General features: G+C 56.6%; 107 protein-coding genes and 1 other RNA gene (2 of these 108 only partly in view). 33 read left to right on the top strand and 75 right to left on the bottom strand.

All coding sequences use genetic code 11. The features are described from left to right. Positions 1-190 carry the 5' portion of a helix-turn-helix transcriptional regulator gene (locus ABVF61_RS13015; RefSeq protein ID WP_353993981.1) on the bottom strand. Its footprint begins 560 nt before the window's first position, so 190 of the gene's 750 nt are visible here — the first part of the coding sequence; its start codon is at positions 188-190; its stop codon lies beyond the left edge, outside the window. Between the two features lie 234 nt (positions 191-424). On the opposite strand from ABVF61_RS13015, the gene ABVF61_RS13010 reads away from it, so the two are divergent. Both ABVF61_RS13010 and ABVF61_RS13005 read left to right on the top strand, forming a co-directional pair. After that, positions 425-919, top strand: a complete 495-nt coding sequence (locus ABVF61_RS13010) for a hypothetical protein (RefSeq protein ID WP_353993980.1) — start codon at positions 425-427, stop codon at positions 917-919. Between the two features lie 153 nt (positions 920-1,072). Beyond that, positions 1,073-1,798, top strand: coding sequence for a PEP_CTERM-anchored TLD domain-containing protein (locus ABVF61_RS13005; RefSeq protein ID WP_353993979.1), 726 nt, complete (start codon positions 1,073-1,075; stop codon positions 1,796-1,798). Between the two features lie 746 nt (positions 1,799-2,544). Here the strand turns inward: ABVF61_RS13005 and ABVF61_RS13000 are convergent. From ABVF61_RS13000 to ABVF61_RS12970, 7 genes are all read right to left on the bottom strand, one after another. Further along, entirely contained in the window at positions 2,545-3,357 is an 813-nt protein-coding gene (locus ABVF61_RS13000; RefSeq protein WP_353993978.1) for an aspartate/glutamate racemase family protein, read from the bottom strand. Between the two features lie 535 nt (positions 3,358-3,892). Then, positions 3,893-5,377: a peptide MFS transporter gene (locus tag ABVF61_RS12995; protein WP_353993977.1), complete on the bottom strand. Its 1,485-nt coding sequence runs from the start codon at positions 5,375-5,377 to the stop codon at positions 3,893-3,895. Between the two features lie 582 nt (positions 5,378-5,959). After that, entirely contained in the window at positions 5,960-6,421 is a 462-nt protein-coding gene (locus ABVF61_RS12990; protein WP_353996420.1) for a nuclear transport factor 2 family protein, read from the bottom strand. Between the two features lie 81 nt (positions 6,422-6,502). Beyond that, positions 6,503-6,967 carry a cyanase gene (gene cynS / locus ABVF61_RS12985; protein ID WP_353993976.1) on the bottom strand — a complete coding sequence of 155 codons (465 nt, stop codon included), beginning with the start codon at positions 6,965-6,967 and terminating at the stop codon, positions 6,503-6,505. A 17-nt stretch (positions 6,968-6,984) separates the two neighbouring features. Continuing rightward, entirely contained in the window at positions 6,985-7,902 is a 918-nt protein-coding gene (locus ABVF61_RS12980; RefSeq protein WP_353993975.1) for an ABC transporter ATP-binding protein, read from the bottom strand. Positions 7,903-7,913: 11 nt separating this feature from the next. Continuing rightward, entirely contained in the window at positions 7,914-8,915 is a 1,002-nt protein-coding gene (gene ntrB / locus ABVF61_RS12975; RefSeq protein WP_353993974.1) for a nitrate ABC transporter permease, read from the bottom strand. 71 nt (positions 8,916-8,986) lie between these two features. Then, positions 8,987-10,417 carry a CmpA/NrtA family ABC transporter substrate-binding protein gene (locus ABVF61_RS12970; protein WP_353993973.1) on the bottom strand — a complete coding sequence of 477 codons (1,431 nt, stop codon included), beginning with the start codon at positions 10,415-10,417 and terminating at the stop codon, positions 8,987-8,989. Between the two features lie 475 nt (positions 10,418-10,892). Here ABVF61_RS12970 and ABVF61_RS12965 point away from each other — a divergent pair, with 475 nt between their 5' ends. Beyond that, positions 10,893-12,596 carry a sigma-54 interaction domain-containing protein gene (locus ABVF61_RS12965; protein ID WP_353993972.1) on the top strand — a complete coding sequence of 568 codons (1,704 nt, stop codon included), beginning with the start codon at positions 10,893-10,895 and terminating at the stop codon, positions 12,594-12,596. Between the two features lie 228 nt (positions 12,597-12,824). Here the strand turns inward: ABVF61_RS12965 and ABVF61_RS12960 are convergent, their stop codons facing one another. Beyond that, positions 12,825-13,682: a hypothetical protein gene (locus ABVF61_RS12960; RefSeq protein WP_353993971.1), complete on the bottom strand. Its 858-nt coding sequence runs from the start codon at positions 13,680-13,682 to the stop codon at positions 12,825-12,827. A gap of 390 nt (positions 13,683-14,072) precedes the next feature. Here ABVF61_RS12960 and ABVF61_RS12955 point away from each other — a divergent pair, with 390 nt between their 5' ends. From ABVF61_RS12955 to ABVF61_RS12940, 4 genes are all read left to right on the top strand, one after another. Beyond that, a complete protein-coding gene (locus ABVF61_RS12955) occupies positions 14,073-14,951 on the top strand; it encodes a GNAT family N-acetyltransferase (RefSeq protein ID WP_353993970.1) in 879 nt (292 codons plus the stop codon). Between the two features lie 60 nt (positions 14,952-15,011). After that, on the top strand, positions 15,012-15,440 hold the full coding sequence (locus ABVF61_RS12950; RefSeq protein ID WP_353996419.1) for a VOC family protein: 429 nt from the start codon (positions 15,012-15,014) through the stop codon (positions 15,438-15,440). A gap of 146 nt (positions 15,441-15,586) precedes the next feature. Continuing rightward, positions 15,587-16,384, top strand: coding sequence for an ABC transporter ATP-binding protein (locus ABVF61_RS12945; RefSeq protein ID WP_353993969.1), 798 nt, complete (start codon positions 15,587-15,589; stop codon positions 16,382-16,384). Continuing rightward, the gene (locus ABVF61_RS12940) at positions 16,381-17,928 is read left to right on the top strand and encodes a permease (RefSeq protein WP_353993968.1); all 1,548 of its coding nucleotides are present in this window, start codon (positions 16,381-16,383) and stop codon (positions 17,926-17,928) included. Before ABVF61_RS12945 ends, ABVF61_RS12940 begins: the two co-directional genes overlap by 4 nt. Before the next feature lie 206 nt (positions 17,929-18,134). Here the strand turns inward: ABVF61_RS12940 and ABVF61_RS12935 are convergent, their stop codons facing one another. Beyond that, positions 18,135-18,806 (bottom strand): cyclic nucleotide-binding domain-containing protein, encoded by a 672-nt coding sequence (locus tag ABVF61_RS12935; protein ID WP_353993967.1) that lies wholly within the window; start codon positions 18,804-18,806, stop codon positions 18,135-18,137. A 77-nt stretch (positions 18,807-18,883) separates the two neighbouring features. On the opposite strand from ABVF61_RS12935, the gene ABVF61_RS12930 reads away from it, so the two are divergent. After that, a complete protein-coding gene (locus ABVF61_RS12930; RefSeq protein ID WP_353993966.1) occupies positions 18,884-20,209 on the top strand; it encodes an amidase in 1,326 nt (441 codons plus the stop codon). 58 nt (positions 20,210-20,267) lie between these two features. Here the strand turns inward: ABVF61_RS12930 and ABVF61_RS12925 are convergent, their stop codons facing one another. Continuing rightward, positions 20,268-21,458: an MFS transporter gene (locus ABVF61_RS12925; protein WP_353993965.1), complete on the bottom strand. Its 1,191-nt coding sequence runs from the start codon at positions 21,456-21,458 to the stop codon at positions 20,268-20,270. A 114-nt stretch (positions 21,459-21,572) separates the two neighbouring features. Here ABVF61_RS12925 and ABVF61_RS12920 point away from each other — a divergent pair, with 114 nt between their 5' ends. Then, entirely contained in the window at positions 21,573-22,481 is a 909-nt protein-coding gene (locus ABVF61_RS12920) for a LysR family transcriptional regulator (protein ID WP_353993964.1), read from the top strand. Positions 22,482-22,677: 196 nt separating this feature from the next. Here the strand turns inward: ABVF61_RS12920 and ABVF61_RS12915 are convergent, their stop codons facing one another. Next, positions 22,678-23,295, bottom strand: a complete 618-nt coding sequence (locus ABVF61_RS12915; protein ID WP_353993963.1) for a LysE family translocator — start codon at positions 23,293-23,295, stop codon at positions 22,678-22,680. A gap of 380 nt (positions 23,296-23,675) precedes the next feature. On the opposite strand from ABVF61_RS12915, the gene ABVF61_RS12910 reads away from it, so the two are divergent. Together ABVF61_RS12910 and ABVF61_RS12905 are read left to right on the top strand one after the other, a co-directional pair. Further along, positions 23,676-24,653 (top strand): LuxR C-terminal-related transcriptional regulator, encoded by a 978-nt coding sequence (locus ABVF61_RS12910; protein WP_353993962.1) that lies wholly within the window; start codon positions 23,676-23,678, stop codon positions 24,651-24,653. A 703-nt stretch (positions 24,654-25,356) separates the two neighbouring features. Next, positions 25,357-27,240, top strand: coding sequence for an SLC13 family permease (locus ABVF61_RS12905; protein WP_353993961.1), 1,884 nt, complete (start codon positions 25,357-25,359; stop codon positions 27,238-27,240). 324 nt (positions 27,241-27,564) lie between these two features. Here ABVF61_RS12905 and ABVF61_RS12900 read toward each other — a convergent pair whose 3' ends face one another. Further along, positions 27,565-28,161, bottom strand: coding sequence for a DUF2975 domain-containing protein (locus ABVF61_RS12900; protein WP_353993960.1), 597 nt, complete (start codon positions 28,159-28,161; stop codon positions 27,565-27,567). A gap of 85 nt (positions 28,162-28,246) precedes the next feature. Between ABVF61_RS12900 and ABVF61_RS12895 the strand changes: the two genes are divergently transcribed. Both ABVF61_RS12895 and recQ read left to right on the top strand, forming a co-directional pair. Then, complete coding sequence (locus tag ABVF61_RS12895) at positions 28,247-28,885, top strand: hypothetical protein (protein ID WP_353993959.1); 639 nt, start codon at positions 28,247-28,249, stop codon at positions 28,883-28,885. Positions 28,886-29,037: 152 nt separating this feature from the next. Further along, positions 29,038-30,927 (top strand): DNA helicase RecQ, encoded by a 1,890-nt coding sequence (gene recQ / locus ABVF61_RS12890; RefSeq protein ID WP_353993958.1) that lies wholly within the window; start codon positions 29,038-29,040, stop codon positions 30,925-30,927. 44 nt (positions 30,928-30,971) lie between these two features. Here the strand turns inward: recQ and msrA are convergent, their stop codons facing one another. The 9 genes from msrA to sdhC all read right to left on the bottom strand — a co-directional run bounded on the left by msrA (position 30,972) and on the right by sdhC (position 39,530). Beyond that, the gene (gene msrA / locus ABVF61_RS12885; RefSeq protein WP_502949962.1) at positions 30,972-31,616 is read right to left on the bottom strand and encodes a peptide-methionine (S)-S-oxide reductase MsrA; all 645 of its coding nucleotides are present in this window, start codon (positions 31,614-31,616) and stop codon (positions 30,972-30,974) included. 286 nt (positions 31,617-31,902) lie between these two features. Further along, positions 31,903-33,345 carry a cell envelope integrity protein CreD gene (gene creD, locus ABVF61_RS12880; protein ID WP_353993957.1) on the bottom strand — a complete coding sequence of 481 codons (1,443 nt, stop codon included), beginning with the start codon at positions 33,343-33,345 and terminating at the stop codon, positions 31,903-31,905. A 155-nt stretch (positions 33,346-33,500) separates the two neighbouring features. Next, on the bottom strand, positions 33,501-34,304 hold the full coding sequence (locus ABVF61_RS12875; RefSeq protein ID WP_353993956.1) for a metallophosphoesterase family protein: 804 nt from the start codon (positions 34,302-34,304) through the stop codon (positions 33,501-33,503). A 25-nt stretch (positions 34,305-34,329) separates the two neighbouring features. After that, on the bottom strand, positions 34,330-35,130 hold the full coding sequence (locus tag ABVF61_RS12870; protein ID WP_353993955.1) for a nucleotidyltransferase domain-containing protein: 801 nt from the start codon (positions 35,128-35,130) through the stop codon (positions 34,330-34,332). A 64-nt stretch (positions 35,131-35,194) separates the two neighbouring features. Next, positions 35,195-35,977, bottom strand: a complete 783-nt coding sequence (locus ABVF61_RS12865; RefSeq protein WP_353993954.1) for a succinate dehydrogenase iron-sulfur subunit — start codon at positions 35,975-35,977, stop codon at positions 35,195-35,197. Positions 35,978-36,047: 70 nt separating this feature from the next. Beyond that, positions 36,048-36,896: an FkbM family methyltransferase gene (locus ABVF61_RS12860; protein WP_502949961.1), complete on the bottom strand. Its 849-nt coding sequence runs from the start codon at positions 36,894-36,896 to the stop codon at positions 36,048-36,050. Positions 36,897-36,905: 9 nt separating this feature from the next. Continuing rightward, complete coding sequence (sdhA, locus tag ABVF61_RS12855; RefSeq protein WP_353993952.1) at positions 36,906-38,732, bottom strand: succinate dehydrogenase flavoprotein subunit; 1,827 nt, start codon at positions 38,730-38,732, stop codon at positions 36,906-36,908. Positions 38,733-38,737: 5 nt separating this feature from the next. Next, entirely contained in the window at positions 38,738-39,121 is a 384-nt protein-coding gene (gene sdhD, locus ABVF61_RS12850; protein WP_353993951.1) for a succinate dehydrogenase, hydrophobic membrane anchor protein, read from the bottom strand. Positions 39,122-39,131: 10 nt separating this feature from the next. Then, complete coding sequence (gene sdhC / locus ABVF61_RS12845) at positions 39,132-39,530, bottom strand: succinate dehydrogenase, cytochrome b556 subunit (RefSeq protein ID WP_299476521.1); 399 nt, start codon at positions 39,528-39,530, stop codon at positions 39,132-39,134. A gap of 293 nt (positions 39,531-39,823) precedes the next feature. Here sdhC and ABVF61_RS12840 point away from each other — a divergent pair, with 293 nt between their 5' ends. Then, on the top strand, positions 39,824-40,531 hold the full coding sequence (locus ABVF61_RS12840) for an MIP family channel protein (protein WP_353993950.1): 708 nt from the start codon (positions 39,824-39,826) through the stop codon (positions 40,529-40,531). A 64-nt stretch (positions 40,532-40,595) separates the two neighbouring features. Here ABVF61_RS12840 and ABVF61_RS12835 read toward each other — a convergent pair whose 3' ends face one another. The 10 genes from ABVF61_RS12835 to ABVF61_RS12790 form a co-directional block, all read right to left on the bottom strand. Then, positions 40,596-41,501, bottom strand: a complete 906-nt coding sequence (locus tag ABVF61_RS12835) for a glutaminase (RefSeq protein WP_353993949.1) — start codon at positions 41,499-41,501, stop codon at positions 40,596-40,598. 55 nt (positions 41,502-41,556) lie between these two features. After that, positions 41,557-42,255 carry a sulfate transporter family protein gene (locus ABVF61_RS12830; protein ID WP_353993948.1) on the bottom strand — a complete coding sequence of 233 codons (699 nt, stop codon included), beginning with the start codon at positions 42,253-42,255 and terminating at the stop codon, positions 41,557-41,559. 130 nt (positions 42,256-42,385) lie between these two features. After that, on the bottom strand, positions 42,386-43,126 hold the full coding sequence (locus ABVF61_RS12825) for a hypothetical protein (RefSeq protein WP_353993947.1): 741 nt from the start codon (positions 43,124-43,126) through the stop codon (positions 42,386-42,388). A gap of 206 nt (positions 43,127-43,332) precedes the next feature. Beyond that, complete coding sequence (recR, locus tag ABVF61_RS12820) at positions 43,333-43,941, bottom strand: recombination mediator RecR (protein ID WP_353993946.1); 609 nt, start codon at positions 43,939-43,941, stop codon at positions 43,333-43,335. A gap of 22 nt (positions 43,942-43,963) precedes the next feature. Further along, on the bottom strand, positions 43,964-44,284 hold the full coding sequence (locus tag ABVF61_RS12815; protein ID WP_299476533.1) for a YbaB/EbfC family nucleoid-associated protein: 321 nt from the start codon (positions 44,282-44,284) through the stop codon (positions 43,964-43,966). Between the two features lie 85 nt (positions 44,285-44,369). Then, positions 44,370-46,292 carry a DNA polymerase III subunit gamma/tau gene (locus ABVF61_RS12810; protein WP_353993945.1) on the bottom strand — a complete coding sequence of 641 codons (1,923 nt, stop codon included), beginning with the start codon at positions 46,290-46,292 and terminating at the stop codon, positions 44,370-44,372. 72 nt (positions 46,293-46,364) lie between these two features. Continuing rightward, positions 46,365-46,784: a hypothetical protein gene (locus tag ABVF61_RS12805; protein WP_353993944.1), complete on the bottom strand. Its 420-nt coding sequence runs from the start codon at positions 46,782-46,784 to the stop codon at positions 46,365-46,367. Next, on the bottom strand, positions 46,774-47,031 hold the full coding sequence (locus tag ABVF61_RS12800; RefSeq protein WP_353993943.1) for a hypothetical protein: 258 nt from the start codon (positions 47,029-47,031) through the stop codon (positions 46,774-46,776). Before ABVF61_RS12800 ends, ABVF61_RS12805 begins: the two co-directional genes overlap by 11 nt. A gap of 134 nt (positions 47,032-47,165) precedes the next feature. Next, positions 47,166-47,263, bottom strand: an RNA gene (gene ffs, locus ABVF61_RS12795) — signal recognition particle sRNA small type. Between the two features lie 81 nt (positions 47,264-47,344). Next, positions 47,345-47,977 carry a LysE family translocator gene (locus ABVF61_RS12790; RefSeq protein WP_353993942.1) on the bottom strand — a complete coding sequence of 211 codons (633 nt, stop codon included), beginning with the start codon at positions 47,975-47,977 and terminating at the stop codon, positions 47,345-47,347. A gap of 152 nt (positions 47,978-48,129) precedes the next feature. Between ABVF61_RS12790 and ABVF61_RS12785 the strand changes: the two genes are divergently transcribed. The 4 genes from ABVF61_RS12785 (at position 48,130) to ABVF61_RS12770 (ending at position 51,432) form a co-directional block, all read left to right on the top strand. Continuing rightward, positions 48,130-48,546, top strand: coding sequence for an HIT domain-containing protein (locus ABVF61_RS12785; RefSeq protein WP_502949998.1), 417 nt, complete (start codon positions 48,130-48,132; stop codon positions 48,544-48,546). An 83-nt stretch (positions 48,547-48,629) separates the two neighbouring features. Then, entirely contained in the window at positions 48,630-49,574 is a 945-nt protein-coding gene (gene nudC / locus ABVF61_RS12780) for an NAD(+) diphosphatase (RefSeq protein ID WP_353993940.1), read from the top strand. Then, the gene (locus ABVF61_RS12775; RefSeq protein ID WP_353993939.1) at positions 49,574-50,152 is read left to right on the top strand and encodes a histidine phosphatase family protein; all 579 of its coding nucleotides are present in this window, start codon (positions 49,574-49,576) and stop codon (positions 50,150-50,152) included. Before nudC ends, ABVF61_RS12775 begins: the two co-directional genes overlap by 1 nt. A gap of 86 nt (positions 50,153-50,238) precedes the next feature. Further along, the gene (locus tag ABVF61_RS12770; protein ID WP_502949997.1) at positions 50,239-51,432 is read left to right on the top strand and encodes a lytic murein transglycosylase; all 1,194 of its coding nucleotides are present in this window, start codon (positions 50,239-50,241) and stop codon (positions 51,430-51,432) included. Between the two features lie 37 nt (positions 51,433-51,469). Here ABVF61_RS12770 and ABVF61_RS12765 read toward each other — a convergent pair whose 3' ends face one another. From ABVF61_RS12765 to ABVF61_RS12735, 7 genes are all read right to left on the bottom strand, one after another. Beyond that, positions 51,470-53,101, bottom strand: coding sequence for an ABC transporter ATP-binding protein (locus ABVF61_RS12765; protein ID WP_353993937.1), 1,632 nt, complete (start codon positions 53,099-53,101; stop codon positions 51,470-51,472). Between the two features lie 10 nt (positions 53,102-53,111). Then, positions 53,112-54,215, bottom strand: a complete 1,104-nt coding sequence (locus tag ABVF61_RS12760) for an ABC transporter permease (protein WP_502949996.1) — start codon at positions 54,213-54,215, stop codon at positions 53,112-53,114. 93 nt (positions 54,216-54,308) lie between these two features. After that, on the bottom strand, positions 54,309-55,430 hold the full coding sequence (locus ABVF61_RS12755; RefSeq protein ID WP_353993935.1) for a microcin C ABC transporter permease YejB: 1,122 nt from the start codon (positions 55,428-55,430) through the stop codon (positions 54,309-54,311). 66 nt (positions 55,431-55,496) lie between these two features. Next, positions 55,497-57,389: an extracellular solute-binding protein gene (locus ABVF61_RS12750; RefSeq protein ID WP_353993933.1), complete on the bottom strand. Its 1,893-nt coding sequence runs from the start codon at positions 57,387-57,389 to the stop codon at positions 55,497-55,499. Further along, positions 57,386-59,263, bottom strand: coding sequence for an extracellular solute-binding protein (locus ABVF61_RS12745; RefSeq protein ID WP_502949960.1), 1,878 nt, complete (start codon positions 59,261-59,263; stop codon positions 57,386-57,388). Before ABVF61_RS12745 ends, ABVF61_RS12750 begins: the two co-directional genes overlap by 4 nt. Positions 59,264-59,379: 116 nt before the next feature. After that, a complete protein-coding gene (locus ABVF61_RS12740) occupies positions 59,380-60,816 on the bottom strand; it encodes a diguanylate cyclase domain-containing protein (RefSeq protein ID WP_353993932.1) in 1,437 nt (478 codons plus the stop codon). Positions 60,817-60,954: 138 nt separating this feature from the next. Then, positions 60,955-61,506 carry a c-type cytochrome gene (locus ABVF61_RS12735; protein WP_353993931.1) on the bottom strand — a complete coding sequence of 184 codons (552 nt, stop codon included), beginning with the start codon at positions 61,504-61,506 and terminating at the stop codon, positions 60,955-60,957. 185 nt (positions 61,507-61,691) lie between these two features. Between ABVF61_RS12735 and ABVF61_RS12730 the strand changes: the two genes are divergently transcribed. The 3 genes from ABVF61_RS12730 to ABVF61_RS12720 are packed head-to-tail and all read left to right on the top strand — an operon-like array spanning position 61,692 to position 64,391. Continuing rightward, positions 61,692-62,438 carry a 3-deoxy-manno-octulosonate cytidylyltransferase gene (locus ABVF61_RS12730; protein ID WP_502949959.1) on the top strand — a complete coding sequence of 249 codons (747 nt, stop codon included), beginning with the start codon at positions 61,692-61,694 and terminating at the stop codon, positions 62,436-62,438. 28 nt (positions 62,439-62,466) lie between these two features. Further along, positions 62,467-63,357 (top strand): prephenate dehydratase, encoded by an 891-nt coding sequence (locus tag ABVF61_RS12725; protein WP_353993929.1) that lies wholly within the window; start codon positions 62,467-62,469, stop codon positions 63,355-63,357. Positions 63,358-63,389: 32 nt separating this feature from the next. Then, complete coding sequence (locus tag ABVF61_RS12720; RefSeq protein WP_353993927.1) at positions 63,390-64,391, top strand: adenosine kinase; 1,002 nt, start codon at positions 63,390-63,392, stop codon at positions 64,389-64,391. 55 nt (positions 64,392-64,446) lie between these two features. On the opposite strand, the gene ABVF61_RS12715 is transcribed toward ABVF61_RS12720, so the two are convergent. The 5 genes from ABVF61_RS12715 to ABVF61_RS12695 form a co-directional block, all read right to left on the bottom strand. Continuing rightward, on the bottom strand, positions 64,447-65,067 hold the full coding sequence (locus ABVF61_RS12715; RefSeq protein ID WP_353993926.1) for a 2,3-bisphosphoglycerate-dependent phosphoglycerate mutase: 621 nt from the start codon (positions 65,065-65,067) through the stop codon (positions 64,447-64,449). A 27-nt stretch (positions 65,068-65,094) separates the two neighbouring features. Beyond that, positions 65,095-65,907, bottom strand: coding sequence for a 4-hydroxy-tetrahydrodipicolinate reductase (dapB, locus tag ABVF61_RS12710; RefSeq protein ID WP_502949958.1), 813 nt, complete (start codon positions 65,905-65,907; stop codon positions 65,095-65,097). 227 nt (positions 65,908-66,134) lie between these two features. Continuing rightward, positions 66,135-68,261: a polyribonucleotide nucleotidyltransferase gene (pnp, locus tag ABVF61_RS12705; protein WP_353993925.1), complete on the bottom strand. Its 2,127-nt coding sequence runs from the start codon at positions 68,259-68,261 to the stop codon at positions 66,135-66,137. A gap of 382 nt (positions 68,262-68,643) precedes the next feature. Continuing rightward, positions 68,644-68,913, bottom strand: a complete 270-nt coding sequence (gene rpsO / locus ABVF61_RS12700) for a 30S ribosomal protein S15 (RefSeq protein ID WP_353993924.1) — start codon at positions 68,911-68,913, stop codon at positions 68,644-68,646. Positions 68,914-69,167: 254 nt separating this feature from the next. Further along, positions 69,168-69,935 carry a sulfite exporter TauE/SafE family protein gene (locus tag ABVF61_RS12695; RefSeq protein WP_353993923.1) on the bottom strand — a complete coding sequence of 256 codons (768 nt, stop codon included), beginning with the start codon at positions 69,933-69,935 and terminating at the stop codon, positions 69,168-69,170. A gap of 98 nt (positions 69,936-70,033) precedes the next feature. On the opposite strand from ABVF61_RS12695, the gene ABVF61_RS12690 reads away from it, so the two are divergent. Next, the gene (locus ABVF61_RS12690) at positions 70,034-70,927 is read left to right on the top strand and encodes a LysR family transcriptional regulator (RefSeq protein ID WP_353993922.1); all 894 of its coding nucleotides are present in this window, start codon (positions 70,034-70,036) and stop codon (positions 70,925-70,927) included. Here the strand turns inward: ABVF61_RS12690 and truB are convergent. The 28 genes from truB to dnaK all read right to left on the bottom strand — a co-directional run bounded on the left by truB (position 70,917) and on the right by dnaK (position 100,096). After that, positions 70,917-71,861 carry a tRNA pseudouridine(55) synthase TruB gene (gene truB / locus ABVF61_RS12685; RefSeq protein ID WP_353996415.1) on the bottom strand — a complete coding sequence of 315 codons (945 nt, stop codon included), beginning with the start codon at positions 71,859-71,861 and terminating at the stop codon, positions 70,917-70,919. The genes ABVF61_RS12690 and truB overlap by 11 nt on opposite strands. A gap of 182 nt (positions 71,862-72,043) precedes the next feature. Further along, positions 72,044-72,457, bottom strand: coding sequence for a 30S ribosome-binding factor RbfA (gene rbfA, locus ABVF61_RS12680; protein ID WP_353993921.1), 414 nt, complete (start codon positions 72,455-72,457; stop codon positions 72,044-72,046). 100 nt (positions 72,458-72,557) lie between these two features. After that, positions 72,558-75,284, bottom strand: a complete 2,727-nt coding sequence (infB, locus tag ABVF61_RS12675; protein WP_353993919.1) for a translation initiation factor IF-2 — start codon at positions 75,282-75,284, stop codon at positions 72,558-72,560. Between the two features lie 41 nt (positions 75,285-75,325). Further along, positions 75,326-75,949 (bottom strand): RNA-binding protein, encoded by a 624-nt coding sequence (locus ABVF61_RS12670; RefSeq protein ID WP_353993918.1) that lies wholly within the window; start codon positions 75,947-75,949, stop codon positions 75,326-75,328. Positions 75,950-76,039: 90 nt separating this feature from the next. Beyond that, positions 76,040-77,695 carry a transcription termination factor NusA gene (gene nusA / locus ABVF61_RS12665; protein WP_353993916.1) on the bottom strand — a complete coding sequence of 552 codons (1,656 nt, stop codon included), beginning with the start codon at positions 77,693-77,695 and terminating at the stop codon, positions 76,040-76,042. 73 nt (positions 77,696-77,768) lie between these two features. Then, a complete protein-coding gene (gene rimP, locus ABVF61_RS12660; RefSeq protein WP_353993915.1) occupies positions 77,769-78,362 on the bottom strand; it encodes a ribosome maturation factor RimP in 594 nt (197 codons plus the stop codon). Positions 78,363-78,648: 286 nt separating this feature from the next. Then, positions 78,649-79,335, bottom strand: coding sequence for a tRNA (guanine(46)-N(7))-methyltransferase TrmB (trmB, locus tag ABVF61_RS12655; RefSeq protein ID WP_353996414.1), 687 nt, complete (start codon positions 79,333-79,335; stop codon positions 78,649-78,651). Positions 79,336-79,426: 91 nt separating this feature from the next. Next, positions 79,427-80,599: a methionine adenosyltransferase gene (metK, locus tag ABVF61_RS12650; protein WP_353993914.1), complete on the bottom strand. Its 1,173-nt coding sequence runs from the start codon at positions 80,597-80,599 to the stop codon at positions 79,427-79,429. Positions 80,600-80,711: 112 nt separating this feature from the next. After that, a complete protein-coding gene (locus ABVF61_RS12645; protein ID WP_155192299.1) occupies positions 80,712-81,116 on the bottom strand; it encodes a helix-turn-helix domain-containing protein in 405 nt (134 codons plus the stop codon). Between the two features lie 190 nt (positions 81,117-81,306). Next, positions 81,307-82,923 (bottom strand): apolipoprotein N-acyltransferase, encoded by a 1,617-nt coding sequence (gene lnt, locus ABVF61_RS12640; RefSeq protein WP_353993913.1) that lies wholly within the window; start codon positions 82,921-82,923, stop codon positions 81,307-81,309. A 63-nt stretch (positions 82,924-82,986) separates the two neighbouring features. After that, on the bottom strand, positions 82,987-84,222 hold the full coding sequence (locus ABVF61_RS12635; RefSeq protein ID WP_502949957.1) for a CBS domain-containing protein: 1,236 nt from the start codon (positions 84,220-84,222) through the stop codon (positions 82,987-82,989). Between the two features lie 36 nt (positions 84,223-84,258). After that, a complete protein-coding gene (ybeY, locus tag ABVF61_RS12630) occupies positions 84,259-84,774 on the bottom strand; it encodes an rRNA maturation RNase YbeY (protein WP_353993911.1) in 516 nt (171 codons plus the stop codon). Positions 84,775-84,789: 15 nt separating this feature from the next. Next, positions 84,790-85,851 carry a PhoH family protein gene (locus tag ABVF61_RS12625; RefSeq protein ID WP_353996413.1) on the bottom strand — a complete coding sequence of 354 codons (1,062 nt, stop codon included), beginning with the start codon at positions 85,849-85,851 and terminating at the stop codon, positions 84,790-84,792. Positions 85,852-85,932: 81 nt separating this feature from the next. Continuing rightward, the gene (gene miaB / locus ABVF61_RS12620; protein ID WP_353993910.1) at positions 85,933-87,405 is read right to left on the bottom strand and encodes a tRNA (N6-isopentenyl adenosine(37)-C2)-methylthiotransferase MiaB; all 1,473 of its coding nucleotides are present in this window, start codon (positions 87,403-87,405) and stop codon (positions 85,933-85,935) included. Positions 87,406-87,544: 139 nt separating this feature from the next. Next, positions 87,545-88,411, bottom strand: a complete 867-nt coding sequence (gene olsA, locus ABVF61_RS12615; RefSeq protein WP_353993909.1) for a lyso-ornithine lipid O-acyltransferase — start codon at positions 88,409-88,411, stop codon at positions 87,545-87,547. Further along, on the bottom strand, positions 88,404-88,853 hold the full coding sequence (locus ABVF61_RS12610; RefSeq protein ID WP_353993908.1) for a Fur family transcriptional regulator: 450 nt from the start codon (positions 88,851-88,853) through the stop codon (positions 88,404-88,406). Before ABVF61_RS12610 ends, olsA begins: the two co-directional genes overlap by 8 nt. Before the next feature lie 45 nt (positions 88,854-88,898). Beyond that, on the bottom strand, positions 88,899-89,387 hold the full coding sequence (rimI, locus tag ABVF61_RS12605) for a ribosomal protein S18-alanine N-acetyltransferase (RefSeq protein WP_353993907.1): 489 nt from the start codon (positions 89,385-89,387) through the stop codon (positions 88,899-88,901). After that, complete coding sequence (gene tsaB / locus ABVF61_RS12600) at positions 89,384-90,061, bottom strand: tRNA (adenosine(37)-N6)-threonylcarbamoyltransferase complex dimerization subunit type 1 TsaB (RefSeq protein WP_353993906.1); 678 nt, start codon at positions 90,059-90,061, stop codon at positions 89,384-89,386. Before tsaB ends, rimI begins: the two co-directional genes overlap by 4 nt. Positions 90,062-90,213: 152 nt before the next feature. Next, the gene (locus ABVF61_RS12595; protein ID WP_353993905.1) at positions 90,214-90,771 is read right to left on the bottom strand and encodes a NifU family protein; all 558 of its coding nucleotides are present in this window, start codon (positions 90,769-90,771) and stop codon (positions 90,214-90,216) included. 184 nt (positions 90,772-90,955) lie between these two features. Next, positions 90,956-91,450 (bottom strand): universal stress protein, encoded by a 495-nt coding sequence (locus tag ABVF61_RS12590; protein ID WP_353993904.1) that lies wholly within the window; start codon positions 91,448-91,450, stop codon positions 90,956-90,958. A 68-nt stretch (positions 91,451-91,518) separates the two neighbouring features. After that, positions 91,519-92,823 carry an ATP-dependent protease ATPase subunit HslU gene (gene hslU / locus ABVF61_RS12585; protein WP_353993903.1) on the bottom strand — a complete coding sequence of 435 codons (1,305 nt, stop codon included), beginning with the start codon at positions 92,821-92,823 and terminating at the stop codon, positions 91,519-91,521. A gap of 3 nt (positions 92,824-92,826) precedes the next feature. Then, the gene (locus tag ABVF61_RS12580) at positions 92,827-93,345 is read right to left on the bottom strand and encodes a GNAT family N-acetyltransferase (protein WP_353993902.1); all 519 of its coding nucleotides are present in this window, start codon (positions 93,343-93,345) and stop codon (positions 92,827-92,829) included. Between the two features lie 6 nt (positions 93,346-93,351). Further along, positions 93,352-93,912, bottom strand: a complete 561-nt coding sequence (hslV, locus tag ABVF61_RS12575) for an ATP-dependent protease subunit HslV (RefSeq protein WP_353993901.1) — start codon at positions 93,910-93,912, stop codon at positions 93,352-93,354. Between the two features lie 117 nt (positions 93,913-94,029). Next, positions 94,030-94,605: an NADPH-dependent FMN reductase gene (locus tag ABVF61_RS12570; protein ID WP_353993900.1), complete on the bottom strand. Its 576-nt coding sequence runs from the start codon at positions 94,603-94,605 to the stop codon at positions 94,030-94,032. 129 nt (positions 94,606-94,734) lie between these two features. After that, positions 94,735-95,811, bottom strand: a complete 1,077-nt coding sequence (locus tag ABVF61_RS12565) for a peptidoglycan-binding domain-containing protein (protein WP_353993899.1) — start codon at positions 95,809-95,811, stop codon at positions 94,735-94,737. Positions 95,812-96,143: 332 nt separating this feature from the next. Continuing rightward, the gene (locus tag ABVF61_RS12560) at positions 96,144-96,806 is read right to left on the bottom strand and encodes a class I SAM-dependent methyltransferase (protein ID WP_353993898.1); all 663 of its coding nucleotides are present in this window, start codon (positions 96,804-96,806) and stop codon (positions 96,144-96,146) included. Positions 96,807-96,887: 81 nt separating this feature from the next. After that, positions 96,888-98,015: a molecular chaperone DnaJ gene (gene dnaJ, locus ABVF61_RS12555; protein WP_353993897.1), complete on the bottom strand. Its 1,128-nt coding sequence runs from the start codon at positions 98,013-98,015 to the stop codon at positions 96,888-96,890. Between the two features lie 164 nt (positions 98,016-98,179). Beyond that, a complete protein-coding gene (gene dnaK / locus ABVF61_RS12550; protein ID WP_353993896.1) occupies positions 98,180-100,096 on the bottom strand; it encodes a molecular chaperone DnaK in 1,917 nt (638 codons plus the stop codon). Between the two features lie 339 nt (positions 100,097-100,435). On the opposite strand from dnaK, the gene ABVF61_RS12545 reads away from it, so the two are divergent. Beyond that, on the top strand, positions 100,436-101,299 hold the full coding sequence (locus tag ABVF61_RS12545; RefSeq protein WP_353993895.1) for a glycine-rich domain-containing protein: 864 nt from the start codon (positions 100,436-100,438) through the stop codon (positions 101,297-101,299). A 22-nt stretch (positions 101,300-101,321) separates the two neighbouring features. Continuing rightward, entirely contained in the window at positions 101,322-101,948 is a 627-nt protein-coding gene (locus ABVF61_RS12540; protein WP_353993894.1) for an alpha-ketoglutarate-dependent dioxygenase AlkB family protein, read from the top strand. A gap of 42 nt (positions 101,949-101,990) precedes the next feature. On the opposite strand, the gene ABVF61_RS12535 is transcribed toward ABVF61_RS12540, so the two are convergent. Next, positions 101,991-102,437, bottom strand: coding sequence for an MAPEG family protein (locus ABVF61_RS12535; RefSeq protein WP_353993893.1), 447 nt, complete (start codon positions 102,435-102,437; stop codon positions 101,991-101,993). A 114-nt stretch (positions 102,438-102,551) separates the two neighbouring features. On the opposite strand from ABVF61_RS12535, the gene ABVF61_RS12530 reads away from it, so the two are divergent. Continuing rightward, complete coding sequence (locus ABVF61_RS12530; protein ID WP_353993892.1) at positions 102,552-103,139, top strand: TetR/AcrR family transcriptional regulator; 588 nt, start codon at positions 102,552-102,554, stop codon at positions 103,137-103,139. 22 nt (positions 103,140-103,161) lie between these two features. On the opposite strand, the gene ubiB is transcribed toward ABVF61_RS12530, so the two are convergent. Beyond that, entirely contained in the window at positions 103,162-104,742 is a 1,581-nt protein-coding gene (gene ubiB / locus ABVF61_RS12525) for a 2-polyprenylphenol 6-hydroxylase (protein ID WP_353993891.1), read from the bottom strand. Positions 104,743-104,745: 3 nt separating this feature from the next. Continuing rightward, positions 104,746-105,549: a bifunctional demethylmenaquinone methyltransferase/2-methoxy-6-polyprenyl-1,4-benzoquinol methylase UbiE gene (gene ubiE, locus ABVF61_RS12520; protein WP_502949956.1), complete on the bottom strand. Its 804-nt coding sequence runs from the start codon at positions 105,547-105,549 to the stop codon at positions 104,746-104,748. 161 nt (positions 105,550-105,710) lie between these two features. Here ubiE and mutM point away from each other — a divergent pair, with 161 nt between their 5' ends. The 8 genes from mutM to gyrB all read left to right on the top strand — a co-directional run. After that, positions 105,711-106,604 (top strand): bifunctional DNA-formamidopyrimidine glycosylase/DNA-(apurinic or apyrimidinic site) lyase, encoded by an 894-nt coding sequence (mutM, locus tag ABVF61_RS12515; protein ID WP_353993890.1) that lies wholly within the window; start codon positions 105,711-105,713, stop codon positions 106,602-106,604. A gap of 110 nt (positions 106,605-106,714) precedes the next feature. Next, complete coding sequence (locus tag ABVF61_RS12510) at positions 106,715-107,488, top strand: enoyl-CoA hydratase (RefSeq protein WP_353993889.1); 774 nt, start codon at positions 106,715-106,717, stop codon at positions 107,486-107,488. A 176-nt stretch (positions 107,489-107,664) separates the two neighbouring features. After that, a complete protein-coding gene (gene rpsT, locus ABVF61_RS12505; protein ID WP_353993888.1) occupies positions 107,665-107,931 on the top strand; it encodes a 30S ribosomal protein S20 in 267 nt (88 codons plus the stop codon). 645 nt (positions 107,932-108,576) lie between these two features. Beyond that, a complete protein-coding gene (locus ABVF61_RS12500; protein WP_502949955.1) occupies positions 108,577-109,017 on the top strand; it encodes a rhodanese-like domain-containing protein in 441 nt (146 codons plus the stop codon). A 152-nt stretch (positions 109,018-109,169) separates the two neighbouring features. Next, positions 109,170-110,645 carry a chromosomal replication initiator protein DnaA gene (dnaA, locus tag ABVF61_RS12495; RefSeq protein ID WP_353993887.1) on the top strand — a complete coding sequence of 492 codons (1,476 nt, stop codon included), beginning with the start codon at positions 109,170-109,172 and terminating at the stop codon, positions 110,643-110,645. Positions 110,646-110,813: 168 nt separating this feature from the next. After that, a complete protein-coding gene (gene dnaN / locus ABVF61_RS12490) occupies positions 110,814-111,932 on the top strand; it encodes a DNA polymerase III subunit beta (protein ID WP_353993886.1) in 1,119 nt (372 codons plus the stop codon). 37 nt (positions 111,933-111,969) lie between these two features. Next, positions 111,970-113,118: a DNA replication/repair protein RecF gene (gene recF / locus ABVF61_RS12485; protein WP_353993885.1), complete on the top strand. Its 1,149-nt coding sequence runs from the start codon at positions 111,970-111,972 to the stop codon at positions 113,116-113,118. Positions 113,119-113,250: 132 nt separating this feature from the next. Continuing rightward, on the top strand, positions 113,251-115,343 hold the 5' portion of the coding sequence (gene gyrB / locus ABVF61_RS12480; RefSeq protein WP_353993884.1) for a DNA topoisomerase (ATP-hydrolyzing) subunit B. Its footprint extends 361 nt past the window's final position; only the first 2,093 of its 2,454 coding nucleotides appear in the window; its start codon is at positions 113,251-113,253; its stop codon lies off the right edge, out of view.

Raw genomic sequence — 115,343 nt, 5'->3', positions numbered from 1 at the left:
GCGCGTTGGACGTTGCAATTACATCCAATCGATCCATCTGCTTCTGCTCGTCTTCTGAATAAACAGCTCGGTAAAGAGCAAGTTCTGATCGATGAATGATTTGGAATTCATTTGCAAATTTTTGCCAATCGACTTTGTTTCCACGCAGGTTGGTCTCGATACAATCGTATAATGCTTCTAATATTTCCATTCACAAAACCCTATTCTACATTCTTACCTTAGTCGTGAGAGTTGTTTGCCGGCTCCAAATTCTATGAATTCAGATGGCCGCTGCTGGCGACAGATCCAGTTGATGGTCTGAGACTTGAAGCATTGTCCCCTAGCAATTGCTAGGCGCAATCATGCCGCGATCGCACGTATAGATTCAACTGCTAAGCATACTACGCTTGCAAGTTTACTCATTTGCAATTTAAGGGATTCCATGATGGTTGATCAAAACAATACTGCTGCTGCTCTTTTGTACAAAGACCTACAATTGTCACTGCGTTCATTTGTTTCGGTGAAAGCTGACGAAGGGACGAAAATTAATGAAAATGAACGCTTTACGGCGGAAGTGACTGTCTTCAATTCGTATTTTCATCAAGACATTTTACACTTGCCAAGGATCGTATTTAAGGACGTGTGGGTAAAATTGAGCAACACAGATTTTGCAGAGGTAGATCTCAATCCTGAAAGAGGTGATGAGTGGTACAAACTACCCGGCGATAAGCTCTTTCCGCAGCAAAAGGTACGTTTGAACGTCAAGTGCACAGCGATACAACAGACGACCAAAAAAGACCTTTGGGGCAACTTGACGCATGAAGACAAAATGTTGGTTGTCGCCAGTCCGTGGGCAAGACTGGATGCTGAAGAGTTCTTTCAAGTCTATGGTCTCAATACATCCTATTCAGGCTCTGGCGACATCTTCCCGAAACACTAGAACGCGCGTCAATCTGAACACACTTGGAACGATCGTCGTCTTTGTTTAGCCGCATTGGCTTTGCGTCGAGTTCCATTTGCGATTCATCATCCCCGAAACCTGTAATTCGGGGGTGATGATAACTCATTGATTTATTTGGAGGGCAAGATAGCCATGAAAATACATGGAAATGAAGTTATTCGCTCATTTGCGGTAATAATAGCGGCGGCACTTTTCATGTTGCCTGGAACTGCTAACGCGGTCTCGATAAACGGCGGTTCAAGTATCTTAACTCAACAATATGCGACCCAACTTGAAACCTGGTTAGAATATGGATCTATTGGCCTGACCAATATTTTTACTAAAAATCAAGGAGATAATTCAGTTGATTTTCACGCAAGTGTCGACGGAAAAGGGCCAACTTTTTCAGTGATTTCTTTGGATAATGGAAATGTTGTCGGAGGGTTCAATCCCTTCAGCTGGGACTCGGCAAGCGGGTACAAGAGAGACAGCAACACGAATGCTTTTTTGTTTAACCTGACTACATCCACAAAATATGATCACAACAGGTACGATCACGTTACTTTCAACAACGGCAACCACGGGCCGACTTTTGGCGGTGGGCACGATCTTTTCATAAACTCCACCTTGTCTGGTGGCTATGCAAATATTGGACTCAACTATGGTGATAGTTCGCAATACGGAAATACGGCGTATCGCAACGCGTTTACAGGTAGCTATCTGAGTTGGAATATTACCGGGCTCGAAGTCTTCACGATCGGTGAGCCGATGGCAACTGTGCCAGTACCTGCAGCACTACCACTCATGGGAGGTGCGCTAGCCGTATTTGGCTTTCTAGCCCGAAAGAGATCTAGAATTGAGCGAGCTAAAAGCGCCTGACATTTTAACATGCGCAAAGGAAGCGGCCCAATTGGGCCGCTTTTTGTCTAATTTCCAAAGAGCAATCTTTTCGTAACTTGTAGAATTCGAGACTTGATCCGACATCTGGTTAACTGCGCTGAGGGTTACCGGCTTTGTCGAACGTGACCAAACAATTATCTCAAGCTCAAACGGTAACTCTGATGTATGAGAGTAACGAATACCGGCTTCCAAGGTATTATTGCGAAACATCAAACGTACGATTTGGCGGCGCAAAGCAGTCATTCATGCAAAGGTCGCTATCTTTCACTCCAGGCTCATATCCGACGCCCCGCAGCTGTACGCTTCGCGTCTTCAATCCAGACGATCACCGAATTGCAGGTTCATCTCGTGAGCGGTCGTTTATTTGTTTCGGTACCAGTCTTCGAGATGCGGACGGAACGGACAAATGTATGCCCGGCGAATGGCAGCTTTGGGGCTGGGAGGAGACTTGCGGGTTCAGTCTGATAAGTCATTGAAGCAGGCATTCACCCAGAGCTACCTCACTGTTGCTTACAGCTCGAGACTGCGGCTGAACCTTTCATCGGCGTACGCTCAGTTTGCGCCCCGAACACGGCATTCACCACGTTAAGATCTAAGGCTAATAATGAAAATTCAATCCGTTAATAGTAATTTTACGGGATATATTGAGAAGAGATCATTATTTATAGAAAAATTGAAATTCTTTTCCAGATAAATACAAACATTCGAATGCACTATCTTTTTACTTATTTTCGATCGAGTTTAGCTTTCTCGAAATCAGAAAGGTTGTCACCAAACTCATACGGCTCGTGATTGCCATTCCATGACTCTTGCCAGTCGTGCAAGCCGAAGTTCTTGTTGTCCCGGAAGCCATTCATGAAGAAATCGCAATTGGTTATCGCGTCGTAGACGGGCAAGCCGGTCACTGACCGCAGCAGGTTCGCATATGGCGGCAGTTCCGTGCATTCCAGTAGCAGGCACTCTATCTTCGGCTTTTTTCTCAGTACTGCACTGGTAAGGCCAATCAGACCCTTGCCGACCTTTTCGGTGTCAACCTTCTGTCCCGTCGCGACGGCTTCGAAACCCGGAACATCCTGACAGCCAACGATCTGGAGGCGATGGCTGTGTTCCTGCAGGCCCGACATTCTGTCCAGCTCGTTTTCGATTTCCGTCAGGCTTTTGCTGTTGGCGGTAAAGATCGCAATTTCAGCTTCTGAATTGATGGTATTGATGATCGTCGGCAGCTGCACGAGGCAGGACATGAAAACCGGTACGTTGGAATGGTCCTTCACGAGGTCCTGGATGTTGAGCATGAAACCGCAATCGCCCGTGATCGCATTCACATGATAGCTGTTCAGAAAGCGAACGGAATCGACAACGGCGTTGGTGACGTCCTCCGTCAGTTCGCCGCTTTGGCACATTGAAAACGTCAGGCCCGGAACAACCTTGTACAGAACGTCGTAGTTGAACGAATCCGGATCATCGACATCCCCGAGTGCCGGCGGGTAGTCGTAATCGAGCCGCAGAACACCGAGTGCCGGTGCTTGTCTCTTCCGCATTCCCGTTTGACCTCCGTCGCTTTCAAGGCAACAGCGCATCAGAACATGTTGTGCACCCAGACCACAAGACCCTTCCAGCCAACGACTTGATTGCCAGCTTGCGGGTCACCGTGGCTCGCACCCGTCATTCTAACCTTGTGAGATAGCTTTGGACCAAACCCGTAAAAAGCCAGGTCGCGATGCTTGAACGGTACGGATGAACGGCGCTCGCCCAACCAAGACCGACGCTGAGCTTTCGAGGCTGCCCACAAAACGGGGCCTTTCCGATGCCAAACCCGTTCGATGCCGGTTCATTAGCATACTGGACGGAATGCCTTTTGACGCGGAAGAAGGCATGAAACATGGCGGCGCATTCGGCTGTTTCGATCGGGCAAAAAGCATGAGAGACTTTCAGCCGTACATGAAGTCCTTTGCCAGACAGAGCAAGTGGCATGGTGTTTGGGCAGTCAGCCGCCGGACAGGTAAGTAGACATGATTTTTCCGAATACATTTCGCGGCAGACACAACCGACCGATGTCCTTTGGATAGGAGCAGGTCAGGCGTCCCCTTCGGCGTCGTCCGCTTCATTGCGCCATATGCCTATCACCGGCAGCAGTGCAATCAGCAACAGACCGGCGGCCAGGGCGAGCAGGCCGTAGTCGAGAAACGCCGCCTGGCTTGTCGCCACTTCGCCAGCCGGGCCCGTCCCCTCGGGCACCGCCGCGAGCTTCGCAAGAAGGCCGCTGCCGTAATTTCCAAGCGCGTGAACCATGAACCACATGCCCATGGCAAAGCCCATCAGCTCACGGGTCGCGAGGCGGCTTACCATGGAGAGCCCGATCGGCTCAACGAGAAGCTCCGCGACACTGAACAGCAAAAAGAAAACGATCAGCCACAGGGGTGATACCAGCCCACTGGCACCTGGAGGCGCCAACGCAAGCGCGCAATAGGCCGCACCGAGCAGCAGAAGCCCGATGGCGAACCTGATGCTGTCTGACGGTGATATGTCGCGCGCCGCCAGCCGGAACCACAAGATCGACATCAGCGGTGCGCCGATGATGATGACGAGCGAATTGAGCGACAGAAAAGCACTCGACGGGATTTCGAAGCCCATGACAGTCCGATCAACCACCTGAGCTATGAAGAGCAGGATTGTATCGGCATCCTGGTTGTAGACCGCCCAGAAAATGACGCCGAAGGAAAAGAGCATCAGCATGACAAGCGCACGCTGCCGGCTTTTTGCATCCAGGCGCAGAACCGTGAAAAGGAAATAGCCGAAAGCCGCAGCGCAGACGACAGCGATTATCTCGCCGGTGGCAAAGGTATGAAACAGGAGAAAGTTGCTGAGCATGACCAGAGCGATTGTGCCAACCGCAAGCCACAAAAGGTTTGGGAGCCCGGCAAAGTCTGTCCGCATCAGCGGCCGGTCAGCGGGTGCAGCGCCGACACTGTGAAACACGCGACCGCCCACCAGCAGCGCAGCGAAGGCGAGCAATTTACCAAGCCCGGCGACGAGGAAAGCCGTGTGGTAGCCTAAATCGCGCGACAGCAGCCCCGCGCCAATTGCCGCGGCGCCGGCACCGATATTGATGCCCATGTACAAAAGCGTATAGCCACTGTCGCGTCGAGGATCGTCCTTGTCATAAAGCAGGCCCAAAAGGCTGGAGACACTGGGCTTGTAATAGCCATTGCCGACGAGCAGTGCGGCCAAGCCGACGAAGGCGGCCGCCTTCACGCTGGTGGCGAGAAGCAGGCTGCCGCTGGCCATGATGGCAAGACCGATGAGTGTTGCCGCGCGGAAGCCGAGCAACCGGTCAGCGATGATGCCGCCAGCAAAAGTCGTCGAATAGATCAGCGCCGTATAGGTGCCATAAAGCAGCGATGCCTCGACCTCGGATAAGCCAATCCTGCTGCTGGCATAGGGAACAAGGAGAAATACGGCCGTATAAAAACCGTAGCGCTCACACAGTTCAACGAAGAAGAGAAGGTAAAAGCCTTTGGGCTGCGGCGTCATGGCTGCGGGACTCGGCGGCGTGCGCATTTCGGCTCCGTGAGCCGGGGCGAAAGTATCGACCGTTGAACAGACCCCTTATAGGAGTGCGGTGCGATTCGGCAAAGCGCCTTCTTCCGATCCGCCAACCGGTCTCAGATAGCATCATGCAGCGTGCCCACTTCCCTGCACAACAGAAAAGCCTTGTCGCCGCGTAACAACGACCCTCTAAGAAGAGGCCGACTAAATTGGAACTACCAGACAAGCGGTCAGTCTGACCACTTAACCATATGGCGGCTTAGTTCGCCCGCGTAGCTGCCGCTCGCCTCGAAAGCGGCAAAGGTCTGCTTCCCGCCCATCCTGTGAATTTGCTGCGCCTCAAACGAATGTCCGCTTTCGGGCGCAGGCTTCAACGCGGTGATCCCTTCCCCGTAGCCGTGCGCTTCGCGTCTTCAATGCGGATGGTCACCGAATTGCGGTTCATCTCGCGAGCGGTCGTTTGTTTATTTCGATACCGGTTTTTCGAGAAGCGGACATACAATTTGCGTGGCTGGTTTTCGGAATGCGCGCGCTTGATCGACAATCGGTTCAAAAATTCGAAAACCTTCGGGCCGGGTCAATTCTTGACGAGGCTCACAAACCCAGTTCAGTCAGGCCGGGATGATTGTCCGGGCGGATACCACTCGGCCAACGAAAGAGCCTGTCACTCTCTTGGATTGCAACATCATTGATTGATGCATGACGCTCCGCCATCAAACCTTGAGCATCAAAACGCCAATTTTCATTGCCGTGGGATCGATACCAGTTGCCATCGGCATCGTGGCATTCGTAAACGAAGCGCACAGCAATCCTATCATCAGCATGGGCCCAGATTTCCTTGATCAGGCGATAGTCGTGTTCCCTCGCCCATTTACGCGTCAGGAATGCCTCGATCTCTGCCCGACCATGTACAAACTCTGAGCGATTGCGCCATCTCGAATCTGGTGTGTAGGCCAACGCGACCTTGGCTGGGTCTTTCAGGTTCCAGGCATTTTCCGCCATTCGAACCTTTTTGACGGAGTCCTCGAATGTAAACGGTGGCACAGGGGGTCTGATCAAGATGATGATCCAATCTGCTCATGAACGAGGCGGCGAGCCGAACATCGCTTCCAGCTCGCCAAACAATTCCAGTGGCGTCTACCAGCTGTTGTAGCCAAGAAACTTGCCGGACATTTCAACCTTCACCCTGTCGCCTTTGGGGTTGGCGACGCGCGTGATGCTCATGTCAAAATCAATAGCTGACATGATGCCGTCACCGAACTCTTCATGAATCAGCGCCTTGATGGTCGGGCCGTAGACACCAACGATTTCATAAAGCCGATAGATGCACGGGTCAGTCGGGACCGCCTGCTCCCAAACTTTCGTGGGGCTTTCGACAAGAACGTCGATCACTTCCTGTGGCAAGCCGAGCACCTGAACAAGTGCCTTGGCTTTCTCTTCGGGCATGGCATTCATGCCGACGCAGGCTGAGTGCGTCCAGACCGGTGACATCGAAATCTTGTCCGCGATGTCCTCCCAGGACATTTTGGACGTCTTTTTTGCGGCCAAAATGATTTGGGCCACGTCGTCTTTGGTGAGCATTTGCGGAACTTCGATGGTCATGATTGACTCCTGTTTCTTTATTCATTCACGGCGCGCAAATGCGCTTGATGAGTTGGATCATCATCGGCTTCGAGCGTGTCTTTCTCGGTGCGATCAATACGGATGGTTTCCGGCGAGTGGGCTCCGCTGCCGCTGGACTGTCCTGCCAGTTCTTTGGACCTTGAGCCGAGGAAGTGCACGAGATGATTGCGGATGGCGTAGTAGTTCGGGTGATCGATGATTTCTTCGCGTCGGCGCGGTCGTGGAATGGTGATCTCCACCGCCTCCGCCACGCGTGCGAACGGTCCGTTGGTCATCAGCAAAATGCGGTCCGCAAGCAGAATGGCTTCATCGATATCATGTGTGATCATGAAAACGGTTTGATTTGTCCCGCTCCAGATTTTCAGAAGTTCGTCTTGGATTGTTCCGCGCGTCAGCGCGTCAAGCGCGCCAAAAGGTTCGTCGAGAAGAAGCAGTTTGGGGTGATTGGCGAACGCCCTCGCAATAGAGACGCGCTGGCGCATACCTCCGGACAGTTGGGATGGTTTCCGGTGGATGGCGTCACCATCCAGCCCCACCATGGCGAGGTACTTTTCGGAGTGCGCCTGAACCTCGGACTTGCTCCAATCCGGATGTCGCGCCGCGACACCAAACATGACGTTTTTCAAAGCTGACAGCCACGGCAGCAGCGAGTAGTTCTGGAACACCACGCCCCGATCAAGGCTCGGCCCAGAAATTTCCTCGCCGTCCATAATAACCGTGCCGCTCGTTGGTTCAGCCAAACCGGCAAGTACGTTCATGATCGTCGATTTGCCGCATCCGGAATGGCCAAGAATGCAGACGAATTCGCCCTCCGCGACACCAAAAGTGGCGTTTTCAAAAACAGTTAGAGTATCCCCTGCGCCGCCCGGAAACTGCTGTGTGAGAAGTTCAACGGAAAGAAATGGCTTGGTCATCAATTCACTCCTTATTCAGCGTAAGCGACGGCACGTTGCAGTCGCGCAAAGGCGGCATCGAGCAACATGCCCACCACGCCGATCAGCAGAATTGCGACAATCATCCGGTCGAGACGCAGTCCATTCCATTCGTTCCACACCACGTACCCAATGCCAGTACCGCCAACGAGCATCTCGGCGGCGACGATCACAAGCCATGCAATTCCGATGGAAATGCGCATTCCTGTGATGATGGTTGGTGCCGCTGCCGGCAAAATGACTGTGAGTGCGGTCTTCGTGGTGCTCAACTCGTGCGTACGCGCCACATTGACCCAGTCCGACCGGACATTGGCCACGCCAAAGGCCGTGTTCGTCAGCATTGGCCATAGCGAGCAAATGAAGATCACGAAAATCGAAGACAATTCGCTATCGCCGATGGTGAAGAGAGCGATCGGCATCCAGGCTAACGGCGATATGGGTTTCAAGACCTGAATGAAAGGATCAAGCGCCTTGTAGAACATTGGCGACATGCCAATGAGAAAACCCAGCGGAATCGCCACAGCCGCCGAAAGCGAATACCCAATCAGAACCCGCAGCAACGAGTATCCCATCTGTATGCCAAAACCCATGTCATTGGTGCCTGCAACGTAGAAGGGATCAGCTATGGTTGCCCACAATTCCTTGCCGATCTGGGTAGGTGAAGGAAAAAGCGAACCAGGTGCTGGCGCGCTGTTTTCGTCCGGGGCGCTGATACCGAGCGCCTGGATGCCACCGGCAGCTTCGATCATTGAGCGCGAAAGATTGAGGGAAGCAATTTGCTCCAGTTGCGCAAATTCAACGCCTTGCGCGGCATAATACTCAATGTCCTCGGGAAGCATGTTTTTCCCGAGCAGGGTGTCCATCTCGGCTTGTGACAACTCGACGCCCGTGGGGCCGGTGTCAGGGACATGCGTTGCTGCGTGCCAAATGAGGACACCGACCAACAAGATGGTCAACGACAGCAATGTGCTGCGCATATCTATTTTCTGAACCATAAAATCATTCCAAAATTCGAGCGTTAAGACGGGGCGAGCGTGCTCGCTCCGTCTTTAGTTTTTGGGCTGGTTCAGCCGACGGTGCGGGAGAACGGCTGGCTGTCGATGAACTGCTGCGCTGCAGCCGGGGCGAACTCGCGGCCCTGAATATCGACGGGCGCGTAGACATCCTGTTCTGCATCAGAGAAGGTCAGGTTCGGGTCAGCGGCCATCATCGCGCGCATCCGTTCACGTGTGGTTGTGGTCATGACCAGTTCTTCCGCAAGGGTTGCGTAATCGGTGTCAGCGTCGATGTAGTTCCAGCGCCGCAACTGTGAAAGCACCCAGGTCCCCATCGTCTGGGTTGGCAAGGGCATGAACGAAATCCTGTCCGGCACGTTCTTGATGTTGCCCTGGCCGTCGGGGAACACGCCAGTCAGGATCTGTTTCAGAATTTCGACCGGTTGGTTGAGGTAATTGGCTGGCGCCATCGATTCTGCGAAAGCAACACGACCTTCTGACGTTTCCGCCGAGGCTGTGGCCTCGAGAATGGAAGTCGTCAACGCCATAGTCGTGTTCGGATTTTCTGTAATGAATTTCTCAGACAGTCCGAACACACAGCACGGATGTTGTTTCCAAAGATCCAGTGTCAGCTTGTGAATAAAACCAACCTGGTCGTAGACGGCACGCTGACAGAACGGGTCGGGCGCGAGATAGCCATCGACGTTTTCCGAGCGCAGGTTTGCAACCATTTCAGGCGGCGGAACCACGCGGATCTGGATGTCACGATCCGGGTCCAGGCCTGCATCGGCAACGTAGTTGCGCAGCAGCAGGTTGTGCATCGAATATTCAAACGGAACCGCGAACTTGAAGCCTTTCCAGTTCTTCGGATCCTGGTTATCGCGGTGCTTGTTTGCCAGAACGATTGCCTGGCCGTTCGTGTTGACGTTTGACACCACTTTCCAAGGTTGTGCTATCGATCCGATGCCGAGCGACATTGCCATCGGCATCGGGAAAAGCAGGTGCGAACCGTCGTATTCACCGTTCAGACACTTGTCGCGTGATACGGCCCACCCGGCGGTCTTCACAATATCGACATCAAGACCATAACGTTGATAAAAGCCCAGCGCATGACCGCCGATGATTGGCGTGGCGCATGTGATCGGCACGAAGCCCAAAGTCAACTTTGTCTTCTCCAGGTTTTTCATGGCCTCTTCGGCCATCGCCTGAAGTGACGTCAGCGGGAAAACGGTCGAGACGGCGGCAAGTGCACCAGTCACACCGGCACTGCGTAAGAACGCACGACGCGAGATGTCCGTTTTGAACAATCCCTGCATGACGGAACTTTCAAGCGCGCGCGCCATTCCGACTTCCGCGTTCAACGATTGTTTCGCGCGAAGCTTCAATGCGTCGGCATCTTCCTTCGAAAGTCCAGCATAGGGATCAGCAGGGCTTTCTGAAGCCTCACCACATTCGTTCCAAACATCGATGTTTGGATTAAACGGGTCTTTGAAGTGGGTCATGGGTTACCTCTCATGATACTGCATGGACTGACAAGACACCCTCACGACAGGTCTTTTTCACCAACGGTTTCGATGCGTGCGCCGCGAGCGGGAGATTACGAAAACTAACAATGCGAGGGTTCAGATCCCAAAAATAGCGAATACTGAGGTTTTTGAATTTTATAAAAACACAATTTTTCCAATGGTTTAATGTGTCTTTACACGATTGCGTAAATACGAAATTTCATAATTCACCAAATTTCGTATACATTCGTGAAAATACGCACTAGGCCGGTTGGATGGAATGGATCTCAGACTGACGGATCAGAATTTGTCGCTTCAGCTTGAGGCCATCCCGCTTCCTGCGCTGATGCTTGATGCGAAGGAGGACCGCGTTCTAAGCACGAATGCGGCTGCACGTCGCATACTGGCCATTCGACAGTCAGAGGACCTTCGATTTTCAACGCTCATCGGATCGGACATTGCCGAGTTTGTCGTGTTTCTGGACGAGGTTGCACATCGCGGTACGGCCTGGACACGGAAAACTGTTCTCATCAGTCAAAATGGATTGCGGGTCGAGTGCGAAATTCGAGCACAGATGAATGCGCACGACAACGACACACATCGCCCTCTTGTTACGTTGCTGATATTGGAGCTCAACGAACTGTCGCAACATGAGAAACAAGTTGAGACCGATCAGCTTCAACGCGATGGTATTGTCGGGTGGAAGCATGCGGAAGAGTTCTTTGCAGAGCTCGAACTTCAGAACCAGCTCATCCTTAACGCGGCCGGGGAGGGTATCTATGGCGTCAACACGCAAGGACAGGCCACGTTCGTCAATCGCGCGGCGCAAGAAATGCTTGGGTGGACGCTTGAGGACCTCGTGGGAAATGTCATCCACGATATAATCCACCATCACCACACCGATGGCAGCGTTCATCACGCTCATGATTGCCCCATCTACAAATCGTTCCGCTTTGAAAAGGTGATGCGAGTAGACGATGACGTGTTCTGGAAGAAAGATGGCAAACCTATCCAGGTAGAGTACGTTTCCACTCCGATCTACAACCAAAAGGTATTAGCGGGTGCAGTCATTGTCTTTCGTGACGTCACAGAGCGAAAGATCAATGAGAAAAGGCTGATTGATGCCATGAATGAGGTGGCGGATCTCAGGGATCGCCTGGAACAGGAAAACGCGTATCTTCAACTGGAGATAACCAAAGAACGCGCTCATCAGGACGTCATCGGCCGCTCTCTTTCCATACAGCAACTTCACGCCAAGATTGATCTGGTTGCGCCCACGAGCGCCCCTGTGCTGATCACCGGTGAAACCGGGACAGGCAAATCAATCGTGGCCAACGCGATACACAAGAACAGCCTTCGTAAAGGACGGCCTCTCATTCGCTTCAAGTCTGGCTCGATTAGCCGGACGGCGATTGAAGCGGAACTTTTTGGTCGTTCTGAAAACGCTGCGACCGGCGAAAAACCGCAGATGATCTCAGGGGCGATTGAGTTGGCGCACGGCGGAACACTTTATATCGAAAATGTGTGTGAGTTGCCGCTCGAGATTCAAAACAAGCTCTTAGGCGTTCTTCAAGACGGCAGGTTCAAACGTATTGGCGACACTCAGTTCAAAAATCTCGATGTGCGGATCATTGCCGCGAGCACCAGCAATGTCGAACGCGAGGTTTCAGCGGGCAGGTTCAGCGAAGAACTTTTTTTGGCATTGAATGTCTTTCCCGTCAGTTGCATTCCTTTGCGCAATCGTAAAGACGATATACCTGATCTCGTGACGCATTTGTTGTCGGTCGCTTGTGAACGCCTCAATCGACATGTGCCCAAAGTGACAGAGCGCACCATGCGGATGCTTACAGAGTATGCTTGGCCAGGTAACGTGAAAGAATTGCGTAACGTCATAGAGCGCGCGGCGATTGTCTCTCGTGGCGAGAAATTGATTGTGGAACTCGGTAGCGCGACCGGGCCACGCGCGCATATAGCCAAGACAGTCAGAACCGAACACGAGATGCAGTTGGAAATACGCGCCAACATCGTATCTGCTCTCAAAGAGACGCTCGGCAAGGTGTCCGGCAAAAACGGCGCGGCCGCCCTGCTTGGCGTTGAACCGACCACGCTTTATTCACGCATAAAGAAACTCGAAATTGAGAAACGGGAATGGCAACAGCTTGATGGGGAGCCGTAGCCGTTTCAGGATGTGGGTTGACTGTATCCCAATCACCCTGCCAATTCGCCGCGTCTCAAATGATTGTCTGCTTTCGGGCGCAGGTTTCAACGCGGCGAACGACCGAAATGCGGACGCATTGTTGGCGCTCAGAACGCTTGCAGCAAAGGTTGGTTTTCAGTCAGAGAGGAGACTGCCGGCAACGGCGCGCCTTCTCGCAGCAAAAAGTCGACCTCAGCCAACGTAAGATCAGTTCAATCCGTTCAAATACCCTGACGCAGAACCGCTTCCGGACATGGAGAAAAAGACCCTATTGTCGCGCTCAGCGCTGTTTGCCTTCTGCCGGACCCTGTTCCTCAGAGCCTCTGCTGTAATGGAGACCCCAACCTCTAGATTTGAGTGGTGTTCGCCAAGGCTTGGATCGATCAGGCCATGCTGGTAGCGGTCGACAAGGGCTTCAGGGAGATCAACCAGCCAAAAGTTATCGTCAGACTGGAAGGACAGAAGGATCGTATAAGGGTCAATCCCGTGTTCCTTGATCATTGCCTCAATCAGAACCGTGCCGTCATCCGATGAGAGGCCTAACTCCTGGCGAATGGAGAGTGGAGCTGCCGTATATCTGTAGGCGGGTGGCGCCCGGCGCGGCAATCGAAAGAACAAGGGCGGCTTTTCAAGCAGGCTGGGGCAGAGAGCCCCGATTTTTTCGATGAAGACCTTTCCGACACCAAAATCATCGCCATGAAAGGCAATCATGTGCTCAACCGATTTGTAGGCAATCTGTTCGTGCCCGGCGAATTCGGCGGAAGTCTCATCACCGATCCAGACGTCGTTCTGGTAATCGACATCTAAGAGCGTGAATTCACATCCGGTGATCCCGATGCTGAAATTCCACTGGTGTTCAAAAAGACGATCTGCCTCTCCCGGATTGCGCATCAGGATCTTGATCCCGATGACGCCAAATGGCGCTTCTCGTGAGATCATCTTTTGAACGGCGCCGTCCTGAATATCAAAGACCGTGGAGGTGTTCCACAAGTCGATGAGATGAGACTGGAACTCTGCGCCTATCGCATCAATCAGTCTTTCAACGCGGCCCTTGCTTGGTGACACATCAGTCTCCGGTCTCTGTTTGGTCACTCAGTCTTTCAGGTCAATATATGTCATCCGTGTAGTGTCAGAAACTCCCTGCCGTTGAAAAAAGCGCACCTGAAGAGGTTTGGAAAGTCCGGCACACAAGACCTGCTTCCAAACCATAACGAACGGCTGTTCGGCGCCCGCCCTGTGAATTCAATCCGCCTGCGGTGAACGACGGCTTTCGGGAGCAAAGAGAAAACCGACACACGTTTGATATGGCGGCACAAAGCTGTCGTTTGTTTCTGGTGCAGCCAACGTCGGGCTAGAGCCCATAGCGACCGATGCTGCTTAGGCGACAAATGTCAGCTCTTGATGATCTGTCAGAAAACACTTGAGTGATCATTTTATCTGACTAAAGTCAGGTAAATGAAGATTGACCAGATATCCCGCGTTCGAAACTTCGCTCGTTCCGTAGCCGTTGAGGTTGGCGCGCTCGAGGATTCCTTCCTGAACCGAGGGCGACCGCTAGGTTCGGCGCGTGTTTTGAATGCCATAGGACTCGGGTACCAGAAAGTATCCGACATCCGGAACTTCCTTAAGCTTGATACTGGGCTTTTAAGCCGCTTGCTTCGTGGCCTCGAAGCCGAAGGATTAATTGAGACAGCTCCAAATCCAGAAGATCGACGCAGCCGAGTAACGAAGCTCACAAAAGCAGGCGCTAAAGAGTTCGATATATATGAACAACTCTCCAATGAGCGAGCCGCGGCTATTTTGGAACGACACAAAGATGCACGGCGTCTGCTGGATGCCATGGATACTGTCACTGTTGCGCTATCACGAGAGCATATCGTCTTCGAAGAGGTGGACTATGCGTCAGTTATAGCCACGAAATGTCTGAGCGCTTTTGCAGCGGAACTGAGTGCGAGGTTAGGTCTCGAATTTGATCTCAAGAAATCGGGAGACCCAGAACTATCACAGATGGAGCATCCCCACGGAACATTTGTCGTGGCCAGACTTGACGATATGCCTGTGGGTTGTGTTGGCGTGAAAGGTAACGGAGGCTCGCTTGCAGAAATCAAGCGGATGTGGATTGCCCCTGCTGCGCGGGGCCTGGGTTTGGCGCGCCGCCTTATGACAACTGCTGAAGATGCAGCGCAAGCTATCGGCATAAGGACGCTCCGTTTAGATACCAACAGCACGTTGCATGAGGCTGTACGTCTGTACCGGAGTATGGGCTGGACTGAGATCGACAGGTTCAACGACGATCCTTATCCGGACCTATTTTTTGAGAAACAGCTATCTTGATGGCCTTTTGGGAAACCCGCTTTGGACGATCCTTTTGAAAGGCCTAGCATACGAACTGGCGTGTTTTATCAGGATCCTGATACAGCGCTAACCTGGCTTGAAGCTGCTTTTGGCCTTACGAGGTTGATTGACGTTCGAGATAATACCGGTGGTCTTGTCCATGCCGAAATGCGGTTCGGCAACTGTTCGATCATTGTTGACGGTGAGTGGCCTGGTTTCGTGTCAAGTCCTCAGTCTCTGGAAGGCATGACCACGCAGATAGTCTACGTTCAGATCGAGAGTGGCTTAGATGAACACTGCGCTAGGGCGTTAGAACACGGGGCGGACATCATTAGCAATCCAGAGGATCAATACTACGGTGATCGCATATATCGTGCCAAGGACCTCGAAGGGCACATCTGGACGTTCTCACAAGCAGTAAGGCGCGTGGGCCGTGCTGAATCTGATCGCCTTGGAGGTGTTCGGATCAGTGGATGGCACAGTGAATGACGGTCCAAACTCTTTTTGCAACAGAGTAGCAGCCATCGGCGTGAGTGCAGCGAATTCACACCTTGTGCGTGGCATATAACCGGACTTTACTCTCGTGAAAGGTCCCCCCGGTAAGCTGGCTCAAACCTCCTTTGGACAAGAGACAGATGCCGCCTTCCAGTACCCCTGCCCTCGAGATCCTCAATCTCCACAAGTGCTTTAGTGAACCGGCCGTCGACGATCTCTCGCTGACGGTGCGTGGCGGCGAGTTTTACGCGTTGCTGGGTCCGAATGGCGCAGGCAAGACCACCACTTTGCGGATGGTCGCGGGGTTGCTGGAGGCCGATGCAGGCTCCGTCAAGATCTGCGGTATCGACGCTTTTTCCGACCCGATAGCCGCCAAACAGATCCTGGCCTGGGTTCCGGACGAACCCATGGTCTACGACAAGCTGACGCCGCTGGAATATCTGGAATTCGTGGCGGGTCTCTGGACCATGGAGCCGGACCTTGCGCGCTTCAAGGCAGACACCCTGCTTGAGTCTTTCGGACTTGCGCCTAATTCCAATGAACGCTGTGGCGGGTTCTCGAAAGGAATGCGTCAGAAAGTGGCGCTTGCCGGTGCCCTGATCCATGAACCGCGCCTGATCATCCTCGACGAGCCGCTCACCGGACTTGATGCAGGGTCTGCGCGTCAGGTGAAGAAGGTGCTCTCCGGCCTTGTTGCGCAGGGCGTGTCGATCATCATGACGACACATATCCTTGAAGTCGCGGAGCGCATGGCCGACCGGATCGGGATCATTGCGCGCGGACAGCTCGTTGCCGAAGGAACACTTGCGGAATTGCGCGAACGGGCGAGTGCCGATGGCAATTCCCTGGAAGACATATTCCTCGAGATCGTCGGCGGCGTCTCCGCCGGCGCCCCACAAACGGGTGTGGCAAACCACCTTGACGAGAACGCGGCATGAGCATGATCGCGGTCCCTTCCGCCCTGGTACGTTTTTCACGACACGAGTTGCGGCTCGCCTGGCGCGACTGGGCCTGGATGTTTTCAGGCTGGCGCAACACGAGCTTGCGGCGGGCGCTCACCGGCATGGGCATATTCTATGCGATCATGCATCTGATCGCCTACGCCGTGCTGTCCCCCCATTTTACCGCCGGGTTTGCGCTGGATCAGACGGCACTGGCAATGCTCTCGGTGACGGTGCTGCTCAGCTTTACGATGATGCTGTCGCAGGCGATGGAGTCGGTGACGCGTGCATTCTATGCCCGTGACGATCTCGACCTGATCCTGTCTTCGCCCGCGCCCTCGCGGGACCTGTTTCTCGTGCGCATCGTCATGATGGCTATGACAAGCTGGGTGATGTCGGCCCTGGTTGTTTCGCCATTCCTCAACGTTGCCGTGGTGCTCGGCGGAGAGCGCTGGCTTTCGGCATATGTTGTTCTCCTGGCGGTATCACTGACGGCAACCGGAGCCGGTGTGATGATTACCCTCGCGCTGTTCCGAACGTTGGGCGCGCAGCGCACACGCCTTGCTGCGCAAATTCTGGCGGCGGTCGTTGGTGCGGCCTTCCTGATCGGCATGCAGGTTGTTGCGATCCTTTCCTTCGGATCGATGTCCCGGTTCGCGCTCTTTGACCCGGCCTTTCTGGCAAACCATGCGCCGACTGCAGGCTCTGCGTGGTGGTTCCCCGCTCATGCGGTGGCCGGACAGACCAATGCGGTGTTTCTGTTATTTGCCGCATCCCTTGTGTTTTTTGCCGCGGGAGCCTGGCTTGGCGCGGTTCAGTTTCGCCGCATTGTGGTGTCCGCGCTCGGTGTCACGGAAAAGACCCCGCACGGACATTCATCCGAACGGGCCTTTCGCAGTCACGCGCCGCTCGGCGCCCTCGTCTACAAGGAACTCAAGCTGATCGCCCGCGATCCCTGGCTCGTATCCCAGACGTTGATGCAGGTGCTTTATCTGATCCCGCCGGCTGTCATGCTCTGGGTCAGTTTTGGCGAGAACACGGAGATCTCGGTGATCATCGCCCCCGTCATCGTTATGGCGGTCGGACAGCTGGCCGGCGGTCTTGCGTGGCTGACCATTTCGGGCGAGGACGCGCCCGATCTCATCGCAACGGCACCCATCTCTGCGTTCACACGCCTTTGGGCAAAGGTTTTGTCGGTCCTGACGCTTGTCGCCGCGATCGTGCTGCCCCTTACGCTGTGTCTGGCGTTCCTGTCTTTATGGGGTGCAGCGGTCACCTTCACCGGTGCAATGATCGCGGCAGCAAGTGCCATTCTGGTTCAGCTCTGGTTTCGTGCGCAGGCCAAACGCACCACGTTCCGGCGCCGGCAGGTCGCTTCGAAGGCTTCGACGCTCGCAGAGGCCGGAGCGTCCATTTCCTGCGCAGCCGGCACAGCACTCGTCGCGGCGGGGAGCCCGCTGGCGCTCCTTCCCGTTGTCCTGCTTTTTATTGTGCTGGGGGTCTCCTGGAGTATTCGTCCGAAGCACGGCGCAATGACTTAATGCATTTGCGCTTTCCAGGCGGGTTTCTCGCGATCCAAGGGCCGATGGTGGCCAAGCCAACTATAAATCCGGGTTTCCAGTTATTTTCCCGAAACACTGTTAAAGCATTTAGTGAAAAGGCTGGATCACCTTTCGCTGCCTGAAATCATAGATTTCAACGCGATAGGTGATGTGCTTTGTTTCAAGTTTTTCCGAAACGCTATTGATCACGCGCGCAGGAGCATGTGTCTGGTTGTCTGCAACCATCTTGAGACTTCCATACCCAGGCTCGCCTGTATCGCAACCTGTAGTGCGGAATTGCGAGAGAACTCGGAGGTCAATTCGGCAAAGCTCCATGTCAGCAGTGTTGTTGGCGCCAACGCCCGAACCGTGACGGGAGCCGTGAAGTCGTTCCTCTGACTGAGGAGCGCGATCGCGCCCACGAAATTGCCTTCGCGGAGACCGTCGACGCGCTCGCCATCCTGCTCAACCACAACCTCACCAGCCACAATGAGGGACAGTTCTTCAACTGAAGCCCCCTGCATCACGAGAACAGTCCCGGCGGGAACGGATTTGCGCTGCCCCTTGCGCAGGAACTTGAATGCGTCGCGTTCCGAGAGGTTCTGAAGCGCAATCGCGTAGAGCCGCCGCTCTTCTGCCGTGAGCGGCGCCGGCCGCCTCTCGGCCAGGAGGATGGTAATCCAGTAGAGGTTGATGCAGAGGAAGAAGGTATTCCAGCCAATGGGAGCCCAGAGTGGCGACGGCTGAAAGTAGTAATACGGCATCAACAGGGAAATCCCGAGCACCGTCAGGATCCTCAACCGGAAAATGTCGCGAACCGAATAGGAACAGAGATAAATGACATTCGCGGCATTCACCAAAACATCAAGGCCGTTCATACCTTAGCCCTTTTTTCAATGAGCGATGTGGGTTTAACCTAGTCGACCGTACAGCTCAGCGATAGACGGGAAACACCATGTCGGAGACTGCCACCAGCCAGCTCACGCGCGCGCTCGACGCGGTCGCGCGGACCGAAGACAAGGTCCACGCCTACAGGCACTTGTTGGAACAAGAAGCCCGGTCATCATCGGTCGACGCCGACAAGACCGGGACACAATCGCCGATTTTCGGTTGGCCATTCGCAGTGAAAGAAGTGTTCGACGTCGCAGGGGTTGTGACCGCGGGCGGCTCGCAGGCCTACCAGGATCGCGTCGCGACATCCGATGCAACTGCGGTAGCGCGGCTTCGCGCTGCTGGCAGCACGCTCGTCGGTACGCAGATTGCACACGAGTTGACCTGCGGCCTCGATCAACCACCAACCCGCAATCCGTGGGATCTTTCATGCTACCCCGGTGGATCAAGCGCCGGGGCCGGCGTCTCCGTCGCCGTCGGATCGGCGCGCTTTGCTCTTGGAACAGATGCCGCCGGATCTGTGCGCATTCCCGCAGCAATGACAGGAACAACCGGCCTCAAACCGACCTGGGGGCTGATCAGTTCGCACGGGGTGATGCGGGAGGCGTCCGCGCCTTCGATTGACCATGTCGGGATCATTGCCCGATCGGCGGAAGAGGTCGCTCGGGTTCTTCCCATTCTGGCCGGTCCCGATCCCTGGGACGCGTCAACGCTGCAAGCGCGCGGTCACCATGAACAAAACCCGCCGCATACAGATCGGATCGCAGTTCTCGGTGAAGCCACTCTTGGGGCACTGTCAGATACCTGTCCCCTCGATCCGGATATCAAGCGCGCGTTTTCGGCTTCTTGCGACACTTTCCGACGGAGCGGCGCAGAGATTGTCGAAATCGAGCTGCCGACGCTGCCTATGGCAGTAGGCGCAATTGTGACGTTCTTCTCTGCGGAACTTGCCTGTGCCAATGCGGCAATGCTGGAAAAACACCGTGACCGTTTTACGCCCACAGTCGCAGACATGATTGAAACCGGACTGGAGATCCCTGCGGACCGATTGATGGAGGCCGTGCGTGTGCGCTCGCAACTCAAGGCAGAACTGTCCGCCGCCTTTGCCGCTGCCAACACCCAGTTCCTGCTCACACCCACCACACCGCGTCCGGCGATGCCTCTTGCGAATTTCGATCCGACAGAAGAACTGGGAACGCTGATCCCGTTTACATGCGGGTTCAATCTGACCGGCAATCCAGCCATCAGTTTGCCTTGCGGGCAGACAAAGGACGGCCTGCCGATTGGACTGCAGATCGTCGCCCGTCCCTTCAGGGAAACCGGATTGCTCGACCTTGCCACAGAGTTTCAAAGGCGCACGCACTGGCACGAGATGCGTCCACCGGTATGAAGCCTGGTTTCGCGTTGCATGTGCGGCATCGCCTTACGATCTGCGCCATTCAAGGTGCTTACGTATATACCGGATAGCGGCGCTCTTTTGCGACAAGGAACAGAACGGCGACGCCGAACACCAGAGACGGAACAAGAGAAAACTCCAGCCAATCTGACTGGTTGGCCAACCAGCCGCCCGCCATTGGCAAGACGAATGCAACACCATAGCCAATCAGCGTCATTCCCGCTGTCAGCCGGGTAACCGCTTGTCCGCTTGCAATGGTTGCCGGCAGCGACACCAACAGGATGAGTTCCACCGAAGCTGCGAAACCGGTGAGGAGGGCTCCTGACCACGCGATCCATCCTGAGAAAAAGATAAACCCGGCGAGCCCGATTACAGACAAAACCGCTGATACTGCTATTGGCCCTGGCCTGCCGATCCATCCCGGCGTCGCCAAGACCAAGAAGGAGGCCAGCAATGGCATTGCATTGTAGAGCAGGAGCAACCAGGCGAGCGCCCCGGTTTCTCCTCGCGCTTCCAGAATAGCTCCAGCATAGGAATTGATGACATAGAAAAGGGCAACTGACCCGGCAAGGAGCAAACCATACTGCCAGACTGTCCCGTCATTCCATCTGGGAAGCGATGGCGTCGGCAGCCGCCTCTCCAAGATGACTTCGGGCGACGCGTATTTTACTGCTGGAGCTCGCGCGAACAAGCTTGCCAGCGCGATGAGAACTATCGGAACAGACCAAAGCAACAGTGCCGTGCGCCAATCGTTTCCAGCCAGTGGCAGCATAACGGGCAAGGTCAATCCCGCACCGGACATCTCGCCAACCATCATTCCGTTCAGGTAGACAGCATTCCCAAGCGCAATATGACCGGGCGTCCAAACCCGGGTGGCTGAAGGCAATGCCGTCTGAAATACGGCAACGCCAAATCCCATCAAAACCGAAACTGAAAACAACGACAGGATCGAGGGCGCGTGGCCGCGGGCAGTCGAAGCGACCGCCATCAACAAGATACCGAAAACTATTGATGCCTTCACACCGAAACGCCCGATCATGAACGCAGCCGGTATAGCGCCAAAGGCGATGGCGACCACGGGCAACATGGTCAAAGCGCCGATACCGGCAGCTTCCAACCCGTAAGATTCGGCAATCCGGGTTGCAAGAGGCGGCGCCGCCAGAACCGGCACGCGAAGCGTCCAACCGACGAGCCACAAGATGACAAACGCGAAAATGGGAGACGGATGCGGGCGCTGTCCCATGTGTTGGTCCTTCGGCATCTTTTGAAACGAGGGTGCGCTCTGAAAATATTATTTCTAAAAATTAGTGGTAGATGAGATAAATAGAAAACTGATATCTAATTATTGGAAAAGTAAATGAACCGATTTGCTGAAATTGAGGCCTTTGTGGCGGTTGTTGAGACGGGCTCGTTTTCAGCCGCAGCAGAACGGCAACACGTGGCGATTTCGGCGGTCAGCCGCAGGGTCGACGAATTGGAAGCCAGGCTTGGCGTAAAACTCACACGGCGCTCCACACGCGGCGTCAAAACCACCGAAAGAGGCCGCGCATATTATCGACATTGTTTGCGTCTCCTGTCTGATCTTAGAGAAGCGGACAGCGCCGCCTCCGGTGAGGAGGGCCCGGTCAGGGGTCTGATCCGCATTGCCTGCCCGCCTGCTTTCGGCCTGCGCTATCTGTCGCCTCTCGCCAACGACTTCGCGGCATCAAATCCCGAGGTTCAGTTTGATATCGAAATGAGCGATCGGCCCGTCGATCTGATCGAAGGAGGCTTTGATTTCGCGATCCGCCTTGGACGCTCGGAAGACCGGACCCTCACCTCCGAACCGCTTTTTGCCGTACATTACGTCGTCGCCGCCAGCCCTGCTTTCTGGGATCAGTATGGCCGCCCAAGCAAACCGGAAGACCTGGCCGGCCTTTCGGCTCTGGCCTACCGGGTTGGACCGGATCCGGCGCGCTGGCGCTTTTCGCGTCCAAACGGACAGACGGTCGATGTGCAGCTGTCACCGCGCATTGTCGCCAATAACGGCACTGTGCTGGTCGACGCGGCCATAGCGGGTCTGGGCATCTGCCTTGAACCCGATTTCGTGTGCCACGACGCAATTAAAGCCGGGGCACTCGAGACCGTTCTGAAAGATCATCGCACTTACGGGCGAGACGCGGAAATTGTCCGTCCGGCTGTCCGGCCTTTGTCCAGGAGAGCTGAAGAATTTGCCGATACCGTGCGAGAGCTGTTCGCAGTTTCCGCACCGTGGGAGACAAGCTAGGCAATTCTTGAGTTTTTGTATCGAACCGACACGCAGTGCAGGCTTCTGGCCAGAGCACAGTGTCGGCCAAGTTTGTCCCCGAACAGACCTTTGCGGCAAACGCAACGCGCCGCCGCAATACACACAAAACGGACAAAAGATGGCAGACCAATGGTGTCTGCCTTGCGCAAGTGCCGTTTCAGCGGAATTTCACAAACTAACGAGATAGCGCTGATTTGAGTAATCCGAGACCGGCAAGCGCAAACAATCCGGAAACCACACCTTCAACCAATCTACGCGCCTTCTCGTAGGCCTTCATGATCTTGGTATTCGAGAAGACAACAGCGTGCCCGGTGTAGTTGATCACGCCCAAAACCATGCAGACAAGGGTTATGATCACGAGATGCATCGCCCCTTCACCATTTCCCAAACCCATTGATAGAGCCGCCATCCAGGCGACGACGGCCTTCGGGTTTGAAAGGTTCAAGATGAGGCCGCGCAAGAACCAGTTTCCCGACCCGTTCATTGAATGGGGCTTGGTTGCCGGCCTTGCAGCAGTCCTGGCAGATTGAAAAGCCAACCACAGCAGGTATCCGCCGCCTAACAGTTTTATTGCCATCAGTGCATATTCTGATGCCTGCAAAACCGCTCCCAAGCCCGTCGCCGCCACGAGACCCCAGAAAGCCAATCCGCAAGACAACCCGAACCCGAAGAGCAGGCCCCGTTTTCGGCCTTGGCTCATCGAAACCGTCGCCACAGCAATATTGGCTGGTCCAGGTGAAACCGTCACTATGAAAAACGCGATGACTACGGCAATAAACCCATCGACTGTCATGAACCTCTCCTGGTTACGTTTTGCGGGTCTCAGCAAGAAGCTGGTACAGGTTTCTTCTTATTCCATGTCAAATTGCAAGCCTGTCATCCGAGCGTATGACAAGCGTTCTGTTTCGACCGACATATTCTGCCGCCCAAACACTGGCGGAATTCAGAGGTCGGCATGGACTTACAGGCGATCGGGCTCATCGCACTTAGCGAACGGCACAGTACAAGGTGTAACCCAATAGATGAAGAAGCTTATTATGCTGAGATGGCTGGATTAGACATTGAAAGCAAAGCGCGCGAGAAGGTGCGAGTGCTGTTGAATTGGGCTCTCACACTTCGCCTGTTTTTACGTATTGCCGGACATTCGCGACAGGCGAAGTCACAGTCTGTGTCATGACGCAAGAATCGAACGAAGATCATGTCGCAATACTCGCTGTTTTAGAGGCCGAAACCGAGGCCTATCTCCAACGCGACTATGACGCCTGGCAATCATGCTGGCACGATGGTCCCCAAACGCGCCGTATCCAAACCCATGTGGCAACAGGTGTAACTGTGGCGACGGGGGATGAGATCAAAGCGCAAATGAAGCGCATTCTTTCAGAACCCACAAAATGGCGCCCGCCAAAGTCGTTTGAACGAGATAACCTCAATGTTGTGATTAGCCCTGAAATGGCATGGGTCAGCTATGATCAATATGGAGACATGTCCAGCATCGCTGATGGAACATTGCGCCGGTATCATGAGCTCAAAATTCTGCAAAAAGTGGACGCTTGCTGGAAGATCAGCTGCTTGGTCAGCACGCAGATAAGAGCGAATTATTCAAACGCACCCATCGTTGAAGTCGACAGGTCCGGCCGTATTATCTGGATGAACGAGAGCGCAGAAAAGCAATTGCTGCTGCATCCGATACTGGCCCAAAAAGCGCAGAAGTTATGGGCTCGCGAAGACGAAGTTCGCGCGTCGCTGTTGGAGGCACTGAATTGGCTCAATGAAATCCGTAGCCAACTTACGCCTGGCTTGAACGAAGAGGCCGTGAGCCGTGTTGTTTCTCTTGGGCGAGACGATACTGGCGTAGCGCATGTCTGCTGGGCAATGCTGCGAGACGGCAAATTGCTCATCGCTTTCGACGACGAAGAACGTCTCGATTGCCAAATCGCTTCGGCGGCAAAAGCTTATGGATTGTCGGACGCACAAGAAAAGATCGCTCGAAAACTCATCGCAGGTGCAGACATATCGACAGCTGCAGATGCTTTGGGCATGAGCCCAAACACCGCAAAAACGCACCTTCAAAGGACGTATGACAAATTAGGTGTCCGATCGCAGCCTGCCTTGGTGCGAATGCTGCTCACAGCCGTCCGACGCGAGATCTAGAGCTGTGCGGTGGTTGTTTTGCCCAAAGTTGCCATAAGAAATGAACGATCACTGTATCGCCGGGGCTCAGACCTGGCCTTCGTCACATTGAGATCGAAAAGTCGCTTCGTGCCGGAGGTAATTGCATGCCGGCGAACCAAGTACGTCTGATTGTTGCGAGTGTTGCGTTGAGCATCACATTGGAAGGCATCGAATTAGTGTAGCTGCCAAAGCCTGCTTCACACCGACATGAAAACGTTGAGCTGACGGGTCGCGTTAACCCCTGAAAATGGAAATGCGGAGCGCTCGCATCGTTCAGATGAGCAGAAATGCCAACAGTTGCCCCATTGAAAAGTCGATATTGATCCGGGTGCCAGGCTCGAAGTCTGTGCCCTTCATAAATCTCGCGGCACTTTTGAGGTAACGCTAACTATAAAATATATTATTCAGACATGTCTTTGGGTGCAGATGTATCTAAGTGAATTATATTAGATGAAAATGAACTATAATCTATACAAGTCTCGATATATTGAAATCAAAACAAAAGATATTGAGAATAATTAGCGCGGATATTTGCATTCATTGTCACATGGGGTAAAATCCCAACTGCATCGAGTAAGAATGCAGTGTGCGAGTGAAGATACAAGGTACTTTTGTTAATTCGGTTCCGCTGAAAACAAGTGTTTGTTGAAAAAGAAAGAGCACACTGGTTTGGGGGACCGGGATGGATGTCGTTGCGCTAACCACAGAGATGATTGTGGTACTTGGCCTGTTGGCATTCACTGTTTTCCTGTTCGTCTCCGAAATTTTGCGTGTAGACCTTTCTGCTATTTTAGTAATGGTGATGCTGGGCGTTTTGAGCTTTTTGCCTGGAATGGGTGGACTGGCCGATGTCAATCATCTGTTCGATGGGTTTGCTTCCAATGCCGTGATCTCAATCATAGCAGTGATGATTATCGGTGCAGGTTTGGACAAGACAGGCCTGATGAGCAAAGTTGCTGCGACAATATTGAAATACGGCGGCAACACAGAGCGGCGTATAATCGCGATCATTTCCGGCACTGTGGGGGTCATCTCCTCCTTCATGCAGAATGTGGGCGCGGCGGCTCTATTCTTACCCGTTGTCAGTCGCATATCTGTGCGCACAGAGCTGCCTCTCAGCAGGTTGCTCATGCCGATGGGATTTTGTGCCATCATGGGTGGCACACTGACGATGGTCGGCTCTTCCCCTCTCATTCTGTTAAACGATCTAATTTTAAGCGCAAATAACGGTCTGGCGGCGGCAGATCAGATGGAACCATTTGGCCTGTTTTCAGTGACACCGGTCGGTATATGCCTGGTGGTCACCGGAATTCTATATTTCGTGTTGTTTGGTCGTTGGGTCCTACCCAAAGGAACAAAGTTCGACGATGGGACCAGCGGACAATCGCTTAAAGACTATCTGAAGAGAATCTACGGCCTAAAGGCCGACATTTATGAGATCGTCTTACCCGAAAACCATTCCGTAGAGGGTCAGACGCTCGACGAGCTGATGCAGCGTTACCATGTCTATGTCATAGGAACATTTTTTCAGGGACATCGCTGGTTTGCGCCCGTCATTCAGACCAAAATAGTGACACCGTGTCGCCTTGTTATCCTGGGACGAGAGAAGACCATTCAAGCAATGGCGGAGGCGGAGGGCTTCAAAGTGCTCCCATCCTTGGAAGTCTTCGCGGAAGATTATGCGCCCACCAAGTCCGGGGTTGCCGAGATGGTGGTTCCCCCCGGTTCATCTGTGATCGGAAAGTGCGCTCATGATCTGGTATTCCGAAAGAGATATGGCGCGAGCCTCCTAGCCATTCATCGCAATGGAGAAACCTTGAGTTATGTGGAGACGGCGGATCACGCTCCAACTGCCGTGGGTGAAGTTCCATTTCAAGCGGGTGACACGCTCGTTGTTCACAGCACGTGGGAAGCACTTACTCACCTTACGCGCGACAGAGATTTTGTCGTAATAACCTCGGACTTTCCGCGGGAAGAGCTTCGCCCAACCAAGGTGCGATGGGCCTTACTCTTCTTTGCAATTGCTCTTGGTCTCATCTTGTTTTCCGACATCCGCCTTTCCCTTTGCCTGTTGGTTGGTGCGGTCGGGATGATTGTGACAAAAGTTCTAGATATTGACGAAGCTTATGATGCTGTTAGTTGGAGCACCGTGTTCCTGCTTGCCAGCCTCATCCCGCTTGGCCAGGCAGTACAGGCGACGGGAACTGCCGAATGGATCGCTCAGCAGATTTTGACGATCTTGAACGGTTGGCCAATTTGGTCGTTGCAGGCGGGCGTCGCTGTTCTGGCAACGATATTTACTTTGGTGATGTCCAATGTGGGCGCGACGGTATTGCTTGTTCCTTTGGCAATTTCCATCGCATTGGCAGCAGGCGCAGACCCTGCCATCTTTGCAATGACCGTCGCGATCTCAACATCCAATTCGTTCCTTATTCCGACCCATCAGGTAAATGCACTCATTATGGGTCCAGCAGGGTATACAGTCGTTGACTTCGTGCGAACAGGCGGCGTTATGACCTTGCTGTTTCTCGTTGTTTCACTTGTCATGATGAACGTTGTTTTCTGATGATAGGTTAGCGCAACACACCCGGCTCACCCACTTGATTGAATCGTTTTCTGCCATTCAGACATCGTCTGACCGATGTCCCAAAATCTTGTCGCAAGCACAACAGCCACTCAGATTGATCTCAGCACCATTCACTTTGCGCTCAGACCCGACCTTCGTTGCATTGAGAGCGAAATGCGGCTTCGTGCCGAAGGTAACTACAGCTGGCGGTACAGGCGCATCCGATTATTGTGAGCTTCATCCAACCCCGGAAGCTTCTTCCTGGTCTCATTCCAGTCTTTCAGCTGTTCGAAAAGCCAAGATCGCCCACCCCATCTCTGATCGTTACACGAAGCTCCGGTTCTCCTCGTCCAATTCGACGGCTCGGGTCATGATCTGGCCAATCACCAGAAGCAGTCCGCCGACAATGACCGAAAAGACGAACGAGCTCGACAATTGAAGTGCCAACTGCCGCTCGCCCGGAGCATTGTCCATCGTTGCAATCAGGATGGACAGGGTCGGCGTCAGGAAGGCCAGGACCGCTGAAAGCAGCATCGCAATACCAATGCGGCGCAGGAGCCTGCAGGATGTCAGGCTGAACACGTAGCCGTTGGCGTATTGATTGAACAATCTGGCCAGGAGCCACAGAACATAAAGCCCAACCGCCCAGGGCAAGGCGAAAACCGCAGCGAGCGCGGTGCGTTTCCAGTCGGGCATCGGCTTGTCATAGGGCGTACCGGCAAGCTGCTGATCCAGAAATGCAACCAGGTGCTCCGGCCAGACGGCAAACAATCCACCGGCGACGATCATCCCGACCATTGAGACGATACACATAATCCGCAGTCCTTTGCTCAGGCGGTGTTCCCGGCCTTTGTAACCGTCAGGCACATGACTGCCGTTCGGAAAACTTTGCGCAGGTTGCGCGCTTGCCTGCTTGGTCATACTTCAACCTTATTCTAAATCTATCGAGTTTAAAAATTATTGTTAAACAATAATAATTAGATGTCAAACAGGATCATATCTCTCGATGTTTTTTCTTCCTCATGTCTCACTGACAAAGCACAATGCGGTTCTCGCCACTGCCGCAGTCTTCACACTCTTGGCCTCATGCTCAACGCTCACGCCAACATCTCTCTACAAGCTATCGCGTTTCGACCCACTTGCAGCAGCTCCCGAAGACCTCGGGATCGCGGTGCGCAGCCCTGAACAACTGGCCGTCCGTGAGAACGGTGCCACGTTGACCATAAAGACCGACACATTGGAAGAAGTCTTTGTCCTTCAAAGCACGTTAGCTGCTCCCGAAGGCCTGGCGCCCACAACCGGTACGCATCTGGAAACCTTTACCATCAAGCCGTCTGACTATGAACGGCTCCGGCAGGTGCAGGCTGACGTGCGGAAGCTGAAATCAGAGAACGACGGGAAAGATGTCGGCGGGTCGCTCGGTGTGCATGCGGATGCCTGTCGAAGGGGGGAACTGCCGGACGGTACGCTTTCGCTCAAGGTCTACATGCGAACCGGAGCGGCAGACGCCTTCTTTCCGCTGACGCGAACCATTGACCTCAGGGAAATCAGCGATGAAGTGGAGCAGGATTTCAAGGCACTGCCTTTTTGTCCGAGGGAACGCGCAAGTGTGAAGACCGGCTTGAGCCTCAGGTCAGTGCCTTAACGTGAGTTCACAACCAGACTGGAAAGCCTCTTTACCTGCGGCCTTCCCAAGTCATCCACAGGACTAAAGCGCCAGCGGCTTTGATCTGTGCGGCGAATAAGACATTGTGCAACCGATAAGCGTCGATTGGCCGAACAGGAACCGTCTGCAGCATGCCCGTTTCACCCGCACTGATCGCGGAGGATGCCGAACCCTATCATCATGATGGCGTTCCGGGCATTCGCGTGGAACCAAGACCGCTTGCCGTTCTTCAGACCGTCTTCGGATATGACAGCTTCCGGGGAAAGCAGCGGCAAGTCATAGAAACGCTCGTTGACGGCGGCGATGCCGTGGTGCTCTTCCCGACCGGTGCCGGAAAATCCCTCTGCTATCAGATCCCCGCGCTTTGCAGGCGTGGTGTCGGTGTTGTCGTGTCACCGCTGATCGCCTTGATGAAAGACCAGGTCGGTGCGCTTCGCGCGGCCGGTGTCCGCGCGGCGGCCTTAAATTCAACGCTCATGCCAGATGAGCAGGAAGCCTTGAGAGAGGATCTTCGCCGCGGTGACATCGACCTCCTTTACGTAACGCCCGAACGGCTGGGCAATGAGAGCTTTCGCCGGTTTCTGGATACGCTCGAGATCGCCCTTTTTGCCATCGACGAAGCCCATTGCGTCAGTCAGTGGGGCCATGATTTCCGACCGGAATACATGTCGCTATCCTGTCTGGCAGAACGTTATCCCGGTGTGCCGCGCGTCGCGCTGACCGCAACAGCCGACCCGCATACACAAAAGGACATCCTTGCCAGACTGAAGCTGGAGGAAGCGTCGGTCTTTGCCACCAGTTTCGACCGGCCCAACATCCGATACGAAATCGTCGAACGCTCGAACCAGCGTCAGCAACTTCTGGATTTCCTGTCCAAGCACAAGGGCGAAAGCGGTATTGTCTATTGCCTGTCGCGGGCGAAAGTCGAGGAAATCGCCGAATGGCTGACCACCAAGGGAACGAGGGCACTCCCCTATCATGCGGGACTTCCGGCCGATCGGCGTGCGGCCAACCAGGATGCCTTTTTGCTTGAAGAGGGTCTCTGCCTCGTTGCAACAGTTGCATTCGGCATGGGGATCGACAAACCCGATGTCAGGTATGTCGCACATCTCGACCTGCCGTCTTCCGTCGAAGCCTATTATCAGGAAACCGGCCGGGCCGGGCGCGACGGCGAGCCCGCCGAGGCTTTTCTGGCCTATGGCATGGCCGACCTTGTGCAGCGCCGGCGAATGATTGCGGAGGGCGATGCGCCCGACGAGGTCAAGCGTGCGGAAAATGCCAAACTCAACGCGCTGCTCGGCATCTGCGAGACCGCTGGCTGCCGGCGGCAGGCCCTGCTTGCGCACTTCGGCGAGACCTATCCCCAGCCCTGCGGCAACTGCGATACCTGCCTGTCACCCGTTGAAACCTGGGACGGAACGGAGGCTGCCCGAAAGCTGATGTCCGCGATCTACCGGACAGGCCAGCGTTTCGGTACAGGACATGTAATTGACGTGCTTCTCGGTAAGAGCAACGAGAAGGTCACGCGTTTCAGGCACGACAATCTGTCGGTCTTCGGGATCGGCCAGGATCTTTCACAAAAGACCTGGCAATCGATCGCACGGCAGCTAGTCGCAGCTGGCTTCGTCGACGTCGATCACGCACAGTTCGGCGCACTCGTGCTCACAGAAAAAGCCCGTCCTGTTCTGCGCGGAGATGAAACGATCTCGCTGCGCAAGGACAGAAACGCAGCCGGACTCAAGCAGACCCGCTCCTCGCGGGCAGCATCGGTCGCAGATGAGCTCGATGAAGACGGCAAACTTCTGTTTCAGCGCCTGCGCAGGCTGCGCACACAGATCGCACGGGACCAGAACGTTCCGCCCTATGTTGTCTTTCCTGATGCAACGCTTGCCGGAATTGCAGCTGCCCGTCCGGTCAATCCGGATGCACTGCTCGCTATTTCCGGGGTCGGTCAATCCAAGCTCGAGAAATACGGCGAAGCGTTTATCGACCTTGTTGAAGCATTCGAAGCCGGGATTTGAAGGCGGCAGGCCCGGTCTGGACCGGGCCGCAGGGTTCTTCTTCTTCAGGAACCAGCCTTGGGAATACCCTTGTAGGCTTCACCGCCCCAAACCGACTTTACCCGCGCATCCCGGCCGCAAGCCTTGCGATAGCCTTTGTAAGCTTCTGCGCGTGTGACATACCCGAACCGGGTCAACGTGCGTTTGTTGCTCTTGTAGTAAGCTTGATGGTAGTCCTCTGCGGGCCAGAAGACTGCGGAAGCTTCGATCGGTGTCACAACCTTGCCCCCAAGCGCCTTGTTGGCCTTGTCGATCTCAGCCTTGGCCGCAGCAGCCTGTTTCTGATCGAGCGGATAGATCGCGGTGGAATAGCCAAAGCCACGGTCGCAAAACTGGCCACCCGGATCGGTCACGTCGACGGTGCGCAGGAAAATGCCGACAAGATCGCCGTAGCTAATCTGCGTTTCGTCGAAATCGACTTTCACGACTTCGCGGTGACCGCCACGCTCATAGTTCTTGTAGGTCGGGTTCTGCGTCTTGCCGCCGGCGTAGCCTGACACAACGTCACGAACGCCCGGAAGCTTCTCCAGATCCGACTCCACGCACCAGAAACAGCCCCCCGCCAGAATGGCCGTTTCGGCCTGGACGGATGCATGAGGAGTGGCACTGACAAGAACGGCAAGGAAAGTTAGCGGCAACATGCGCTTCATAAAAAGTCCTCCATCGGTTGGTGATAGAGGTAACGCATTCTCGTGCGGAGACAACTCAACTCCGTTCGCGCGCCTGCACATCGCCGTGAGATGGCCGTGACTGTTGCCTTTCCGCTTGCCGCAATTGTGAGATCGTTCTTCTCGTGGTGGCAGGCGGAAAAAACGCTCAATCAACGAAACGACGCCAAGTTCGTAAACGCCGCCCAACCGGTCCCAGAATGCGACCCGCATTCAAAAAGAAAGACGGGTTACAGACCCGCCTTTGCTCAGGGAGGTTATTTTCGGATCAAACCGGGTCTGCTGAAGGCTTGCCGCCCGTTTTTTGGTCGCCCGACCAATCGATCAGCTGCGTAACGAACATCGTAATCGCCAAGGCGACGAAAGCGATTATGGAACCAATCAGCAACGCGTAGTCCTGTTCCCGCATCAAGGCGAACAGAACGGCAAAGATGCTGCCCAAGACCGTCAGCATGACCAGCCCGGCCACGCGGCTTTTGAGCGAAGTTCCGATGTAGACGGCGTTCAGCAGTGTCGCTGCGCCAGCGGCAATCAGATAGGCGGTCCCATACCCGACATGTTCTGCAAATGCGAGCAGCATGACGTAGAAGATGATCAGCGCGAGACCAACCAACGCGTACTGGATCCAGTGGAAACGCCATCCGGACCGCATCTCAAGGGCAAAGACGGCCAGGAAGGTCAGACTGATGAAACCGATCGCGTATTTAAGAGAACGCGAGATCGTCTGGTAGAAATTGACGGGTTCGACGAATTTTACGCCCAGGAGTTTGCCCTGCAGCGGCACCTGGTTGGTTTCCAAGACCTTCGGAATGCCGCGCGCAAGATAGGGAATGGTCCAGTCCGCCTCGAAACCGCTGTCGGAGATGGTCCGTGTTTCGGGCAGGAAGGCACCGGTGAAACCGGGATGGGGCCAGTCGGACTGCAGAGCCACTTTTGTGGTTTGCCCTGCTGGCGCAAAGTAGATTGCCGTGGACCCGTTGAGCTGCAAGGGAATGTCGAAGGAAAATCCCTTCCGCCATGTGGCCGGTGCAACGGATGCATTGATCCCGGATGGCGTAATCGCCTGATAGGCGCGTCTTTCAGCGTTCATTGACAACGGGCCGAGACCCGGTTCGAAAGGAACCGGTCTATTTCCGTCAAGGCCAAGCGCGATCTCGCTTTTCAATGCCCGGACGTCGCTAATTCCAACGACGAGAACGGCCTTGTCCGCGGCCACGTCGATGGTGCCGCCATGCTTTGGCTCGAACATATCCTGAGGAGGTACGGCGAACTCTCCGCTGAGATCCATACGGCCCTTGTAGACCGGAAGCGCATAAATGGACTTCTTCCGCTCCTCAACCGTGATGTCACCTGCCACGCTCAATCGTTCGGGAAACAGGACGGCTGTCCTTTGCACGGTTTTCGTCTTCAGTTCATCACCAAGACCCGAAGTAAACGTCTCGGTGAAGGGAATTACCAGATAGGGACCGTTGATCTCCTGGGTACCACCCCAGGATCTGGCGATATCCCGCGCCACTTCGCTTGCCCTGTGGGAACGTTCCTCAACCAGAACCCAGACAAATACGCTCGGGATCAACAGCAGGAAACTCAGCACCCCGATCAAAACAAATTTGACCGCCGGGGAATTCAGAAAGGTCATGAATTTCGACGCGGCGGGTGGCTGCGGCATCGCTGGCGTCGATAAAGAATTAAGGTCGTTGTCATCTGTCATAAATGAAATCCTCAGTCGCGAGGGCGCACCAAAAAAGACGGCACCCGGTCAACAGAGGGATTTTTCGTCATATTTGGCAGATTACGTGGCGCGAAACGGCAGAGGTATCGGATATTTTGTGCAGATTTTGCTCAGTCTGCACTGCTGCAAGAATATCAGAACTCGATGACGGCCCGGTTCAACAACGAGATTGTGAGACCTGCCTCGTCAGGATATCCAAGTGAAACATTGGTGACGAGCGTCCGGCCCACCTGTTCTTGAAACCCGGTATGCGTGTGTCCAAAGCACCAAAATTCCGGCTGAAAACGCAAAATGAGATCCCGCAGGTCTGAAGCATAACAAAAACCCAGTTTTTCGTCGCCGCGCGCAGCTTCCAACAGCGGAGAATGATGTGTAACAACGGCTGTCCGTTGTTGCCGGGAAGCTTCCAATTGCGTTTCAAGCCATGCTCGATGCGCGTCATGGACGCGCCTGGTATCCTCGGGTCTGATTTTACGATACTTCGACGCTGCCAGCCGAATGTAACGATAATCGTTCATCTGCTGTGCGGCAGTCGCGACATTTTTCCAATAGTTGCCGTCCTGTTCGAAGTCGGTCCATAAGGTACACAAAAGCAAGCAGAGATCACCGATTTCGATATTGCATTTCTGCGCAAACAGTGTTCCTTCGGCTTCTGCAAGCCGTTTGAGCTTGTCGTCCCTGTCAAGTTGAAAGTCGTAGTAATCGTGATTGCCGGGCACGATTACGATCTTGTTGCGGTCGATCAAATCTGCCAGCACGGCTATGGCCTTCCGCCATCTGACCTTCGGCTTGTTTGTCAGGTCACCTGCAATAATCAACGCATCCAGATCTCCAAAGTCAGATTTTCTGAACGGCAGACGTCCAGAGGCCAACCAGAAGTCGAGATGCAGATCCCCCAAGACAAGAAACCGACCGTATTTCTTCGCAAGTTTCAGCATGCTTTAGACTGACGAACCAATCACTTCACGTGTTGATGTCAGAGGAGAGTTTTGTCGTCCATGTTCGCCAGAAAGCATCAATCTCAAGCTTGGTTCGCTCATCTGGCTGGCCGGCTTCTGCCCAAGATTCAAAAGATTCGTAGGACGACAGCATGAATTCGGACAGTGTCGGTTCGAGCTTCTCCGTTCCCATTTCAGAACTTCTTGCCTTCCGTTCCAACAAGGCATTAATTTTTTCCGATACGCTATCGGGAAATTCGACATCGCGTTGCAACTCCCGGAAATTCATAGGCGCAACGGCCTTGTCAGGATGCTCGGAAAGCCACATCAGTGCCGCCAAAGGCCGCAGCGCGTAAAGTGTCTTTTTCAAAGATACCTCACCCCGCAGATAATCCAACCTGGTCATTTGCGCTTTGGCGAGATGGTAGTAGTGCTTGCCGATCAGGCGGCGATCACACACTTCGTCCGCAAGTTCCAATGCGGCAACTCTGAAGGGCTCATGCTCTTTGTAAGCAAAGACCGACTTCAGCCATTCGACAATCACGGCATTCCCCGAATGCATGAGCCGAAGCGCCTTGCCAAGATCCCATCCATTGATATCGAAAACAGGGGTCAACGGTTCTTCGATCACATCGCGAACCGGAAACAACGTGAAGGTCTTTTCAAGCCGCCGGACATAAACAAACCGGCAATCATAGTCGCTGTCCGGCGACGGAAATCCCCAGGCACGGCTACCACTCTCGATGGCAAGAGGAATTGCGATTTTCTCCCTTGTTTCGAGGTCGCTCAACCGGGTGCGAATTTCAGTTACGATCTGCGGGTCCAAACTACCCTCCAAAAAAGGCTGCCTCCAAGGACAGCCTTTTCAAGTGCCAAGTTTCAGACGGCGCTCAAACCCGCCGTTCCACCATCATCTTCTTGATCTCGGCGATTGCCTTGGCCGGATTGAGCCCTTTCGGGCAGGCCTGGGAACAGTTCATGATGGTGTGGCAACGATAGAGCCGGAAGGGGTCTTCCAGATTGTCGAGACGTTCACCGGTTGCTTCGTCGCGGCTGTCGATCAGCCAGCGATAGGCCTGCAGAAGGATGGCCGGGCCGAGGTAACGATCGCCGTTCCACCAGTAGCTCGGGCAGGAGGTTGAGCAGCAGGCACACAGAATGCATTCATAAAGACCGTCGAGCTTGACGCGATCGTCATGCGACTGCAGCCATTCCTTTTCCGGTGCCGGCGACACGGTTTTCAGCCAGGGCTCAATGGAGCGGTGCTGGGCGTAAAAGCGCGTTAGATCCGGCACGAGATCCTTGACCACGGCCATGTGCGGGAGCGGATAGATCTTGACGACGTCGCCGGCAATTTCGTCCATGCCCTTGGTGCAGGCCAGGGTGTTGGTGCCGTCGATATTCATGGCGCAGGACCCGCAGATGCCTTCCCGGCAGGACCGCCGGAACGTCAGCGTCGGATCGATCTTGTTCTTGATGTAGATGAGGCCATCGAGAACCATCGGTCCGCAATCGTCGGCATCGATAAAATACGTATCGACGCGCGGGTTGCGGCCATCGTCCGGGTTCCAGCGATAGATCCGGTATTCGCGCAGGTTGGTCGCGCCGTCCGGCTTGTCCCACACCTTGCCTTCCGTCACCGTGGAGTTCCGGGGAAGCGTCAGCTGAACCATCTCGTTACTGCTCCGCGTTGGGCCCTTTCAGTTTGCCGGTCAGGGCATTTGGGCCGTACCGTCTCTTCGCTCAGCCTGTGAGCTCAAAGACCATGTTGTCATTCGTCCGGCCGGTCACCTCGTAGCCGCGGTTCGCCAGCTCAGGCAGGCAATCCTCGGACCAATAGGGCCGGCAATTGGTTTCAAGAAGGATCACGCGGGGCCACATCGGCTTGTCCGCGTGTCTCAGGAAAGGCAGGACCACGCGGTCCTCAAATCCTTCCACATCCACTTTCAGAACGTCGATCCGCTTCAGCCCCTGCTGATCAGCAATCGCAGTCAGGGGACGCACGTTCACATAGGTCGGCGACCAGTCACTCGCCCATTCGCCCGTTGTCAGGTCCTTCACAAAAGTGGCGAAGCCGCAATTGCTCGGTTCATGCCAAAGCGGAAGCGAATCATCCTTGGGACCGACCGCCGAGTTCACGACGGTGACATTGTCCAATTCGTTCGCGCGCACATTGTAGCTGAGCTTATGCGCGGTCTGCGGATTGGCCTCGATCGCAACAACCTCGGCCCCGCGGCGTGCGGCAAAGACCGCGTAGGAGCCAATGTTCGCGCCGACATCAACAAACACGGTGCCGTCCTGCAGGTGTGGTTCCAGCAACGTGTGCTCGGCGCGTTCCGGAAGGCGGCCCTTGGCGAGGATCTTCCGGTCGTCGTAGTTCTCACCGGGGTAAATCCGGAATTTCAGACCATCGGCTTCAAGGTCATAAGGCCCCTTGAAGAACCTTGCGACCAGAGACCGGATACGTTTGCGCAGACCTCTGGAGAGATCGTGGCGATCCGCGAGGCGCCACGCAGCGCGAACCATCCGTTCAGCCGGATAGGTGCCGAACGGGCTTCTCGTATCCAGATGTGCCGCGGCCTCGCTCACCATCCGAGCTCCTTAGTAGACGCGCGCTTTCGGCGCGATCTTTTTCGGGTCGATCCCGCCCTCGTCGAAGGTGGTCAGCGGATCGAGCACGACGGGACGGTAGTCCAGCTTGACGTCGCCTTCATCGTTGACCCAGGCAAGCGTATGCTTGCGCCAGTTCTCGTCGTCGCGGCCGGAGAACGGACCGTCCTTGAAGTCTTCACGGGCGTGCGCGCCGCGGCTCTCCTTGCGCGCTTCAGCGCCGTAGACGGTGGTGATCGCGTTGGCCATCAGGTTTTCAAGCTCGAGCGTTTCCACGAGATCGGAATTCCAGATCATCGAGCGGTCAGACACCTTGATGTCTTTCATCTCACCCCAGATTTCAGACAGGCGCTTGCAGCCCGCTTCCAGGCTCTCCTGCGTGCGGAAAACGGCAGCGTCTTCCTGCATGGCGCGTTGCATCTTGTCGCGCAGATCCGCCGTCGGAATGGAGCCATTTGCATTCCGCAATTTGTCGAAGTGGTCCATGATCTTTTCGCAGGACGCTTCGTTGGGGGCAGGCGTTGCCTCCTTCGGGTCGACAACCTCACCGGCCTTGATCGCGGCCGCGCGGCCGAAGACAACCAGGTCGATCAGCGAATTGGAGCCAAGACGGTTCGCACCGTGGACGGAAGCGCAGCCTGCCTCGCCAACGGCCATCAAGCCTTGCTGAATACGGTTCGGGTTCTTTGCGTCGGCGTTCAGGACCTCACCCCAGTAGTTGGTTGGCACACCACCCATATTGTAGTGAACCGTCGGCAGAACCGGGATCGGGTCCTTGGTGACGTCAACACCGGCAAAGATCCTGGCGCTCTCCGAAATGCCCGGGAGACGCTCGGCCAGCAGCGCCGGATCGAGGTGATCGAGATGCAGGAAGATATGGTCGCCGGATTTTCCGACGCCGCGGCCTTCGCGGATCTCCATCGTCATGCAGCGCGAAACCACATCACGCGAGGCCAGGTCCTTGGCCGATGGTGCATAGCGTTCCATGAAACGCTCGCCTTCGGAATTGACCAGATAGCCACCCTCGCCGCGTGCGCCTTCGGTGATCAGACAGCCGGAGCCGTAAATCCCTGTCGGGTGGAACTGGACAAATTCCATGTCCTGAAGCGGCAGGCCGGCGCGGGCAACCATGCCGCCACCATCGCCGGTACACGTGTGTGCTGAAGTCGCCGAGAAATAGGCGCGGCCATAACCGCCAGTGGCCAGAACGACCATCTTGGCAGCGAAGCGGTGGATCGTTCCGTCATCGAGGTTCCATGCGATCACACCCTGGCAGGCACCATCTTCCGACATGATCAGGTCGAGTGCGAAATATTCGATATAGAATTCCGCATTGTGGCGTAGCGACTGGCCGTAAAGCGTGTGCAGGATGGCGTGACCGGTCCGGTCGGCCGCGGCGCAGGTGCGCTGAACGGGGGGACCTTCGCCGTAGTTCTGCATATGGCCGCCGAAGGGGCGCTGGTAAATCTTGCCTTCTTCGGTGCGCGAAAACGGGACACCATAGTGTTCGAGTTCGTAGACCGCCTTGGGCGCCTCGCGTGCCAGGTATTCCATGGCATCGGTGTCACCGAGCCAATCGGACCCCTTGACGGTGTCGTACATGTGCCATTCCCAGCAGTCCGGCGTCATGTTTTTCAGCGACGCAGCGATACCGCCCTGCGCCGCCACCGTATGCGAACGGGTCGGGAAGACTTTGGTGATACAGGCTGTTCTCAGCCCCTGTTCGGCCATGCCGAGTGTCGCGCGCAGTCCCGCGCCGCCCGCACCGACAACAACCACGTCGTAGGTGTGGTCGACGAATTCATAGGTTTTGGCCATCCGGGTTAGCCTCCAAAGCCAATCTTGAGCACTGCAAAGATGCAGCCGAAGCCGATAAAGGCGCAGAAAAAGGTGTTCGCCATCAGGGTCAGGAACTTGAGGCCTTCACCGTGGATGTAATCCTCGATGATCACCTGCATGCCGAGCTTCATGTGGTAGACGCCGGACAGGATCACCAACAGGAAGATGATCGAGACCAGCGGGTTTTTAAGCGTGTCGATCACGTCGCTGTGGCTGGATCCCTGCATCGAAATCACCAGGATCACGAAGAAGCTGATCAGGACAACATTGGCTACAGCCGTGACCCGCTGTTTCCAGAAATGATCCGTGCCTTCCTTGGCCGAGCCCAGTCCGCGAACCTTGTTGAGGGGTGTGCGCATATCTGTCATGACACTCTCCTTAGCGAACCATGTAGCCGATGATCCAGAGGATCAGCGTGATGGAAACGGATCCAATGATCGTGGCTTTCGCGAGCCACTCGCGGGCGTCCTTGCCGAACCCCGCGCCCATGTCCCAGATGAAATGACGCAGACCGCCCAGCATGTGGTGCACCAGTGCCCAGGTGAACCCGAAGAGAATCAGGCGGCCGAAGAAGGACCCATATATGCCGTTGACAAAGTCAAAGTAGGACGGGCCTGCGGCCGCGGCGATCAACCACCATGCCAGGAGAATCGTCCCGAAATAAAGCGCCGCACCCGTGATGCGGTGCAGGATCGACATGACCATCGTCAGAATCGGCTTGTAAATCTGAAGATGGGGTGACAGCGGGCGATTGCCCCGCATATCGGCATTCGACATGGAATTCCTCTCCCGTACGACGCGACCTTACGCTTACGCAAACGTAAGGAAATCAGTGCGTTGTCTAGAAAGGTTCTAGCGCCAAGAAGGCGCCGCGTCAAAACATCAAAAAGGAGAATCTGGAAAGTTACTTTACCGCCCACAGACCAAAACTGCCACACACGCGGCGTTTCACTACCGCAACGCACAATGCCCCGAGCTTTTCAACCGAGCAAATTTACGCAACTCTCGTATACGTCACCGTTCTTGCGGGAGACCCGGGCCGAGTTCCCGCGCAACAGGAGGCTGGGCATATGAAGAAGGCAATCGCGGAATTCATTGGTACTTTCACACTTGTTCTTTTCGGTTGCGGCGCTGCCGTTATTGCCGGCATGGGCACCGGGGCGACCTCGATCGATGTCCTTGGGATAGCCTTTGCATTCGGTTTGTCGATCGTCGCCATGGCCTACGGGATAGGCATGATCTCCGGGTGCCACATCAATCCTGCCGTCAGCCTTGGCGTATTCCTCGCCGGACGGATGCCCGCTGGAGAGATGATCACTTATTGGATCGCGCAGGTTCTTGGAGCCTTGGCAGGCGCGATGGTTCTGGCGCTCATCTTGAGCGGCAAGGCAAGCGGTTGGGATGGCAGCCTCGGCCAGAACGGCTGGGGTGCAGGCTATCTTGGCCAATACAATCTCTTGTCCGCACTCGTTTTCGAAATCGTGGCGACGTTCCTCTTTCTTGTATGCATTCTCGGTGTCACGCAAAAAGGCGCGCCTTCTCATCTCGCTGGATTGGCTATCGGTCTGACACTTGTTGTCATTCATATCGTCGGCATCAATGTCACCGGCGTCTCGGTCAATCCGGCTCGGTCTCTCGGCCCGGCAATTGTGGGTGCGGGCAATAATCCGGCAGCGTTGGCGCAAGTCTGGCTATTCATCATCGCACCACTCATTGGAGGGGCGGCCGCGGGAATGCTGTTCAAATCTGGCCTGCTGGCTGCCGACGAGGAGGACTAATAGCCGCGGTGAAGCGTTGGACTGACATGCGCAAGCAAACATAGCTGTCTGGCCAGCGGCACGATCAGCCGAACACGGACCATCCAAGACGCTTTGCGAAGGTTTCCATCGCTTCCGTGCCCAGTTTGGAGTTTCCGTAGCGGTTGAGCCCCGGTGACCAGACCGCGATTGACGCCCGTCCCGGCGAGATCACCAGTATGCCACCGCCAACGCCGCTTTTCCCCGGAAGCCCGACGCGAAACGCGAAATCGCCGGAGCCGTCGTAGTGGCCGCAGGTCATCATGAGCGCGTTGATTCGACGCCGGCGCTGTACCGCGACCAGAGGCGGCATGTCGTCCGCATCGATCAAAAACCGTCCGGCAAGCGCCAGTTGACGGCAAGTCATCTCGATTGCGCATTGATGGCAATAGGTGCCAAGCACCTTGTCCACTGCAGAGCGCATGTTGCCGTGCGACGCCAGATAATGCGCGAGTGAAAAATTGCGGTGACCCGTTGCGATCTCCGATTGCGCCACCCGTTCATTGATATGAATGCTGTCGTCGTCGGCCGCGGCACGGATAAACCGCAGAAGCTCTCCAAGGGCCTCGCGCGGATTGGATTCTGCAAGATAGGTATCCGTCGTCACCAATGCGCCGGCATTGATGAAGGGATTGCGTGGAATACCGTCTTCGCGCTCAAGCAGAAGAATGGAATCGAAGGACAGTCCGGACGGTTCCCGCCCCACGCGGTACCAAAGCTGATCCCCGACCCGGCCCAGTGCAAGAGCCAGCGCGAAAACCTTGGAGACCGACTGGATGGAAAACGGGACATCCGAGTCTCCGGCGGTAAAGAGGCGTCCATCTTCGAGCGCGACGGCAATCCCAAACTGGTCCGGATCGACCCCGGCAAGTTCTGGAATATAGGTGGCAACATTGCCTTTGTCCGGACTGCCCGCAGCCGCCTCGGCGATTTCCAGCAACAATTCCTGCATTGTCTTCCTCCGGCGGGCTTGCGCACAAATCAGCACGCCCGGCGGTGGCAGTTCGTCAGATCGCCGCCCCGGATGCAAGTCTCTTGTAGAGGTGCAGCATGAAGATGGTCGCGAAGATGGGCGTTACAAGATTGAGGATCGGCACCGCCAGCAGACAGGCGATGATCAAGCCACCCATGAAAACCGTGCCGGCCCTGGCCCTCCTGAAGGCCCTTGCCTCAGCAGGCGGCATGAACCGCATCGCAGCGAATTCGAAAAACTCGCGTCCAAGCAAATAGCCGTTCACAACAAAGAAGGCGACCAGGTTGACGCCCGGCACCAGGAGCAGAAGCAACGCAAATATGTTGCCGACAATCACGACACCGGTGAACTTGATCGTCTGAACCAGTGATTTGGACAACGGCAGGGCGGTTCCCGGCCGGTCACCCGGATAGCTCCGGGTGTCCACGATATCCGCAATATCGTCCTGGAAAAGGCCAGCCAACAGCGCCGAAATCGGAGCGATCAGAAAGCCGAGAACGAAGACCGCGCCGATACCCGTGAGGAGAGAGATCGACCATTCCGTCCAGCTGATCCAAGCACTGCCGTCGCCCCACTCATTTGCCGCAACACCCAGGAAATGGCTGACGATGCCCTGCAGTGCGAGCCAGATCACGATGAGGATCGCGAGGGTAAAACCCAGCATTTTCAGGAAAATTTTTCGGAACGGCGGCTCGAACACCTGCGACATGGCGCGGGAAGCGGCTTGGAACATGAAACCTTCAAGTCTTTGTGATCAACCGGCTCGAGATAGGTGCGACGGGATGGCGGTGCAAGGGTGGGGATCAGACAAGCGGTAATACGCTCAGAACCGGAGGGCTCCGAATTCAGTGTCACCACACCTTCTATTCGACAGGCTGTTGGCTGACTTTCTCCGACTCGGCCTCTTCTTGATCAAGTCTGATCGAATTCAAACGGGCGCAAAACCACATAGAGGATAAGGCTAATAGCAATGAAGGCCATATCATAACGCTGCCATAAGCACCGAGCGATCCGACCGCATGACGTCCCGTTGTCCGTCCCAATCCCAAGAACCCCAAAAGCAGGAAAAGCAAAATGAGAAAGCCCGATATGAGATAGACGTTGGCAATGGCCTGACGTGTAAACGTCTTGGACACCAAAAATATCTTCGAGCACGCTGCATGATAGTTGCCGATGTTCCAAAACAATGCTGGAAGCGAAACTGCAAATGCAAGCAAAATCAGCGTATGCATCAGTGTCGTGCGGACAAAAGGTAACGGGATCCGGTCCATTTCCTCAATTGCCCGCTGGAACGCTGTTTTTGTAATCGCATAATCTGAAAGCGATGCAAGCGCTTCGACCATGGTCGACCGGTTCACCATATAGAGAGCCGCATAGATAATCAGGACAAAAGCGATATTCAAAAAAACAAACCAACCCAAATTTAAATACAGCCTCTCTTCGGCTCTTCCATCAATTCCAGAGAAGACTTTGTAGTTCATGATCATCACCGGAATGATGGCTAAATAATTAAAAAATATAAGTAAAATTGCACCAAAAAGAGCACATGCAATAGCGGCAATTATCTTTCTTGCTATCATTTTTCCAGCTAGTATCACAGGCACCAGTCAACCGTGTTGTTATGCTCAGGTCTTTGTTGTTTGGAACCACACCATTTCTAGAAAAGAGGGCAGCGTCTCTTTGCGCAAATCTGGGAAAGTTCAATTGTTTCAAAAATCGATTTCGCGAGAATAACGTACGAGCTTTAAATTTTTGGTATCTTGGCAAAGCGAGCTCTCTGCCTGAAGCGCGCGCCTGATATAGAAGAGACTTAAAACCGTGTGCGCGCCTTCAACGCCTGGGCGAGCGTGCCCTCGTCGAGATAGTCGAGTTCGCCGCCGACGGGAACGCCGTGGGCGAGCTTTGTGACATTGACGCCGATTGGCGACAGCTGGTCCATGATGTAATGGGCCGTCGTCTGGCCCTCAACGGTCGCACTGATGGCAAGGATGACCTCCTCGAAATCACTAGTGCTGCAGCGATCGACAAGCGAGGCAAGGTTGAGGTCTTCCGGGCCGACACCGTCAAGCGGTGACAGCGTACCACCGAGGACGTGATAGCGCGCTTTTACTGCCCCGGCGCGTTCCAGCGCCCAAAGGTCGGCAACGTCCTCGACAACAACAAGCACTGTCTCGTCGCGCTTGGGGTCCGCGCAGATCGTGCAAGGATCGCATGTGTCAACCGTGCCGCATGTCGAGCAGATGCCGATTTCACTCACGGCAACGCCCATCGCTTCGGACAGTGGAACGAGAAGCTGATCTTTTTTCTTGATCAGGTGCAGTGCCGCACGGCGCGCAGAGCGCGGGCCCAATCCGGGCAGCTTGGCAAGCAACTGGATAAGCCGCTCAATTTCCGGTCCCGCTACACCGCGTTGCGCCATGGATGCCTGCCTGTATCCGCTATCAGAACGGGAGCTTCATGCCAGCCGGAAGGCCAAGGCCGCCCATGAGTTCCTGGGTCTTTTCCTGGATCGCCATTTCGACCTTCGCGCGCGCATCAGTGTGCGCCGCCATGATCAGGTCTTCCAGGATCTCGCCTTCGTCTTCCTTCAACAGCGAGGGATCGATCTTCAAGCCTTTCAGATCGCTTTTACCGTTGAGCGTCACCTTCACAAGACCGGCGCCGGCGACACCCTCGACCTCGATATCGATAATCTGCTCCTGCAGCGAGCCCATTTGCTCCTGCATCTCTTTGGCCTGCTTCATCATCTTGAGGAAGTCCATGGGATCTCTCCTTAAAGTCAATTCGGCGACATGCGCCGCGTGTCTATTATCTGGGACTTGCGTTTAGAAGAACAACGCGTTTCGATCAATCGTCTTCGTCGTCACCCAAGGCTTCATTCAGCAACGGGTCGGTGAGCATCGGATCGGCCAGAGCAGCTTCGTCTTCTTCCGTCACCTGAACCTTGACGTCCACCACCTTTGCCCCCGGGAACTGAGCCAGCAATGCTGCAACGGTCGGATGTGATCTTGCGTCCGACAAAAGCTGCTGCTGGTTGGCTTCCTGTTCCTCGTGAATGGTCGGCCGGCCGTGCTCACGCGACACGACAACGAACCAGCGCTGGCCAGTCCATTCGGTAAGTTTGCGGCCGAACTCGCCGGCGATGTCCGCAGGGGCGTCTTCGGTCGGCTGTATCTCGATTTTGCCCGGCTCGAATTTGACCAGCCGCATCTGCCGCTGGATAGCAACCTTCATCGGTATGTCGCGCTTTTCGGAGGCAAGGGCCACGCAGTCGTGAAGGTTCTTGAGCGCATATACCGGCTCTTCCGGTATCTGCGGCCGGGGCGCCACTTCCGGTTCCGCGCGCTGCGCCGGCACTCCGCCCTGGATTGCCGCCAGCTGAGGCCTGGCTCCGCCTTGCATCACAGGACCGCCGCTGCTCTCTCCAGGATTGCCACCGCTCGCGTTTTGCGGCATGCCCACGGCCATCGCCTGGTGGCCTCCACCCGGCGGATTTGCTCCGGCGCTTCCCGAAGCGGACCCAGCTGCGATCGGGTTTTCTCCCTTTCGGACCTGGGCAAGCAGCTTGCCCGGGTCCGGCAGGTCAGCCGCATAGGCGAGACGTACCAGCACCATGTCGGCCGCTGCCAGCGGCTTGGAGGCGGACTGCACCTCCTGAACACCTTTCAGAAGGATCTGCCAGGCACGCGAGAGCAGGCGAACGGAGATGGCTTCCGCAAATTCGCGGCCGCGCACGCGTTCAGCCTCCGTGACAGATGCTTCGTCGGCCGATTTCGGCGCGACCTTCATGCGGGTTACCAGATGGGTGAAGTCCGCAAGATCGGTCAAAACGATTGCCGGATCCGCACCGACCTCGTACTGAGCCTGCAGCTCTCCGAGCGCTTCTTCGATCCGCCCGGACATGAGGTGCGCAAAGAGTTCGATCACGCGGGCCCTATCCGCCAGGCCGAGCATCTGACGCAGGTCGTCCGCTTCAACCGCGCCCGTCGCACGCGCCATGGCCTGATCGAGCAGGGACAGGGAATCACGTGCAGATCCTTCGCCTGCGCGGGCAATAAGCAGCAGGGCTTCGTCGGATATCCGGATGTTTTCCGCATCCGAGATCCTGCGTAGCAGACCAATCAGCTTCGATTGCTCGATCCGCCTCAGGTCGAACCTTTGACAGCGCGACAGTACCGTGATGGGGACTTTGCGGATTTCGGTGGTCGCGAAGATGAATTTCACATGTTCCGGCGGCTCTTCCAGCGTCTTCAAAAGCCCGTTGAAGGCCGCATTGGACAGCATGTGGACTTCGTCGATGATATAGACCTTGTAGCGGGCAGTCGCCGGCCGGTACCGCGCCGCATCGATGATTTCGCGTATGTCATTGATACCCGTGTGGGAGGCGGCGTCCATCTCGATCACGTCGACATGGCGGCCTTCCATAATGGCCCGGCAATGTGAGCCTTCCCGCTCAAGTTTCACGGTCGGCTTGTCGACTTCACCCGGTAATTCGTAGTTCAGGCCGCGCGCGAGGATGCGGGCGGTGGTGGTCTTGCCGACACCGCGTACACCCGTCAGCATCCACGCCTGCGCAATCCGGCCGGTCTCAAACGCGTTTTCCAGCGTCTGCACCATTGGTTCCTGCCCGACCAGATCCTCGAAGGTCTCCGGTCGGTACTTGCGCGCAAGCACACGATAAGCGTCGCCCCGGTTCTGCTCACCGGAGGCAGCGCTCCCGGCGGTGTCGGGCAACAGTGCGTCGTCGCTGGGAAAACCTGACTCATCCATGAGCCGCACCATAACGACTTTTTCAAAAATGGGGACGGCTTATGAACGTTTTTCTGTGAAATCGAAGCGAGATTATCCTGCTGCGGGCGCGTTGGCTTTGAACCTGTCGGGCATCAGGAATACGTGCCTGGCCGCCGCGCTCGAAACACGTTCTCCAGAGTACCAGGTGTCCATGAGCGATCGTGAGAACAGATCCGGATTCCGAACCAGAAACTCATCGAAATTTTCATGGGCGGTGACTTCCATGCGTTCAGCCAAAATTCCAAGAAAAGCGAGTGTCACCGTTGTGTTGAACTTGCCGGTAGCGCCAGCCTTTGCGGCAATGTCCTTCAACGCACTGCCATAGCGTGCAGCAGCATCCAGGAAGTCATATCTTTGAAGCATTTGGCAAGCGACACCGATGTGATCCCGGTGTGTGAAGGACTGCGCATCCAGCACACGAGCCTCGAATTGATCGGTCAAGTCGATATAGTTCCGCGGCTCAGTTTTCATCAGCCTGATCCTTCAATTTATGACTGTCGGACGCGCCCAGATCGAGCTCGTAGACGCTTTTCAACTGCTCGATCTTGAGAAGCGTCTCTTCGGAAAACGGCGGTTTGTTTTCGAAGCAATGCAACGCCATGCCTTCCAGAAGGTCCCCCAGCGAAAGGTCCAAATGTTCGGCGAGACCCTTCAATACCTTCAAGAGCCGCTTTTCGAGACGAACGCCCGTTTGGATTCGTTCAACAGATTTACTCATAAACACTACCTTGGTACCAATGTACCAAATTGTCAATCTTTGTTTTTTGAAGTTTCATTCGCATCGTGAAAAGCGCAAACAAAAAAACACCGCGCGAGACCGGGCGGTGTTCGAAACATAACGCTGATTTTAGGGTGGGAGGCTGGCACGGCGACCCGTGCCGAGGCTCGTTAGGGCTGCTTCCTTCCGGACCTGACCCGGTTGGCGAGTGGCTCGTCCACCACCAACCTCCCGAGCGCCTTATATCAGATGCCCCCTGGGGTTTGGCAAGAGCCAACACGGGCTTTTTTTCTTTCTCGGAAAATGCCTGCAGTTAGGGCCGCAGGGTCGCTAACTTCAGGCCAAAGCCCATGAATACCAATCCCGTCACGCCTTTCAACCAGCGCTGAAAAGAGGGACTGCCCGCCGCTTTCGAGAGCCGGGCGAGCAGAAAAACCATCGCGCCGAACCACAGAACATTTATCAGTGAATGGAGGCCAACCAGCAAAAACGCGGCCGCCACCGCACCTTCGCCTGCCGGGATAAACTGCGGGAAAGCAGCAAGATAAAACATTGAAACCTTCGGGTTCAGCGCATTTGTCAGAAAACCCTCGCCGAATGCCCGGACCATCGTGCGCCGCCGCCTGGCAGGTGCCACAGGCGCAGCAATTATCTTTCCCGAAAAAGCATCCTTCAAAGCTTTCAGCCCGATCCAGATCAGGTACGCGGCACCGATCATTTTCACGACAAAAAAGGCTTCCGAAGAGTGCACCAGGATTACCGAGATGCCCAGCACCGACAATGTTCCGTGCAGGAAGAAGGCGGCTACAAAACCACCGATGTTCGAACCTGCCGCCAAACGTCCGGAGGTCGGTACGGTTTTTGCGATCAGAACGCCGTTGGGACCGGGCGACATCACGAGAAGACCTGCGACAAGTGCGAAACTCAAGAGCATTTCCAAGGACATGATAAATCCGCTGCAAGAAAGAGAGTAAGCGCGAGGACGCGCGAAAAACAGGATCGCTTCTCCAGCAATCTACCCATATGCTCACCGAATGCAATCTGGGCGCTGCCTTGCAGGGGCCAGAAGAAACTTATCAGCAAAGCGGTTCGCCCAACATGTCTTCCTTTGCCCTCAATCCCCGCCTCGAAGGCGACAGCCTTTTTGTTGCCGACCTTACGCTATCGACGGTCCGGCTCATGAAGGACGCAAACTATCCATGGCTACTGCTTGTGCCACAGAAGCCCGACCTGGTTGAAATCATTGATCTCAGCGATGCCGACCAACAGCAGCTCATGAGAGAAATTGCGCTGATGAGCCGGCTCTTGCGATCCGTGACCGACTGCGAAAAGCTGAATGTCGGAGCGCTCGGCAATCAGGTGTCTCAGCTTCATGTCCACGTCATTGCCCGCTTTCGCAGCGACAAGGCCTGGCCCGGCCCGATCTGGGGTACGGTTCCGCGGGAAGACTATCAGACTGAGCAGGCCGACACCCTGATCGGCCGGTTGCGGGACGCAATTGCATCCGAACTCTGACTGGGCCTTGCTGGACACACCCTGCGCACCGCCCTAAAGTCCGGCGCAAATACGACCTGCCATATTCTTTCAAGGATCTCAGCATGCGCGCAGCGGCCGCCAGTCTCCAGGCAATGGAGATGAGCTTTATTGCCAACACTCTCGACAGGCAGTCGGAACGGCGCGGCAATACCGCCTATCTCAAAACGCTGCTGGAACGATCAGACACACGGATTGTTCTCTCGACCGACAAGACGCTTGTCTTTGAAAAGAGCGAAAATCCGCATATCGGTCACACGCTCACTTCGGCGCTGAAGCTGGGTGCTTCGCCCGACGAGATGGTGTTTCTTGGTCTCCGGCCAGACACCGGTCAGCCTCTCTTTGCAACGACCCTGCCGCGCAGCGACGAAGAATTGTCAGAACATCCGGACCTGTTGGTTCAGGAACTCAGAAATCTCGCCCTGCAAAACGCTTTTTCTGCCGAAGACCTGAGCGCGCTCGCCCAGGCCCGGGCCCTGATCCATTGGCACCGGACGCACCCGATGTGCTCACGTTGCGGCGCGAAAACCGTCATGGCCGAGGCGGGATACCGACGGGACTGCCCGTCATGCGGCGCAGCGCATTTTCCACGCACCGATCCTTGCGTCATCATGCTGATCACCCACGAGGACAAAGCCTTGCTCGGACGTCCGGCCCGTTTGCCGGAAGGTGTCTACACGACCCTTGCCGGCTTCATGGAACCAGGCGAGACCATAGAGGACGCGGTGCGCCGCGAAGTCTTCGAAGAAAGCAGGATCAGGGTTGGTGACGTATCTCTCGTTTCCAACCAGCCCTGGCCGTTTCCCGCGAACCTGATGCTCGGCTGCATTGGCACGGCAACGTCACTTGATATTGAAATCGCAGATGACGAGCTGGAGGCCTGCAAATGGTGCGACCGCGCGGAAGTAAGGCAAATGCTCGACGGCACGCACCCGGAAGAACACAGGATCCCGCCTTCGATTTCGATTGCCTATGAACTGATTACCGGCTGGCTGGAGAACCGCGTCTGATGACCTGGTGCGTTTACCTGACCCATCCTGAAGTCAATGTGGACCCCGGCGTGCCTGTGCCACAGTGGGGACTATCACCGGTCGGACATGCTCGGGCCGAGCAGGCAACGGCTCTGCCTTTCGCAAACGAGATTGGTGCCATCGTCTCAAGCGGCGAAACCAAAGCGATCGAAACAGCCCGGTACTTTGCCGCCAAGCTCTCGCTGGAGCCCCGGATCAGGGAGGACCTGCATGAAAATGACCGGTCCGCGACAGGCTTTCTGCCACCGGACGAATTCGAGCAGACAGCTGATCGTTTCTTCGCAGACCCGGCAACTTCTGTCCGAGGCTGGGAGCGCGCCATTGACGCTCAACAGCGCATCGTCGGCGGTGTGCAGGATGTCCTCACCGGCATTGACCAAGATGTGCCTGTGCTCTTTACCGGCCACGGCGCTGCCGGGACGCTGCTGATGTGCCATCTCATGGGTGTTTCGATCTCCCGGTCGCACGATCAGGCGCGTGGCGGCAGCTTGTACAGGTTCGATAAAGACTGGCTGACGACCGGTGCCGGGCAGGATTTGCACTGGATAGAAGTCTGAGTTCAGTCGGCCTCCTCGCGCGAACATGGTAGTGTTGCGCGAATGGAATTGCTCGGGAGCCTGCCGTGATCAAGGGTCTGACGTCTATCATTGCCGGAGCGCTGCTTGCGGTCGTCGCACAACCGATCGCCTCACATGCCGGTAAATACGATGCCCAGTTCCGGCAATTCCTTGCCAATGATGTCGTACCAGCCGCAAAGCGCGCCGGCATTTCGCAGGGAACGCTCGACCGGGAACTCGCCGGCCTGACGCCCGATACGTCCCTGCCCGGTCTGGTTGGCCCCGGCGGCAAGGGTGCGCCGCCGAAGGTCAATTTTCAGGCCGAGTTCCGCTCGCCGCAGCGCTATTTCCGGGACAGCCAATTCAATTCCCTGGTTCCCGGTGGCCGGCGTCTGATGCAGAAGCATGCAGCCACACTCCAGAGAATTGAGGCAAAGTACGGCGTTCCCAAACGCATCATTCTAGCGATCTGGGCAAGGGAGTCCGGTTACGGCGGCGCCAAGATCCCGCACGACGCCCTTCGTGTTCTGGCAACACAGGCCTTCATGGGTCAACGCGCCGACTTCTTCAAAGGCGAGCTCATATCCGCTCTGAAGATTTTGCAGAATGGTGACGTATCCCGCCGTGCCATGAGAAGCTCCTGGGGCGGTGCAATGGGGCAGCCACAGTTTCTGCCGTCCTCCTACCTGAAATACGCGGTCGATTTCGATGGTGACGGCAAGCGCAATATCTGGACGTCGCAAGTCGATACGATGGCGTCGATCGCCAACTACCTTGCCGCCCACGGCTGGAAAAAGGGGCGCGACTGGGGTTACGAGGTCTTCCTGCCGGAGAACATCTCCTGCACGCGCGAGGGACCGGACAACCGGCAAAAGATCTCAAAATTTGTGAGAGAGGGCGTGAAGCGGGTCAGCGGCAAACCGTTTCCCGGCAACGAACTCAACCAGCCCGGCAACATTCTCCTGCCCGCCGGGCGATATGGTCCTGCCTTCATTGCGACGAACAACTTCTATGTGCTGAAGGAATACAATGAGAGCGACACATACGCGCTGTTTGTCGGCCATCTCGCCGACCGTTACGGCAGCAACAAGGCTTTCGTTGCGGACTGGAAGCCGATGAAAGACACCACAAGGGGTGCCGTGCGGAACCTTCAGGTTCGGCTGGAGGGCCTTGGCCACGATGTCGGCGGCGCGGATGGATTGATCGGCTTCAAGACCCGGCGATCCATCGGCAAGGACCAGGAAAAGAACGGGTTCTTCGCAACCTGCTGGGTTGGCTGACCTTTAAGCGGCGTTTGACGGGACCGGGACGCCCTGCTCAGGCATTCACCACGCCTTCAGGTGCTGTTTCCAGACGGAACGCGGCGGCCATGAGTGCACGGGTGTAATCCGTTTGCGGCGCATCGAAAATACGTTCCGCCGACCCCGATTCCACGACCTTCCCTTGCCGCATGACGATCACCTCGTTGGCAAGGGCGCGAACCACTTTCAGATCATGTGAGATGAACAGATACGCCAGGCCGTGTGCCTTCTGAAGATCCCGCAAAAGGTCGACCACCTGGGCCTGCACGCTCATGTCGAGCGCAGACGTCGGCTCGTCCAGCATCACGAATTTCGGTTCCAGAACCATCGCACGCGCAATCGAGATCCGCTGGCGCTGTCCGCCTGAAAATTCGTGCGGGTAGCGGTGCCGGGTCGAGGCATCCAATCCAACCTCGATCAGAGCGTTTGCAACCTTGCGATCCCTTTCCTCAGCTGTGATCCCGGGAAAATGGACCTTGAGCCCCTCGCCGACGATATCCGAGACGGACATGCGCGGCGATAGCGCACCAAAGGGATCCTGAAACACAATCTGCATGTCACGCCGCAGCGGACGCATCTGTTTCCAGGAGTTTTTCTGAATTTCCTCACCATAGAACGCAATGCGGCCCGTTGACGAAATCATGCGCAATATGGCGAGGCCAAGAGTTGTTTTGCCCGAGCCGCTTTCACCGACGATGCCGAGCGTCTGGCCCTGTCTGACCTTGATATCTATGCCATCGACGGCCTTGATATGGTCAACAGTCCTGCGCAGAAAGCCCCGTTTGACCGGAAACCAGACCTTCAGATCATCCGCCTGCACGACGATGGGTTTGGTGTCGTCGCCCTCCGGAGGTTCTCCCTTGGGTTCTGCCGCGAGCAGGTGCTTCGTGTAGTCATGCGTCGGATGTTCGAATATGTCTGCAACAGCGCCCTGTTCGACGATCTTACCTTCCGTCATGACGCAGACGCGGTCGGAAAACTTCCTGACGATACCGAGATCGTGCGTGATAAAGAGCATCGCCATGCCCTGCTGGCGCTGCAATTCTTTCAAAAGCTCGAGTATCTGTGCCTGAACCGTCACGTCGAGCGCCGTTGTCGGTTCATCGGCGATCAGAAGGTCCGGTTCGTTGGCGAGTGCCATGGCGATCATGACGCGCTGACGCTGCCCGCCCGAAAGCTGGTGGGGATAGGAATTCAGGCGTTTTTCGGCTTCCCGGATGCCAACCTGGTTGAGCAGTTCCAGAACGCGCTGACGCGCCTGCGTGTCGCCCATCCCACGGTGTATTTTCAGGATCTCTGAAATCTGTCTTTCGACAGTGTGGAGCGGATTGAGCGATGTCATCGGCTCCTGAAAGATCATGGAGACGGTGTTGCCGCGGATTTTTCGCATCTCGCTGTCCGAAGCCGCCAGCATGTCCGTGCCGTCCAGAAGGATCTCACCGGACGGATGGGATGCCGCCGGATATGGCAAAAGCTTGAGGATCGACAGGGCAGACACTGACTTCCCCGACCCGCTTTCGCCCACGAGCGAAACGGTTTCACCCTTCTTGATGTCGAAGGAAATCTTGTCGACAGCCACCGTCTGATTGCCGCCTTGCGTGAAGACAACGGACAGGTCTTTTACGGAAACGAGCGTGTTGTTGGTCATGCGGCCGTCCTCACGCCAGGCTCTTGCGCGGATCGAAGGCATCACGCACGGCTTCGCCGATAAAGATCAAAAGGCTGAGCATCAGGGAAATCACCACAAATCCGGTGATCCCGAGCCAGGGCGCTCCGAGGTTGTTCTTACCCTGGGCCAGCAATTCGCCGAGTGAGGCCGATCCCGGTGGCAAACCGAAGCCAAGGAAATCGAGCGCTGTGAGGGTTGAGATCGAGCCGTTCAAAATGAACGGCATGAAGGTGAGCGTGGCAACCATCGCGTTCGGCAGCAGGTGCCGCCACATGATCACCGGATTTGACACGCCAAGCGCTCTGGCTGCCGATATGTATTCAAAATTCCGGCCGCGGAGAAACTCCGCGCGCACGACTCCCACAAGCGCCACCCAAGAAAAGGCAAGCAGGATCGTGAACAGCGTCCAGAAGCCGGGAACCAGGAACGACGACACGATCAGTATGAGATAGAGCGAAGGAACGGCCGTCCATATTTCGATAAACCGCTGGGACAGAAGGTCTACCATCCCGCCATAGTAGCCCTGGACCGCACCGGCCGCGATGCCAATGACGGAGGACGCGAGTGTCAGGCTCAGACCAAAAAGTACCGACACACGGAACCCGTAGATAACGCGCGCCAGAACGTCACGCGCCTGGTCGTCCGTTCCAAGCCAGTTCCAGTTGCCTATGATGCAGTTTGGATCGTCGGCCCCCAGCGGATAGCGGGCACACCGCGTTTCCTTGTCCATCGTCCATGAGGGTGGCGCTGGTGCCGTGACCGGTATTTCCCTGTTCACCGTTTTGAAGTTGTAGCGAACCGGTGGCCAGATCATCCAACCGTTTTCTTCGATGATCTCCTGAATGAACGGGTCGCGATAGTCGGTCACCGGAAAGGCGAACGGATCGTCACTGAACCTGTCTTCAGGATAATCAATCAGCGCAGGTACCAGCAGGTCACCCTTGAAATACACCAGGATCGGTCGGTCATTCGCCAGAAAGTTGGCAAGCAGCGCCAGTACAAACAGAACCAGGAAAATCCAGAGCGACCAGTAACCGCGCTTGTTTGCCTTGAAGTTTGCCAGACGCCGCTGATTGATCGGCGCCATCTGCATGAATGTCGGCGGCGGCGCGGTTTCCTCAGGCAATGGATTATAGGCGTCGTAACCGCCGCTTTCGAGATTGTCCTGCGTTTGCGAATCCATCGCTCAGACCTCCCTGCTCTCAAAATCGATCCGCGGATCAATCCAGGTGTAGGTGAGGTCCGAAATCAGGCCGATGACCAGTGCCATCAGTCCGAAGATATAGGCTGTCGCAAAAACGACGGCGTAGTCGCGGTTGAGGATGGATTCAAATCCGAGCAGACCCAGTCCGTCGAGCGTGAACACCGTTTCAATCAACAATGAGCCGGCGAAAAAGGCCGAGATGAACGCCCCCGGAAAGCCGGCAACCACGATCAACATGGCGTTGCGGAAGACGTGGCCGTAGAGAACCTGCTTTTCCGTAAGCCCTTTCGCGCGGGCGGTGACCACGTACTGCTTTCGGATTTCATCAAGAAAGGAGTTCTTTGTCAGCAACGTCGTCGTTGCGAACGCGGACAGAACCATGGCCGTCAGCGGCAGTGCCAGGTGCCAGAAATAGTCGACAATGCGCTCCGGCCAGGACAACTCCGCCCAATTGTCCGATGTCAGACCGCGCAGCGGAAAAATGTCCCAGAAGGAGCCGCCTGCAAACAGGACAATCAGGAGAACGGCGAAGAGAAACCCGGGTATCGCATACCCGACAACGATCACGCCCGACGTCCATACATCGAATCGCGAGCCGTCGGACACCGCCTTGCGAATACCGAGCGGGATCGACACAAGGTACGATATCAGCGTCATCCAAAGTCCGAGTGAGATGGAGACCGGTAGTTTTTCGGCAATCAGATCTATGATCTTGATGTCGCGAAAATAACTTTCCCCAAAATCGAAGCGCGCATAGTTCCAGAGAAGTATCAGGAATCGTTCGAGCGGCGGCTTGTCAAACCCGAATTGCTCTTCCAGTTGCTTGATGAATTCCGGATCGAGCCCCTGGGCGCCGCGATACTTCGACGTGACGCTGTCGGCCGCCGAGCCCGTGCCGCCGGACGTGTCGTTGCTAGCCCCGACAAAATCATTGCCACCGCCACTGATCCGCGAGGTCGCGGAAACATCCGTACCCTGCAGCTGCGCGATGACCCTTTCGACCGGCCCGCCGGGAGCAAACTGAACGATCATGAAGTTGACCGCCATGATCCCGACAAGTGTCGGTATCATCAACAGCAAACGGCGAAGGATATAGGCACCCATGGGGTTCGTGCGTTCCCTTTTCTTTGTCTAGGCCTTCTGGAACGGGCTCAGGTATCTTTTGGAAGATTACCCGGCTTTGCCGAGTTTTTCTGCCTTTTCCTGGTCTATCCACCAGAGATCTTCAACAGGAAAGAAATAAGGCGGCGTTATGTCTGGATGACCGAAGATGTCCCAGACCGCGACGTTGTGAACAGGTTTGAACCATTGCGGCACCCAGTAGTGGCCGGACCGCAAGACCCTGTCGAGCGAACGGGCGGCAACGTTCATTTCTGCCCGGGTATCTGCTTCAAGAGCCTTGTCGATCAAGGCATCAACAACCGGATCCGCGATACCGGCGATGTTATAGGTGCCCGGCGTCTTTGCCGCGGCAGAGCCCCAGGATGTCCGGATGGCTTCGGAAAGCGTTGCGTTCAAAGAGTAGCGGCGCGAGCAAATGTCGAAATCGTAGTCGTTCAGCCGTGACTGGTATTGCGCCGCGTCGACCAACCTGAAGGTCGCCTTGATGCCGAGCCGCTCAAGGTTCTTGATATAGGGATTGAGGATCCGTTCGAAGGCCGGCGAATTGTTGAGAAACTCGATGGTGAGCTGCTTTCCGTCCGGTCCGACAAGCTCTGTACCCTGACGTTTGTATCCTGCGTCTGAAAAGAGTTGACTCGCCTCGCGCAACAGGTTGCGGTCAAAACCCGAGCCGTTGCTGACCGGCTGGATATAGGCTTCCTCAAAGACGCTTTCAGGCAGCTGATCGCGGAAGGGCTCGAGGAGCGCCAGTTCCTCCGGCGTTGGCAGCCCCGTCGCCTTCATTTCGGAATTCTCAAAAAAGGACTGCGTTCGCTCATAAAGATCGAAAAACAGGTTCTTGTTGGACCATTCGAAATCAAATGCGTAGCTGAGCGCTCTGCGGACGCGCGGATCCTTGAACTTCTCCCGCCGCGTGTTGATGAACCAGCCCTGAGCGCCTGACGGACGCCCGTCGGGAAAATTCTTTTTGACGACGCGCTTGTCCTCGGCTGCAGGGAAATTGTATTCGGTCGCCCAGATTTTCGACCGGAATTCTTCCCTGTAGGTCATCTCCCCCTTCTTGAAAGCCTCAAACGAGATCTGGAGATCGCGATAGAAATCGACCCTGACAACGTCAAAGTTTTTCTGTCCCTTCAGGACCGGCAGATCGTTCCCCCAATAGTCCTGGACCTTGTGGTACTCCACAAACCTGCCCACGGCATGCTTGCCGACCTTGTAGGCTCCCGATGAAAGTGGGGCCGTCAGTGTGCTCTGACTGAAATCGTAAGCGGTGTAGTACCTTTTGGAGAAAATCGGCAGCGCGGCGATCAGCAGCGGCAGTTGACGGGACTGTTTTCCCGAAAACTGGAGAGCGACGCGGTATTCATCCAGAATTTCCGCATCCAGAAGCTCCTGGATGTTCTGGCTGATTTGCGGATGTCCGTCCGCCTTAAGAAGCATCAGCGAAAACGCAACGTCTTCGGCCGTCAGTTTGGATCCGTCGTGAAAGCGGGCTTCGGGTCTGAGATTGAACGTATAGGTATTGCCATCTTCGGAGATCTCGACCGTTTCCGCGAGCAGGCCGTACATCGCATCGGGCTCGTCATAGGCGCGAACCATCAACGTGTCGAAACACAGTTCCATGCGCGGCGGCGCGTCGCCCTTCAAAATGAATGCATTGAAGGTGTTATAGGTCAGGCTGTTCTGGTTGTAGTACCAGTAAGGCGCTTGAAAGATGAACCTGCCACCCTTCGGCGCGTCCGGATTGACATAGTCGAAATGCGTGAAATCCGGTCCGTATTTCAGGTCACCGAACACGGAGAGACCATGACGCGGCTTGCCGGGAACCGGCCCCCCTCCGGCGAAGGCTGCGCTGGGAACGAGCGGCGTGGATGCAGCGAGCGCGGCGGCACCGGTCAATTTCAGGAGTTTCCGGCGCGACGGCCTTGAAAAGGTATTCATCTCGCAGCTCCCGTCTTTTCAGCCAGATCCTGATCGTACCACCAGATCGACGGGAAGCCTGTTGAAAACTCCGGCATGTTTTCCGGATGCGCAAACCGGTTCCAGCGGGCTGTCCGCGTTTCACCGGTGTAAAACTGCGGTACCAGATAGTGGTTCCACAAAAGAACGCGGTCGAGTGCCCGCGTTGCCGCGACCAGCGTATCCCTGTCCTTTGCAAAAATGACCTTGTCGATCAGGTGATCGATCGCCGGGTTCTTAATGCCCATGTAATTGGCGGAACTCGGGTTGTCGGCAGCTTCAGATCCCCAGTATTCCCTCTGCTCGTTGCCGGGCGACAGGGACTGCCCGATTGCGAGCGTCGTTGCGTCGAAATCCCGGCTGCGGATGCGGTTGATGAACTGAGACGTATCGATGAGACGCAAGATCGGTTTGATGCCGATGCTTTCAAGGTTCTTGGCGTAGGGCAGAAGCGTGCGTTCGCTGGCCTTGTCCCGGTAAAGAAATTCGATGCTGAGCTGCTCGCCGGTCGCCGGATCGATCATCTTGCGGTCCTTGAATTCAAATCCCGCTTTGTTGAACAATTTCACCGCTTCGCGCAGGTTGGCGCGCACGTTACGCGGATTTCCGCCAACCGGGTTTTTGAATTCTTCGGTAAAGACTTCAGGCGGAACCTGGTCCCTGACCTCTTCCAGGATTTCCAGTTCCTTGCCTTCCGGCAGTCCGGACGAGGCAAGATCCGTCCCGGCAAAATAGGAATTGATCCGCTTCAGGAGATTTGCCGAAACGATCTCGTTGGTGGTCTCAAAATCGTAGGCGTAGTTCAAAGCCCTGCGCACATCGGGATTTTTGAACTTGTCCCGGCGCAGGTTCAAAAAGAATCCCTGCATCACGCCGGACGACTTGTCGATGAAAATTTCCTTGACCACACGTCCGTCTTCTATCGCCGGAAAGTCGTAACGTTTTGCCCACTGACTGGAGCTCCGCTCCAGGTGATAGTCATACTGGTCACCCTTGAAGGCTTCGAACTGAACGGCATCATCGAGAAAGAGGATATAACGAAGCTCGTCGAAGTTCCCGGTCCCGGCCCTGATCGGCAGGTCCTTGCCCCAATAGTCGTCAACGCGCTCGTAAATCACATTGCGGTTCGGAGAAAAATCCTTGATCCGGTACTGGCCGGATCCAAGCGGCGGCTCAAGCGTTCCCTTCGAAATGTCGCGCTTCTCGCCCTTGTCGTTCGTGCCTTCCCACCAGTGCTTCGGCAGGATATCCAGCTGTCCCATGATCTTGGGAAGCTCCCGGTTGCCGGCGGTATCGAAGGTGAAGCGGACGACGCCGTCGCCGACGATTTCCGTTTCGGCAACATTCTGAAAGTAGAATTTTCGTTGCGGATTTAGCTCAATCGCCTTTTCAAACGACCAGATCACGTCCTCTGCCGTAACGGGCTCGCCGTCGTGCCATCTGGCGTTGGGATTGAGGCGGTATTCAACCCAGGAATAGTCGTCCGGGAATCGCACCGCCTCCGCGAGCACGCCATAAGCCGCACTGATGTCTTCTTCATCGAGCGATGGCTCCATGAGGCTTTCATAGATGTTCTGAATGCCCGGTGCCGGGTTGCCCTTGGTCAATATGAAATTGAACGTATCGAAACCGCCCCTGCTGGCCAGGCGCACCGTGCCGCCTTTGGGCGCATCCGGATTGACGTAATCGAAGTGGGTAACGTCGGGTCCGTATTTCGGAGTGCCGTTCAACGCCGATGCATGGTGCCACTCAGCTTCTTCCGCATTCACCGGCACTGCAGCCAGACTTGTGAAAGAAATAAAACCCGCAAACGCTGCAATTGCAGTCGCCGCATTCCAAGCGCGCGATCCTAACACTATCGGTTTCTCCGTCCCGTTCCGTTCCTCAGACCCAGATTCATAGGGTTGCTTGAACAATAGTGTAGGGATCACCTGACCAAAGGTCACGCGCTGGATGCCATTATGACATAAATTTAACCAGCTTGAGGGACGCCGTTTTCCGGAACATTCATTGCCGACTGTTTGGATCTGGCTTTTTGCGCATACATGCGACGGTCGGCAACACGCAAGAGGTCGGCGACCGTCGAGGCGTCTTTGGGGAAACTCGCGCTGCCAACGCTCGCCTTAACGTCAATGGAGGCACCTGAAAACTCAAACACCTGTGTGACGCGTTCCAGCATGCGGTGGACGAACGTATCTTTTTCCGGGCTGCGCATGTTTCCAGGCGTCAAAACGATGAACTCGTCTCCGCCGACCCGCGCGACCGTATCGGATTGACGGGTCTGGCTTTGCAGTCGGTCTCCGATCTCGATCAGCAACTGGTCACCCACCGAGTGACCATAGCTGTCGTTGACGGGTTTGAATGCATCCAGATCCACGTAAAAGATCTCAAAACCCACGCCGGATCGCTCGCACATGGCAGCCAGCTGATGCATGCGTTCTTCAAGCAGGCGCCGGTTTGCCAGACCTGTCAGCGGGTCGTGCAGCGCCATAGACCTGACCTTGTAAATCTCGCTGATCAGCAGGAACGCCATGACGCCGAAGACAAGGGAAATAAGGCTTCCGATGAATTGCGTGATCCAGACCTCTTTACCAGTGCTGGACCAACCACCGGACGGATAACCCAGCAATTCCCAGTTCAATCCGCCTGGCAAAAGAAGCGGCAAGGCGACATGGTCCTGTTCGGCAAGTTTTTTGTCACCGAACAGAATTCTGGCGGCGGACCCGTCCTCGCCCTTGTCAACGACGGACAGATTGATGTCGTTGATCACCGGTTTGATGCCGGCCGAGGCCATCAGGCTTTCTTCATCAAGAACGAGCGATGCAACGCCCCAGTAGCTTCGGTCCGCCAGCGACTGGCCTGAAAATTCCGCCGGATACACAGGAATTCTGATCAAAAGCGCGCGGCCACCCTGTACCAGTTCAATCGGTCCGGCAATCACGGTCTCACGCGACACCATTGCCTTTTCAACGGCCGGCCATTGTGAAGCATTCGAACGATAGTCCAGCCCAAGTGCCGCTTTGTTCGGCTCCAGCGGGAAAACAGCCCGCAAAATATTGCCGGGCGCCAGACCTATCGAACGGATAGATGGATTTTCATTGATCAGTTCAGTCGAAATGTTCCGATAGTCGGCAGCGACAAATCGCTTGTCCTTGAGTTCGGCAACAAAGGCTCTTAACGCGAGCCCGTGTGCGACAGTGCGGCTGATTTCCGTTTCAAGGCGCGCGCGCGCCTCCGACAATTCGGTCGCTATGTCGCGCTTGTGTTGGGCGACGAGTTCGTTGCGGATCAGAAGGCCAACATGCGCCGTCACCGCGATCCCTGTCAGGAAACAGATAATCGCAATAGCGGAGGCTGCCCAGGTTCCATTGGACCTGGACACAAATTTTCGCGTCAGCTGCCTGCCCATTCGGCCCCTGCCCGACGTTAACCCAAACGTCACCCTACAACGGAAGCCAAACTTTGTTAATTTTTCCTGTAAATCAAGAAAAAGCCGGGCGAGTGGCCCGGCTTTGCACAACTGATCCCGCGTTGAAACGGGATTATATCATTCTGCCGGAAGCGGCTTGGGTGCTCCAGACTGTTCTCTGAGGTACGCAATCATGTCTGCCCGCTCTTCCGGCCTGCGCAGTCCGGCAAAGCCCATGGAGGTGCCGTTGATGTATTTCTTCGGAGCCTCGAGGAAGTTGTTCAGGGACTCATAAGTCCACTCAGGGTTCTCTTCGCCGTATGTCGCCATCGCCGACGAATACCGGAACCCTTCATGACCACCCGGCTTGCGGCCGACGATATCCCAGAGCGCCGGTCCGACCTTGTTGGCGCCGCCTTCGTCAAACGTGTGACACGCAGTGCATTTCTTTGCGACATTAGCGCCTTCAGACGCAGACGCTGCGAGCAGAAGTTCGGAAATCGGAACCGCATCCGGTTCAGCTTCGACCGTGGACGTTGCATCCGGAGCCGCTTCCACGACGATTTCGTAACCTGGTTGTCCGGGAATTGTCGGGTGGAAGATGATGTCGGAGACAATCCCAACACCCATAGTCAGAATAAGAACCATCAGAACCGCACCAGCGGCCTTGTTCAGCGTGAAGGAATCCATTCTCTCCGGCTCCAAGCTCATGCGCGCCCGGGCCCGCGATGCCGATCGCGAACCCTATCAGCTTTTGTAAATTTTCCGGAACCTACAAATTTTTTGACCTCGCTGTCCATAGCTTTAAAAGGGCAACTGATATGACAAACGGACGCGGCGCGCTTTTTTAGCTTAGAATCGTCGTCGCCCGCCCCATGGAGACCCTTTTGACGTCAACACTGGTGATCATTCCTGCCCGCCTCGAGGCAACCCGCCTGCCACGCAAAATTCTTGCAGACATCTGCGGAAAACCGATGATCGTGCGCGTTGTGGAGCAAGCGTTGCAGGCTGACATAGGACCTGTGGCGGTTGCCTGCGATCATGCAGAGATTGCCGAAGCTGTGACAGACCACGGCGGCAAGGCCATTCTGACCCGCAGCGACCATGCTTCCGGCTCCGACCGTATCCAGGAGGCCGCCGAACTGCTGGATCCCGAAGGGCGATTCGATGTTATCCTGAATGTGCAAGGCGATGTGCCGCTCATCGAACCCGGGGCAATTCGCGCCGCCTTCGCGCCTCTGGAAATCCCGGACGTTTCGATCGGCACCATCATGACGGAAATTACGGAACACAGGTTCCGCGACGATCCCAGTTTCGTAAAGGCCGTGACGACACCCAACGGTCAGGGTCATCACAGGGCACTGTATTTCACCCGGACAACAGCACCTGGTGGGGAGGGTGTGCTTTATCAGCACATCGGCGTTTATGCCTATCGCAGGTCCGCGCTCGACCGGTTTGTTCGCCTTCCCCCATCTCCGCTGGAGCAGCGCGAAAAGCTCGAACAGTTGCGCGCGCTCGAAGCAGGCATGCGTATTGACGTTTCAATCATTGACAGCGCCCCCATGGATGTGAACACACCTGACGACCTGGAACGCGCCCGAGCCGCTTACCAGACCCTATGAACCAGACTGCCAGAACGCGAAAAGATCCATGACAGACAGAAAGAAAATTGTATTTCAGGGAGAAACCGGCGCGAATTCCCACATGGCCTGCCGGAGTGTTTATCCGGACTATGAGGCGATTCCCTGCGCGACGTTCGAGGATTGCTTTTCCGCGATGGCCGACGGTACAGCCGACCTTGCCATGATACCGATTGAAAATTCCGTTGCCGGCCGCGTCGCGGATATCCATCACCTGCTGCCGAAATCCGACCTTCACATCATCGGCGAATATTTCATGCCGATCCGGTTTCAGCTGATGGCCCCCAAAGGTGCAACCGTACAGTCGCTGAAAAAGGTCCAAAGCCATATTCACGCTCTGGGTCAGTGCCGCAACATCATCCGCGAGCTGGGCCTGACGGCCGTTGTCGGCGGCGACACGGCCGGATCTGCACGTCAGGTCGCCGATCTTAACGATCCAACCGTGGGTGCGTTTGCGCCGGAAATGGCCGCGGAGATTTACGGGCTCGACATTCTGCGACGGGACGTGGAAGACGCGGCGCACAACACGACGCGTTTCGTGATCCTGTCGCGCGAAAAGATGGAAGCGGCCCATAACGGGCAGCCGGTGATCACGACATTCATCTTCAGGGTCCGCAACGTGCCGGCTGCGCTTTACAAGGCGCTCGGCGGGTTTGCGACCAACGGCGTCAACATGACCAAGCTGGAATCCTATCAGTTGGAAGGCCAGTTCTTCGCCTCGATGTTTTATGCCGACGTCGAAGGTCATCCGGAGGATCCAGCAGTCGGCCTTGCTCTCGAAGAGCTCGCCTTTTTCTGCGCTGAACTGAACATCCTCGGCGTTTACCGCGCAAGCCCGTTCCGGGACAAGATCAAGGAACCGGAAGCCAATCGCGCCCTGCGCCCAAACCCACATTCCTGAACCTGCCCAAGCAGTGAGCAACAGAGGTATTTATGACCGAAACGAGATTTGATGCGCTTTGCATCGGTAATGCGATTTGCGATGTCTTCGCCCATGTCGAAGAAGATTTCCTAGTTCGGGAAAGTCTGGTCAAGGGATCCATGCGGCTGATCGACACCGAAGAAGCAGTGCGTTTGTTCGACAAGATGGGTCAGACCGTGCGCATCTCCGGCGGCAGCGCGGGCAACACAGCGGCGGGCATCGCTTCGCTTGGTGGCAAGCCCGCCTATTTCGGAAAGGTTGCCGAAGACGAACTTGGTGACAGCTACTATCACGACATGAACGGGACCGGTGTTTATTTCAATACGCCCCGCCTGGTGGATGGCAACCCGACCGCACGTTCGATGATCCTGATTACGCCCGACGGCGAGCGGACCATGAACACGTATCTCGGCGCTTGCGTCGAATTCGGCACGACCGACGTTGACGAAGAGGTCGTTGCCGCATCGGCGGTGACCTATATGGAAGGGTATCTGTGGGATCCTGAAGAGGCCAAGAAAGCCTTTTTGAAGGCTGCGGACGTCGCCCATGCGAACGGGCGGAAAGTCGCGATCACCTTGTCGGATTCCTTTTGTGTCGACAGGTACCGCAGCGAATTTCAGGCTCTGCTGACAGATGGTGTCGTCGACCTCATGTTCGCGAACGAGCATGAACTCAAGGCGCTCTACCAAACGTCGGATCTCGATAGCGCGATCGCAGGAGCCCGCGAGACCGGAGCGCTGACCGCCCTGACACTCGGCTCAGAAGGGGCCATGGCGTTCAAGGGAGACGAAACCGTCAAGGTCGCCGCGCAGACTGTCGACAACGTCGTCGACCTGACAGGAGCAGGTGACCTGTTTGCATCCGGTTTCCTCTTCGGTCTGGCGCGGGACTACAAGCTCGGAGACGCAGCGGAACTCGGCTGCCTGTGCGCTGCCAATGTCATCAGCCATGTCGGCGCACGGCCGGAAAAGCCGCTGAAAAACGTTGCCGCACAGGGCGGATTTGAAATCTGATCACAAAAAAGGCGGTCTCAATGACCGCCTTTTCGTTGTTTCGTGCAACCGGGTGTCAGTCAGCCAGATCCTGAACGCTTACAACGCCGCCATTTTCATCCAGCCTGTAGACGATGGGGGTTCCGGTGCCGAGTTCCCTCTTCAGGATTTCTTCCGGGCTCAGGCCTTCCAGCTCCATGATAAGCGATCTCAGCGAGTTGCCGTGCGCCGATACGAGCGTACGTTTGCCTTCAAGTACGCGCGGAAGAATTTCCGCCTTGTAATAGGGCAGAACGCGCTCCGCGGTCATTTTCAGGCTCTCGCCACCGGGAGGCGGCACGTCATATGACCGGCGCCAGATGTGCACCTGTTCTTCGCCGAATTCCTGGCGCGCCTGATCCTTGTTCATGCCGGTCAGATCACCGTAGTCCCGTTCGTTCAGCGCTTGATCCTTCAGTGTTTCCAGACCGGACTGGCCGAGTTCACCCAGGATGATATCGAGCGTCCTCTGCGCACGGGAAAGCACCGATGTGAACGCAATATCGAATTCCAGCTTCAGGTCGCGCAACTGCTGGCCTGCCTTATGCGCTTCGGAGACGCCCTGCTCGGTCAGGCCGGGGTCCTTCCAGCCCGTGAACAGGTTCTTCAAATTCCACTCGCTCTGTCCGTGACGGACAAGTACAAGAAGGCGTTCCATGCCGTTCTCCTTAAACTAGATAAATCGTCATGCGTTCAGGCCGAGGACATCGGCCATCGAATAAAATCCGGGTTTTTGATCAAATCCCCATAGCGCCGCCTTGACTGCACCGCGTGCAAACAGCTGCCGGTCCTCGGCCCGGTGGGTGAGCTCAATGCGTTCACCCTGGCCGGCAAAGACGACCGAATGCTCGCCGATGACCGATCCCCCCCGCAAGGTGGCAAAGCCGATGTCGCCGGTTTTTCTGGGATCCATGATGCCGTCGCGGGACCGCACCGAGTGAGAGGGCAGGTCTATGCCGCGCCCTTGCGCAGCCGCCTCGCCCAACAGGAGCGCGGTGCCGGAAGGTGCATCCACCTTGTGCTTGTGATGCATCTCGATGACCTCGATATCGAAATCGGGATCGAGCGCAGCCGCAGCCTTTCGAACGAGGCTTGCCAGCAGGTTCACGCCAAGGCTCATATTGCCCGACTTGACGATGCGTGCATGCCGTGCGGCCGCTTTCAGAGGCTCGTCTTCGCCATCTGCCCAGCCTGTTGTGCCGATGACATGAACAATGCGCGCCTGAGCGGCGAGCTCGGCGAACCACAGCGTCGCAGCCGGGGCGGTGAAATCCAGAACACCGTCGGAATTTGCAAAAGCCGTCAGGGGATCGTCGGTAACAGCAACTCCGAGAGGCCCGACGCCAGCAAGTTCACCGGCGTCCTTGCCAAGGAATTCGGAGCCTTCCCGCTCAATGGCTGCAACGACTTCCGTTCCGTCCTGTTCGGTCACCGCCTGCGTCAATGCACGCCCCATTCTGCCGCCGGCGCCGACGATTACCAAGCGCATATGACCCATGCCTGTCCTCTTTCTCTCTATTCGCTCGCGGGTATAGCAGCTTCGCCGGAAGAGGCAAATCCATGTTCAGGTATCAGCGGCTATTCTCGATTGCCGCCCGAATGAGGCCCGGTTCAAAAACCGGATTCGCGCGGCATTGGCATGAGGGCTGTGCAGGCGGCGCGCAAATAAAAACGCGCGAAAGACGATGCCCTTCGCGCGCTCTTTTTCAGAAAATGCAGAGTAGCTTATTCTGCGGATTCTTTTTCGATTTCCTTGCCGGTCTCCTGGTCGACGACCTTCATGGACAGGCGCACCTTGCCACGCTCATCGAAGCCCATCAGCTTGACCCAGACCTTGTCGCCTTCCTTGACAACGTCGGTGACCTTGCCGACCTTGCGCGGCGCCAGCTGCGAGATATGCACCAGGCCGTCCTTCGCACCGAAGAAGTTCACGAACGCGCCGAAGTCGACGCATTTGACGACCGTGCCTTCGTAGATCACACCGACTTCCGGCTCTGCCGCGATGGAGTTGATCCAGTTGACAGCTGCCTTGATCGCCTTGCCGTCCGAGGACGCGATCTTGACGGTGCCATCGTCTTCGATGTTGACCTTCGCGCCGGTCTTTTCGACGATCTCGCGGATGACCTTGCCGCCCGAACCGATGACTTCACGGATCTTGTCGACCGGAATTTTCATCATTTCGATGCGCGGTGCGTGTTCACCCAGCTCCGAACGGGCTTCGGTGATCGCCTTGGCCATTTCGCCCAGAATGTGGATACGGCCGCCTTTTGCCTGTTCCAGAGCGACCTTCATGATCTCTTCGGTGATGCCGTCGATCTTGATGTCCATCTGCAGCGAGGTGATACCACCTTCAGTACCGGCTACCTTGAAGTCCATGTCGCCGAGGTGATCTTCGTCGCCGAGAATATCGGACAGAACTGCAAAGCGCTCGCCGTCCTTGATCAGGCCCATCGCGATACCCGCAACCGGTGCCTTCAGCGGAACACCTGCATCCATCAGCGCCAGCGATGTGCCGCAGACGGTTGCCATGGAGGACGAGCCGTTGGATTCGGTGATTTCGGATACGACACGCAGGGTGTACGGGAAATCATGGTGCTGCGGCAGCATCGGGTTGATCGCACGCCAGGCCAGCTTTCCGTGACCGATTTCGCGGCGTCCCGGTGACCCCATGCGACCCGTCTCACCGACGGAATAGGGCGGGAAGTTGTAGTGCAGCATGAAGTGCGACTTCACGGTGCCTTCCAGCAGGTCGATGAACTGCTCGTCTTCACCCGTGCCGAGCGTAGCGACCACGAGACCCTGGGTTTCACCGCGTGTGAAGAGCGATGAACCGTGTGCACGCGGCAGAATGCCGACTTCCGAGGAAATGGCACGAACGGTGGAAAGATCGCGGCCGTCGATACGCGTGCCGGTGTCGAGGATGGCGCCGCGAACGATCTCTGCTTCCAGTTTCTTGAACTGCTCGCCAAGAACGGTGCCTTCCGGTGCCTCGCCGTCGGCAGCGTTCGTGATCAGGGCCTCTACAACCTTCGCCTTGGCGGCATCGACAGCGTTCTTGCGGTCAGTCTTCGAGGTGATCTTGTAGGCAGCCGTCAGTTCATCTGCAGCCATGGCCTTGACCTTGCCGAACAGGTCGGAATGGTCCGGTATGGAAAGTTCACGCGGCTCTTTCGCAGCGGTTTCGGCCAGCTTGATGATCGCGTCGATCACGGTCTGGAAACCTTTGTGACCGAACATCACCGCGCCGAGCATGGTGGCTTCGTCCAGTTCCTTGGCTTCCGATTCCACCATCAGAACCGCGTCATTCGTACCGGCGACGACCAGATCGAGCGCGCTCTCCGGCATGTCGTCAACAGCCGGGTTCAGCACATATTCGCCGTTGATGTAACCGACGCGTGCGCCGCCGATCGGGCCCATGAACGGAACGCCGGACAGCGTCAGGGCAGCAGAGGCCGCGACCATCGCCAGGATGTCCGGGGCGTTTTCCATGTCATGAGACAGAACGGTGATCACGACCTGGGTGTCGTTCTTGTAGCCATCTGCAAACAGCGGGCGGATCGGACGGTCGATCAGACGCGAGGTGAGCGTCTCATGTTCGGAAGGACGTCCCTCCCGCTTGAAGTAGCCGCCCGGAATCTTACCGGCGGCAAAGGCTTTTTCCTGGTAGTTTACGGTCAGCGGGAAGAAATCCTGTCCCGGTCTCGGCTCCTTTGCGGAGACGACAGTCGCCAGAACCTTTGTTTCGCCATAGGTCGCCATAACTGCGCCATCGGCTTGACGCGCAACCTTGCCCGTCTCGAGAACGAGCGGCCGTCCGCCCCACTCGACTTCCACACGATGAATATCAAACATCATCTGTCCTTACGTATTTGCCCATTCCGTGCTGCTTTCGGTACAGCTTTCGCGAACAGGCACATTCCCGGTCGGCCCCGGATGGGCCGGTTACCGGCGGACAGGTCACGGGCAAGACAACGAGCTGCTTTCTTGAACTCAATTCGAAAGAAGCCGGCAATCCTGCCCCATGACATGTCACGAGGTTTCTATAGAGCGTTTGCCGTCACTTGGAAACGCACTAACTGCCTGAAGTGTTTCCGAACCACAAATGGATAAGCGATTTGACGAAAACGCATTCAGGCCTTGAAGCGTTTCCGGACTCTCAAAGCCAATTTGCCTTTGGTGGAAACGCTGAAAAAAACGCGGTGGACACTTATCCACCGCGCTTCAAATTTCAACCTTAGCGACGGATGCCAAGACGCTCGATGAGGGTCTTGTAACGCACTTCGCTCTTGCCGCGCGTGTAGTCCAGAAGGGACCGGCGCTGCGCAACCATCTTCAGAAGACCGCGGCGGGAATGATTGTCCTTGCCATGGCCCTTGAAGTGTTCGGTCAGGTTGTTGATGCGCTCGGTGAGGATCGCCACCTGGACTTCCGGAGAGCCGGTGTCGCCTTCCTTGGTCGCAAATTCCTTGATGAGCTCAGCTTTACGCTCTGCAGTAATCGACATCGCTCTTTCCTTTCAAAGAGGGAGGTCCGTTGACCGGACACGTTGAACTGCCGGAAAACCGGCCAAATCCGGATGTCTCCAGAGCCGAGATGTCGTTCAGCAAAGGATCTTTCAGGATGCATTGGGCGTCAGTGCCCAATGGCGGCGGTATATGGCAGAAAACGCAGGGAAAAGCTAGCGTTTTCTTCGCCAATCCGGTTGACCGTTCTGCGTGGCACCAAACCTCTTCGACCTCCAAGGAAAATCCGCTCGCATCAATGCGGGTGTGACAGCAACACGATCAAACTGTCAAAAAGCAACTTGCCGCCGGCCAGCGCCAAAAAGCCGTAGACAAGCGCGGTGAACCGTCGTTGGTCAATGTGTCTGTGCAGCAAGGTGCCAACCGCTATGCCAAGGAGCAGCACCGGCGAGATTGCAGCGCTTACCACAAGACTTTCCAGGGACAGTTGCCCCATGACCGTATAAGACACGGTCTTTAGCGCGTTCATTGAGAAAAAGAACATGGTGTTTGTGCCGACAAAGAGGGACTTGTCCATTCGACGGCTCAGCAGGTAACCCTTGACGGGCGGCCCGCCGGCATGCGCGACATAGCTTGCAAAGCCGGACGTCGCGGCCATGAGGAACGCCGCACCTTGGCTTTGCTGCGGTTTTTCGGCCGAGCCATTTCGTGACAGCAGATACTGGGCGACGAAGCAAACAGCCAGAACGCCAACGGCGAAACGGATCATCTGAGCGTCCATCCAGCGAAACGTTGCGAGGCCGATAGCCAGACCGACCAGCGCGCCTGGCAGCAGAGTGCGTACCACCGCTCCGTCCCAACGGTGCCGATACTGCCACGCCACGATAATGTCCGTCGCAATGAGGAGCGGCATCAGCACTGCAACAGCAAACTGAGGCGTCACGAACAGGCTCATGAGCGGAACTGATAAGACTCCCAGACCCCCGCCAAATCCGCTCTTCGACAATCCAGTCAGGAAAATTGCAGCAGCAGACAACAGGAAAAAAGACAGTGGCAAAGTCATACGAGGCTCCTTTGCTGGAAAGAGCCAACTCATAGATCTGGTACTAAAATCAGGAAAATGATTTATTTTGTCATTTAAAATCCTGATTGGAGATTTTAATGTTGGATCTCAATTGCCTTGAGAGCTTTGTCGTTGCAGCCGAAACGCTGAACTTCACGGACGCAGCACAGCGCCGCAACACCGTACAGTCCGCGATCAGCAATCATGTGCGCAAACTCGAAGATGACACAGGCAGAACGCTGTTAGAACGCGGGCGCGGACAGACCATGCGACTGACACCAGAAGGACATGCGCTTCTGACGTATGCCCGCAGGATCCTCTCCTTGACCGATGAAGCGCTCACGACTGTGAAAAACTCGCGGTTCCCCTGGGCGATCCGCCTGGGCACGACGGTCACGCTGGCGCAATCGGTTCTCCCGCCCGTACTCAACGCCTTTTCGAAGCACGAACCCGACGTGCAGATCCACATTCAATGCGAGCGAAGCAGCACGCTCTCGGAGCGGCTTGATGCCCGCGACATCGACGTTGCCTTCATGCTGGATCAAGGCAAACGCGCCGAACGCATTTTCGCCGAAAGTACGCCTCTTGTCTGGGCCGGAAGCGCAACTTTTGATCCCCAGGCCTCAGCAGAGGTGCCGCTGGTCTTTCTGACGGACGGGCGCGATCTGAGACGACACGCGTTCGACGCTCTGGACCGGGCCGGGCGAACGGGTCACATTGCCCATCAAAGCCCGCACCCGATTGGTCTGCGCGCTTTTGTACTCGCGGGGCTGGCACTGACCGTCATGGTGAAGCCAGCTGTCACGCCGCCGCTGAAGGCTTTCGGTCCCGAAGACGGACTGCCACCGCTTGCAACCAGTGTGCTTTCTCTTTACCGGCATTCCCGCTACAGCGCGAAAGAAACAGACACGCTTGCGCAGCTCTTGAATGCGGCAATTAAAGGTCAGGCTCTCGGAGAGAGGCCCGTACGTCTCGACAAAATCAGAGATTGAAGACGCGCGTTGGTTGAAAACGACCCTTCTCGATCGACCCGATCGCGACGGGAACATTCGCGTGGCTCGTGAAAGCAACATCCGAGTTCAAGGGCGCTTCGCGGCCACGCAGCAGAACCGCCATGCCTTTTCGAATCCTGACCGCATCATCAAGCGAGACAGCTACCTCGACCAGCGCGTCCATAGCGTCGCGCACTGGCAGAACGAATTCTTCGACGAGAACTTCGACGCCCTCACCTTCATCCAGTTCCGTTGACGCTTCGAGAATGTCTTCCAAGTCGATCAGATCTTGTTCCCCGAAAGGGCCCACCAGAAGCCGGCGCAGCGCCGTCACATGACCACACGTACCAAGGCGGCGTCCGAGGTCACGTGCCAGTGCGCGGACATATGTACCCTTGCCGCACTCTGCCTCGAAAACGGCGCGGTCCACATCCGGACAGTCCACAAGATCCAGCCGGTGGACATCGATCGGACGGGCTTCCAATTCCACCGATTCGCCATCACGCGCCAAATCATAGGCTCGCTCACCGGCCACCTTGATCGCTGAGAACTTTGGCGGCACCTGCATGATCGTACCGGTAAATTCGCGCAGCACAGCGCCAATCGCGTCAGCGGACGGCCGGGTTTCAGAGGTCGCGATGACCTCCCCTTCGGTGTCATCCGTATCGGTTTCAGCGCCCCAGGTCACCTCGAAACGATAGACCTTGCGTCCATCCATAACAAAGGGAACGGTCTTGGTTGCCTCCCCGAAAGCGACCGGCAGCAGTCCTGACGCGCGCGGGTCGAGTGTCCCGGCGTGGCCGACCTTCTGCGGCGAAAAAATCCGCTTGATCTTGCCAAGCGCCTCGTTCGACGTGATGCCGTAAGGCTTGTCGAGAACCAGCCAGCCGTTGATGACGTTCTTTTTTCTTTTGACCTGTTTCTGGCGCGCCATGTCGAGTTCAAGATCCGGAATAAGATATCGGAAAGTTTGCAGTATCTCTGAGTTTGTCATCCCTGCGCAGGCAGGGATCCAGTGGTCGCGTGAGACTGCCAGGTGACGAACCCAGTTCCTCTTGTAAGTACTGGATCCCGGTCTCTCACGTTGTTCGAACCGGGATGACAAAGACAGGAAATCTAATCGCCGCGATTTTCGTCTTTGTCGAGATCGCGCGATACGCCTGGCGAATGAAGCAGCGTGCCGATGCGGTCGTCATCATCGAACCGCGTGTCGAGCACGAAGCGCAGATCAGGCATATATTTCATGGTCAGCCGTCGTGAAACCTGTCCACGCAGATACTTGGCGCTGCGATTGAGCGCCTTCTCGACCTTTTCGGCATTTTTTCCGCCAAGCGGCATCACAAGGCATGTTGCCAGACGAAGGTCCGGTGTCATCCGAACTTCGGGTATGGTGACAATGGCTCCATCCAGATCCGGATCGGAGAACTCGCCTCTTGTGAAAATGTCGGACAGTTCCTTGCGGACCGTTTCGCCAACCTTGAGCTGACGCTGAGACGGGCCACGGTTGTCCTGACCGTGATGTCTGGCCATTTTAAATCCTTTATGAGGCAGCACTGCCCCTGAAACAGACGGCGCCGGCGCGATCCGATTGAACCCCGCCGGCGCTTCGCCTTAGTGTCTGATCCGGCGGTTAGAGCGATCTTGCGATCTGCTCAACACGGAAACATTCGATAATGTCGCCCGGACGCATATCCTGATACTTGACGAAGTTCATGCCGCATTCCTGTCCGGATTCGACGGTCTTGACCTCATCCTTGAAGCGCTTGAGCGTGCCGAGTTCACCTTCGTGGATGACAACGTCGTCGCGGATAAGACGGACATTTGCGCCACGCTCCACGATACCCTCGGTGACGAGACAGCCCGCGACCTTGCCGACTTTCGAAATGTGGAAGATCTCCTTGATCTCCGCATTGCCGAGGAAGGTTTCGCGCCGCTCCGGCGACAACAGACCGGACATGGCGGACTTGATGTCGTCAACCAGATCATAGATCACGTTGTAGTAGCGGATTTCGATACCATCGCGCGACGCGGCCTCGCGGGCCTGCTTGTTGGCACGCACGTTGAAGCCGAGGATTGGTGCATTGGAAGCAGCCGCAAGCGTGATATCGCTTTCGGTGATGCCGCCGACGCCGGACAACAGGATCCGCGCTCCGACCTCATCAGTGCCAAGTTCGTTCAGCGCATGTGCGATCGCTTCTGCCGACCCCTGCACGTCCGCCTTCAGAACCAGCGGAAATTCCTTGCGGCCGGTTTCCTGCAGACGGTTCATCATCTGCTCGAGCGATCCACGGGCACCGGATGCAACAACCGATGCTTTTTCGCGGATCTGACGCTGACGATAGTCGGTGATTTCGCGCGCGCGGGCTTCGTTTTCCACGACTGCAACCAGATCACCGGCAGCCGGCGTTCCCTGGAAGCCGAGCACTTCAACAGGCTTTGCGGGCCCCGCTTCCTTCACCTGCTTACCGTTTTCATCGAGCATGGCGCGCACACGGCCCCACTCGGAACCAGCGACGAGAATGTCGCCCGGCTTGAGCGTACCCTTTTGCACCAGAACGGTTGCCACCGGGCCACGGCCACGATCGAGCTGTGCTTCGATGACGATGCCTTCTGCAGTCCGGTCCGGATTGGCCTGCAGTTCGAGCACCTCGGCCTGCAGCAGGATCATTTCCAGCAGCTTGTCGAGGTTGGTGCCGTTCAGAGCCGAGACTTCCACGTCAATGATATCGCCGCCCATGGATTCGGTGACGAGTTCCTCGCTGAGCAGTTCCGTGCGCACACGGTTCGGGTCAGCACCGGGCTTGTCGATCTTGTTGATCGCAACAATGATCGGGGCCTCGGCGGCCTTCGCGTGAGCGATCGCTTCCTTGGTCTGGGGCATGACGCCGTCATCGGCGGCCACAACGAGGATCACGATATCGGTCGACTTGGCACCGCGGGCACGCATTTGCGAGAAGGCCGCGTGGCCGGGTGTATCGATGAAGGTGATCTTCTGACCATCCTGGTCGACCTGGTAGGCACCAATATGCTGTGTGATGCCGCCGGCCTCGCCCGAGACGACCTTGGATTTGCGGATCGCATCCAGCAGGGAGGTCTTGCCGTGGTCGACGTGACCCATGATCGTCACCACCGGAGGACGCGACTGCAGCGTTGCTGCATCGTCTTCCTTGGTGAAAAGACCTTCTTCGACGTCAGCCTCAGAGACACGCTTCACCGTGTGCCCCATCTCCTCGGCGATCAACTCTGCCGTGTCGGCGTCGATAACGTCGTTGATCTTGAGCATCTGGCCCTGCTTCATGAGAAGCTTGATCACTTCGACCGCGCGCTCCGCCATGCGGTTGGCGAGTTCCTGGATTGTGATTGCTTCAGGAAGCGTGACTTCGCGAGAGATCTTCTCACGCACGACCTGCTGCTGCCCGCGCTTGGCTTTTTCCTGACGGCGGCGCATGGAAGCGAGTGAGCGTGCACGTTGGCCGTCATCTCCACCTGTCGCAGCAGAAATCGTGAGCTTTGACCGTCTGCGGTCTTCACCGCCTCTTGGACGGGTCGTCGGCGTCGGCGCCTGTTTCGGACGCTTGACTGCACGGAGGCCTTTGTTGGCACGATCGTCTTCGGCAGCTGGCTGCGCGTCCGGTTTCGGCCGTGCCGGAGCCGGAGCATTGCGCTTGCCCATGTCGTCTAGGCTGCGCGGCTTGTTGCCGTTGGAAGGTGCAGGCCTGCGCACGGGTGCACCCGCAGCATCGGCTTTTTCCACCTTAGGCGCTTCATCCGCCGCAGCCTGTTCGGCTGCCGGCTGTGTCGGCGCTGCTGCTGCCGTTTCAGCGGCCAGCCGTGCTTCTTCCGCTTCACGCTTGGCACGCTCTTCAGCTTCGACCTTGGCGCGCTCTTCTTCTTCCGCCTTGCGCTGTGCGGCTTCCGCTACACGGCGCTTTTCATCTTCCTCGCGGCGCTTGCGCTCCTCGACTTCCCTCTCCTTGGCCATTTGAAGGGCAGCGGCACGCGCTGCGGCTTCTTCCTTGGTCAGGGTGCGAAGCACATTGCCGTTGCCTTTCTGGCGCTGACCAGAAGCGGCACGGCGCGCCTGTTTGGCGGCCTGCGGGTCGGGCTGTTGCGGCTTGCGAGGCGCTTCAGCCGGTTTGTCGAGACGCTGCGTCGTCGGCGCCGGCGATTCCGGTTTCGGTTCCTGGCCCGGAATTACAACACGGCGCTTCTTCTTCTCCACGACGACGGCCTTAGACCGGCCATGCGAGAATGACTGACGAACAGTCCCCTGATCGCCGCCGCCCCGCTTGAGGCCGAGCGTCTTGCCACGCTCAACGCTGATTGTCTTGTCGCCTGGATTTTTCGTATCGCTCATATTGCCTTCAGTCCTGCGCAACCGCCCTGCTATGCGTTGCTCTATTCGTCGCTTGCTGCGGAATAACCGCGAAAACGTTCAATGTCACGTACTCGTGCAAGAAAGTTTTCGCTCGCCTGCCCTGCAAGCAGTGCAGCATGTATCACATTTGACCGGCCCAATGCCAAATCCAATTGGGTCGAATTGAACAAACGGACGATTTGGCACCCGTTTGCCAGTTCCTCTCTTGCGGCGACCACCGCCGCCAGTTTCCGTATCCCGTCCTCAGCCGCATCCGAGGCGTGGATCAGTCCTGCAACAGCGTCCCGCCGCAGGGCTGCGTCTACTTTTGCATAACCGGTGACGAGTTCACCGGCCTTGCGCGTCAGGGAAAGCGCCTGAAGCGCTGCCCGTTCAAGGAGCCCATCGACGCGATCTGCCAGTCCCGGTTCGGTCCGGGCTTCACATTTGAACCCCCGGCCAAACACCTTCTTCCGGTTCTTTTCTGCTGCAACGACACTTTCTCTCGTAGCCGTTACCCAAACGCCGCGCCCCGGAAGCGCGCGTTTCAGGTCCGGAACCACTTCACCCGCAGGATCAAGTACGAACCGGATCAGCGAATTGACCGGGTGAACCTCCCGCGTCACGGCGCACTGCCGTTCGGTTGGTTCATTCTTCCTTGGCACGCCGTCACTCCTTCGGACCAGTCGGACTCAATCCGGTCCGTCGGCGGTCAAACGATCAATTCTCTTTCGAGCCTGAGGCCTTCACCTCATTCATCCATTCAAAATGACGCCAGCCGGCGCCTCTTCCTCAACTGTTTCAAGAACGTCGACAGCGTCTTCTTCGACTTCCTCTGCCTCAGCCGCCTGCGCGGCCAATTCTTCTTCCGTGATCCAGCCAGCCGCCAGACGCGCCGCCATCACCACATTTTCCGCGTCCGCACGGGACATGTCGAAAGCGGACAAGGTGCCTTCAAACCGTTTGGTTTCCCCGTCCTTGCGCTCCGTCCAGCCGACAAGGTCATCCGCTGCGCAACCTGCAAGGTCTTCCATAGTCTTGATGTCGTCCTGGCCGAGGGCGACAAGCATCGCAGTGGTCAGTCCGTCGATCGCGCGAAGGTCGTCCGAAACTCCGAGCGCAATCCGCTCTTCGTCGAGCTTGGCTTCCAGTTCGCCGAGGTAATCGCGCGCGCGCGCCTGGATCTCAACGGCGGTGTCGTCGTCGAAGCCTTCGATCATGGAGATTTCCTCGATCTCCACATAGGCGACTTCCTCAACAGACGTGAAGCCTTCGGTAGCAAGCAACTGGCCAACCATCTCGTCGACATTGAGAGCTTCCATGAAAAGCTGAGAGCGTTCCTGGAATTCCTTCTGGCGACGATCCGATTCTTCCTGCTCGGTCATGATGTCGATCGCCCAGCCGGTCAGCTGAGAGGCGAGGCGAACATTCTGGCCGCGCCGACCGATCGCAAGAGACAGTTGGTCATCGGGAACGACAACTTCAATACGTTCCGCATCTTCGTCGAGCACGACTTTGGCAACTTCAGCAGGCTGCAAAGCGTTGACGATAAATGTTGCCGGCTCGTCGTTCCATGGAATGATGTCAATCTTCTCACCCTGAAGCTCGCCGACAACGGCCTGAACACGGCTGCCGCGCATCCCGACGCACGCACCGACCGGATCGATGGACGAGTCCTTGGAAATCACCGCGATCTTTGCACGTGAACCCGGATCACGGGCAACGGACTTGATCTCGATTACGCCGTCGTAGATTTCCGGCACTTCCTGCGCGAAGAGCTTTGCCATGAACTGCGGATGGGTGCGTGACAGGAAGATCTGCGGCCCGCGTTGCTCACGGCGAACATCATAGATAAACGCGCGAATGCGATCGCCTGTCCTGAAGATTTCGCGGGGGATCAGCTCGTCCCTGCGCACAATGCCTTCGCCCCGTCCGAGATCGACGATGACATTGCCGTATTCGGCACGCTTGACCACGCCGTTGATGACTTCGCCCACACGGTCCTTGAACTCTTCGTACTGCCGGTCACGCTCTGCTTCGCGCACCTTCTGAACGATGACCTGCTTCGCGGACTGGGCCGCGATGCGCCCGAAATCGAGCGGCGGCAGCGGTTCAGCGATAAAGTCGCCGAGACTTGCCTCAGGATTTCGCGCCGTTGCATCGCCAAGCGAGATTTCGGTGGAGACATTTTCGACGGCCTCAACCACCTGCAACAGGCGTTGCAGCCGGATCTCTCCGGTCTTCGGATTGATTTCAGCGCGCACTTCGGTTTCGGTGCCGTACCGGGAACGGGCTGCCTTCTGGATCGCGTCTTCCATTGCGTTGATCACGATCATCCGGTCGATCGACTTTTCCCGGGCGACCGCGTCAGCAATTTGCAGCAGTTCCAGCCGATTCGCGCTGATTGCCATATTCCACTCCTCTTGCGCCAGCTTCATGCCTTGGTCGTTGTGGCGCGTTTGTCTTTGCCCCCGGGCCGAATGCTCAGTTGGGCGTGTTGTCCTGTGTCAGGTCATCTTCCTGGCCTCGGGCTGCAAGTGCAGCCTTTTCCGCCTGAAGAGCCGCGGTAATCAAATCATCTGTCAGTACGAGCTTGGCTTCGCCGATATTTTCAAGCGGCAGCAATACGGTGTCGTCCTCACCGTCGCGTGCATCAGGCAACCGAACCTGTGCCGCACCATCCTGCGCTCCCAGCAGCGTGCCGCGGAACCGCTTGCGACCGTCCAGCATGACCGCCATTTCGACCTTCAATTCGTGCCCGGCCCAGCGATCGAAATCACCAGCGCGCACAAGAGGACGGTCAATACCGGGAGAAGAGACTTCCAGGTGATAGGCCCGGTTGATCGGGTCTTCAACGTCAAGTGCCGGAGACACCGCCCGGCTGATTGTTTCGCAATCTTCCACCGTCATTGTGCCGTCCGGACGCTCAGCCATGATCTGCAATGTACAGCCGTTGGCTGCGCTGATCTTGGTGCGCACAAGACGATAGCCGAGATCTTCGATCACCGGCTCAACAATTGCGGCAACACGGGCATCAAGGCCCTGCTCCGTAACTATTCTGGTTTCGTGTGCGCTCACACTTGGCTCCTGTCAAAACCGTTTCCGGTCATAAGCATCAGATGCGCCCGATTTTCGGTCTACATGAGGCTATCCTGCTTCGTTCGTTGCTTCCGGCCTGTGCTTAAGCAAAAAAGAGCGGGTCCCCGGCGGGCCCACTCTCAAAGTGCTCTGATTAAGCCGTTTGAGGTGAAACACCGGCTGTATAACGCCAAAGCCTGCCGGAACGCAAGTCTCCCGGACCGAATCCCAAAAAGAACTTGATCAAATATCCGCAGGGCATGATGGCAGGCAGCGCCGAGGCGGCTCAAATGCGCCGGAAAGTCAGATAGCGCCCTTTTCGGCCTTCGCGGATTGCCTTGGCTTCATATCGAGTTCCGGGCCAGTCTTGCCAGGGTTCCTTCCAGTCACGCGCCGTCTCGGCAGTCCATTGAAACGCCGCGTGATCGCGCAAATGCCGGAGCGCCCAATCCACATATGTGTCAATATCGCTTGCGAACCTGAATTCGCTGTCCGGCCTGAGCACCCGTGCGTAACGGTCCAAATTCTGCTGATTGATAAAGCGCCGTTTCCAGTGCCGTTTCTTCGGCCAGGGGTCGGGGTAGAGCTGGTAGGCAAGATCGAGAGACGCATCCGGCAGCCAGTCGAGAACATTCACTGCATCATCGTCATAGAGCCTGACATTGCCAAGACCTTCGTCAACGACCACGGCAACGGCCTTGGCCATGCTGCCGACAAAAGGTTCGATACCGATAAAGCCGGTTTCCGGACTTGTGCGAGCCCTGTGCAAAAGGTGTTCGCCGCCGCCAAAGCCAACCTCCAGACAGACGGTTGTTACCTCCGCCTCAAAAAGGTCTCTCAAATCCGACGGGGCGGGTTTGTTCAGATCGAGCGCCAGACGCGGCAGCTCTTTTTCCATCAACGCTTCTCGGCGCGGACTCAATGGCTTGCCCTTGCGGCGGCCAAAAAACGAACCTTCGTAACGGTCTGTCATCTTGAACAAGTAACGTCTTAAACAAGCAGATCGCCGGTGCATTACCGGCGATCCGCAGCATGCTTATGATCTCTATTCGCCGTGAACGGACTTATCCGGCAAGCGGACGCAATTCGTCGACGAGATCGGCTTTTTCCCAGCTGAAGCCACCGTCGGCATCCGGCTGGCGACCGAAGTGACCATATGCAGCGGTGCGCTCATAGATGGGGTTGTTGAGCTTCAGGTGTTCGCGAATGCCGCGCGGGCTAAGACCCATGACCTCGCGAAGCGTTGCTTCCAACTTGGATTCGTCGCAGCGTCCGGTCTGGTGCAGATCGACGTAGACCGACAGGGGATCTGAGACACCGATCGCGTAGGACAGCTGGATCGTGCACCGATCCGCCAGGTCCGCCGCCACAACGTTCTTGGCAAGATACCTGGCTGCGTAGGCAGCCGAGCGGTCGACCTTTGTCGGGTCCTTACCGGAAAAGGCGCCGCCGCCGTGCGGTGCCGCACCACCATATGTGTCGACGATGATCTTGCGACCCGTAAGTCCGGCATCGCCGTCAGGACCGCCGATCACAAATGCACCCGTAGGGTTCACGTGCCAGGCGGTTTCACCGCTGATCCAGCCCTCAGGGAGCGCTGTGCGGATATAGGGTTCGACAATCCTGCGCACATCTTCCGATGTCAGTGCGGGGTCAAGATGCTGCGTTGACAGAACGATGGAGGTCGCGGCGACAGGTTTGCCGTTTTCGTAACGGACCGTTACCTGGCTTTTCGCATCCGGACCCAGAACCGGCTCCTTGCCGGATTTGCGCGCTTCAGCCAAAAGCTGGAGAATCTTGTGCGAGTACAGGATCGGCGCCGGCATCAGTTCTTCGGTTTCGCGGCAAGCGTAACCAAACATGATGCCCTGATCGCCTGCGCCTTCATCCTTGTTGCCGCCGGCATCCACGCCCTGCGCAATGTGCGCGGACTGCGCGTGCAGATGAACCGCAACGTCGCAATTTTCCCAATGGAAGCCATCCTGCTCGTAGCCGATATCCTTGACGGCCATGCGCGCAAGATGGGCGATATATTCGTTGGTGATGCTCGCCGGGCCGCGCGTTTCGCCCGCAATGACGATCCGATTTGTCGTTGCCAGGGTTTCACAGGCAACGCGCGCCTCGGGCATTTCTTTGAGATAAGCGTCGACAACAGCATCGGAAATGCGGTCGCAGACTTTGTCCGGATGTCCTTCAGAAACGGACTCGGACGTGAAGAGATAATTCTGACGTGCCATTGGCGATCGTCCTTCTGGGAATGAATATAACTGAAGCGGCAAATGACATTGCCGCTTCAGGTGCATCAATCTTAGATGTTTTTCGCCGCGTCAAGCGCAATATAAAAAATTATCAGTCGTCACCGGCCAGGGAGCGCACAAGATCGACAATGCGGCGTCGCACCTTCGGATCCTCGATCCGCACAAAGGCCTTGTTCAAGGACAGGCCTTCAGAGGACGACAGGAAATCGACGACATAAGAGGTCGGCTGAGTTTCTCCGAACCCTTCCGCTTCCTCAGGCGTGCCGGGCGCGTCTTCGAAAAAGAATGACACCGGGACTTTCAGAATGGTCGCAATGTGCTGCAGGCGGCTGGCACCGATACGGTTGGTGCCCTTTTCGTATTTTTGAATCTGCTGGAAGGTGATGCCAAGGCTTTCACCCAGTTTTTCCTGGCTCATGCCGAGCATCATCCGCCTCAGGCGGACGCGGCTGCCGACATGTATGTCTATCGGGTTTGGAGACTTCTTACTGGGCATGTACGTCGCTCTTTCTTTTTCTCGCGGCGAATGTCCGCTCGTTTTCGATTGTACAAGCTCCCCTGAGTCCTCCCACAAGACCCTGGAGATTGAAGCAAGCCCGCAACCCCTTACTTGTACATGAATCAACCTTCAATCGGCTATTTCACGGTTGTATCACACTTTAATCACTCAACTCAAACAAAAAATATCAATTTTTACGCGAGTAGCGGTTGTATTTCGATAGACCCGCAAATACAACAAGAGCTATTGAAATAAACAACACGGGAAGATCGCCAAAAATCCCGTAGAGAGTCCTGCTTAACCTCTGCGGAAGCTTGGCATCGAGCACGCCGCGCTCAAAAATTACCAATTCCTCAACGACAGCTCCGCGTCCATCGACGACAGCCGATATACCGGTATTGGCTGCCCGGACGAGCGGAAGACCGGTCTCGATCGCGCGCATGCGCGCCTGCGCAAAGTGCTGATATGGACCGGGCGTGCGACCGAACCAGGCGTCATTGGTCACGTTGAGCAGGAAGGAAGCATCTCCTGCGGCAGAGGCGATAGCTGCCGGGAAAATGGCCTCGTAGCAAATCAGGGGTAGAAAAGGGTAGTGCTCGGAGGTTGTGAGAATGCGCTGCTGATACCCGGCCTCAAAACCTTCCAGTGGCCCGGCAAGATTTGATATGCCCAGCCTGTCGAGCAAGTTCCTTAGCGGTACGTACTCGCCGAAAGGCACCAGCCGCACCTTGTCGTAAAATCCTTTGATCGTGCCATTGCCCGCAACAACGAAGACGCTGTTGAAATACGCTGGACCAGAGGGCGTGTTTTCGGCGCGAACCGCTCCGGTGACAAGCTCCGTGTTCACACCCAGCGCGTTCCCAATCCGGAACAAGGCGCCCGGTTCCTGGGTCAGCAGGAACGGTAGTGCCGATTCGGGCCACACCACCAGTCTTGGCGCGCCGACGCGGGCTTCGCCGCCGAGCGGGGCCTCAGTCATGTCCAGATATGTCTGGAAAATCTGATCCTTGAGTTCCGGACGCCATTTGTCCTTCTGATCGATAGCCGGCTGAATAATGCGGACATCCAGATCAGCGACACCGGTCTCGGCAGTCCATATCCGCACCGATCCGAAAACGGCAATGCCTATCAACGCCGCCACTGCAACTGCCAATGCTCTAAGCCGCGCCCCCAGGGGTTTGACGTCGGCGAGAACAGCCGGCGCTGCACCGATGGCAACGACAAGAAACGTCAGACCATAAACTCCGATCAGACTTGCAGGCTGTGCCAGAGGCAGATAGTCGGAAACACCATATCCGAAGGTGTTCCAGGGAAAGCCGGTCAGGACGTGGCCGCGCAACCAGTCGGCAAGTGTCAGACCGGCCGCGAGCATGAGAACCCTGCGAAACCGGTCAGTCCAGAAAGACGCGGCCAATGCAACACCTGCTCCTGTGAACAAGGCGAGCCCGACCGGCATGGCAAGGACCGCGAACGGCATCAACCAGGCGAACCGCTCAGCCTCAACAAGAAAAGCCGATCCGATCCACCAAAGACCTGAGAGAAAGTACCCGAAACCGAAAAGCCAGCCGAGAAAAAACCCTGCGCGTGCGTTTGCCCAGGTCTTGCCGGCAGCCGGCTCAAGCGCACCGTCCAGAATCCAGACGAGTGCAGGGAATGTGATCAGAAAGATGGGCAGGAACGCGTAGGGCGGCATCGCCAGTGCCGTCAATGCACCGCAAAGCACACAGAGGAACCGTCGCTGCCATCCCCATGCCAGCAGGAAGGTGTTTGGCAGGACCGAAAGTCTTTGTGAAAGCCAATGCATGTAAACTGCCCCCCAAGCTAGGCTTGGAGGTTTGTCGGCTCATTGCTGGCCGGTCAAGGGCAATTATCCGGACCGGTCGCCCAATTCACTGCGTATATCGTTGTCCGGCGGCGCTGTCCCCTCCTCGCCGCTCAATTCCGCGCGTTGCTCAGAGACGCTGTCCTGAATATTCGCACCGGGTTTCTTCTGTCGCCGCCTGAGGTCCTGAGCGCGGGGTTCCGTGCGCCTTCTGCGGATTTTCAAGCGTTTGATACGCCGGGGATCTGCATCCATGACTTCAAATTCAAAGCCCGGGACTTCTTCTGGAACAAACAAAAGTTCACCGCGAACCGGTACACGCCCGATGGAAACGTAGAGAAGACCGCCCAGCGTATCGACATCCTCGGAAATCTCGCCCTCCGTCAGCCGTGTTCCAAGAACTCCATCGAGATCCTCCAGCGGCAGCCGTGGATCGGCGATCCAGACACCATCGCCGGCAGACGCAAGCATTGCCTCTTCATCTTCATCATGCTCGTCTTCAATGTCGCCGACGACTTCTTCGACCAGATCTTCCAGAGAGACAAGCCCGTCGGTTCCGCCATATTCGTCGATCACAAGCGCCATCTGTATGCGGCCGGCCTGCATTTTAGCCATGAGATCGGTTGCCGGCATGGAAGGGGGAACAAACAACAGGTTGCGCAAAAGGTCCGTGTCCTTCAACGTGACGGACAGGTCGACACAGGACAGATCCAGATCCGGCAGATTGTGACCCTTACGAACCGATCCATTGTCCGGATGGTCGTTTCCTTCCCCTTCGTCAACTCCATTTTCCACAGCAGTTGCAACACGGCTGCAAGCGCCCTGCTCTGCGATAAATGCCATCAGATCCTTGATGTGGACCATGCCGCGCGGATCATCCAATGTGTCTTCATAGACCGGCATGCGCGAATGACCGCTCTTCTGGAAAAGCTCCATAAGCCGGCTAAGGCTTGTGTCCAGATCGACCGCATCGATGTCCGCGCGCGGGATCATGACGTCATCGACACGCAATTCACGCAGTCGAAGAATGTTTCCGAGCAGCAAACGCTCTTCCGGTGAAAACGCGGCATCATCGCTCACCTCACGGGCAAGCTCGTCCTCCAGGTTTTCACGCAGGCTCGAAGACTGGCGCCCCAAGCGCAGGATGCGTTTGAGATTGTCGAGAAAGGCCGCAGTCCGCTGCGGCTTTATCTGTTGCGGGTCTTCTCTTTCAGGAGACTGTCCGGAACTTGCGGGCTTCCGCTCTCCCGCCGGACTTTGCGTTTCAACTGCGCTCATCATCTATCAATACAAGAACATTGTGCCTCATGATGCCACTTAACCACCATCGGCCACAAGGGCGCTGTCGGCGTAAGGGTCATCGATGTCAATTGACGCCAGGATCGCCTTTTCAAGACTTTCCATCAGCTCGGCTTCCTCTCGCTCCTGATGATCATAGTCGAAAAGATGAAGCAAACCATGAACCGTCAGATGGGAAAGATGGTCCGAGAAATCAACTCCTAATTCCGTTGCCTCCCGGGAAATCGTCTCACACGCAAAAACGATGTCACCAAGCAACGGGCCATAGCTGTCATCATCAGGGTCACTGCCGGGAAACGACAGAACATTTGTCGGTTTGTCCTTGTCACGCCACTTGCCGTTCAACTTGCGGATTGCCTCATCATCGGTAAACAGGAGCGACACTTCCGTGTTCTGCTGAACCTTGAGGTCAGTGTTGGTAAAGCAGGCCTCAAGCGCGCGCAGAACAACGCCCTTCAATTCATCCTCAGACGGCCAGCGTCCCGCTTCAATCGTCAGGTCGACGGTAAATCCGTCTGGCAACGCGTCGGTCATATCGGAAAAGCAACCTTACGACGCCGCGGCCTTGCGCGACCGTGGAGGTGTTTCATCGTTTTCAGCTTCGCGGCGGCGTTCGCTGTAACGGCGTTCACGGGCCTCGGATTCCTCGCGCGCTGCATTGTCGTAGGCAGTCACGATCCTGCCAACGAGTTCATGACGCACAACATCTGTTTCATTGAAGCGGATGTGCGACACAGCCGGGATATCCGTCAGCAGGCCCAGCGCTTCGCGCAGACCGGATTTCTGGCCTGCCGGAAGGTCGATCTGACTGGGGTCGCCGGTAACGATCATCTTTGATCCTTCACCCAGCCGGGTGAGAAACATTTTCATCTGCATTGAGGTTGTGTTCTGCGCTTCATCGAGAAGGACGACTGCGTTGGACAAGGTCCGGCCACGCATGAATGCGAGCGGTGCGACCTCTATCATCCCGGACTGCAACCCCCTGTCGACCTTTTCGGCCGGCATCATCTCGTAAAGCGCGTCGTAGATCGGACGCAGATAAGGGTCGACCTTGTCTTTCATCTCTCCGGGGAGAAAGCCCAGGCGTTCGCCCGCTTCCACGGCCGGCCGCGACAGAATGAGGCGTGCGACGTCGCCGCGCTCCAGCAAGGCAGCCGCGTAGGCCACCGCGAGAAAGGTTTTGCCGGTACCAGCCGGGCCCGTTCCGAAAATCAGATCCGCACGGTCCATGGACCTGATATAGGCGTCCTGCGTCGGCGTGCGCGCAACGATCGTCTTGCGCCGCGTCGCAATCTGGGCAAAGGCCAGCCTTGATTTCGGTTCAAGCGTCGGCAAGGGCAGTTGCGCATCGGCCGCGGCGGCCATGCGAAGTGCTCCATCCACATCGCCAGGATGAACTTCCTGGCCCTGCAAAAGACGTTGATAAAGGGCTTCAAGCGCGGTGCGGGCCTGGGTACACCCGCCCCGGGATCCCTTGAGCGTAACCTGGTTGCCACGGGCAATCGCGTCGATCCCGAGCCGCTGCTCGATCAGCGCCAGATTCTGGTCGAACTGGCCGAAAAGATCGCCAATCAGCCGATTATCTTCAAATGCAAGAACGATATGGGTCATGTCGGATGCCGAACCAGACGGCGAGGATTGATCCGATTGCTTGCGTGAAGAAGAACTGTCGCGCGTCAAAAGACGTCTCCTTTAGACCACCGTGGCCGGGACCGGCCGGGCTTTCTGGGTGGTATCTTGCCTGTCAAAAAGTTGCCCGAACAGCGAATTAGATCCGATCTCAACGATTTCCACCGCTTGTATGCTGCCGATCAGGTCTTCGGGTGCGTCCAGTTGCACGGGCTGGAGCCAGGGTGACTTTCCAACGAGCTGGCCGGGATTGCGGCCCTTCTTTTCCAGTAGCACATCGCAGGTCATTCCCAACCGGGACGCGTTGAAGGCTTTCTGCTGCTCGCTCACCAGCGCCTGCAGCTCCGCAAGGCGGGCCGACTTCACGTCTTCGGGCACCTGATCTTCCATCGTGGCACCTGGTGTTCCAGGCCGCTGGCTGTATTTGAACGAGAACGCGGACCCGTATTCAACACGCCGGATCAGATCCATGGTGTCTTCAAAGTCCTGATCCGTCTCCCCCGGAAACCCGACGATGAAATCGCCTGAAAGGGCAATGTCGGGCGCAGCTGCACGGATTTGGTCGATAAGCCTGAAATACTCCTCGCGCGTGTGACGCCGGTTCATGGATTTCAGGATCCTGTCCGATCCGGATTGCACCGGAAGATGCAGATAGGGCATGAGAGTCTTGAGGTCGCGATGGGCCTCGATCAGATCATCGTCCATGTCGCGCGGGTGGCTTGTGGTGTAGCGCAGCCGGTCAAGTCCGCCGATCTCCGACAAGCGGCGCAGCAAACGGCCCAGGCCCCAAGTCGAACCGTCGGGTGCCTCGCCGTGATATGCATTGACGTTTTGACCCAGCAACGTCACCTCGCGAACGCCGGAAGCTGCCATACGCTCTGCTTCGGTGACAATCTGCTCCACAGATCGCGATACTTCCGCACCACGCGTATACGGCACAACACAGAATGTGCAGAATTTGTCACATCCCTCCTGGACCGTCAGGAACGCGGATGGTGCGCGTTTGAGCACATGCTTTTGCGCTTGATCGGAGAGGTGATCGAATTTCGCGTCGATATCGAATTCGGTTTCGACCACTTTCCTGCCGCCGCGTGCCTTTTGCAGGAGGTCTGGCAGCTGATGATAGCTTTGCGGGCCCACAACGACGTCGACGATCGGCGCGCGTCTTGAAATCTCTTCGCCCTCGGCCTGTGCGACACAGCCGGCAACACCGACCATCATGTCCTTGCCGGATTTGGCCCGTTCTTCCTTGACCTTTCGGATGCGGCCAAGTTCGGAATAGACTTTTTCCGCGGCTTTTTCACGGATATGGCAGGTGTTGAGTATGACAAGATCGGCGTCTTCCAGATCATGGGTTGCCTCGAATCCCTCGGGCGCCAGAACATCCGTCATCCGTTCGCTGTCATAGACATTCATCTGACAGCCATAGGTACGCACAAAAACCTTGCGCGTGTTGCTGGTGGTCTTTGAACTGGAGTCACTTGCGGAAACGGTGGATGGTGTCGTTTCGTGATCTGCTTCCGGGCGGCTTGTCATTCGCTCCTCATGGCCCTGTTCGGTCGGCCGGCATGTCATGGTGATAAGGTGCCTTGCGGTCTGTCGGTCCAACACGTGACCAGGACAAAACGTTATCCCCGGTCACTCAAACAGGTTCACTGTTTGACGGCACTCAAATTCAGGCGCCAGCTTTAACGGGTTTTTCCTCGTTTGAGAAGAACTCAGACGCCTCGATTTCGCTTATTTCCAGCCGCTCGACCGGCTTTTGAAGCAATGAGGCAACAGTTAAGGATCTGACCTCGCTCTCAAGCTGCCGCGTAAGCGCTTTTCGGTCTGTGGTTTTGTCGACGAGGACAGGCTCGCCCCAGGTCACGATGACGTCTAGGGCACCACGGGTGAAAATGCCCCACAGGTGACCGGGAAGCTCCATGTCTCCATACCAGGCGACATGCGGGCGATGCGCCCTGCCCATGGGCAGTCCGTAGAAGCCCTGATAGGCGACCGAAAGCGGCTGAACCCAAACCTTTGTGTCTCCGTTTTCACCAAGCGCCCTCGTGGCGGCACCCAGAAGAGCAGAGCGGAACGGCAAAACGCAATTGCCGTCATTCGATGTCCCTTCCGCGAACAGCACCATCGGGTCGCCCGCCGCCATGCGTTCGGCAATCTCGTCGGCGACCTGTCCGGTCTCCGTTCGCCTTGTCCTGTTCACAAAAACCGTTCGTTGCAGTTTTGCAAGCAAACCGAAGATCGGCCAGCCGGAGACTTCGGACTTCGCAATGAAGGAGAGCGGGATCAAAGAGCCGAGAACGGTTATGTCGACCCAGGATGCGTGATTGGCGGTGATCAGCAGGGGGCGGTCGCCGGCCGGTTTGCCAACCTGTTTCACCTTGATGCCAACAAGACGCGACGCGATCCTGTGCCAGATCAGCGGGAGATGTTTTTGAACCGGGAGATGCAGCCTGATGGAAACCCATTGAAGGGGAATAAGAACCAGCGAGACGAGCGTCAGAACAAAGATAATGATACTGGCCTTGACCTCAGCCATCGCCCTTTTCACCCTTCGAGGCGGAGAGCGGAACGCCGTAAAGCTCCAACCGGTGATCGACAAGTTTATAACCAAGCTTCTTGGCGATGAACTCCTGCAACGCCTCGATTTCTTCGCTGCGGAACTCGATCACGCGGCCACTGCGCAGGTCAATCAGATGATCGTGATGTTCATCCGGCATCGTTTCATAACGCGAGCGACCATCCCTGAAGTCGTGTCGTTCGATCATCCCGGCGTCTTCGAAAAGCTTGACCGTGCGATAAACAGTGGAAATGGAAATACCGGGGTCGATTGCAACCGAGCGGCGATACAGTTCTTCGACGTCCGGGTGATCGTCAGACGCTTCTTCTATGACAGTTGCAATGATGCGGCGCTGTTCGGTCATGCGCATGCCCTTGGCAACACACATTTCCGCCAGCGTTATTTGCCGCTCGTCCGTCATTTCATCGCCACCTGCTGATTGACCGGAGTTGTCGTCTTACAGCGCTTAGCGAAGATCGATGCGCATGACAAGCGCCGTGCCGTCGCCTTCGCTGTTGCCGTAATACCCTTTCCGCTGGCCAACTTCCTTGAAACCCAGGCCCCGGTAAAGAAGCAATGCGGCTTCGTTGGTAGCGTCAACTTCCAGAAACAGGTGGCTGCATCTCTGACTGTAGAGCCGGAAGAGACCATCTTCCATAAGCTTCTTGCCGATCCCGCGGCCGCGCTGCCTGGGATGCACAGCCACTGTGATGACTTCCGCTTCGTCCGCGACAGTTCGCAGGATCAAGAACCCGAGCGGTGCGCGCGTTCCGTACGGACTGGCGCGACGGGCGACAAGGATCGACGTTCCCTCCTGCGCTTTCATTCGCGCAAGGTCTTCCGTGTTCCATTTGTTTGCGAACGAGGCTGCGTGGATATCGGCAATCTTTGGCAGATCCTCGTCCAGCGCCTCTTCCACGACCGGCGGCTGGGTCCAGAACCACCAGAAACTCATTGCCGTTCAATCCTTCCTCTGGTTTGCGGCGTTGCGTCAGGCGGCCGCAGATAGAGCGGCGAAGGTGCACTCACAACCGGATCAGCAAGGATGCCGAGTTCAGCGACCTCGCGAATGCCCGGATACCCCAACCGGGACAGTATCTGCTCTTGCGGCAGGCCCAGCGAGGCTGCCACCGAATCCGCACCCGACCCGGCCAACCTTATGCTCTTCGACGACGTTGCCGCAAGATCCGTCAGCGTTCGGACAGAGGCGTTCCCGATCGCATCGCCAAAAGCTGTGAACTCCTGACAATAAACTTCCTCTCCCTTGCCCGTCAGCGCGACAAGCAAAGGGCCGCCGGCGTCCCTGGGCGCAGACGAGCGGGCGATTGCCGCGAGTGTCGTAATGCCCACAACAGGCTTGCTGAGGACAAGTCCGAAGCCGCGTGCAACTGCAAGACCGACCCGCAAGCCGGTGAAACTGCCTGGCCCAACGGTCACTGCAACCCGGTCGAGATCTGAGAATGCTGTGGACGTCTCGGCCATGACTTCGCCGATCATGTCCATCAGCCTTTCCGCATGGCCACGGCCAATTTCCTCGCCGATTGCGTCAAAACAGGCCGTATCTTCCCCGTCGTCGAGGACGGCGGCAGCGCAATTGGAAAGGGCTGTGTCTATGGCAAGTACACGCATACCCAATGCCACTACCTTGGACACGGCGCTGAGTCGAGCCGAGCTTTGGGCCTAAGTCCAATTGAGGGCTTGCGTTCCACAAAGAATGGTGTAGCGAAATAAAAACGGCCCGACGCGATGGCCGGGCCGTTGAAAACACTCGGAAAATTCGATCAGATCGGCCGAACTTCCTCAACTTCCGGTACGAAGTGGCGCAGCAGATTCTGAATGCCGTGCTGTAAAGTTGCCGTTGACGACGGGCAACCGGCGCAAGCACCGCGCATGGACAGATAAACGATTCCTTCCTTGAATCCCTTGAATGTGATGTCGCCGCCATCCTGTGCAACAGCGGGACGGACACGGGTTTCGAGGAGTTCCTTGATGGTGCTGACCGTTTCTTCTGTGCCTTCGTCGAAGAATTCACCTTCCTCAATGTCTTCGACCTGACCAGCCGCCATGACCGGCTGCCCGGACATGAACTGTTCCATGATGACACCGAGAATTGCCGGCTTCATGTGTTGCCAATCCGTCTCGTCCTTGGTGACGGTGACAAAGTCGTGGCCGAAGAACACTGCTGCGACGCCCGGTACATCGAAAAGTTTCTCGGCGAGCGGCGACGCTCCGGCATCTGCGCGCGTGCGGAAATCGTAAGTGCCTTCCGGCAATACAACGCGGCCTGGCAGGAACTTGAGCGTGGCCGGATTGGGTGTTGCTTCGGTCTGAATGAACATGTGTTTCGTCCTTGCGTTTGACAACGCGTCCTGTGGTCCAGCGTTTCGCGCCTCTCTACCATCGCAAAACACCGATGGGTTTTTGTAACCCATCTTGAAGCAGTTTGGAATAGTTAAAAACTAGATAGTCTTCGCCGAAGGAAGATCAAGCGTGGCTGGCACATTTGAACCTGTTTTCCAATGTTCAGGCCAATGCAGCGATCGAATCGTCATCCAAATTCCCAGGAACGATCGTGACCGGGATCGGAAACGTGCCGGCAGACTTTCCCGCAATGGAGGAGACAAGAGGTCCGGGTCCTTCTGAACCGGTGCTCGCGGCCAGAACGAGAATCGCGATGTCCGCATCGGCCTCGATCAGTTCCAGTATTTCTTCGGACTTGGAGCCTTCACGGACAACGGTCTCCGGCTCGGTTCTGGCGACCGAGCGTACGCGCTCGCCCGCCTTGGCGAGCGTTGCCTCGGCCCCTTCAAGGGCTTCAGCGCGCATGATGTCCTCAACGCCCAGCCAGTGCTGAAAGTCTCCCGGTGCAATCACGAAGACAAGCGTAACAACGCCACCTGTGCGCGCCGCCCGCTTCGCCGCATAGACGATTGCCCTATCACACTCGGGCGTTTCATCGACCACGACCAGAAACTTCCGGCGGTGGCCTTCTTCGTTGCTTTTCCGAATAGCTACCATAAGCGCATGCTGCCATCGCCGCGCGCGCATCGCAAGCGGCGAAATCGCCGCCCGCAACAGCTCTCAGCTTACAGGATGAACTTCGAGAGATCGACGTTCTTGGCGAGATCGCCAATATTTTCCCTCACAAAATCCGCTGTTATCTCAACGGTTTCGCCCGAACGGTCTGGAGCAGTGAACGAAATCTCGTCGAGAATGCGTTCCATGACCGTCTGAAGTCGCCGCGCACCGATGTTTTCAACAGATGCGTTGAGATCAACCGCCACAGAGGCAATTTCCTCAATCGCGTCTTCGGTGAAGGTCAAGTCGACCTCTTCGGTTTGCATGAGCGCCACATACTGCTTGATCAGGCTCGCCTCCGGTTCTGTCAGGATAGCCCGGAAATCGTCCTTGTTCAGTGCCCGGAGTTCAACCCTGATCGGCAGGCGGCCCTGCAGCTCAGGAAGGAGGTCCGACGGCTTGGCGACGTGAAACGCGCCGGAAGCAATGAACAGGATATGGTCGGTCTTGACCGGGCCGTGTTTGGTGGAAACGACGGTTCCCTCGATCAGCGGCAGAAGGTCTCGTTGCACCCCTTCGCGGGAAACGTCGCCACCTGTCCGGCCCTCACGTGCGCAGATCTTGTCGATTTCATCCAGGAACACGATGCCGGAATTCTCCACCAGCGCGATTGCCTCTTCGACCACCTTGTCCTCATCGAGCAGCTTGTCGGATTCTTCGTTGATCAGAAGATCGTAGCTTTCGCTTACGGTCGTGCGCTTGGTCTTGGTCTGGCCACCGAAGGCTTTTCCGAGAAGGTCCGACACATTCATCACGCCGACACTGGCGCCCGGCATTCCCGGCAGGTCGAAACTCGGCATTTGCGCCTGTGCGCGCACCTCGACCTCAATTTCCTTGTCGTCCATCTCGCCGTCGCGCAGTTTCGTGCGGAAGCTCTCGCGGGTCGCGGGGCTTGCATTTGCACCGACGAGGGCATCCAGGACACGCTCTTCCGCCAGAACATGCGCTTTCGCCTTCACCTCGTCCCGCTTTTTGTCCCTGACCAGGGTAATCCCGGCCTCAACGAGATCGCGGACAATCTGTTCCACGTCGCGGCCAACATAGCCGACTTCCGTGAATTTCGTCGCTTCAACCTTTGAAAAGGGGGCGTTCGCGAGCTTGGCAAGGCGGCGCGAGATCTCCGTCTTACCGACGCCGGTCGGTCCAATCATGAGAATATTCTTCGGCAGAACTTCTTCCCGCATCTGGCCCTGGAGCTGCTGACGGCGCCAGCGATTGCGCAAGGCAATCGCAACCGCCCGCTTGGCATCCTTCTGGCCAACGATATAGCGATCGAGTTCGGAGACGATCTCGCGCGGTGAAAAATCGGTCATTTCTTAAGACACACCTTCTGTATTCATGTGTTCCATCAGCAGACTGTCATCCGTCTTTCCAATGAGGTCCGGCATCTCCCGAAACCCCGCATTGCGATAGGCCCTGACCGCCCTCGTGTTAGCCGGGTCCGGATCAATGACGATCCGGTCGTGGCCTTCCTGCCGCAACTTGCGGACAAATGTCTGCAAAACTCTGGTTCCGGTACCCTTTGACAAGTCTTTCGCGTCGGCAATCGACAGGTCCACGCCAACGGCATTTGCGGGAAGGAGGTCGAGCCAAGGGTAATCCTTGGCGAACTCGGTCCCCAGCTGGTCCTTGACGAACCAGACCTGAATGTAGCCCTTGTCTGACCCGTCGACTTGAAAGATGAAGGGAAGCGTGGTGTCGCGTCCCTCGATCATGTCGACGACATATTGCACTTCCTCGTCCGGTTCGCCCCACCATTCGCGCCAATGGGGCCTTGCCATCCAATCGGCAAGCATCAGCACATCCTCGTGTGTAACGGGGCGAAACGTTATCATGGCCGCCTATTCGACCGTATCCAGCGTTTCGACTGTGACGCTCTCGTTCGTATAGACGCAGATTTCAGCAGCAACTGCCATCGCCTTGCGGGCGATCGTTTCCGCGTCAAAGTCGGTGTCCGCCAACGCCCGGCCGGCAGCAAGCGCGTAGTTCCCGCCTGATCCAATGCCCATCACACCGCCTTCAGGTTCCAGGACATCGCCTGTGCCGGTAAGCACGAGAGAGACGTTCTTGTCCGCAACAAGCATCATCGCCTCGAGACGGCGCAGATAACGATCGGTTCGCCAGTCCTTGGCCAGTTCCACACAAGCGCGCATCAGCTGACCCGGATACTGCTCCAGTTTCGCTTCCAGCCGCTCAAACAGTGTAAACGCATCCGCCGTCGCTCCTGCGAAACCTGCGATGACCTCGCCTTTGGCAAGCAGCCGCACTTTGCGGGCCGAATGTTTGATCACGGTTTGGCCCAGAGAGACCTGGCCATCGCCGGCAATGACAACTTTGCCGTCCTTGCGCACCATCATGATCGTCGTCCCGTGCCATTGGGCCGGTTCGCGCGTATCGCTCATTCATTCCTCTTGGGTTATTTCAACAATGCTGCCGCCCTATGTAGGCGGCATTTCCGTCTTTTCCAAGCCGTTGATCTTCCGTGCGGGATCAGCGCCCTGTTTGAGGGTCGCGGATTCTCAGCGCGACATCTCGAGTTTTGCCGCCCGCAGGAACGCTTCCACCAGCTTGTCGAGCTGGCCGCTCAAGCGCTCTTCGGCGAGCTCGTCCTTGTCATCGAACGCACTCGAAACCTTGGGAATGGACACCATCTGCGGAATGACCGTTGCCCCAAGACCCACTTCCAGAATGGTCCGCATGCCGATGAGACCACGCATCCCGCCGAAGCCACCGGGAGACGCCGCGCCCAGTGCAAAGACCCTGTGTCTGAAAGGTTCGCCCGGTTCTTTCACGCGGCTAATCCAGTCGAGAGTGTTTTTGAGCAAAGGTGTTATGCCTGCATTGTATTCCGGGCAGGCGAGGAAAATTCCGTCGTGGCCAACAAAGAGCCGCTGAAGTCGCTTGGCGTTTTCCGGAACTCCGTCGCTTTCCTCCAGATCGCCGTCATAAACCGGAAGAGGATAGTCGCGGAGCGAAAGGCGGGTTACGTTGGCGTCGAGTATCGACAATCGCTTGGCGATCAAAGCGGCGAGTTTTCCGTTATGAGATCCGCTTCGCACCGAGCCTGAGCATACGATAATTTTCGGAGTGCGCATCAAAAGACCCTTTTCGACAAGTATTGAGGCGATGGTCTCATTGTTACGGCAAACAGACGATGTTTATCCAGTTCTCGCATGCCATTGGAGCAAAGCGAACGCGGCCTGGCCGCGCCCGCTCAGACGAGCTCAGAAGATGCTTGCAATGAAACCGGGGATACATTTGACAGCGTAAGACCAGTCATCCTTGCGCCACTTGGATATTTCGTACGCGGCGTCGCCAAGGTCTTCACCCATTTCGGCAAAAATCCGCGTCGGGCCCTGCTTCATGCGATCGACAAGCCTGCTAAATCGCGCCATGTCGAGGTCGCCGGTCTTAATAAGATGGATGGCCCCAAGAGCGAGCGTTGTCACGCTGTCAACGCCGGACGCTCCAAGACCGATCGGATCGCAGGCACGGATCACTTGAAACACCTTGCTGTTCTTTACGGAACCGGGAGCGATCGCCTCGACAAGGCTTTGCAGGCCCTCGACCATGCCGGCCCAGGGAATGGCCTTGCCCATGAAGTGTTTGTAGAGTTCGGACGTCCCATACAGATAGTCGCCCTGCTCGAACTTGTCGGCTACTTCAATAAGCGTGATCACGTGACCGGCGGCACCCGCCTTACTTCCAAGAGTTCCCAGGAAACGGCCGAATTTGGACGCCGGTGCACCAATGGCATCAAGGGCGCCGAACTGCCGTCCGTTCATTCCGGAAATCGCCTTCATCACGTCCCGCGCCTCGGAGACGGAAAAGCCCCACTTGCGCAGCTGAGACCAGGCGGCAATGACCTTGCGCGCATCTTCGGCACGTCCAATCGTGCCGAGAAATTTCTTCATATCCGGAATGCTTTTGTCGATCAGTTCGCGCCTGAATTCGTCAAAGGCACCGCTGTCACCGATATCGGCCGCCTCTTTTGCCAGCAGTTTTTCTGCCGGTGTCAGACGATCATCGCGGGTCGTCTCGCTGGCAACGGTTGATGGATGGGCTTCCGGCGGAATACACATTCTCTGCCAGACCGATGCCGAGTTCGGATCATTAAGCGCGTTAATGGTCCGGTTGGCCGGATCAACGCGTCCATCCGGACGGCGCAGTCGAACAACGCTGGCCTGAAAGTCCTTGATTGCGCCGATCGTCTTTGATCCAACTTTCCCGTCGGGAACCAGCTCCTTGCGCGAAGTTCCCATGAGCGCATTCAGGCGGGTCTGAACCGTCTTAACATCCAAAAATTCATTGTTTCCAAACCGGCCGACTGAGCCGGTTATTCCGATACTTGAATTGATCATTTTTAAGAAAACCTGGTCGTGTCTAACAATATCAAAATGCACGGTCAGGGTTATGTCTCAATTCATCTGTCATCACCTGTGATGTGCATCACCGGGAATGCGAAAGTGCGGGATTTTGCCTCACAGGGGTCTCGGAAAGTGGACGCCACGGGCCGCAATGCGTGCAATCAGGGCGCAGTACCTTCCTTCGCCAAGGACTGATGTTTCGCCAATGATGCTCAAAATTCTAAGTTACAGTGCGACTGGCGACGCTGCGCGCAGAGCGCTTTGGTCTAATGGCCCTTGCGATATACCCAAACACGCGCCGGCGGCAGGTTTTTCCAGACCCAATCGGAACTGTAGACCGAAACCGCATGGCTCTCAGGTTTGACCGGCATGACCAGACCGTAGGAAAACTGGATGAACGGGGCACCGGGTTTCAACAAGGCCAAAGCCTCGTTCAGCAATGCCTTTCGCGCAGGCTCGGGCCGCGTCAACAGCGGAAGCGATGATACGACGCCGTCCAGAAGGCGCTCCCCTTCTTGCGCCTCGCTCAGAAAACCGCCTTGTTTGTGGAGCGTGCGCCGGAGAGCATATGCATCTCCCCGCAAGACCGACAATCCCGGGTATCTCAGACTCAGGAGTTCACAGAAGTCAGCGCTATATTCAATGAGATTGAGTTGTTTGTGGGCGAACCCCCGGTCAATCAGCGCCTTTGTGACAACGCCTGTACCAGGACCGAGTTCAACAACGCGTGAGTGAGGGCGGGGCGTAACATAAGAGGCCATTTTTGCCGCAAGGTCCGGTCCCGATGGGGCGACGGCGCCGGTACGGAGCGGATTTTGAGCCCAGGAGCGGATGAATTTCATTTCGTCCAGGACCTTGGTGCGCACAGCAGCTGCCTTGTCAATTTTCTCTCGAAAACGTTCGACATGAATACTGTTGCGTTTCAGCATGTTACCTCACTCTCCCCCAAGTGGATTGAATATAGGGGGGATCGTCAGGTATTGCCATATCAAGGCGCACAAATTGCACGATCACGCACCGAGATTGTCGATGAAGTCTTTCACCTTGGAAAAGAAACCGGCCGATTCAGGGTGATTTTCCCCTGAGGATTCCTTTTCGAACTCTGCCAGCAGTTCTCTTTGCCGGCGGGTCAGGTTGGTCGGCGTTTCAACGGTGACCTGTATGTACATGTCGCCATGCTGACTGGAACGCATGACCGGCATGCCCTTGCCGCGCAAGCGGAACTGTTTACCGGTCTGTGTTCCCTCAGGCACTTTCACGCGGCTGGTATTGCCCTGGACGGTCGGGACGTCAAACTGTCCGCCCAGCGTTGCCGTCGACATCGATATCGGAACACGGCAGTAAAGATCAGCGCCGTCGCGCTGGAACAGATCGTGCGGCTTGATGGTCAGGAAAATATAGAGGTCACCCGCGGGGCCGCCGCGAACACCGGCTTCACCTTCACCGGCCAGCCGAATGCGCGTGCCATCCTCGATCCCCGCCGGGATATTGACCGAAAGCGTACGATCCTGTGTCTTGCGACCGGTACCGCCGCAGCTTTCGCAAGGGTCAGCAATGACCTGGCCACGCCCCTGACATGTCGGGCATGTCCGCTCGAGCGTAAAGAAGCCCTGCGCCGCGCGTACGCGTCCTGAGCCACCACAGGTTCGGCAGGTCGTCGGGCTCGTGCCCGGCTTGGCTCCAGAGCCTGCGCAGGTGTCACATGTGATGCTGGTCGGGACTTCGATCTCAACCGTCTTTCCGGTAAAGGCATCTTCCAGCGTGATATCGAGATTGTAGCGCAGGTCGGCGCCGCGCTCGCGCCCGCCGGACCGCCGCCCGCCGCCCATGCCGAAGAATTCTTCGAAGATATCCGACATGGTTGACGAGAAATCATGAGCACCGGCCCCTCCGCCGCCACCAAATCCGCCGTTTTCAAAGGCGGCATGGCCGAACCGGTCATAGGCCGCCCGTTTCTGCCCGTCCTTCAGCGTGTCATACGCTTCGTTGACTTCCTTAAATCTGGCTTCGGCTTCGGAATCACCCGGGTTTCTGTCTGGATGAAACTGCATCGCCATCTTGCGGTAAGCACTCTTCAGCACTTTTTCGTCCGCGTCGCGTGATACGCCCAGCACCTCGTAGAAATCACGTTTGGACATCAAGATCTCTCGGTCTTGTTGTTGCGCCGCCGGCAGCCAGGATTTCTCCGGCGCCAAGGACGGCGAAAGCGCCGGACATTGGTTCCCCGCTCAACGGGCAATCAAGTAACCGGCGCCAGACTTAAACAGCCAGCCGGAAAACCGGCTGGCTGCAGTTTCGTGGGTTATGCGGATTTCTTGTCGTCTTCGTCTTTGACTTCTTCGAAATCCGCATCGACGACATCGTCTTCAGCTTCAGATGCGGCTTCCTCGCCGCCTTCAGCCTCAGCATCGGCCTGGGCCGCCTGATACATGGCTTCGCCAAGCTTCATGGACGCTTCCGCAAGAGCCTGCGTCTTCGCCTTGATGTCTTCCAGATCTTCGCCTTCCAGCGCGGTTTTCAACGCTGCAAGTGCTTCCTCGATCGCAGACTTGTCGTCTTCGGAGACCTTGTCGCCATAGTCCTTGAGAGACTTCTCCGTGGAGTGGACCAGCGATTCACCCTGGTTCTTTGCTTCCACAAGCTCCTTGCGCTTCTTGTCCTCATCCGCGTGGGACTCAGCGTCCTTGATCATCTGATCAATGTCGCTATCGCTGAGACCACCGGAGGCCTGGATCCGGATCTGCTGTTCCTTGCCAGTACCCTTGTCCTTCGCGGACACGTTGACGATGCCGTTGGCGTCGATGTCGAAGGTGACCTCGATCTGCGGTACGCCGCGCGGTGCCGGCGGGAGACCGACAAGGTCGAACTGACCCAGGACCTTGTTATCCGCGGCCATTTCGCGCTCGCCCTGGAAGACCCTGATGGTCACTGCCGTCTGATTGTCTTCGGCGGTGGAGAACACCTGGCTCTTCTTTGTCGGGATCGTCGTGTTGCGATCAATCAGACGGGTGAAGACGCCGCCAAGCGTTTCGATGCCGAGGGACAGAGGCGTCACGTCAAGCAGGAGAACGTCCTTGACGTCGCCCTGCAAAACGCCAGCCTGGATCGCAGCGCCCATGGCCACGACTTCGTCCGGGTTCACACCCTTGTGCGGCTCCTTGCCGAAGAAGGTCTTCACGGTTTCCTGGATCTTCGGCATGCGGGTCATGCCGCCGACCAGAACGACTTCGTCGATTTCGCCGGCGGCAAGACCTGCGTCTTTCAGCGCCGCTTTCATCGGATTACTGGTCCGCTTGACCAGATCCTCGACCAGCGATTCGAATTTCGCACGCGTCAGCTTGAGCGTCAGGTGCTTCGGACCGGATGCATCGGCCGTGATGAACGGCAGGTTGATTTCGGTCTGAGACGAAGATGACAGCTCGATCTTCGCTTTTTCGGCAGCTTCCTTCAGACGCTGCAGGGCCAGCTTGTCGTTCTTCAGATCGATGCCCTGGTCCTTCTTGAACTCGGCAGCGAGGTAATCGACCAAGACCATGTCAAAGTCTTCACCACCCAGGAACGTATCGCCGTTGGTGGACTTCACTTCGAAGACACCATCGCCGATTTCCAGGATAGATACGTCGAACGTACCGCCACCAAGGTCATAGACCGCGATGGTTTTGCCGTCGTTCTTTTCAAGGCCGTAAGCGAGCGCGGCCGCAGTCGGCTCGTTGATGATGCGCAGCACTTCAAGACCTGCGATCTTGCCGGCATCCTTGGTTGCCTGGCGCTGCGCGTCGTTGAAGTAAGCCGGAACGGTGATGACCGCCTGGGTCACTGTTTCGCCGAGGTAGCTCTCGGCGGTTTCCTTCATTTTCTGAAGGATGAAAGCTGACACCTGAGACGGGGAGTATTTGTCGCCGTTGGCTTCAACCCACGCATCACCGTTGTCCGCCTTGACGATTTCGAACGGGACGAGCTTCTTGTCCTTGTCTACGGTCGGATCGTCGTAGCGACGTCCGATGAGCCGCTTGACAGCAAAGAGCGTGTTCGTGGGATTGGTGACCGCCTGTCGCTTCGCGGGCTGGCCGACAAGACGTTCGCCATCGTCGGAAAATGCCACCATTGAAGGGGTGGTGCGTGCGCCTTCGGCGTTTTCAATAACTTTGGAATCTTTGCCGTCCATGACGGCAACGCACGAGTTCGTCGTGCCGAGGTCGATACCAATGACCTTTGCCATATGTGCCTCTCTTTCTAGCAAACCGGATAGACCCATGAAGGCGTCAGTCCGGCTCCTCTCACTTGGGTTCCGGGAAGTCCCGGACATCGCACCAGGGCATAGGCCCGGGATTTGGCGCGAAGCTTGATCGCTATATAGGTGGATGAAACTTTGCCTGCAAGACATCTGTTCCGCGACAATGGCCCCTGCTGGTGGATAATTTCTCCGGATGGTTACTTCCCGGGCTCAGATCGCGATCACGCACCTACATCCGCGAGTTCCGTCCCGGTTTGCAATTGGTTCAGCCTTTCGCCCTAAGGTCGCGGTGAAGATCCGTTACCGCTCCCGAGGAGGCCCCCGGTGCAAGACCCTGAGCTTTGGAAACGCATAAGCGAATGCCACCCCGACGATGTGGAAGCCGATTTTCCGTTCTCAAGGCGTCTTGCACGGGATAACGGCTGGACCCACGACTATGCTTTGAGCGTGATCACGGAATATCAGCGCTTTGCTTATCTCTGCCGGATGAAGTCCGGCATGGTGACCCCGAGCGACGAGGTTGATCAGGCCTGGCACCTGCACCTGACATATACGCGGCACTACTGGGGCGTGTTTAAAGACGCGCTGGGCGGAGCTCTGCACCACATGCCGACCAAGGGTGGCGCCGGACAGGCCACCCTCTTCCGGGAGGCCTATCAGAAGACGCTCGATCTTTACGAAACCGAATTCAGCACCCGGCCGCCGGAGGACATCTGGCCGTCACCGGATGTGCGCTTTGGCAAGGCCCCGCATTTTCAGCGGATCAATACAAGAGATGTCTGGGTCGTTCCGAAACCTGCATGGCCCAATATGATCGGCGAGAGCATCAGCGCGATTGGACGACTACCAAGGTGGGCTAAAGCTTCGATACTCACACTGCCAACGCTTGCGTTAGGTACTGGACTTGCGTTCGCTCACGGAACGGCGCAAGGCGCTAATTTTTTCGAACGATTGCGCAATATGATCTGGCACTGGGCGACACAACATACTGTGGAGGTTATTGTCGCGTGCTTCTTGCTCGGCGTTTTATTGTTAGCTGTATTCAACTTTGTGACCGGGAATCCAACTCAACGCGGCAGACGTTCCCGTGGAGATTCTGGATGTAGCGGCGGCGTAGGCGGCCACGATAGCAGCGGAGACAGTGGTGGCGGATCGGGATGCAGCGGTTGTGGTGGTGGCGGAGACTAAGCTGTTCCAGTATTAAGCTGGCATGCAGGACACTTCGATCAACGGCCTGACCGGCCTTGCCTATCTGCCCGAGTATTTCGACCGCGAGAGACAAGCCTCGCTCCTTGAAGACATTCGAGGCGTTGTTGAAACCGCGCCGCTTTATCAACCCGTCATGCCGAAGACCGGCAAACCGTTTTCCGTGAAGATGAGCAATTGCGGACCGCTTGGCTGGGTCTCGGACATTAACGGCTACCGCTATCAATCCGAACATCCGGACACCCGGGAACCATGGCCGGACATGCCACCGGCGCTGCTGTCACTTTGGCGCGATCTTGCGCCAGAGGCGCCTCCGCCCGAGGCCTGCCTGATCAACTATTATGAGGCCGGCGCAAGAATGGGCCTTCATCAGGACAGGGACGAAGAGACCTTCGAAGCCCCCGTCATTTCCGTCTCGCTGGGGGAAACCGCCACATTCCGGGTCGGCGGCCTCACGCGGAAGGACCCCACCAGGTCCTTCCGGCTTCAATCGGGAGACGTCGTCGTATTAGGCGGAGGCGCCCGTCTTGCCTATCATGGTATCGACCGGGTCCTTGCCGGAACCTCAACGCTTTTGAAGAATGGCGGGCGGATCAATCTCACGCTCAGACGGGTGACACCTCCGGACTAGCATTTTCGAAAAGGCATTCGCTGACGCATGTCCCGGCGATCGTCAAACCCAAAGCAGTTTCATCAGAGCGGCAACGGCAATGACGATGTTTGCCAAAAGGCAGACGACAAAAGCCATCGTGCGCGGTCCCCCGGCAACTCTGCCAAAGCCGCTATAATAAAAGCCCCAGAAAAGAAGCCTGGCGAGAAGATAAACACCCGCTGCAGCGTTGATGGCAAACGGTGACGCACCGGCGACGATCGCGACGAGGCAGGCGGCAACGAAGGCCGGAAAACTTTCGGCAGAGTTCTGGTACGTCCTGACGGCCCGAAAACTCAGTCTGGAATGATCGAATTTGAGCGGCATACCGGGTGTCTGTTCCTCTTTTGCGAACGCAAGCGGTGCCGTCAAAAAGCTTTGTACCAGGACAACCAGCGACAGAAGGCCCAGCACAAGAAATGCAGGTTTATAGGCGTTGATATACGGGATGGCTTCAAACAGGTTTTCCATTTTTTCGATCCGGCTCGTTTTGAAAGGATGACCTTTCATGCCACTTATCAATTTATGTTAAAGAACATTTTTTGAAACGGAGTAGTCTGTGGCTGTCACCGATTGGAGAGAGCGTTGCCCTACAGTCCCGAGCATAAATCCAAAACCCGGCACCGCATCGTGGAATGCGCACGGATCCTGTTCAACCGGCATGGGTTCTCGGACGTTTCAATCGACACGATCATGGCGGAGGCCGGCCTGACACGCGGCGGCTTCTATAATCATTTCAAGAACAAGGAGGAGCTATACGCCGAAGCTGTCGCCTCCTTTTTGAACGGGCGCGGCAAGACATGGCGGGACGAGGCCGGTGTCGATCCTCAGAACGGAGGATTGCAAACGGTTCACGACATGATTTCTAGCTATCTCTCTGACCAGCATCTTGGCGATCTTGAGGGCCAATGTCCGATGATCGCTTTGCCGTCAGATGTCGCGCGCGCATCACCGGAGGCGCGTCTTGCCTACGAGTCGTTACTGCGAGCAATGATATGGCTTTTCGAACATAATCTTCCGGAACAGCCGCACACGAGAGAAAAGGCCATCGGGCTGGCCGTCACGTGCATTGGCGGGATGGTCCTCTCCCGCACGATCGACAACAGCGCGCTTGCCGATGAAATCCGTACGGTTTCGAAACAGATTGCGTTCAGTCAGCTGGACGGCCCGTAACACTCACTCGGCCGAACGGCACTCAAATTGCCAGATAGGTCAAGACCAGCGCGCAGGCGGCAATTACCCACAGTGCGATACGCCCCGAGCGCGTGTGCCGGGCCTCCGCCTTACCGATGGCGTCGGCGGTTTCCTTGTCAAAGCGCAGTCCGTCGCGTGTCATCTTTTCCATGGCCGCTGACATATGACCAATCCTGTCGGCGAAGATCGGCAGATCGTTTGCGGCTTTGGTCAGGGCCGAGACAACGTCCCCGGCATCGCGCAGTTTTCCGACCGGTCCGAGATGCTCCTTGATCCAGCTGCCGACGACCGGCTCGGCAGTGCGCCACATGTCCAGATTAGGATTGAGAGAGCGCGCGACACCTTCCACAACGACCATCGTCTTCTGCAGCATGATCAGCTGGGTCTGCGTCCGCATCTCAAAGAGTTCGGTCACTTCAAACAGTTGCGTGAGCAACCGCGCCATTGAAATCTCGCTGGCATCATGACCGTGGATCGGCTCGCCGATCGCGCGGATGGCCTGGGCAAACATGTCGACATCCTGATCCGGCGGTACGTAGCCGGCCTCGAAATGCACTTCGGCGACGCGCCTGTAATCACGTGTGATGAACCCGAACAGGATCTCCGCAAGGAACCTGCGCTCACGCTTGTTCAGGCGGCCCGTGATGCCGAAGTCGACTGCAACAAGTGTTCCATCCTGTTGAACAAAGAGATTGCCCTGATGCATGTCGGCATGAAAGAAACCGTCCCGCAGCGTGTGTCGCAGAAAACTTTGAATGACGGCTGCACCCAGTTCCTCAAGATCCAGGCCATCCTCGATCAGGCCCTCGACGTCCGACATCTTGCGGCCGTCGACCCACTCCATGGTCAGGACACCTTTTGCCGTGTGCAGCCACTCGACCACCGGAACACGGAAACCGGGATCATCGGCGGTGTTTTCCGCCATTTCAGAAAGCGCTGCTGCCTCGAGGCGAAAATCCATCTCGATGGCGACCGATTGCGCCAGCGTGTCCACGATGGCAACGGGCCGCAGCCTGCGGGAAGGCGCATGGAACCGTTCCGCCAGCCTGGCGACCAGATAATAGCTTTCCAGATCGCGCTGAAACCGGCGCGCGACGCCGGGGCGCAGGACTTTTACGGCGACTTTTGTCTCTGTTCCGTCTTTATGACGGATGATAGCGGGATGAACCTGCGCGATAGATGCTGCGGCAACTGCCTCGCCGAATTCAGAAAAGATCTCATCCACCGGACGCCCGAGTTGCTCGGACACAGCATCTCTGGCTGCTTCATGTTCAAATGCCGGGAGACGATCCTGCAGCGCCGACAATTCGCGTGCCGCATCCTTGCCGACGACATCCGCCCTTGTGGCGAGAAACTGGCCGAGTTTGACGTAGGAAGGACCCAGTTTGTTGAGCGCATCCGACAGGCGCAGTTCCGCGCTCTTTTCCCTGACGGCGCGGCGCTCCAAGAGGCGGGCCATTGCGATCCCGATGCGCGGCCCAGGTGGCAGGTCCGGCAAGGAGACAAGCCCGAAAACGCCTTCGCGCGCCATCACGAAGCCTGCCCGCACCAAGCGGAAGAATGGCATTACCGGAACTGACATAAATCAGAATTTCCAACCATAATGCAGGGCGGCAATGCCGCCGGAATAGTTGCGGTAGCCGACCCGTTCAAAGCCGGCCTCCCGGATCATTTCGGCAAATCGTTCCTGGCTTGGAAACTTGCGGATGGATTCCACCAGATATTGGTAGGGATCCGCTTCTCCGGTCACCCATTTACCCATCGGCGGAATCGCCCGGAAGGAAAATGCATCATAGATCTTGTCGAGAACCGGAACGTCGACTTCGGAAAATTCTAGGCAAAGGAAACGTCCGCCGCGCTTCAGGACACGACGGGCTTCCGCCAGTGCCTTGGGTATGTCAGGTACGTTGCGGATGCCGAAGGCGATCGTGTAGGCGTCGAAACTCTTGTCCGGAAAGGGCAGCTCTTCTGCGTTGCCCTGAGAAAACGTGATCAGGTCCGACAGACCGGCCTTCGCGGCCCGGTCCCGCCCGACCGCAAGCATGGAGTCGTTGATATCACAGACAATTGCCTCGACGGTGTCACCGGAGCGGCGAACAGTGCGCGTCGCAATGTCACCGGTCCCGCCGGCCACATCCAGCAGGCGCCAGCCGGACCCCGACGATTTCGGCGGCGCCAGATACGACACCATCGCGTCTTTCCACACCCTGTGGAAACCACCCGACATGAGATCGTTCATCAGGTCGTAGCGCTCGGCGACCTTATGAAAGACATCGTCCACCAGAGACTGTTTCTGCCCCTCTGCCACTTTCGAATATCCGAAACTTGTCGGCATATCTTCCGGTGCGCGGCTTGAGCTGCCCGAATGGCCCTGAGCCTGTTGCGTCATGAATGCGCCTCCTGGCGGATACGTGTCTTAAATTCACAGCAAATCGCGCCGGACAATAGTACAAGCACTGCACAAGCGCTATCTTTCCGGATGCGAAAAGCCATATGACGCAGGCCTATAGCGCGCAAGCAATGCGGAAACCAGTGCGGAGCACATTGTAAATGCCTGAATTGCCGGAAGTTGAAACGGTCAAACGGGGCCTCGCCCCAACACTGGAGGGTGCCGATATCATCTCCGTCGACCAAAACCGCGCAGATCTCCGGTTCCCTTTCCCTCAACGTTTCGCAAGCCGGCTTACGGGCACAAACGTCACGTCTCTGTCGCGGCGGTCCAAATACCTCTTGGCAGATATCAGCAGCGGCGACGTCTTGGTGATGCATCTTGGAATGTCCGGTTCGTTTCGGGTGGAAAACGAGCATTCGGCCGCGATGCCCGGACAGTTCACCCATGAGAGGGGAAAGGACCCCAAACACGACCACGTTGTCTTTCACCTCATGTCGAAGAACCAAAAAAGCGCACGCATTATATATAATGATCCGCGCCGCTTCGGCTTCATGGATCTCATCCCGCGTGCGCAGCTGGGAGACCACCCGTACTTTAAAGAGCTGGGCCTTGAGCCATTGGGAAATGACTTGAGCGGCGATAGTCTGGCACGATTGTTTCGAGACCGAAAAACACCTCTTAAAGCCGCGCTTCTCAATCAGAAGCTCATCGCAGGGCTCGGCAATATATATGTGTGTGAAGCACTCTGGCGCAGCGGCCTAAGCCCGATGCGCGCGGCCGGGACCCTGGTGACGAAGTCAGGCCGGCCGACAAAAAAGGCCAACGAGCTCGCATCCCATATCCGGCAAACCCTGCACGACGCGATAGATGCCGGCGGTTCCTCGTTGAGAGATCACGCTCAAACCGATGGCACACTGGGTTATTTTCAGCATTCCTTCGCCGTTTACGGGCGCGAAGGGGACGCCTGCCGGAAAGACGGATGCGGTGGAACGATTGCGCGCACCGTGCAGTCCAACCGTTCCACTTTTCATTGTCCGAAGTGTCAGTCCTAGTTCTCCTGCAAATAGCGCCCTCCCCCTTTTGCCAGCCTTGCCAGACAGGCACCGGGTCGGTTAGGCATGTCCGGTAAATTTGGCATGTCCTTGAATTGGGAGCAGGCGAAATGGGATATAAAAACATCCGTGTTGAAAAACGCGGCAAGGTCGGACTTGTCACTCTTGATCGGCCGAAGGCGCTGAATGCACTGAATTCGGAACTGATCGCCGAGCTCGGAACCGCCCTGGACAGTTTCGACGAGGACGAGCGTATCGGCTGCGTGGTGATCACGGGGTCGGAAAAAGCGTTTGCTGCGGGCGCAGATATCAAGGAGATGCTGCCGCACGACTTTTCCTCTGCCTACCAGACGGACCTGATCACACCCTTCGACCGGGTTTCGCGCAACCGCAAGCCGATAATCGCCGCCGTTGCAGGCTATGCTCTTGGCGGCGGGTGCGAGCTGGCGATGCTGTGCGATTTCATCATCGCTGCCGACACCGCCAAGTTCGGCCAACCCGAAATCACGCTCGGCGTCATCCCCGGCGCAGGCGGGACGCAACGCCTGACGCGGTTTGTGGGCAAGTCGAAAGCCATGGAGATGGTGCTCACCGGCCGCATGATGGACGCAGACGAAGCGGAACGCAGCGGCCTCGTCAGCCGCATCGTTCCAGCGGACGATCTGCTCGAGGAAACTCTGAAGGCTGCGGAGAAAATTGCCGAATTCTCGTTGCCTGTGGTGATGATGGCCAAAGAGAGCGTTGACCGGGCCTATGAAACGACGCTTTCCGAGGGCGTGCGCTTTGAACGGCGGGTTTTTCAGGCCATGTTTGCGCTTGAGGACCAAAAAGAAGGGATGACCGCCTTTTCGGAAAAGCGCACACCGCAGTTTCGCAACAAATAAACTTACTGGTATCAACGATAAAGCCGTTGACGGCGGCCCCAAGCGAGATTATAAGCAGCGCCCAATCGGTGGCGGAATTCCGCCGCCGTTGTTTTTTGATCGGGTCTTGCCGCCTCTGCGCATTGGTCCCGATCGCCACCGGACACTAGTCCCAATTACCGATCAGGATTGAGCCCATGGCCAACACACCATCGGCCAAGAAGGCGGCCCGCAAGATTGCCCGCCGGACGGCCACGAACAAAGCGCGCCGTAGCCGCGTACGGACCTTCCTGCGCCAGGTTGAAGAAGCAATCGCTTCCGGCGACCAGAGCGCTGCCAGCGAAGCCTTCAAGGCGGCGCAGCCCGAAATCATGCGCGCTGCTTCCAAGGGCGTCATGCACGCCAATACGGCCTCGAGGAAGGTTTCCCGCCTCAATGCCCGCATCAAGTCGCTTGGCGCATGATTCCAGCGTCACAGGACCGTTAAGAAGACCCGGCAAGACTGCCGGGTTTTTTTTTAGCCATGCAATTTTGTGGATGACCAGATTTGTCAACAGGCACGGCCAATATCGTTAATTTTTACAGCCAAGATGGTGTCACAAAAAATTCTTTATTTTCAATTACTTATACACATGTAGGAGTCAGCATTCTAGATCAAACCGGATTCGGAACGAGTCAAGCTATTCGTGCTGAAAATTTTTTTAAATTTGTCGTTTTCGAATTGTGACAATCAGCAAAAATGCAAAAAGTCATTGCTGCAAAAAGCATTTGCTGCCTCACCCACAGATCGCAAAATATCTCCACCGAAGCGGCAAAAACGGGGCATATCGGAAAATCGACAAAGACGCGGTTGCCCCCTTCAACTTCCTCTGTATATTAAGTTCACGGCTGGCGACGAAGACCAGCAAATAACTTGAAAATGGTGCTTGGATCAAAAATGAATAAGTTTAAAATATCTATAACTGAGCACGTGGCGGCAATATCATGGATTGGATACATATACGTATTCGATCACACGGGTATTTAGCTCCAACTTGGACTAATTCTCTATCCCGAAATTCTTGATAATACTTTTACTCGGTAGCTATTTGCTACTGAAGGGGGAAATTGTGCGCAACGAGGGTGGTTACGCTGGAAACGTCACGTCGCAGGAAGCATTCGACATGCTGGCCAACCAGCAAGATGCAACGCTGGTCGACGTTCGCACACAGGCCGAATGGGCGTTTGTGGGCATTCCGGATCTGCGCCCGATCGGCAAGGAACCCGTCCTTGTAGAATGGCAGGGTTTTCCACCTTCCGGACCCAATCAAGAATTCACCGGCACTGTTTCCGACCATCTGATCAAAAAAGGACTTGACCAGAGCGCTCCGATATATTTTCTGTGCCGCTCCGGCGTCCGAAGCCAGGCTGCGGCCATGGCGCTCACGCAGGCCGGACATACACACTGCTTTAATATCTCTGATGGTTTCGAAGGTCCGCTTGATGCGGACAGTCATCGCGGAACCCAGTCCGGTTGGAAGGCTTCCGGACTGCCCTGGATCCAAAGTTAGTATAACAGCCCTACGAAAGGGTCAGGTGGCAGGAGAGCTCTTGCCGCCCACATAATAACCGTCCCAAAAGGGACAAAATAAAGCTGCACAAGCAGCAAGGCGTCGAAGATCGACTGTGGCGGACGGTCTTCATAGTACAGGAGGCAAATGACATGCAGGTTCAGGAGGCAGGCGGCTCTGAACATTGGAAGCGGGTAAAAAAGCAGCTTCGCGCGGAATTGGGCGATGATGTGTTTACCAGCTGGTTCGCGCGCGTTGACCTTGAGGAACATCAAGACGGCACTGTGCGGCTGTCCGTTCCGACCCGTTTCCTTAAACAGTGGATTCAAAACAACTACAATGACCAGCTTATGGGTCTTTGGCAGCGCGAGTGCGACAATGTCCACCGCATTGAGTTGACCGTTCGCGGCGCCATTCGCCCGCGTCAGACCCCGGTCAGCCAGCCAAGCCTTGCTGCGCCCGGTGGTGTTAAATCTCTTTCGACCGATGCACGTTCGGATGCGCTTGCCGACGCGACGCAGGTGACCCGTGCACAGGCGGCGACAGCGGCGCTTGGACGAGGCGACTCCAATGCAGACAGCACACGTGATGTCCTGCAGGGCGCTTCTCTCGATCCGAAATATACGTTTGAAACGTTTGTCGAGGGCGAATCCAACAATCTCGCACTGGCTGCGGCCCGCCAGGTGGCAGCAGGTGGATCAGTTACATTCAATCCGCTTTATCTGCACGCCGCCGTCGGACTTGGCAAAACCCACCTGATGCAGGCAGTGGCGGCAAAAGCACGCGCCAACGGCCACAAGGTGCTGTACCTGACGGCCGAGCATTTCATGTACAAGTTCGTGGCGGCGTTGAAATCGCAGTCCGCGCTTGCCTTCAAGGACACTCTGCGCACGATCGACCTCCTCCTGATCGATGACATGCAGTTTCTGCACGGCAAGCAGGTTCAGCAGGAATTCTGCCATACACTGAACGCACTTATCGACGGTGCCCGTCAGGTTATTGTCGCAGCCGACCGCGCACCTTCGGATCTTGACACGCTTGACGACAGGGTTCGTTCGCGGCTTTCCGGGGGACTTGTTGTCGGCATTCAGGAACCGGATTTCACTTTGCGCCGCAATATCCTTGTATCGCGCGTCGAGACAGCCAAAAAGACCTATCCTCAGTTCGATGTTCCGGACAGCGTTCTGGACTATGTCGCGCGCCACGTGGCCTCCTCCGGCCGCGACCTGGAAGGAGCACTGAACCGACTGATCGCGCACAACCAGCTGACCAACCAGCCAATTACCCAGGAAATGGCTGAAATGACGCTGCGTGACCTGGTGCGCTCCAGCGAACCGCGTCGCGTCAAGATTGAAGATATTCAACGCGTCGTCTCCAAACATTACAACGTGACGAAGGCTGATCTTCTTTCGGCCCGCCGCACACGGACGATCGTGCGCCCGCGTCAGATCGCCATGTATCTTGCGAAGGTCATGACACCGCGCTCGCTGCCTGAAATCGGCCGCCGTTTCGGCAACAGAGATCACACAACCGTGCTTCACGCGGTGCGGAAAATTGAAGAAATGGCACGCGCTGATTACGCCCTTGCGCAGGAGCTTGAACTGCTCAAACGCATGCTGGACGCATAACGCCAGAATTGCACGATTTTCAATCAAGATTGGGGGCGTTCACACCGGACGCCCCCTTGCTTTTGACGCCGGTTAAGGGCAGTGTCTTCCCCCGCTCCCGATGGGAGCCCAAATGTCCAAGCCGGTCAGGAATCGCGACCTGGCCCCCCACGAGTATGGAAGAAGCGTATGAAAGCGACCCTCGAGCGGACCGACCTACTCAAGTCCTTGACCCACGTTCACCGGGTGGTCGAGCGGCGGAATACAATTCCCATCCTGTCAAACGTTTTGCTGCGCGCCGATGGCAGCGCAATCAACCTGAAGGCAACCGACCTCGACCTGGAAATCGTTGAAACCGTCCCGGCGATGATCGAAATGCCGGGCGCGACCACGGTGCCGGCACACATGTTTTACGACATTGTGCGCAAACTGCCGGAAGGCTCCCAGGTTGTGCTCGAGACGACCGGAGACAATTCGACCCTGGAGATCCGCGCGGGCCGCTCGAAATTCACGCTCCAGATGCTGCCGGAAACCGATTTTCCGGATCTTACGGCAGGCGATTTCAGCCACGGCTTCAGCCTGTCTGCCGCCGACATCCGCAAACTCATCGATACAACGCAGTTTGCCATCTCGACAGAAGAGACCCGCTATTATCTGAACGGCATTTATCTTCACACGGTCGATGCCGGGTCCGGCCAGCAATTCCGTGCGGTCGCGACCGACGGGCACCGTCTTGCGCAGGCCGAGGTCCCCGCGCCTCAAGGCGCCTCCGGAATGCCCGGCATCATCGTACCGAGAAAGACGGTCGGCGAAATCCAGAAACTCCTGGAAGACCCGGAAGCAAATGTTCAGATTGAACTCTCAGATACGAAGATCCGGATCACGACCGGGTCTGTGGTGCTTACCTCCAAACTGATCGATGGCACGTTTCCGGACTATGGCCGGGTTATCCCCCAGGGCAATGACAAGGAAATGCGTGTTGACCGCGACGAGTTCAAGGAAGCTGTTGATCGCGTCTCGACGATTTCGTCGGAGCGTGGGCGTGCCGTCAAACTAGCCCTTAATGAGGGACGGATGGTGCTCACGGTCAACAATCCCGATTCGGGCAGCGCTACCGAGGAACTCGCCGTTGAATTTGACGCCGACCCGCTCGAAATCGGCTTCAACTCGCGCTATCTGCTCGACATCGCAAACCAGCTCAGCAGTGATACGGCTTTGTTCCGGCTTGCAGATTCCGGCTCGCCAACGCTCATCCAGGACAACACGGTCGACGATTGCCTGTTTGTTCTGATGCCGATGCGTGTCTGATCCCATGGCGAGGGGCAAGTAAGGCAGGCGTTGCGCGATGAGTGAATTCCGGACAGCGCAACTCACGCGCCTGTCTCTGACCGATTTTCGCAACTACACGCAACTGACCATGCCCATCGCGGCAAACATGGTTGCCTTTGTCGGTGCAAACGGCGCCGGCAAGACCAATATCCTCGAAGCCATCTCGTTCCTGACCGCAGGGCGCGGGCTTCGCCGCGCCGCTCTGGCAGATGCCGCCCGTTCTGGCGGAAGCGGCAACTGGAGCGTTGCGGCTACCGTGCTCCTGGATGGGCTGGAGACGAAAATCGGAACGGGGCTCGTTGCCGGCGTCTCAGGCCGCAAGGTGAGGATCGACGGCCAGGAGGTTCGCGGCTCCGATGCGCTTCTCGACTACATGCGCGTCCTCTGGCTTGTTCCGGCCATGGATGGTCTGTTCACAGGTTCCGGATCGGACCGGCGCCGGTTTCTGGACCGCCTGACCCTTGCGATTGACCCTGCGCATGGCCGCCGGGTCGCCGATTTCGAAAATGCCCTCAGGCAACGCAACCGGCTTCTGGATCAGGGTGGTGCGGATGCTTATCTAAGCGCGCTCGAACAGCAGGTTGCCGACGTCGGGACGGCCGTTTCGATCGCGCGCCAGGAAACGGTCGGGCTTTTGTCGCGCACAATAGAGGACCAGGCAGCACAGTCGCTGCCGTTCCCTCACGCCGCGCTTACGCTCGAAGGTGCCTTCGAGACCGAAACCTCAGGCCTGAGCGCTGCAGATCGGGAAGAACGCTATCGGCAACTCCTGTCTGACGGGCGCGCCAGGGACCGGGCTGCCGGACGCACGCTGAATGGGCCGCATCTGAGCGACCTGAAGGTGCGCCATGCTGCGAAAGACATGCCGGCGTCCCAATCATCGACCGGCGAGCAAAAGGCGCTGTTGATCGGGCTTATCCTTGCCCACGCTGAGCTGACGGCAAAAGTGAGCGGCATGACACCTGTCCTGCTGCTCGACGAAGTCGCCGCGCATCTCGATCCAAACCGCCGGGCCGCCCTCTTTTCAAAGCTCAGTTCACTTGGCGGGCAGGTGTTCATGACAGGAACGGATGAGGCCCTTTTCGAGGCCTTGCCGCCGGCGTCAGAGATCATTGAAATTTCAGCAGGCACCAGCCGGCAGATCAGGGGTCCTCAGACCCCTTAAATCCGCCTGAATCTTATGGTTTTCCACCATAATCGCTTCGCTGGCTTCGCGACAGCCCGCCTGCGGTTGAACGCACCGGTGAACCCCGTATAACGGGATGAGAAAAGACAAAACGATTGGTGATTGATTCGCATGAGCGACACGTCCACGTCAGAGCCTAATCCGACCCCGGAAACTGAAAACGGCACCGAATACGGAGCCGACTCCATCAAGGTGCTCAAGGGGCTCGATGCCGTGCGCAAGCGGCCAGGCATGTATATCGGAGACACCGATGACGGCTCGGGTCTGCATCACATGGTCTACGAGGTGGTCGACAACGCGATCGACGAGGCACTTGCAGGACATGCTGATCACGTGACCGTTACGCTCAACCCGGACGGTTCGGTCACGGTTTCGGACAATGGCCGCGGGATCCCGACCGACATGCACCCTGAAGAAGGCGTCTCGGCTGCCGAGGTCATCATGACGCAGCTTCATGCAGGCGGGAAGTTCGACCAGAACTCCTACAAGGTTTCAGGCGGTCTGCACGGTGTGGGTGTCTCGGTTGTCAACGCGCTCTCCAACAGGCTCGACCTGCGGATCTGGCGCGACGACAAAGAGCACTTCATGACCTTCGCGCATGGCGAAGCGCAAGGTGCACTGGAAGTAGTCGGCCCGGCAAACGGCAAGAAGGGAACGGAGGTGACGTTCCAACCGTCTGCCGAGACCTTCAGCAAGACCGAGTTCGATTTCAACACGCTGGAACACCGCTTGCGGGAACTTGCCTTCCTCAATTCCGGCGTACGCATCATTCTGACCGACAAGCGCGGTGTTGAAGATGTTGTTGAGGAACTCTTCTATGAGGGCGGGCTGGAAGCCTTTGTGCGCTACCTTGATCGCGCCAAGCACCCGCTGATCGAAGAGCCGATCACCATGAAGGCAGAAAAGGACGGCATCACCGTTGAAGCGGCGATGTGGTGGAACGACAGCTATCATGAACACGTCCTGTGCTTTACCAACAACATCCCGCAACGTGACGGCGGAACGCACCTTGCGGGCTTCCGCGCCGCACTGACCCGGCAGGTCACCGGCTATGCGGAATCCACGGGTTTGATGAAAAAGGAAAAGGTCTCGCTTTCCGGTGACGATTGCCGCGAGGGATTGACCTGTGTTCTGTCCGTGAAAGTGCCCGATCCGAAGTTCTCCTCACAGACCAAGGACAAGCTGGTTTCCTCGGAAGTCCGGCCCGTCGTGGAGAACCTGATTTCGCAGAACCTCAATGACTGGCTGGAAGAAAATCCGGCGCCTGCAAAAGCCATCGTTTCAAAGGTTGTCGAAGCCGCGTCCGCCCGTGAAGCCGCCCGCAAGGCACGGGAACTGACACGGCGCAAGGGCGCTCTCGATATCGCCTCCCTGCCGGGCAAGCTTGCCGATTGCCAGGAGCGGGACGCATCCAAAGCCGAACTCTTCCTGGTGGAGGGTGATTCCGCGGGCGGCTCGGCCAAACAGGGCCGGCACAGAGAAAACCAGGCGGTGCTGCCGCTGCGCGGCAAAATCCTCAATGTGGAGCGCGCGCGCTTTGACAAGATGCTGTCTTCGAACGAGATCGGAACGCTTATCACGGCGCTCGGTACCGGTATCGGCAAAGAAGAGTTCAACATCGAGAAACTGCGCTACCACAAAATCATCATCATGACGGATGCGGACGTGGACGGTGCTCATATCCGAACACTTCTTTTGACATTCTTCTTCCGGCAGATGCCTGACCTGATCGAAAACGGCTATGTCTATATTGCGCAGCCACCGCTTTACAAAGTGAAGCGGGGTCATTCGGAGCAGTATCTGAAAGACCAGCAGGCGCTGGAGGACTACCTCATTGCGCAGGGGCTCGACGAAACAACGCTGACGCTCGCCAATGGTGAGGTCCGGATGGGGCAGGACCTGCAGAATGTCGTCCAGACCGCCCGCAAGATTGCCGAAATATTCGACGGACTTCATTCGCGATACAACCGCGACGTTGTCGAACAGGCTGCGATTGCCGGTGCGCTGACCGCGGAGATCCTGGACGATCGCGAAAAGGCGGCGGAAGCTGCCGCCTATATTGCCCGGCGCATGGATATCCTTGCAGACGAATTCGAGCGGGGCTGGACCGGAGAGGCGCAGGACGATGGCAGCCTCGTTTTCAGGCGCACGGTCCGGGGCGTCGAGGAAGCTGCCACGATAGACGCCGCGCTTCTCGATTCAGC

The organism is Roseibium sp. HPY-6, from assembly GCF_040530035.1.
In the GTDB taxonomy this organism is placed as follows: Bacteria; Pseudomonadota; Alphaproteobacteria; order Rhizobiales; family Stappiaceae; genus Roseibium.
This window is presented reverse-complemented; position numbering and strand designations above follow the sequence as displayed.

What these genes read in the sequence shown, in the direction of transcription:
- mutM (WP_353993890.1), top strand. Translation starts at nt 105,711, where the DNA reads ATGCCTGAATTGCCGGAAGTTGAAACGGTCAAACGGGGCCTCGCCCCA.
- ybeY (WP_353993911.1), bottom strand. Translation starts at nt 84,774, where the DNA reads ATGACCGACGCGTTGCCAGACGGATTTACCGTCGACCTGACGATTGAA.
- ntrB (WP_353993974.1), bottom strand. Translation starts at nt 8,915, where the DNA reads ATGGTTCAGAAAATAGATATGCGCAGCACATTGCTGTCGTTGACCATC.
- ABVF61_RS13005 (WP_353993979.1), top strand. Translation starts at nt 1,073, where the DNA reads ATGAAAATACATGGAAATGAAGTTATTCGCTCATTTGCGGTAATAATA.
- tsaB (WP_353993906.1), bottom strand. Translation starts at nt 90,061, where the DNA reads ATGCGTGTACTTGCCATAGACACAGCCCTTTCCAATTGCGCTGCCGCC.
- ABVF61_RS12910 (WP_353993962.1), top strand. Translation starts at nt 23,676, where the DNA reads ATGACGCAAGAATCGAACGAAGATCATGTCGCAATACTCGCTGTTTTA.
- ABVF61_RS12815 (WP_299476533.1), bottom strand. Translation starts at nt 44,284, where the DNA reads ATGGACTTCCTCAAGATGATGAAGCAGGCCAAAGAGATGCAGGAGCAA.
- nusA (WP_353993916.1), bottom strand. Translation starts at nt 77,695, where the DNA reads ATGGCAATCAGCGCGAATCGGCTGGAACTGCTGCAAATTGCTGACGCG.
- ABVF61_RS12830 (WP_353993948.1), bottom strand. Translation starts at nt 42,255, where the DNA reads ATGTTCCAAGCCGCTTCCCGCGCCATGTCGCAGGTGTTCGAGCCGCCG.
- rimI (WP_353993907.1), bottom strand. Translation starts at nt 89,387, where the DNA reads ATGAGTTTCTGGTGGTTCTGGACCCAGCCGCCGGTCGTGGAAGAGGCG.
- hslV (WP_353993901.1), bottom strand. Translation starts at nt 93,912, where the DNA reads ATGAGCGATACGCGCGAACCGGCCCAATGGCACGGGACGACGATCATG.
- ubiE (WP_502949956.1), bottom strand. Translation starts at nt 105,549, where the DNA reads ATGACGCAACAGGCTCAGGGCCATTCGGGCAGCTCAAGCCGCGCACCG.
- dnaN (WP_353993886.1), top strand. Translation starts at nt 110,814, where the DNA reads ATGAAAGCGACCCTCGAGCGGACCGACCTACTCAAGTCCTTGACCCAC.
- ABVF61_RS12635 (WP_502949957.1), bottom strand. Translation starts at nt 84,222, where the DNA reads ATGATGAGCGCAGTTGAAACGCAAAGTCCGGCGGGAGAGCGGAAGCCC.
- sdhC (WP_299476521.1), bottom strand. Translation starts at nt 39,530, where the DNA reads ATGTCGAATGCCGATATGCGGGGCAATCGCCCGCTGTCACCCCATCTT.
- dnaJ (WP_353993897.1), bottom strand. Translation starts at nt 98,015, where the DNA reads ATGTCCAAACGTGATTTCTACGAGGTGCTGGGCGTATCACGCGACGCG.
- cynS (WP_353993976.1), bottom strand. Translation starts at nt 6,967, where the DNA reads ATGACCATCGAAGTTCCGCAAATGCTCACCAAAGACGACGTGGCCCAA.
- sdhD (WP_353993951.1), bottom strand. Translation starts at nt 39,121, where the DNA reads ATGACAGATATGCGCACACCCCTCAACAAGGTTCGCGGACTGGGCTCG.
- dnaA (WP_353993887.1), top strand. Translation starts at nt 109,170, where the DNA reads ATGCAGGTTCAGGAGGCAGGCGGCTCTGAACATTGGAAGCGGGTAAAA.
- ABVF61_RS12995 (WP_353993977.1), bottom strand. Translation starts at nt 5,377, where the DNA reads ATGCGCACGCCGCCGAGTCCCGCAGCCATGACGCCGCAGCCCAAAGGC.
- ABVF61_RS12945 (WP_353993969.1), top strand. Translation starts at nt 15,587, where the DNA reads ATGCCGCCTTCCAGTACCCCTGCCCTCGAGATCCTCAATCTCCACAAG.
- ABVF61_RS12955 (WP_353993970.1), top strand. Translation starts at nt 14,073, where the DNA reads ATGAAGATTGACCAGATATCCCGCGTTCGAAACTTCGCTCGTTCCGTA.
- ABVF61_RS12715 (WP_353993926.1), bottom strand. Translation starts at nt 65,067, where the DNA reads ATGGAACGCCTTCTTGTACTTGTCCGTCACGGACAGAGCGAGTGGAAT.
- dnaK (WP_353993896.1), bottom strand. Translation starts at nt 100,096, where the DNA reads ATGGCAAAGGTCATTGGTATCGACCTCGGCACGACGAACTCGTGCGTT.
- ABVF61_RS12535 (WP_353993893.1), bottom strand. Translation starts at nt 102,437, where the DNA reads ATGGAAAACCTGTTTGAAGCCATCCCGTATATCAACGCCTATAAACCT.
- ABVF61_RS12720 (WP_353993927.1), top strand. Translation starts at nt 63,390, where the DNA reads ATGACCGAAACGAGATTTGATGCGCTTTGCATCGGTAATGCGATTTGC.
- pnp (WP_353993925.1), bottom strand. Translation starts at nt 68,261, where the DNA reads ATGTTTGATATTCATCGTGTGGAAGTCGAGTGGGGCGGACGGCCGCTC.
- dapB (WP_502949958.1), bottom strand. Translation starts at nt 65,907, where the DNA reads ATGGGTCATATGCGCTTGGTAATCGTCGGCGCCGGCGGCAGAATGGGG.
- ABVF61_RS12935 (WP_353993967.1), bottom strand. Translation starts at nt 18,806, where the DNA reads ATGAACGGCCTTGATGTTTTGGTGAATGCCGCGAATGTCATTTATCTC.
- ABVF61_RS12865 (WP_353993954.1), bottom strand. Translation starts at nt 35,977, where the DNA reads ATGGTTCAGCTGACGCTTCCCCGGAACTCCACGGTGACGGAAGGCAAG.
- ABVF61_RS12775 (WP_353993939.1), top strand. Translation starts at nt 49,574, where the DNA reads ATGACCTGGTGCGTTTACCTGACCCATCCTGAAGTCAATGTGGACCCC.
- ABVF61_RS12625 (WP_353996413.1), bottom strand. Translation starts at nt 85,851, where the DNA reads ATGACCCATATCGTTCTTGCATTTGAAGATAATCGGCTGATTGGCGAT.
- ABVF61_RS12610 (WP_353993908.1), bottom strand. Translation starts at nt 88,853, where the DNA reads ATGACGGACGAGCGGCAAATAACGCTGGCGGAAATGTGTGTTGCCAAG.
- msrA (WP_502949962.1), bottom strand. Translation starts at nt 31,616, where the DNA reads ATGAAGCGCATGTTGCCGCTAACTTTCCTTGCCGTTCTTGTCAGTGCC.
- ABVF61_RS12695 (WP_353993923.1), bottom strand. Translation starts at nt 69,935, where the DNA reads ATGACTTTGCCACTGTCTTTTTTCCTGTTGTCTGCTGCTGCAATTTTC.
- recF (WP_353993885.1), top strand. Translation starts at nt 111,970, where the DNA reads ATGAGTGAATTCCGGACAGCGCAACTCACGCGCCTGTCTCTGACCGAT.
- ABVF61_RS12510 (WP_353993889.1), top strand. Translation starts at nt 106,715, where the DNA reads ATGGGATATAAAAACATCCGTGTTGAAAAACGCGGCAAGGTCGGACTT.
- rpsO (WP_353993924.1), bottom strand. Translation starts at nt 68,913, where the DNA reads ATGTCGATTACTGCAGAGCGTAAAGCTGAGCTCATCAAGGAATTTGCG.
- ABVF61_RS12900 (WP_353993960.1), bottom strand. Translation starts at nt 28,161, where the DNA reads ATGACCAAGCAGGCAAGCGCGCAACCTGCGCAAAGTTTTCCGAACGGC.
- ABVF61_RS12755 (WP_353993935.1), bottom strand. Translation starts at nt 55,430, where the DNA reads ATGGGTGCCTATATCCTTCGCCGTTTGCTGTTGATGATACCGACACTT.
- sdhA (WP_353993952.1), bottom strand. Translation starts at nt 38,732, where the DNA reads ATGGCCAAAACCTATGAATTCGTCGACCACACCTACGACGTGGTTGTT.
- ABVF61_RS12725 (WP_353993929.1), top strand. Translation starts at nt 62,467, where the DNA reads ATGACAGACAGAAAGAAAATTGTATTTCAGGGAGAAACCGGCGCGAAT.
- ABVF61_RS12895 (WP_353993959.1), top strand. Translation starts at nt 28,247, where the DNA reads ATGTTTTTTCTTCCTCATGTCTCACTGACAAAGCACAATGCGGTTCTC.
- ABVF61_RS12840 (WP_353993950.1), top strand. Translation starts at nt 39,824, where the DNA reads ATGAAGAAGGCAATCGCGGAATTCATTGGTACTTTCACACTTGTTCTT.
- ABVF61_RS12970 (WP_353993973.1), bottom strand. Translation starts at nt 10,417, where the DNA reads ATGACCCACTTCAAAGACCCGTTTAATCCAAACATCGATGTTTGGAAC.
- metK (WP_353993914.1), bottom strand. Translation starts at nt 80,599, where the DNA reads ATGGCACGTCAGAATTATCTCTTCACGTCCGAGTCCGTTTCTGAAGGA.
- ABVF61_RS12835 (WP_353993949.1), bottom strand. Translation starts at nt 41,501, where the DNA reads ATGCAGGAATTGTTGCTGGAAATCGCCGAGGCGGCTGCGGGCAGTCCG.
- ABVF61_RS12570 (WP_353993900.1), bottom strand. Translation starts at nt 94,605, where the DNA reads ATGCGCACTCCGAAAATTATCGTATGCTCAGGCTCGGTGCGAAGCGGA.
- infB (WP_353993919.1), bottom strand. Translation starts at nt 75,284, where the DNA reads ATGAGCGATACGAAAAATCCAGGCGACAAGACAATCAGCGTTGAGCGT.
- ABVF61_RS12940 (WP_353993968.1), top strand. Translation starts at nt 16,381, where the DNA reads ATGAGCATGATCGCGGTCCCTTCCGCCCTGGTACGTTTTTCACGACAC.
- ABVF61_RS12765 (WP_353993937.1), bottom strand. Translation starts at nt 53,101, where the DNA reads ATGACCAACAACACGCTCGTTTCCGTAAAAGACCTGTCCGTTGTCTTC.
- olsA (WP_353993909.1), bottom strand. Translation starts at nt 88,411, where the DNA reads ATGGCTGAGGTCAAGGCCAGTATCATTATCTTTGTTCTGACGCTCGTC.
- ABVF61_RS12735 (WP_353993931.1), bottom strand. Translation starts at nt 61,506, where the DNA reads ATGGATTCCTTCACGCTGAACAAGGCCGCTGGTGCGGTTCTGATGGTT.
- ABVF61_RS12980 (WP_353993975.1), bottom strand. Translation starts at nt 7,902, where the DNA reads ATGACCAAGCCATTTCTTTCCGTTGAACTTCTCACACAGCAGTTTCCG.
- ABVF61_RS12920 (WP_353993964.1), top strand. Translation starts at nt 21,573, where the DNA reads ATGAACCGATTTGCTGAAATTGAGGCCTTTGTGGCGGTTGTTGAGACG.
- ABVF61_RS12750 (WP_353993933.1), bottom strand. Translation starts at nt 57,389, where the DNA reads ATGAATACCTTTTCAAGGCCGTCGCGCCGGAAACTCCTGAAATTGACC.
- hslU (WP_353993903.1), bottom strand. Translation starts at nt 92,823, where the DNA reads ATGACCGATTTTTCACCGCGCGAGATCGTCTCCGAACTCGATCGCTAT.
- recR (WP_353993946.1), bottom strand. Translation starts at nt 43,941, where the DNA reads ATGGCGCAACGCGGTGTAGCGGGACCGGAAATTGAGCGGCTTATCCAG.
- ABVF61_RS12925 (WP_353993965.1), bottom strand. Translation starts at nt 21,458, where the DNA reads ATGGGACAGCGCCCGCATCCGTCTCCCATTTTCGCGTTTGTCATCTTG.
- ABVF61_RS13000 (WP_353993978.1), bottom strand. Translation starts at nt 3,357, where the DNA reads ATGCGGAAGAGACAAGCACCGGCACTCGGTGTTCTGCGGCTCGATTAC.
- ABVF61_RS12590 (WP_353993904.1), bottom strand. Translation starts at nt 91,450, where the DNA reads ATGGTAGCTATTCGGAAAAGCAACGAAGAAGGCCACCGCCGGAAGTTT.
- ABVF61_RS12915 (WP_353993963.1), bottom strand. Translation starts at nt 23,295, where the DNA reads ATGACAGTCGATGGGTTTATTGCCGTAGTCATCGCGTTTTTCATAGTG.
- ABVF61_RS12760 (WP_502949996.1), bottom strand. Translation starts at nt 54,215, where the DNA reads ATGCAGATGGCGCCGATCAATCAGCGGCGTCTGGCAAACTTCAAGGCA.
- miaB (WP_353993910.1), bottom strand. Translation starts at nt 87,405, where the DNA reads ATGACAAGCCGCCCGGAAGCAGATCACGAAACGACACCATCCACCGTT.
- ABVF61_RS12875 (WP_353993956.1), bottom strand. Translation starts at nt 34,304, where the DNA reads ATGCTGAAACTTGCGAAGAAATACGGTCGGTTTCTTGTCTTGGGGGAT.
- ABVF61_RS12740 (WP_353993932.1), bottom strand. Translation starts at nt 60,816, where the DNA reads ATGGGCAGGCAGCTGACGCGAAAATTTGTGTCCAGGTCCAATGGAACC.
- ABVF61_RS12860 (WP_502949961.1), bottom strand. Translation starts at nt 36,896, where the DNA reads ATGGTGAGCGAGGCCGCGGCACATCTGGATACGAGAAGCCCGTTCGGC.
- lnt (WP_353993913.1), bottom strand. Translation starts at nt 82,923, where the DNA reads ATGCATTGGCTTTCACAAAGACTTTCGGTCCTGCCAAACACCTTCCTG.
- creD (WP_353993957.1), bottom strand. Translation starts at nt 33,345, where the DNA reads ATGACAGATGACAACGACCTTAATTCTTTATCGACGCCAGCGATGCCG.
- ABVF61_RS12580 (WP_353993902.1), bottom strand. Translation starts at nt 93,345, where the DNA reads ATGATAACGTTTCGCCCCGTTACACACGAGGATGTGCTGATGCTTGCC.
- rpsT (WP_353993888.1), top strand. Translation starts at nt 107,665, where the DNA reads ATGGCCAACACACCATCGGCCAAGAAGGCGGCCCGCAAGATTGCCCGC.
- ABVF61_RS12690 (WP_353993922.1), top strand. Translation starts at nt 70,034, where the DNA reads ATGTTGGATCTCAATTGCCTTGAGAGCTTTGTCGTTGCAGCCGAAACG.
- ABVF61_RS12730 (WP_502949959.1), top strand. Translation starts at nt 61,692, where the DNA reads ATGGAGACCCTTTTGACGTCAACACTGGTGATCATTCCTGCCCGCCTC.
- truB (WP_353996415.1), bottom strand. Translation starts at nt 71,861, where the DNA reads ATGGCGCGCCAGAAACAGGTCAAAAGAAAAAAGAACGTCATCAACGGC.
- trmB (WP_353996414.1), bottom strand. Translation starts at nt 79,335, where the DNA reads ATGACAGACCGTTACGAAGGTTCGTTTTTTGGCCGCCGCAAGGGCAAG.
- ABVF61_RS13010 (WP_353993980.1), top strand. Translation starts at nt 425, where the DNA reads ATGGTTGATCAAAACAATACTGCTGCTGCTCTTTTGTACAAAGACCTA.
- nudC (WP_353993940.1), top strand. Translation starts at nt 48,630, where the DNA reads ATGCGCGCAGCGGCCGCCAGTCTCCAGGCAATGGAGATGAGCTTTATT.
- recQ (WP_353993958.1), top strand. Translation starts at nt 29,038, where the DNA reads ATGCCCGTTTCACCCGCACTGATCGCGGAGGATGCCGAACCCTATCAT.
- ABVF61_RS12930 (WP_353993966.1), top strand. Translation starts at nt 18,884, where the DNA reads ATGTCGGAGACTGCCACCAGCCAGCTCACGCGCGCGCTCGACGCGGTC.
- ABVF61_RS12790 (WP_353993942.1), bottom strand. Translation starts at nt 47,977, where the DNA reads ATGTCCTTGGAAATGCTCTTGAGTTTCGCACTTGTCGCAGGTCTTCTC.
- ubiB (WP_353993891.1), bottom strand. Translation starts at nt 104,742, where the DNA reads ATGTCAGTTCCGGTAATGCCATTCTTCCGCTTGGTGCGGGCAGGCTTC.
- ABVF61_RS12800 (WP_353993943.1), bottom strand. Translation starts at nt 47,031, where the DNA reads ATGAGTAAATCTGTTGAACGAATCCAAACGGGCGTTCGTCTCGAAAAG.
- ABVF61_RS12905 (WP_353993961.1), top strand. Translation starts at nt 25,357, where the DNA reads ATGGATGTCGTTGCGCTAACCACAGAGATGATTGTGGTACTTGGCCTG.
- ABVF61_RS12560 (WP_353993898.1), bottom strand. Translation starts at nt 96,806, where the DNA reads ATGCTGAAACGCAACAGTATTCATGTCGAACGTTTTCGAGAGAAAATT.
- rbfA (WP_353993921.1), bottom strand. Translation starts at nt 72,457, where the DNA reads ATGGCCAGACATCACGGTCAGGACAACCGTGGCCCGTCTCAGCGTCAG.
- ABVF61_RS12540 (WP_353993894.1), top strand. Translation starts at nt 101,322, where the DNA reads ATGCAGGACACTTCGATCAACGGCCTGACCGGCCTTGCCTATCTGCCC.
- ABVF61_RS12645 (WP_155192299.1), bottom strand. Translation starts at nt 81,116, where the DNA reads ATGCCCAGTAAGAAGTCTCCAAACCCGATAGACATACATGTCGGCAGC.
- ABVF61_RS12785 (WP_502949998.1), top strand. Translation starts at nt 48,130, where the DNA reads ATGTCTTCCTTTGCCCTCAATCCCCGCCTCGAAGGCGACAGCCTTTTT.
- ABVF61_RS12805 (WP_353993944.1), bottom strand. Translation starts at nt 46,784, where the DNA reads ATGAAAACTGAGCCGCGGAACTATATCGACTTGACCGATCAATTCGAG.
- ABVF61_RS12810 (WP_353993945.1), bottom strand. Translation starts at nt 46,292, where the DNA reads ATGGATGAGTCAGGTTTTCCCAGCGACGACGCACTGTTGCCCGACACC.
- ABVF61_RS12595 (WP_353993905.1), bottom strand. Translation starts at nt 90,771, where the DNA reads ATGTTCATTCAGACCGAAGCAACACCCAATCCGGCCACGCTCAAGTTC.